Raw genomic sequence first — 114,649 nt, 5'->3', positions numbered from 1 at the left:
CCCGGTCTTCATCGTCTTCCTCGTCGGCCAGCGCTACCTCGTCAAGGGAATCGCCACCACGGGAATGAAGTAGCCCTAGGTCTGGACTACTCAGTTGAACGCGATGCTGTCGTAGGGCGTTGTCGTTGCGGCGCGCTGCCGGCGCAGGGGACCTTTGACTGCCAGCCGCGAGTACCCGCAGACAGACCTGGTCGCACCCCGCACACCCAGGCACTGCCTGCCTTTCAAGCCGAGCCCCCCGGAACTGGAGCGATCTTCGCCCGGTGGTCGGCCAGCAGTGCGCGCACTGAGCACGGATCCACACCGGGGCGGCGGCCGAGCCCGTGGCCGGGGCGACGAAGAGGCGCTCGGCGATCTCGTCGATGGACAGTCAGTGACCACCAAGCTCATCACCTCGTGCTTCGTGGGGAGTCAACGTGGCCGGCCGGGGTCGAGTGGCCGCTGCCGAGATCACCGTGAGGTGATCTGACGGGGTGTCTACAACCGGCTGCGGAAGTGGGCCGTCGACGGAACCTGGGAGCGGGTGTTCACCGCACTGGTGGCCCAGGCGGATGCCGACGAGGACCTGCACCGGGCCATGTCGGGTGGACTCCATGATCGTCCAGCACGAGCCCCGGCGGGCGAACCGGCAGACCACCATCAGCCGGTCCAGCGGCGGGCTGACCACCAAGATCCACCTCGCAGCCGACAGCCGTGTCACCGCCGGACAGGCCGGCGGCGCGGGGGACAGCGACTTCGATGTCGAAGACCGTGTGCCGACGCGTCAGCCACGCCCGGCACCGTCGTACGGGTCACCGGAGAAGCCGGGACTCTCGCGGCTACGAGCCGACGAGAAGAACGGGCTGTCCGCGATCTTGTGGGTGGAGCCCGGCCGGATCGGCCGAAAGACCGACCCGGACGTCGCGGCCTACGGGGACCGTGGCCCTTTGGCCGAGGCGGTTGGGGGGTGCGGGCGGCGAGGGTTGTGTCCGTCCACATCCCGGCCTGCAGGTCAGTATGAGAGCCAGAACAATCATCGCCGTCGCGGTACCAGCCGTCCTCGTCGGCGCTGTCGCGGCGGGCACGTCCGCCCTCGCGGGCATGAATGTGCAGAAGAACACCGCCGATCCCGCCAGCGGCGCGTACGCGAAGGTGCAGGATCACCCGGGCCTCAGTGGCGATCTCGTGGCCACGCACATCGAGACCTGGTACCACCCGCTGCCGTGGATCGGAAAGGAGGTCGACGGCGTGTCGTGCCCGGACCTCGCGGCGGTGAAGAACACGAAGATCACCTGCACGGCGAAGTCCGGCAGCACTCGGGTCACTGTGCCGGTGAGCGTGGTCGAGGTCGCCGGAGGTACGGCTCCGCGCGTCACCTGGAAGTTCGGGCGCTGACATGGGCGCGCTTCTGACCGGGCCCGGCACGGCCCGAACCGACGACTGCACGACCGCGGGAGAGCGGGCATGATCGAAGCAACGGGCCTGTACAAGCGCTACGGCGCCACGGTCGCCGTTGACGACCTCTCCTTCGAGGTCCGCCCGGGCCGGGTGACGGGGTCCTCGGCCCGAACGGGGCCGGCAAGTCGACGACCATCCGGCTCATGCTCGGCCTGGACGCCGGGGGCGGACGGACGCTGTTCAGCGGCAAGCCGTACCGGGACCTTCGCCACCCGATGCGCGAGGTGGGCACCCTGCTGGACGCGAAGGCCTTCCACCCGACCCGCAAGGCACGCAGCCACCTCCGGATGCTCGCCGCGGCCACGGGCGTGCCGGACGCGCGGGTCGACGAGGTGCTCCACATGGTCGGGCTGGAGTCGGTGGCGAAAAAGCAGCCGAAGGGTTTCTCCCTCGGTATGGGCCAACGGCTGGGGCTGGCGTCCGCGTTGCTCGGCGACCCGCACACGCTGATCCTCGACGAGCCGGCCAACGGACTCGACCCGCAGGGCATCAACTGGCTACGCGGCTTCCTCAAGGACTTCGCCGCGTCCGGGCGGTCCGTTTTCGTCAGCAGCCATCTGCTCGCCGAGATGGCCCTGATGGCCGACCACCTGGTGGTGATCGGCAAGGGCCGGACGATAGCGAACGAATCGGTCGCCGACTTCGTGACGAAGAGCTCTCGCAGTGTCGTCGTGGTCCAGAGCGACGCTCGCGATGGATGGCAGACTTCGCTGCATCAGCCGAAGCTCCTTCTGTTCAAGGACTTCGCTCAGGCCCTGCGGAGACGGCGCGAACGCCAAAGCGGGCCCCCATTTCTATGGGTGGCCCCGCTCAGATCAGCAGGTTTTTTTTACCACCCGCGCGCGTGCCACTCCGGCACATGCGGACGCTCGGCGCCCAGGGTCGTGTCGTTGCCGTGGCCCGGGTAAACCCAGGTCTCGTCCGGGAGCGCGTCGAAGATCTTCTCTTCGAGGCCGTCCATCAGACTCGTGAAGTCCACCCGATTTGTTGTCCTTCCAGGACCACCCGGGAACAGGCAGTCCCCGGTGAACACATGGGGATGGCCGTGCGGGTCGTCGTAGACGAGCGCGATGGAGCCGGGGGTGTGCCCGACCAGGTGGCGCGCGGTGAGCTCCACGTGCCCCACCCGGATGGTGTCGCCGTCGTCGACCAGGACGTCGGTCGGCACCGGGATGCCGTCGGCGTCGTCCCGACCGGCGTACGTGCGCGCGCCGGTGGTCTCGACGACGGCGGCGAGCGCCTGCCAGTGGTCGCCGTGCTGGTGTGTGGTCACGACGGACGCGATGCCGTCGTCACCGATCATGCCGATCAGCGTGTCCGCGTCGTTGGCGGCGTCGATCAGCAGTTGCTCGTCCGTGGCCCGGCAGCGCAGCAGATAGGCGTTGTTGTTCATCGGGCCGACCGCGATCTTGGTGATCATCAGGTCCTTGAGCTCGTGCACGTCGGCGGGGCCACCGACCGTCACCTGTCCGCTGTACGTCATGTCCGCAGCCTATAGCGGCAGAGCGCCCAGGGGCTGTCCAGCCGCCGCAACGGCAGGACGCCCCCCGGGGGACCGCCGGGCGCCTACAGCGGTGGCAGCGTCGGCAGGGCGCCGCCCTCCACGGTCAGCCCCGCCCCGTCACGGCGCCCGGCGAGCCAGCCGAGCAGGTCGGGTCCGGAGCCACGGACGGTGACCTCGGAATCGCCCGCCTCCCGGCCCGTGCTCCACGCGTGCGTGCCGTACGTCAGACGGGTCGGCGGGACATCGGGGTGCCCGGAGAACCGCTCGGCGAGGAAGTCGATCTCCCGCTCCACGAACTCGGCCGGCAGATCCTCCAGCTCGTACCCGATCCCGAGATCCACATGGTGCAGCTCCACTTCGACCCACCGCCGGAACGGCACCCGGGCCGCGGCGTCGGTGACCCCGTTGCGCAGCTCCACGGTGCGCGACCAGTCCGCGGGCGTTGCTCCTGTCTCCTGGAAACGGGCCGCGCTCTCGCGTACGTCGGTGAGCTGGACGTCGAGAGGGCGCGGGGCGTCCCGTTCGATGTCGGCGTCCCTCGCCGTGGCCGAGACGTACATGGGCCGCCCGTCGAGGACGTTCACGAGGGCGTCGGCGTTACGGGCGAGATGGGCGAGGACATGGCCACGGCTCCAGCCGGGAAGCCGTGACGGCTCGGCCACCGACGCGTTGTCCATCTTGGCCGCTGCGGTGAGCAGCCGTTCCGTCGCTTCACGTACAGACACCAGGTCACGAGCGTGATCAATCATGGTGCTGACATTAACCCCGCCACACCTTTGGGTGAAGGTGGTGAACGGGTGCCGTAAATCGAATGCGCGTGCTATAGGGTCGGTCGTGGCGTCGGGCATGCTGGATGCCCGCGGATTGTTATGCATCCCGGAATCCGACCGGCGTTGTCAGTGGCTCCCCCTAGTCTGAAAAACACGGGGGCCTCGAAGCCGAGAACACACGGGGGCCTCGCCCCCCTGTCACTTCTCTCAAGAAAGGTGCGGACCGGCGTGGCCGACCGTCTCATCGTCCGTGGCGCGCGCGAGCACAACCTCAAGAATGTCTCGCTCGACCTGCCGCGCGACTCGCTCATCGTCTTCACGGGCCTGTCGGGGTCGGGCAAGTCCTCGCTGGCCTTCGACACCATCTTCGCCGAGGGCCAGCGACGTTACGTGGAGTCACTGTCCTCGTACGCCCGGCAGTTCCTCGGTCAGATGGACAAGCCGGACGTCGACTTCATCGAGGGACTGTCCCCGGCGGTCTCCATCGACCAGAAGTCGACCTCGCGCAACCCGCGCTCGACGGTCGGCACGATCACCGAGGTCTACGACTATCTGCGTCTGCTCTTCGCGCGCATCGGCAAGCCCCACTGCCCCCAGTGCGGCCGCCCGATCTCGCGCCAGTCGCCGCAGGCCATCGTCGACAGGGTCCTGGAGCTGCCGGAGGGGAGCCGCTTCCAGGTGCTGTCACCGCTGGTACGAGAGCGCAAGGGCGAGTTCGTCGACCTCTTCGCCGACCTCCAGACCAAGGGCTACTCCCGCGCGCGCGTGGACGGCGAGACGATCCAGCTGTCCAACCCGCCCACGCTGAAGAAGCAGGAGAAGCACACCATCGAGGTGGTCGTCGACCGTCTCACGGTGAAGGACTCCGCCAAGCGCCGGCTCACCGACTCCGTGGAGACCGCCCTCGGCCTGTCCGGCGGCATGGTCGTGCTCGATTTCGTAGACCTCTCCGAGGACGACCCCGAGCGCGAGCGCATGTACTCGGAGCACCTGTACTGCCCCTACGACGACCTCTCCTTCGAGGAGCTGGAGCCGCGCTCCTTCTCCTTCAACTCGCCCTTCGGCGCCTGCCCCGAGTGCACCGGTATCGGCACGCGCATGGAAGTCGACCCCGAACTGATCGTCCCGGACGAGGACAAGTCCCTCGACGAGGGCGCCATCCACCCCTGGTCGCACGGCCACACCAAGGACTACTTCGGCCGCCTGATCGGCGCCCTCGCGGACGCGTTGGGATTCCGGACGGACATCCCCTTCGCCGGTCTGCCGCAGCGCGCCAAGAAGGCCCTGCTCCACGGCCACAAGACGCAGATCGAGGTCCGCTACCGCAACCGGTACGGCCGCGAGCGTGTCTACACGACGCCGTTCGAAGGGGCCGTCCCCTTCGTCAAGCGCCGGCACAGCGAGGCCGAGAGCGACGCCAGCCGCGAGCGCTTCGAGGGCTATATGCGCGAGGTGCCCTGCCCCACCTGTGAGGGCACCCGCCTGAAGCCGATCGTCCTCGCGGTGACGATCATGGAGAAGTCGATCGCCGAGGTCTCGGCGATGTCCATCAGCGACTGCGCGGACTTCCTGGGCAAGCTGAAGCTCAACGCCCGCGACAAGAAGATCGCCGAGCGCGTGCTGAAGGAGGTCAACGAGCGGCTGCGGTTCCTGGTCGACGTAGGCCTCGACTACCTCTCACTGAACCGCGCGGCCGGCACCCTCTCCGGCGGCGAGGCCCAGCGCATCCGCCTGGCCACGCAGATCGGCTCCGGACTCGTGGGCGTGCTGTACGTCCTGGACGAGCCCTCCATCGGTCTGCACCAGCGTGACAACCACCGGCTCATCGAGACCCTCGTCCGCCTGCGCGACATGGGCAACACGCTCATCGTCGTCGAGCACGACGAGGACACCATCAAGGTCGCCGACTGGATCGTCGACATCGGCCCCGGTGCCGGTGAGCACGGCGGCAAGGTCGTCCACAGTGGCGCCCTGAAGGAGCTGCTCGCCAACGCCGAGTCGCAGACCGGTCAGTACCTGTCCGGCAAGAAGGCCATCCCGCTGCCCGACATCCGTCGCCCGCAGGACCCGACCCGTCGGCTCACCGTGCACGGAGCCCGGGAGAACAACCTCCAGGACATCGACGTCTCGTTCCCGCTGGGCGTGTTCACCGCGGTCACGGGCGTGTCCGGCTCCGGCAAGTCGACGCTGGTCAACGACATCCTGTACACGCACCTGGCGCGCGAGCTCAACGGCGCGCGCAATGTTCCCGGGCGGCACACGCGCGTGGACGGCGACGACCTCGTCGACAAGGTCGTGCACGTCGACCAGTCGCCCATCGGCCGCACCCCGCGCTCGAACCCGGCGACCTACACCGGCGTCTTCGACCACATCCGCAAGCTCTTCGCCGAGACCACCGAGGCGAAGGTCCGCGGCTACATGCCGGGCCGGTTCTCCTTCAACGTCAAGGGCGGCCGCTGCGAGAACTGCGCGGGCGACGGCACGATCAAGATCGAGATGAACTTCCTCCCGGACGTCTACGTCCCGTGCGAGGTCTGCCATGGCGCCCGGTACAACCGGGAGACCCTGGAGGTCCACTACAAGGGCAAGTCCATCTCCGAGGTCCTGAACATGCCGATCGAGGAAGCCATGGACTTCTTCGAGGCCGTCCCGGCGATCAACCGTCACCTCAAGACGCTGAACGACGTCGGTCTCGGCTACGTCCGCCTCGGCCAGTCCGCGACCACCCTGTCCGGCGGTGAGGCCCAGCGGGTGAAGCTCGCCAGCGAGCTCCAGAAGCGCTCCACCGGCCGCACGGTCTACGTCCTCGACGAGCCGACCACCGGTCTGCACTTCGAGGACATCAGCAAGCTGCTGAAGGTCCTGGCCGGGCTGGTCGACAAGGGCAACACGGTCATCGTCATCGAGCACAACCTCGACGTGATCAAGACCGCCGACTGGGTCGTGGACATGGGCCCCGAGGGCGGCGCCGGTGGCGGTCTCGTCATCGCCGAGGGCACGCCCGAAGAGGTTGCCGCGGTCCCGGCCAGTCACACCGGCAAGTTCCTGCGCGAGATCCTCGGCGCCGACCGGATCAGCGACGCGGCCTCGGTGAAGGCCCCGCGCAAGGCGGTGGCCAAGAAGACGGTCGCGGCGGCGTCGACGGCGAAGAAGACGGCAACGGCCAGGACCACGAAGACGGCCAACAACAAGGCCACCGGAAAGGCCGCCGGAGTCACCAAGAAGGCGGCGGCCGCGAAGAAGGCGACGCCCGCGAAGAAGACGACCCGGGCACGCAAGGCCTGAGGCCCACCGGCCACAAGTCGCGGGCCAAGAACCCGAACAATTCCAGAAAAGTACGGCGCCCCGCGGGAACTCCCCGCGGGACGCCGCGCGTTGGATCATCAGCGGCCCGATCGCTGCGGTCGTGACGAACCTTGACTGCTCAACAGTGGAATGGAAGAGAACGGCACGCCTCCTAGAAGCCCCCCAGCTCGGAGGCGAAGGGCGGCTCGGCGCCCGCCCGGGAGCAGGTGATCGCGGCAGCCCGCGCCGCGAACCGCAGCAGCCGTGTCCAGCCGTCGGGGCCCAGTCCCGCGAGCGCCTCGGCGGACAGGCCGTCCTGGGTGGCCAGGCCGTGCAACAGGGCCGCGTTCACGGTGTCGCCCGCACCGATCGTGTCCGCGACGTCCACCTCCTCACCCGGCACGGAGTGCACTGCGCCGTCCCGTGTGAAGGCCGTCAGCCCGTCACCGCCGTGGGTGATCACAACGGCCGCAGGTCCCGCGGCCAGCCACTCACGCGGTGTGCCGCCCAGCCACAGCGCGTCCTCCTCGGAGAGCTTGAGCAGTGACACCGAGGGAAGCCAGCTCTTGAACCTGGCCCGGTAACCATCCGGGTCGGGAATGAGTCCGGCCCGGATGTTCGGGTCGAGCGCGGTGAACACCCCTTGCGCGGCCGCGCTCCGCATCAGCTCCTCATAGGCGCTCGCCCCCGGTTCCAGGACGAGCGAGCAGGTACCGAAGGAGACCGCGCGGGCGGTCGCGGGCAGCTCCGAGGGTGCCGTGAAGAGCCGGTCGGCGGTGCCCTCGACGTAGAAGGAGTAGGCGGCCGAGCCCTGCGCGTCGATGGTGGCTACCGCGAGGGTCGTCGGTTCCGTGCCGCGCTGCACCGCCGACACGTCGACCCCGGCCTCCCTCAACCCGTCGAGCAGGGCCTCACCGAAGGCGTCGTAGGAGGTGCGTGAGCAGAACGCGGTGGGGGAGCCGAGGCGGCCGAGGGCCACGGCGGTGTTGTAGGGGCCGCCGCCGAGCGCCGGCTTCAGGCTCGCGAGGGCTCCCGTGCCCTGCGGTACCAGGTCGATCAGGGCCTCACCGGCGACGACGATCACGAGATGGTTCCTTTCACGGACGGCAGGGGCTGCTCGGGGCACCCGCATGAGGTGCGGTGCACGAAGGCGCAAGGCAGACGCAGGGTCCGGGCGGGCCGGTCCGGCTCGGCGAGGCGGTCCAGGAGCACGCGGACCGCCTGGGCGCCGATCTCCCTGCTGGGCTGGGCTATCGCGGTGAGCCTGGGCGAGAACAGGTCGGCCCAGGCGAAGTCGTCGAAACAGCACAACGCGATGTCGCCGGGTACGGACATGCCGTGACCACGCAGGGCACGCAGGGCGCCGATGGTCATCGCGTTGTTGGCGGTGACCAGCGCGGTGGGAGGCGGGGCGAGCGACAGCAGCGCGGCGGTGGCCTGCTCGGCGCCGGCCGACTCGGAGTCGCCGTGCACGACGAGGTGCTCGTCGTACCCGAGCCCGGCCGTCGCCAGGCCCGCCCGGTATCCGGCGAGTCGCTCGCTGGTGGTGCTGAGTCCCGGCAGACCGGAGACCAGGCCGATCCGACGGTGGCCGAGGCCGGCGAGATGGGTGACCAGCCGGGCCATTGGTCCGGCGCTGTCGGCGCAGACCTGGTCGAACCGTGTCGGGCCGTCCTCCGGCATGTCGACCAAGCGGTCGAGGAGGACGGTCGGCACCTTGTGGCGCCCGAGGTAGGCGAGGAGCTCACGCGGGGCCGCGGAGGGTGCGACGATCATGCCGTCCACCCGGCGTTCGTGCAGGAGCTGAGCGACCTTGCGTTCATGCTCCGGATCGTCGTGCGGGTCGGCGATGAGCAGGCTGTAACCGTGTTCCAGGGCGCCGGCCTCGACGCCCTGGAGTATCTCCGTGAAGTACGGGTTGCTGATCGCGGAGACCGCGAGCCCGATGGACCGGGTACGGGAGGTCACCAGGGAGCGGGCGAGCGTGTTGGGTGTGTAGCCCAGCTCGTCCATGGCGTCCATCACCGCCTGGCGGGTGTGAGGCAGCACCGGCCGGGTGCCGTTCAGCACATGCGAGACGGTCGCCACGGACACGCCCGCGCTCCGCGCGACGTCCGCCATGGTGGCCATCGAGATCCCCTCCCTGCCGCGCCCCTCCCTGGGCAGCCGCGGTTCTTCTGGCCGGGAAGGTATCCCATTCGGCGCCGCACGTAAACGCTTACGCAATCGTTTACGTGCCCGGGCTCGACCGGTGAAGGGGACGCCAGGGGGAACATGTCCACCCACGCGCGACTCAAAGGTGGTGGTCAGCCGCGCCGAGAAGGGAAGAGCCGGCTCACTCCCACTCCCACTCGATGCCCACGATCCCCGTCCGTACCCGAGGCTCGACCAGGTGGACGGAACGATGCGGTCCGCTGAGGGCGAGCCCCTGGCGGCCGCTGCGCGGGGCTGCCGCAGAGTGCTGGGAGAAGCGGTGGCAGTGGACCGGGAGGGTGTTCTCGGCGAAGCGGACCTGGAGGGCGTACTGGCCGCCCGCGAGAGGAAAGCCGCGGGCGTACTCGCGGGACACGTCGGCCGTCCCGTCCTCGACGCCGTGACGGAAGAGGTAGGTGTCGCCCGCCCGCAACCGGATGCCGAAGAGCAGCTCGGCCACGAGGACTCCGGTCTCCTGGTGCCACCGGACCCGTCCCGTGCGGCAGTTCTCCAGCGCGTGCACCGTCATGCGCTCCGGCGCGCAGCCGGGGTCGCCGTGGTGGACGGCTACGTAGCGGTCCACGCCGTCCTTGTGGGCCCGCACGACGTGGTGCGACTCGCGACCCGCCAGCTCACGGCGGGCACCGATCCGCACTCGCTCGTGGTGAGCGAGCGTGTGCAGGCCACCGTCCATCGGCCAGTCCAGTTCGGCCAGCAGCTGCTCCAGGACACCCGAGGCCTCCACCAGGGAACGGTAGGAACGGGCCGCCGGCCGCTGGAGGGCGGAGTGATCGTCGGCCTCGGCGAGCAGCCGGATCAGCGACTCCTCCGGCAGCTGGAGGATCTCCTCCAGCGCGCGTACCGCACGCAGCGACTCGGGGCGCTGCGGCCGACGGGCGCCCTGCTGCCAGTAGCTCAGGCTGGTGACGCCGACCTTCACGCCACGACGGGACAAATGGTGCTGCACGCGCTGCAGCGGCAGTCCCCGGGCGGCTATCGCGGCGCGCAGGGCGACATGGAAGGGGCCGCCTCGCAGGGCCGTGTCCAGTTCCGCGGTGGCGACGGCGGGGATGTCCGCGTGCTGTGTGGCGTGCGGCATGCAGGGGCCTTTCTGTGGTTGTTCACAACGGCTGGTCAGACCGGGTCGCGCAGCTGGTCGGGGCCACTTCGCCGGCGTGGCGGGAGCCTTCACATCCGTACGCCGTCGGTCAGGGCCCTGAGTTCCCCCGCATTGAAGCGTGTTGACCAAGTCCCGACAACACCTGATGCCCAACAGCACCACACCCTGGCCGAGTCCCGACGTGCCTGCCTCAAGTCACCTTGTGGGTCTGGGCGTTGTGGCCGGCGGTCGGGCGATCATCACAGGCCGCGGCGGAAGGACTTCCCCGCCCGGCCGACGTCGCTCTCGCCGTGGAGATCGATGTGACAGGGGTGAGGACGACGTCCGCGCTCATGCCGCCAGACCGTGACGTCCGCGGAACGGGGCCGATCATCGGCGGGCCCGGCGGCATGGACGACCCCGCCGCCACATCGCCGGCCCGTCGGCACCGGGGGTGCGCCGTCGGGCTCACAGAAGCGCTGCCGATCACCCGCCACCTGCCGGATTCCGGGACGTCGACGCGTGCCGTGCCCTGGGTCGTGTGCCTCCCGGTCCGATGGCCGGGCCGTTGTCCACAGCCTCGTCGGACTGTCACTGCCCGCCAGTAGGGTGTGAGACATGGCCGACCCCTCCAGCTACCGCCCCAAGCCGGGACAGATCCCCGACTCTCCCGGGGTGTACAGGTTCCGTGACGAGCACCGCCGGGTGATCTACGTCGGAAAGGCGAAGAGCCTGCGCCAGCGCCTGGCGAACTACTTCCAGGACCTGGCGGGCCTCCACCCGCGCACCCGTTCCATGGTCACCACAGCGGCGTCCGTGGAGTGGACCGTGGTGTCCACGGAAATCGAGGCGCTTCAGCTGGAGTACTCCTGGATCAAGGAGTACGACCCCCGGTTCAACGTCAAGTACCGCGACGACAAGAGCTACCCGTACCTCGCGGTGACGATGAACGAGGAGTTCCCGCGGGTGCAGGTGATGCGCGGTCACAAGAAGAAGGGCGTGAGGTACTTCGGGCCGTACGCGCACGCGTGGGCGATCCGGGACACCGTCGACCTCCTCCTGCGTGTCTTCCCGGTCCGCACCTGCTCGGCCGGCGTCTTCAAGAACGCCTCCCGCACCGGCCGCCCCTGCCTGCTCGGCTACATCGGCAAGTGCTCCGCCCCGTGCGTGGGGCGCGTCTCCGACGAGGAGCACCGTGAACTGGCCGAGGAGTTCTGCGACTTCATGACCGGCCGCACGGGCACCTATCTGCGCCGTCTGGAGAAGCAGATGATGGAGGCGGCCGACGAGATGGAGTACGAGCGGGCCGCCCGCCTGCGCGACGACATCGAGGCCCTGAAGAAGGCCATGGAGAAGAACGCGGTCGTGCTCGCCGACGCGACCGACGCCGACCTCATCGCGGTCGCCGAGGACGAGCTCGAGGCGGCCGTGCAGATCTTCCACGTCCGCGGCGGCCGGGTGCGCGGCCAGCGCGGCTGGGTCACCGACAAGGTGGAGGAGATCACCACCGGCGCCCTCGTCGAGCACGCCCTTCAGCAGCTCTACGGCGAGGAGACCGGGGACGCCGTGCCCAAGGAGGTCCTCGTCCCGGCCCTGCCCGACCCGCTGGACCCGGTGCAGGAGTGGCTGACCGGCCGCCGCGGCTCGAACGTCTCCCTGCGCATCCCCCAGCGCGGCGACAAGCGCGCCCTCATGGAGACCGTCGAGCGCAACGCCCAGCAGGCGCTCGTCCTGCACAAGACCAAGCGCGCCTCCGACCTGACCACCCGCTCACGTGCGCTGGAGGAGATCGCCGACGCCCTCGACCTGGACAGCGCCCCGCTCAGGATCGAGTGCTACGACATCTCCCACCTCCAGGGCGACGACGTCGTGGCCTCCATGGTCGTCTTCGAGGACGGGCTGCAGCGCAAGAGCGAGTACCGCCGCTTCCAGATCAAGGGCTTCGAGGGCCAGGACGACGTCCGCTCCATGCACGAGGTCATCACCCGCCGCTTCAAGCGCTACCTCGCCGAGAAGGAGAAGACGGGCGAGTGGGCCGACGGTGACAACACGCTCGCCGACACCTCCGCCGAGCCCCTCACCACCACTTCCCCCGACACCCTCGCAGGCGGCCTCAAGGACGACGAGGGCCGCCCCAAGCGTTTCGCCTACCCGCCTCAGCTCGTCGTCGTGGACGGCGGACAGCCGCAGGTCGCGGCCGCCCAGCGGGCCCTGGACGAGCTCGGTATCGACGACATCGCCGTCTGCGGTCTCGCCAAGCGGCTGGAGGAGGTCTGGCTGCCCGGCCAGGACGACCCGGTCGTCCTGCCCCGCACCAGCGAGGGCCTCTATCTGCTCCAGCGCGTCCGGGACGAGGCCCACCGCTTCGCGATCACCTACCAGCGCACCAAGCGAGCCAAGCGTTTCCGGTCGAGCCCGTTGGACGACGTGCCCGGCCTCGGTGAGACTCGCAAGCAGGCGCTGATCAAGCACTTCGGTTCGGTGAAGAAGCTGCGATCCGCGACAATCGACCAGATCTGCGAGGTCCCCGGTATAGGCCGCAAGACGGCTGAGACGATCGCCGCGGCCCTCGCCCAGGCGGCCCCGGCCGCACCCGCCGTCAACACGGCGACTGGAGAGATCATGGAAGACGAGGAATCCGATACGACGGCGGAGACCTCGGGGGAGCCCGTGTCCGCGGGCGCCCCGGACGAACGACGGGGGCAGGAGAGATGAGCGAGCACGACACACAACCCACGGCCGACCGAGATCGACAGGCTCAGGAAACACATAAGAAGGGCAGCGAGGATCTCGCCCAGCAGGACGCACGCCAGGAAGACGGAGCACAGGTGAGTACGGGCATCGAGTCGGCCGGGGTCCCCGAAGCGGCCATCCCCGAGCTGGTGATCATCTCCGGCATGTCCGGAGCCGGCCGCTCGACGGCCGCCAAGTGTCTGGAGGACCTCGGCTGGTTCGTCGTCGACAACCTCCCGCCCGCGCTGATCCCCACCATGGTGGAGCTCGGCGCCCGCTCCCAGGGCAACGTGGCGCGGATCGCGGTGGTCGTCGACGTCCGTGGCCGCCGTTTCTTCGACAACCTCCGCGAGTCGCTCTCCGACCTCGACACCAGAGGTGTGACACGCCGGATCGTCTTCCTGGAGTCCTCGGACGACGCCCTGGTTCGCCGCTTCGAGTCGGTGCGCCGCCCGCACCCCCTCCAGGGCGACGGCCGTATCGTCGACGGCATCGCGGCCGAGCGCGAGCTCCTGCGCGAGCTGCGCGGCGACGCCGACCTGGTGATCGACACCTCCAGCCTCAACGTGCACGAGCTGCGGGCCAAGATGGACGCCCAGTTCGCCGGCGAGGAGGAGCCCGAGCTGCGGGCCACGGTGATGTCCTTCGGCTTCAAGTACGGCCTCCCGGTCGACGCCGACCTGGTCGTGGACATGCGGTTCCTGCCCAACCCGCACTGGGTCCCGGAGCTGCGCCCCTTCACCGGCCTCAACGAGGAGGTGTCGGCGTACGTCTTCAACCAGCCCGGCGCGAAGGAGTTCATCGACCGCTACTCCGAACTGCTCCAGCTCATCGCGGCCGGCTACCGCCGCGAGGGCAAGCGGTACGTGACCATCGCGGTCGGCTGCACCGGCGGCAAGCACCGCTCGGTCGCCACATCCGAGAAGCTCGCGGCGCGCCTGGCCTCCCAGGGCGTGGAGACGGTGGTCGTACACCGGGACATGGGACGGGAATGACGGGACGTACTCCGCGGCTGAGCAGGTTGCGCCGGGCCGTGCCCGAGTCGCGTGCCGCCCGGCCCGTCGAGGCCAAGGGCGCGAGGCCCCGCCGCCGTGGCACCCAGCCGAAGGTCGTGGCACTCGGCGGCGGCATGGGTCTGTCCGCCTCGCTCGCCGCGCTGCGCCGGATCACCGGCGACCTCACCGCCGTCGTCACCGTGGCGGACGACGGCGGCTCCAGCGGCCGCCTGCGCGACGAGCTGGGCGTGCTCCCGCCCGGTGACCTGCGCAAGGCGCTGGCCGCGCTGTGCGGCGACGACGACTGGGGACAGACCTGGGCCCGCGTCATCCAGCACCGCTTCCACTCCAAGGGCGACCTGCACGACCATGCGGTCGGCAATCTGCTGATCGTCGCCCTGTGGGAGCAGCTGGGTGACCACGTCCAGGCCCTCGACCTGGTCGGCAAGCTGCTCGGCGCGCACGGGCGTGTGCTGCCCATGTCCGCCGTACCGCTGGAGCTCCAGGCCCTGGTCAAGGGACACGACCCGGACCAGCCCGAGGCCGTGGACACCGTCCGTGGTCAGGCCAACGTCGCCCTCACCCCCGGTGAGGTGCAGTCGGTGCACGTCGTACCGTCCGACCCGCCCGCCGTGCCGGAGGCCGTCGCCGCCGTCCGGGACGCGGACTGGGTGGTGCTCGGCCCCGGTTCCTGGTTCTCCTCCGTCATCCCGCATCTGCTCGTGCCGGAACTCCTGGACGCCCTCATCGAGACGAAGGCGCGCCGGGTACTCTCCCTGAACCTCGCCCCGCAGCCGGGAGAAACCGAAGGCTTCTCACCGCAGCGTCATTTGGAGGTTTTGGGACGACACGCCCCTAAACTCGCCCTGGACGTGGTGCTGGCCGACGAGGCCGCCGTGCCGGACCGGGATGTGCTCACCGAGGCCGCCAAGCGGCTCGGTGCCGCGGTCGAGCTGGCCCCGGTGGCCCGGACGGACGGGACGCCCCGGCACGACCCGGAGCTGCTCGCCGCCGCGTACGACCGTATTTTTCGGATGCATGGAAGGATCGGCCCATGGCGATGACGGCAGCGGTGAAGGATGAGATCTCCCGGCTCCCCGTCACCCGGACCTGCTGCAGAAAGGCGGAGGTCTCCGCCATTCTGCGGTTCGCCGGCGGCCTCCACCTGGTCAGCGGGCGCATCGTGATCGAGGCGGAGCTGGACACCGCGATGGCGGCCCGCCGCCTCAAGCGGGACATCCTGGAGATCTTCGGCCACAGCTCCGAGCTGATCGTGATGGCGCCGGGCGGGCTGCGCCGCGGCTCGCGCTACGTCGTACGCGTGGTCGCGGGCGGTGACCAGCTGGCCCGCCAGACCGGCCTGGTCGACGGGCGCGGCCGCCCGATCCGCGGTCTGCCCCCGCAGGTGGTCTCCGGGGCCACCTGTGACGCCGAGGCCGCCTGGCGCGGTGCCTTCCTGGCGCACGGCTCGCTCACCGAGCCCGGCCGCTCGTCCTCCCTCGAAGTGACCTGCCCGGGCCCCGAGGCCGCGCTCGCCCTGGTCGGCGCGGCCCGCAGGCTGTCGATCGCCGCCAAGGCCCGCGAGGTGCGCGGCGTGGACCGCGTGGTCGTCCGGGACGGCGACGCGATCGGCGCCCTGCTGACCCGGCTCGGCGCGCACGAGTCGGTGCTGGCCTGGGAGGAGCGCCGGATGCGCCGCGAGGTCCGCGCCACGGCGAACCGGCTCGCCAACTTCGACGACGCCAATCTCCGGCGTTCCGCGCGCGCGGCCGTCGCCGCCGGAGCCCGGGTCCAGCGTGCCCTGGAGATCCTCGGCGAGGAGGTCCCCGAGCACCTCGCCGCCGCCGGACGTCTGCGCATGGAGCACAAGCAGGCCTCCCTCGAAGAGCTGGGCGCGCTCGCCGACCCGCCGCTGACCAAGGACGCCGTCGCCGGCCGGATCCGCCGCCTGCTGGCCATGGCCGACAAGCGGGCCCAGGACCTCGGCATTCCGGGCACGGAGGCCAACCTCAGCGAGGATCTGGCGGACAACCTCGTGGGCTGACCTGAAAGATCGTCAAGGTGCCGGTGCCGACGTCCACTTGGGACGTCGGCACCGGTGTTTGTCAGTCTTTGCGGCACTCTTGACTGAGCCGTGAAGTGGCATGAGCCTGGCAGTCATTCGTCACTGTGGCGAATCACTGCTAGGGGGGTTCATGAGACACAGAGCGAGATCGATCCTCGCTGTCGGCGCGCTCCTGATAGGCGGAGCGAGCATCGCACCCATCGCCCAGGCCCAGCAAGAAAGTGCGCAGGACACCGACCCGAACGAGGTCAAGGTCTTCCGCGCCGAGGTCACCAAGAAGCAGATACCCCTGCTGCTGGAGGCCGGCCAGGACGGGCACGAACTCAGTGAGCAGGCGCCCGAGAAGGGCACGGCCACCGTCGAGGTCTACCTCACCGACGACCAGGCCGGGAAGCTGGAGAAGAAGGGCGTCGAGCTCACCGAGCACGATCTGTCCGCCAAGGCCGAGGACCGCACCGCGAAGGCCGCCGAGGGCGTGTACCGCCCGTACAGCGGAAGCGGTGGCCTCAAGGAGGAGATCGTCCGGACCGGGCAGGAGAACCCCGGCCTCACCAAGGTCGTCTCCATCGGCAAGACGGTCGGCGGACAGGACATCCTGGCGCTCAAGCTCACGAAGAACGCCAAGAAGACCAAGGACGGCTCCAAGCCCGCCGTCCTCTACATGTCCAACCAGCACGCGCGCGAGTGGATCACGCCGGAGATGACCCGGCGCCTGATGCACCACTACCTGGACAACTACAAGACGGACAAGCGCATCAAGAAGATCGTCGACTCGACCGAGCTGTGGTTCGTCCTCTCGGCCAACCCCGACGGTTACGACTACACGTTCCAGGACCCCGGCAACCGCCTGTGGCGCAAGAACCTGCGGGACATCAACGGCGACGGTGCCATCAGCACCGGTGACGGCGTCGACCTCAACCGCAACTTCGCCTACAAGTGGGGTTACGACGACGAGGGTTCGTCCCCGAACCCCACCAGCGAGACCTACCGTGGCGCGTCCCCGGCCTCCGAGCCCGAGACCAAGGCGATCGACGCCTTCCAGAAGCGCATCGACTTCACCTACGGCATCAACTACCACTCCGCCGCCGAACTTCTCCTCTACGGCGTCGGCTGGCAGGTGGCCACCGACACCCCGGACGACGTCCTCTACAAGGCGCTCGCCGGCACCCCGGACAACTCCGCGATCCCCGGCTACCACCCGCAGGTCTCCTCGGAGCTGTACACCACCAACGGCGAGGCGGACGGCCACGCGTCGAACGTCAACGGCCTGGCGATGTTCACGCCCGAGATGTCGACCTGCCAGACCGCGTCGAACATCGACCCGAACGACCAGTGGAACGCCGGGGACTGCCAGTCGGTCTTCAACTTCCCGGACGACGAGAAGCTGATCCAGGACGAGTTCGCCAAGAACATCCCGTTCGCGCTCTCGGTCGCCGAGTCCGCCGCCAGGCCCGACCAGCCCAAGTCCTCGGTCGGCCTGAGCGCCGCCGACTTCACCCCGGCCCCCTTCACCACGTCGTACTCCCGCGGCGCCGACCAGAAGGTCTCCGTCGTCGCACGCAAGTCCGTGCGCGACAAGGAGCTCAAGTACCGCGTCAACGGCGGCCGGACGCACGACATGGCGCTGAGGCCCTGGAAGGGCGGCGAGACGTACGGCGGTGAGGACAACCTCTACTTCGACGAGTACCGCGCCAAGGTCGCCGACGGCGACGTCGGCGACAAGGTCGAGGTGTGGTTCACCGGCGAGACGAGGAGCGGAAAGCCCGTCTCCAGCGCGCACTTCACGTACACGGTCGCCGAACGGCCGCGCGCCGACGTCCTCGTCGTCGCCGAGGAAGGCGCCACCGCCACCCACGCGCAGAAGTACGTCGACGCACTCAAGGCCAACGGCCACCGGGCGATCGTCTGGGACGTCGCCGCACAGGGAGCGCCCGACGCGCTCGGCGTGCTGGGCCACTTCGACACCGTCGTCCACTACACGGGCGCGAACGTCCCGGGCAACGCCACCCAGCTCGAACTGCGCGCCTACCTCAACGAGGGCGGCAAGCTGATCGAGGCGGGCGAACAGGCCGGCGGCGCCGTCGACCTCGGCGACGGCACCCCGTCGGACGACTTCAGCCAGTACTACCTGGGCGCCTACTCCCGTACGTCAGTCCCCGGGGCCACGGGCTTCAACGGCTCGGGTGAACTCGGCAGCTTCACCGGCGCGCTCGGTGACGCCACCGGCAACCCGCTCGACAAGGCGGGGACCTACAGCGTCACCTCGGACGAGCTGCCCGCCGACCAGTACCCGCAGTTCGCCAGCGCGGGAGCCGGCCAGTTCGCCGGGACCGTCAACCCGTACGGCCCGTACGCCGGTTCCTCCATGGTGGCCGCCGTCCACACCGACGACGCCTACAAGCGGCTGACCAGGACCGTCGACCTCACCGGGGTGACCGCGGCCCAGAAGCCCACCCTGCGCACCCAGTTGCTGTGGGACGTCGAGCCCGGCTACGACAACGTCCTGGTCGAGGCCCACACCACCGGGGCCGAGGACTGGACGACCCTCCCCGAGGCGAACGGCGCCACCAGCACCACCGTGCCCGCCGACTGCGAGGCGGGGTTCTACGCGGGCGAGCACCCCTGGCTGAACCACTACCTGACCGTGGCCACGAGCGGATGCACCGCGAGCGGCACCAGCGGCCAGTGGAACGCCTTCACCGGTGCCTCCGAGGGCTGGAAGCAGGTCGAGTTCGACCTGAGCGCGTACGCCGGGAAGTCGGTCGAGATCTCGATCGCCTACGTCACCGACCCGAGCAGCGGCGGTCACGGCGTCCTCGCCGACGAGACCGCGCTCGTCGTCGGCGGCACGGCCACCGAGACCGAGGGATTCGAGACATCGCTCGGCGCCTGGAGCGTCACCGGACCGCCCGCGGGCAGCCCGGCCGTCCTCAAGGACTGGACGCGCACCGGCACGCTGTTCCAGACGTACGGTGCGACCACCACGGACGACACGGTGCTGCTGGGCTTCGGCCTGGAACACGTCACCGCGGCGGCCGACCGGAAGGCGCTCATCGGAAAGGCCCTCGACTCACTTGACGACTGACACGCCGAGGTCAACCGCGTACGACGCAGGGTGACCAAATCGAGTGATCCGGCTTTCATGGCGGGGCGGTCCGTACCCCTACTGGCGGGTACGGGCCGCCGTGCCGTGTATGAGGCGTCTGAATGTCACCACGGCGGCTTCAGAGAGGTAGGGTCGTAGGCGGTCGGGGACATCCCAAACAGAGCTCGCCGGCACCGCATGGCCGGCGTACCAACGAGGAGATCGGTTCGTGACGATCCGCGTAGGCATCAACGGCTTCGGTCGTATCGGTCGCAACTACTTCCGCGCGCTGCTGGAGCAGGGTGCTGACATCGAGATCGTGGCTGTCAACGACCTGGGTGACACCGCGACCACCGCCCACCTGCTGAAGTACGACACCATCCTGGGCCGCCTCAAGGCCGAGGTGTCGCACACCGCCGACACCATCACCGTCGACGGGCACACCATCAAGGTCCTGTCCGAGCGCAACCCCGCCGACATCCCGTGGGGCGAGCTGGGCGTCGACATCGTCATCGAGTCGACGGGCATCTTCACGAAGAAGGCCGACGCCGCCAAGCACCTCGCCGGCGGCGCCAAGAAGGTCCTCATCTCGGCTCCGGCCAAGGACGAGGACATCACCATCGTGATGGGCGTCAACCAGGACAAGTACGACGCGGCCAACCACCACGTCATCTCGAACGCCTCCTGCACCACCAACTGTGTGGCGCCGATGGCCAAGGTCCTCGACGAGAACTTCGGCATCGTCAAGGGTCTGATGACGACGGTCCACGCGTACACCAACGACCAGCGCATCCTGGACTTCCCGCACTCGGACCTGCGTCGCGCCCGCGCCGCCGCCGAGAACATCATCCCGACCACCACCGGTGCCGCCAAGGCCACCGCGCTGGTCCTCCCGCAGCTCAAGGGCAAGCTCGACGGCATCGCGATGCGCGTCCCGGTCCCGACCGGCTCGGCCACCGACCTGGTCGTGCAGCTGCAGCGCGAGGTCACCAAGGACGAGGTCAACGCCGCGTTCAAGAAGGCGTCCGAGGACGGCGACCTGGCGGGCTACCTGTCGTACACCGAGGACCCGATCGTCTCCTCGGACATCGTCAGCGACCCGGCCTCCTGCACCTTCGACTCCTCCCTGACCATGGTCCAGGAGGGCAACTCGGTGAAGATCCTCGGCTGGTACGACAACGAGTGGGGCTACTCCAACCGCCTCGTCGACCTCACGGTCTTCGTCGGCAACCAGCTCTGATATATCCAGAGCAGGCGCATTGATGTGAGTCAGGGCTCGGGCGGCGCAGGGACGCGCCGTCCGAGCCCTGACGCGCGTGCAGAACAGACCTGTTGGATCACGAGCGCTTCCGAGCGATCACGAGCGATCACGAGCCCTCCTCAGGAGTCCCCTTCATGAAGACGATCGACGAACTTCTCGCCGAAGGCGTCGCCGGCAAGCGGGTCTTCGTCCGCGCCGACCTGAACGTGCCGCTGGACGGCACCACGATCACCGACGACGGCCGTATCCGCGCCGTCCTGCCCACCGTCAAGGCGCTGGCCGAGGCGGGCGCCCGGGTGGTCGTCGCCTCGCACCTGGGCCGCCCCAAGGGCGCCCCGGACCCCGCCTTCTCCCTCGCCCCGGCCGCCGCGCGCCTCGGCGAACTCCTCGGCGCCGACGTGGCGTTCGCGACCGACACGGTCGGCGAGTCCGCCCAGGCCGTGGTCGCGGGCCTCGCCGACGGCCAGGTCGCGGTCGTCGAGAACCTCCGCTTCAACGCCGGCGAGACCAGCAAGGACGACGCCGAGCGCGGCGCCTTCGCCGAGCAGCTCGCCGCCCTCGCCGACGTCTACGTCGGTGACGGCTTCGGCGCGGTGCACCGGGGGCACGCCTCGGTGTACGACCTTCCGGCCAAGCTGCCGCACTACGCGGGCCACCTCATCGCCACCGAGGTTTCCGTCCTCAAGAAGCTCACCGAGGACGTCAAGCGGCCGTACGTCGTCGCGCTCGGCGGCGCCAAGGTGTCCGACAAGCTCGCCGTCATCGACCAGCTGCTCGGCAAGGCCGACCGGCTGCTCATCGGCGGCGGCATGGCGTACACCTTCCTCAAGGCCAAGGGGTACGAGGTCGGCATCTCCCTGCTCCAGGCGGACCAGATCCCGGCCGTCACGGAGTACATGGAGCGCGCCGAGAAGCTGGGCGTGGAACTGGTGCTCCCCGTCGACGTCCTGGTCGCCGGGGAGTTCCCGGATCTGAAGACCAAGGCTCCGGCCAACCCCACGACCGTCGCCGCGGACGCCATCCCCGCCGACCAGGAGGGCCTGGACATCGGTCCGGAGACCCGCAAGCTGTACGCCTCGAAGCTCGCCGACGCCGCCACCGTCTTCTGGAACGGTCCGATGGGCGTCTTCGAGCACCCCGACTACGCCCAGGGCACCGTCGCGGTCGCCCAGGCCCTCATCGACTCGGACGGCTTCACCGTCGTCGGCGGCGGTGACTCCGCCGCGGCCGTGCGCACGCTCGGCTTCGACGAGAACGCGTTCGGTCACATCTCGACCGGTGGCGGCGCCTCCCTCGAATACCTCGAGGGCAAGACGCTCCCCGGCCTCGCCGCACTGGAGGACTGACCCTTTATGAGCACGCGCACGCCGCTGATGGCGGGCAACTGGAAGATGAACCTCAACCACCTCGAGGCCATCGCCCACGTCCAGAAGCTCGCCTTCGCCCTCGCGGACAAGGACTACGACGCCGTCGAGGTCGCCGTCCTGCCGCCCTTCACCGACCTGCGCTCCGTGCAGACCCTGGTCGACGGCGACAAGCTGAAGATCAAGTACGGCGCCCAGGACATCTCGGCACACGACTCCGGTGCCTACACCGGCGAGATCTCCGGTCCGATGCTGGCCAAGCTGAAGTGCACGTACGTGGCCATCGGTCACTCCGAGCGCCGCCAGTACCACGCCGAGACCGATGAGATCGTCAACGCCAAGGTCAAGGCCGCCTACAAGCACGGCCTGACCCCGATCCTGTGCGTCGGCGAGGAACTGGAGGTCCGCGAGGCGGGCAACCATGTCTCCCACACCCTCGCCCAGGTCGAGGGCGGTCTGAAGGACCTCCCGGCCGAGCAGGCCGAGACGATCGTGATCGCCTACGAGCCCGTCTGGGCCATCGGAACCGGCAAGGTCTGCGGCGCCGAGGACGCCCAGGAGGTCTGCGCCGCCATCCGCGGCAAGATCGCCGAGCTGTACACCCAGGAGCTGGCCGACAAGGTCCGCATCCAGTACGGCGGCTCCGTGAAGTCGGGCAACGTCGCCGAGATCATGGCCCAGGCCGACATCGACGGCGCTCTGATCGGCGGCGCGTCGCTGGACGCCGACGAGTTCGTCAAGATCGTGCGCTTCCGCGACCAGTGAGTATGCGGTAGCGGAGATCCGTCGTACCCTTGCGGGGGCGCAGCCAGGTGCTGTGCCCCCGTCGTCCATCCGAATCCGAGGAAGTTGGTCCAGCCGTGGTTATGGGGTTCTCCATCGCCCTGATCGTCTTCAGCCTGCTGCTGATGCTGCTGGTGCTGATGCACAAGGGGAAGGGCGGCGGCCTCTCCGACATGTTCGGTGGCGGCATGCAGTCGTCCGTCGGCGGCTCCTCGGTCGCCGAGCGCAACCTCGACCGGATCACCGTGGTGGTCGGTCTGCTGTGGTTCGCGTGCATTGTCGTGCTCGGCATCCTGATGAAGGTGAACAACTGACCGGCACGCACAATCCGCACGTAAGGCCCCATGTTCGGTACGCGCAGCTGAGCGCGGCCTATCATGGGGCTTGCGTCTAGGTGTGAGGGCTCTGTAACTCCAATCACTGGACGCGCGTTGGGCCTTACGTAGACTGAGGCGCTCGCAGCGAAGCGAAACGCCGACTCGCTTTGCGGCACCATCACGCAGGGAGTTACGACCGTGGCAAGTGGCAACGCGATCCGAGGAAGCCGGGTCGGGGCGGGGCCGATGGGCGAGGCCGAGCGCGGCGAGTCCGCGCCGCGTCTCCGCATCTCCTTCTGGTGCTCCAACGGGCACGAGACGCAGCCCAGCTTCGCCAGCGACGCGCAGGTTCCCGAAACCTGGGACTGCCCGCGCTGCGGCTTCCCCGCCGGACAGGACCGGGACAACCCGCCGGACCCGCCGCGCACCGAGCCCTACAAGACGCACCTGGCGTATGTACGGGAACGACGCAGTGACGCTGACGGCGAGGCGATCCTCGCCGAGGCACTCGCCAAACTGCGGGGCGAAATCTAGGAGTTGAGGTCCGGCCGGGCACCTGAGGGTGTCCGGCCGGACCTGTATGACACACCGGCCCACCGCCCGTGGACTCCCGCTCCGAGGCCGATTGTCAGTGGCGCCCTCTACGGTTTGTGAATCGATCTTCTGCATCGATGGACCGAGGGGGAGTTGTGACGGCGATGGGCACGGCGGGGGTGTGCGCGCCCGCATGGCGCGGAGGGTTCGGACGGCTGTGGACCGCCGCCGTGCTCTCCAGCTTCGGTGACTCCCTGCGTACGGCCGCCCTGCCGCTGATCGCCGTGACGCTGACGGACCGGCCGCTGCTGATCGCCGCGGTCACCGCCTGTGGCTATCTGCCGTGGATCCTCTTCGGACTGCTCGGCGGCGCCGTCGCCGATCGGGTGGACCAGCGACGCGCGATGTGGACGGTGGACGCGTTACGAGCCCTGCTGGTCGGCGCGTTCGCGGTGGCCGTGGCCCTCGGACACGCCTCGATCGGGCTGCTCGTCGCGCTGGCCTTCACCCTGACCGCACTCCAGACCCTGTTCGACAACGCGGCCACCTCCCTGCTCCCGGTCCTGGTGCACCGTGACGCCCTCGGCAGTGCGAACGCCCGCCTGATGACCGGCCAGCGCATCGCCGGCGGACTGGTCGGCGGGCCGGTCGTGCCGGCGCTGCTGGCAGCGGGAGCCGCCGTTCCCTTCGCGGCCGACGCCGGCACCTACGTGGTGGCGGCTCTGCTGGTGGCGTCGCTGCGGATCGAGGCGCCCAAGCGGAAGCCGGCCCCGGCGGGCAGCACCCTGCGCCGGGAGATCGCGGAGGGACTGCGCACCCTGTGGCGAGACCGGGCCCTGCGCGGTCTGTGCGCCGCCACCGCCCTGTGCAACATCGGCATGGGAGCCCAGCTCGCCACGCTGGTCGTCCTGGTCACCGGATGGCTGGGCGCCGGCCCAGTTGGATACGCGGCGGCGGGTGCCGCGTTCACCGTCGGCGGCCTGGCCGGGGGAGTGGCGAACGGCCGGATCGTGAAGCGGCTGGGCGCCGTCCGGGCCGTGCTGCTCGCCGGTGCGGTGCAGATCGCGGCACTCGTCGTCATGGGCACCGTGCGCAGTCTGGCCGTGCTGGTGGCCGCCCTGGGCGTGTTCGGGCTCATGGGCATGGTGTGGAACGTCAACACGACGACGCTCATGCAGCAGCGCAGCCCCGCCGGGCTGCTCGGCAGAGTCGCCTCGGCCTTCCGGACCCTGGCCTTCGCCGGGGTGCCGCTCGGTGCCCTGCTGGGCGGTGCCGTCGCCACCGCCTGGGGCCTCAACACCCCGCCCCTGCTCACGGCGGCCTTCTTCGTGCTGGCCCTCGGCGCGCTGATACCTGTGCGCAAGCCGGACGTACCTGTTGTTGCGCCGGACGACGACGCCACGACGGCTCGCGCCGCGCGCTGATCAATTAGGTTGGAACAGCTGGGACAGGCACGAAAGAAGGCTGAAGTCGGACATGAACGCAGACGGCCGTACCAGGCTCAACCAGACGCCCGAGTGGACCGCGCTGGCCAAGCACCGCGAGGAACTCGGCGAAGTGCGGCTGCGGGAGCTGTTCGCCGCCGACCCGGGCCGCGGTGCGGGGTACACGTTGCAGGTCGGCGACCTGCACATCGACTACTCCAAGCACCTCGTCACCGACGAGACGCTGCGGCTGCTGCGCGAGCTGGCCGCCGCGACCGACGTGTTCGGGCTGCGGGACGCCATGTTCCGCGGCGAGAAGATCAACACCACCGAGGGCCGCGCCGTGCTGCACACCGCGCTGCGCGCACCGCGTGACGCGGTGATCGAGGTCGACGGGGAGAACGTCGTCCCGGGAGTGCACGCCGTCCTCGACAAGATGGCCGACTTCGCCGAGCGGGTCCGCTCCGGTGCCTGGACCGGCCACACCGGCAAGCGCATCAGGAACGTCGTCAACATCGGCATCGGCGGATCCGACCTCGGCCCCGCCATGGCCTACGAGGTGCTGCGCGGCTACACCGACCGCGGCCTCACCGTCCGCTTCGTGTCGAACGTCGACGGCGCCGACCTGCACGAGGCGACGCACGACCTGGACGCGGCGGAGACGCTGTTCATCATCGCCTCGAAGACCTTCACCACCATCGAGACGATCACCAACGCCACCTCGGCCCGCAACTGGCTCCTCACCGAGCTGGACGCCGGACCGGAGGCCGTCGCCAAGCACTTCGTCGCGCTGTCGACGAACGGCCAGAAGGTCGCCGACTTCGGTATCGACACGGCCAACATGTTCGAGTTCTGGGACTGGGTCGGCGGACGCTACTCCTACGACTCGGCGATCGGCCTGTCGCTGATGATCGCCATCGGGCCGGACAACTTCCGGGAGATGCTCGACGGCTTCCGGACCGTGGACGAGCACTTCCGCACCGCGCCCGCCGAGTCCAACGTGCCGCTGCTGCTCGGCCTGTTGGGCATCTGGTACGGCAACTTCCACGACGCCCAGTCGCACGCGGTGCTGCCGTACAGCCACTACCTGTCGAAGTTCACGGCGTATCTCCAGCAGCTGGACATGGAGTCCAACGGCAAGTACGTCGGCCGGGACGGGCGGGAGGTCGACTGGCAGACCGGGCCGATCGTGTGGGGCACGCCGGGCACCAACGGTCAGCACGCGTACTACCAGCTGATCCACCAGGGCACCAAGCTGATCCCGGCGGACTTCATCGGCTTCGCCGAGCCGGTCGCCGAGATGAGCGACGAACTCAAAGCGCAGCACGACCTGTTGATGGCGAACTTCTTCGCCCAGACGCAGGCGCTGGCGTTCGGCAAGACGCCGGAGGAGGTGCGCGCGGAGGGGGTGCCGGAGGCGCTGGTGACCCACAAGACGTTCAAGGGCGACCACCCGACGACCACGATCCTCGCGCGGGAGCTGACTCCGTCCGTGCTCGGTCAGCTCATCGCGCTGTACGAGCACAAGGTGTTCGTGCAGGGCGCGGTGTGGAACATCGACTCCTTCGACCAGTGGGGCGTCGAACTCGGCAAGGTCCTCGCCAAGCGGGTCGAGCCCGCGCTGACCGAGGGCGCCGAGGTGCCGGGTCTTGACGCGTCGACGCGGGCGCTGGTCGCGAAGTACCGGGAGCTGCGCGGCCGGCGGTGACCGGGGCGGCTTGGGATCGCTGAGGCGGGAGGCGGGCGGCGCGTGATCGTCCGCTTCCCGTAGACTCCCTCGCTGCTCATGACAAAGATCACTCGGGGGAGTGCAAGTTGACGTCTCCACAGGGGAGTTGGACCGGAGGTGCCCTCACCGTCCGGTCGTTCCTGAAGCCTCATCATGTCGCGCGGGCGGTGTTCCATCCGACCTGGATCCCGGAGTCGCTGGATCCGTCGGTGGACGCGCTCAAGAAGGCGCGCGTCATCGCGGGCGCGGTCGCGGCGTTCGGGGTCTACACCTTCGTCGAGGGCGGCTTCGCGTTCGACGAGATGTTGAACAACGCGGCGACCGCGTGTGTCGTCCTGTTGTTCGTCACGCCGCTCACGGTAGGAGTGATGCTCCACCTGTGGCGGCGTTCCGGCGCCGGCACGGTGGGGCAGCTGCGAGAGCCGTTGATCAGGTCGCTGAAGCTGTTGCTGCTGTTCATCGGCTCGGCGTTCGGGACGGTACTGGTCTTCCGGCTGGGCGATGCCTTCGGGACCCTCGGGGGCCTGCTGGTCAGCCTCGTGGGGCTCTGGCTTGCCTTCTTCGTGATCGCCGGCGCCTACCGGATCTCCGGCAATTTCTTCGGCACCGCGGTCGTGCACCGCTGTCTGCCGCCGCTGCTCGCCTCCGTGACGAGCTGGCTCATGGCCATCCCCGATCTCGTGACGGGCGATTTGCACGGCCTCGGCCTCGCCCTGGGCTTCGTCTTCATCCTGGGCGCACCGATCACGGTCACGGCCATCGCCCTGCTGGAGATGGGCCGGCTCAGAAGCCGGTACGGCATACGGCTGGCGGCCCACCCGGCCACCCTGCCGCCCATTCCGGCACCGACCCCGCCGCCGTACGCGCCCAACGGGTTCGTGCCACCGCAGGTCAACCCGTACGCGCCGCCGGCCGGGAACCCCTGCGGTCCGCCGCAGGGCAACCTGTACGCGCCGGGTCCGCAGAACCCGTACCACCCCCGGTAGTCCCCCTCGGTCAGGCGACCGCGCTCAGGGTGTCCGCGAGGCGGCGGCGGGCCGCGCGGGAGGCCGGCACGGCGGCGAGGGCGGCTGCCCCGGCGACCGCCGCCACGCCGAGCAGCAGCAGGAGAGCGACGGGTGGCCCCTGGGCGATCCCGGCGCCGATACCGCTCGATCGGCCCTGGGCGTCGATCAGCCAGTGCGCGAGGGGTGCGCCGAGGGTCGTGGCGATGACGACCGCGGCCAGGGCGGTGCAGGCGGTGGACGTGACGGTGATCGCGGTGATCTGCCGCGGGGACAGTCCGATGGCCTTCAGGGCCAGCAGGTCACGTTCGCTCTCGCGGACGGTGCCGCCGATCGCGGTGAGCAGTTCGATGAGCCCGATGAGGGCCAGGACGACGATCAGGCCGACAACGACTCCGCGCAGGGGTGAGAGCCCGTCGGCGGGGTTGGGCACGGCGTGGACGTCCAGGCTGCCGTGCCCGGCTGCGGAGAGTCGGTCGGCGACCCGGGCGGGGTCGGCTCCCGGGGTGAGTCGTAGCTCGTAGAGGGTGGGGCCGAGACCGGGACCGTTCTCGCTGAGGGTGTCGAGGGAGGTGGAGATGACCCGGCCGGCGTTCTCCGGTTCGATGCTGCGGCCCACGATGTGCAGGATCTGCGGCTGGTCGCCGACCGTCATCCGCACCCAGTCGCCGACCCGCACGTCCAGCAGCTCCAGCAGTCCCTGCCCGGCCACCGCCTCGTCGCGGCCCTGGGCCGGGCGGCCCTCGGCCAGGGTGTACGGGTAGGGGTCCGTGTGGGTGCCGAGACCGCGCAGGGCGATCGTGGCGGTCTGGCCCGGGACCAGGGCGGCCACCTCGACGCCCGGGTAGGCGGCGGCGACCTGAGGGTCGCGTTCCAGCAGGGCGCGGGTGTCACTTTCGGGGAGACCGGAATCGGTGTGGACGGTGAGGGCGGTCGGCAGGCCGATCTGTTCGGGTCGGCTGTCGAACCGCTCGATCGTGGTCCATGCGCCCATCGCCACCACGATCAGCAGCAGCGGCAGCGCGAGCCGGGCGACCGTCGCCAGGGACCGCGGGCGGCGGGTGAAGGCCCGGTGCCAGCCCAGTACCAGCGCGGGCGGAAGCCGTAGCCCGAGCGCGCCGCGCGCCACCCCCGAGAGCCGCCCGCCGAGCGGAGCCGCGGGCCGCGGCACCGGCACCGGGGGCACCCGCCCCGCCCGCCAAGCCGCGAGCCCCGTGGTCGCACCGATGAACAGCACCGCCCCGACCGGCACCACGACCAGCGCCAGGGTGTGTCCCGGCAGCCCCTGCCAGACCCCGACCGCGTCCCCCAGCCGTCCCGGAATGCGGCTGCCGAGCGCCTGGAGGACGGCTGCGGCGGCCACCGCGCCCAGCAGGGCGTAGGCCAGGTGCTGGAGCAGGAAGACGCGGACCACCTGACCCGGTGTGAAGCCGATCGCCTTGAGCACCGAGATGTCCCGCAGATGCCCGCGGATCCGGGTGCCGATCGCCCCGTGCACGGCGAGCCCGGCGGCGACCAGCGCGCCCAGCCCGAACAGGCCCAGCACCTGCCCGAGCAGCCGGTTGTCGCCCTGTGCCTCGGCCCGTCCCTGCTTCCAGGTGGAGACCTCGCTGACCGCGCCGGCGCCGAGGACGGTCACGGCGCGTTGGACTGCGTAGTCCGTGTCGTCGGGGTTGGTCAGCCGTAGCCCGATGACCTGCCCGCCCGGGTCGCGCACGGCGGACGGCGGAGCCCAGACGAGGCCCGGCTGCTCGCCCGGCCGGTAGCGTGGCTCGGCGCTGTCGGCGACGCCGAGCACGGTCAGGCTCCGGTCGGTGCCGGGCAGGGTGAGGGTGTCGCCGGGGGCGGCCAGCAGGGCGCGGGCCAAGCGGGTCTCCAGGACCACGCCGTCGGGGTTCGCGGGGTCCAGCCAGTGGCCGGAGGTGAGCAGGGGGCGGCCCACGGTGGGGCGCTCGGGAGTGCCGCGCAGTTCGACGGAGGCACGGGTTCCGCGGGAGGCGAGGGTGGTGGAAGAGGTCGGGTAGGGGCCCGCGACGGCGTCGACGCCGTCGAGGTCGGCCAGCTTCCCGGTGTCGGCGGAGGGGCCGGTGTGCAGCCATACATGCGCGCCGTGCGCCTGGGTGAAGACGCGCTGCCAGGGGTTGGTGGCGTAGCCGAAGAGGGCCGTGGCCAGCAACAGGGAGACGACGATGCCGGCCGTGGCGAGCACGAGGAACAGCGCTTCGCCGCGGTGCGTGCGCAGATCGGAGTGCGCCCAGCGCAGGGTGGCCCGCATCTCAGTCCCGGAGCTCCAGCACACCGGATATCCCGGTGCGGCGTGGCGGCGTGCCCGCGTCCAGCTCGGCGTCGTCGGCGATCCGGCCGTCGAAGAAGCTGATCACCCGGTCCGCCGCGCTCGCCAGCCGGGCGTCATGAGTGACCAGCACGATCGTCTGGCCGCGCTGGTGGAAGCGGGACAGCAGCCGCATCACCTCGCGGGTGCCCTTGCTGTCCAGGCTGCCCGCGGGCTCGTCGGCCAGCAGCAGCGGCGGGCGGTTGACCAGGGCTCGGGCCAGCGCGACCCGCTGCTGCTCGCCACCGGACAGCTCGCCCGGCATGCTCCGCTCCTTGCCCGTCAGGCCCAGCTCGGCCAGCAGCTCCGCCCGCTCGGCGCGCGCCCGCTTCGGCGGGACGCCGGCCAATAGGGCGGGCAGCTCGACGTTGTCGGCGACGGAAAGGTCGGAGACCAGGTTGAAGAACTGGAAGACGATCCCTATGCGCTTCCTGCGCTCGACCGCCCAGCGGGCCTCGCTCCACCGGTCCGCGCACTCGCCGTCCAGCCAGATGCTCCCGCTGTCCGGGCGCTGAAGCCCGCCCAGCAGATGCAGCAAAGTCGACTTACCGGCACCGGACGGGCCGGTGACCGCCACGAACTCGCCCTGCCGCACGGAAAGATCCACGCCCCGCACGGCATGCGCCGGAGCGCCCTCGCCGTGATGCGTCTTGACCAGGCCCTCGCACCGCAGCACGGGGCTCTCGGCGTCGGCCCCGGCACCCTTCGCGCCCGGCCCGGCCCCCTTCGCGCCCGGCCCGGCCCCCTTCGCGCCCGTCTCAGGACCGTCGGCGCGCAGCCCAGGAGTGGAATCGTCGCTCACTCCAGCTCCTCCAGCTCTTCCTGGCACCGCTCCAGCCAGTCGAGATCGGCCTGAAGGTGCAGCATTGCGCCCTCGATCAGCAGATGGGCGATGCGGTTGTCCCGGTCCTCGGCGGCGGCCAGTTTCGACAGTTGACGCATGGTGTTCAGGTACTGACGCCGCTGTTTGTTGATGAGGGCGATCTGGTCGGCGAGCCCGGTCTGCGGGGCGACGGCCAGCTTCATGAAGAACTCGTCCCGCACCCGCGGCTCGTCCTCGGGCTCCTCGAACCAGGCGCGCAGCGCCTCCCGCCCGGCGTCGGTGAGGTGGTAGACCTTCTTGTTGGGCCGGCTCGACTGCTCGACGTCCTCGCCCTCTATCAGCCCCGACTTCTCGAGGCGGCCGAGGGTCACATAGATCTGGCCGACGTTCGGCTGAGGGTACGCGGAGCCCAGCAGTTGCTCAAGGTCCTGCTTCAGCTCGTAGCCGTGCGCCGGGCCGCGCGCCAGCAGGGCCAGGAGGGGCAGCCGCACTCGACCTCTCCTCCTCGCATCCTGGTTAATGTGCCGCGAGGCCTAGTATCGCGCATACCTAACAGGTATACATGGCCTCTGACCCCGGATGAAGACGTTCGGCGCCAGTTGTACAGGGTTGTACAGGGAGGAACCTATGCGGTGGATCCACGCCGCCGGTAGGGGCCTTCTCGTCCTCGTTGTGATCCTGACCGGCTACGTCGCCTCCGGCGCACGTGCCGACGAGGGCCCCGCGAGCGGCAGGGGGCCGATGACCCTCGCCACCGCCGGGGACCTCACGGGCTATCTCGGGTCCGTACTGGACGGCTGGAATCGCACCCACCCCGACGAGAAGGTCACCCTCGTCGAGCTGCCCGACTCCGCCGACGAGACCCATGCGCAGATGACCACCGACCTGCGCGCCGGTGACCGCAGCCGCTTCGACATCCTCAACATCGACGTCAGCTGGACCTCGGAGTTCGCGGCGCACGGCTGGATCCGCCCGCTGGCCCGCGACCGCTTCCCGCTGAGCACCTTCCTGCCACCGGTCGTGGACACGGCGACCTACGACAGACAGCTCTACGCCGTCCCGTACGTCACCAACGCCGGCCTGCTCCTCTACCGCAAGGACATCCTGGCCAAGGAGGGCGTCGACCCGCCGCGCACCTGGGGCGAACTGGAACGAGCCGCGAAGACGATCGCCCCGAAGTACGGGCTCGACGGCTACGCGGGCCAGTTCCTGCCCTACGAGGGCCTCACCGTGAACGCTGCCGAGGCCGTCTACTCGGCGGGCGGATCCATCCTCGGCGACGAGGGCGAGCGCGTCACCGTGAACTCGACGGCGGCCCGCGAGGGCATCGACTTCCTCGCCCGGGGCGTGCGCGAGGGCTGGATCCCGAAGCAGGCGCTGACGTTCAAGGAGGAGGAGTCCAAGCAGGCCTTCCAGGACGGCCGCCTGCTGTTCCTCCGTAACTGGCCGTACGCCTATGTCGGCGCGTCGGCCAAGGGCTCGCCGGTCTCCGGGCGGATCGGTGCCGTGCCGCTGCCGGGTCCCGACGGGCCGGGCAGGAGCGTGCTGGGCGGCTCCAACCTGGCCGTCAGCGCCCACGCCCGGCATCCCGACTCGGCCGCCCGGCTGATCGCGTACCTGACCAGTGAGCGCGTCCAGCGCCAGGTCCTCACGCGCGGCGCGCTGCCGCCCGTACGGGCCGACCTGTACGAGGATCCCGCGCTGGTGCGGGAGTTCCCGTATCTGCCCACCCTGCGCGAGAGCGTGCGCACGGCCGCGCCGCGCCCCAAGAGCCCGCGCTACGACCAGGTGAGCCTGGTGGTGCAGGCGGTCGTGCACGACGCGATGACCGGGCACGAGACGCCCGCGGCAGCCGTGCGGCGACTGGCGAGAGAGCTCGCCGCCGTCTCCTCTCGCTAGTTACTTGTTAAGTAACGCCGAGGTCTCTTCTGTGGCTGCTCTGCCATGAAATAGGTGGATATAAAGCCCTGACTCTCCGGTAGCTTGCGTCCAGTTCATTGACACCCTCCTGAAACCGCTACTTAACATGCATGCATGCTGAGTAAGTACCACTGGTGGCGTGACGCGGTGATCTACCAGGTCTACGTCCGCAGCTTCCTCGACAGCACCGGCGACGGTGTCGGCGATCTCGCCGGGGTCCGGGCCGGGCTGCCGTATCTGAAGAAGCTGGGCGTCGACGGGATCTGGCTGAGCCCCTTCTACCCCTCGCCGCAGCACGACCACGGCTACGACGTCGCCGACTACTGCGACGTCGACCCGCTCTTCGGAGATCTCGCCGAGTTCGACCTGCTGGTCGCGGCGGCCCGGCGGCACGGGATCAAGGTGCTGCTCGACATCGTCCCGAACCACTGCTCCAGCGAGCACCCGTGGTTCGAGGAGGCGCTGGCCGCCGAGCCCGGCAGCGCGGCCCGCGCCCGCTTCCACTTCGCCGACGGCCGGGGGGCCGCCGGCGAGGAGCCGCCCAACAACTGGCACTCCATGTTCGGCGGCCCGGCCTGGAGCCGGGTGACCGAGGCGGACGGCCGGGCCGGCCAGTGGTACCTGCACATGTTCGCGCCCGAGCAGCCCGACTGGAACTGGCGCAACCCCGAGATCGGCGCCGAGTTCGACCGCGTGCTGCGCTTCTGGCTGGACCGGGGCATCGACGGCTTCCGCATCGACGTCGCCGCCGGCCTCTTCAAACACCCCGAGCTGCCCGACTCCGACGACCCGGAGGCCGACGCCCGCACCCGCGACTCGGTCAACCCGCTCGCCTGGAACCAGCCCGAGGTGCACGCGGTGTGGCGCAAGTGGCGTTCCATATGCGAGGAGTACACCGCCCGCGACGGCCGCGAGCGCCTCCTCGTCGGCGAGGTCTCCGTGCCGACCGCCCGCGAGCACGCCCTGTACGTCCGCGACGACGAGCTCCACCAGGCCTTCTTCTTCGACCTGCTCAGCGCGCCCTGGGAGGCCGACGCCTTCCGCAAGGTGATCTCCGAGGCCATGCAGGACATCGCCGGCACCGGCTCCACGGTCACCTGGGTCCTCAACAACCACGACCAGGTCCGCACCGTCACCCGCTACGGCGAACCCGCCACCGAAGGCAGCGGCCTCGGCGCCGCCCGCGCCCGCGCCGCCGCGCTGCTGATGCTGGCGCTGCCCGGAGCCGCGTACATCTACCAGGGCGAGGAACTGGGCCTGCCCGAGGTCGTCGACCTGCCCGACGACGTCCTCACCGACCCGATCTTCCACCGCACCGGCAGCCGGGCCCGCATCCGCGACGGCTGCCGGGTGCCACTGCCGTGGTCGGGCCAGGCGTCCCCGTTCGGCTTCACCTCCGGCGCCGAGAGCGCCAAGCCGTGGCTGCCGCAGCCGGAGTACTTCGCCGAGTACGCCACCGACCGCGCCCTCGCCGACACCCGCTCCTTCTGGCACCTGTACCGCGACGGCCTCCAACTCCGCGACGCCCTGCCCCAGCTGGGCGAGGGCACGCTGCGCTGGCTGGACAGCCCGCCCGGCGTCCTGGCCTTCGTCCGCGGCGAGGGCCTCGTCTGCGCCGTCAACTTCGGTACGGCGCCCACCGCGGCGCCGGTCTCCGGCACTCCGCTGCTGTCCAGCGGCCCCTGCCCGGCCGGGGTGCTGCCCGGCTCGACGGCCGCGTGGTGGATCGGCGACGACGCCGACCTCTGAAGCCCCCCAGGAGCCCCGAGCTCCCGTCAACTCCCAACCCTCCGAAGGGACATCAACGATGATGCGACGACGTACGACCCTGCTCACCGGCTGCACCGCCCTCGTCCTGGCGCTCGGCGCGACCGCCTGCGGCGGCGGACCGGTCTCCGCCGGCGGCGGCGACAAGGCGCTCAGCGGACAGACGATCACCGTGGCCGGCGTGTGGACCGGCACCGAGCAGAAGAACTTCCAGAAGGTCCTGGACGCGTTCACCGAGAAGACCGGCGCCAAGACGACGTTCGTGTCCACCGGGGACAACGTCTCCACCGTCGTCGGCAGCAAGATCGAGGGCGGCAACGCCCCCGACGTGGTGATGGTCCCGCAGGTCGGCGTGCTCCAGCAGTTCGCGAAGAACGACTGGCTCACGCCGCTGTCCAAGACCGCGCAGCAGTCCGTCGACGCCAACTTCGCCCCCGTGTGGAAGGACTACGGCAGCGTCGACGACACCCTCTACGGCCTCTACTTCAAGGCCGCCCACAAGTCGACCGTCTGGTACAGCCCCGACGCCCTCGCCCAGGCGGGCGTCGAGCCGCCGAAGTCGTACGACGACCTGCTGAAGGCCGGACGGACCGTCTCCGACTCCGGTCTCGCCGCGTTCTCGGTCGCCGGGCAGGACGGCTGGACGCTGACCGACTGGTTCGAGAACGTCTACCTCTCCCAGGCCGGACCCGAGAAGTACGACGCCCTCGCCGCGCACAAGCTGAAGTGGACCGACGCGTCGGTGGTCGAGGCGCTGACCACCCTCGGCAAGCTGTTCAAGGACAAGCAGCTGATCGCGGGCGGCCAGAAGGGCGCCCTCAACACCGACTTCCCCGGCTCGGTGGAGAAGGTGTTCGGGCCGAAGCCCGAGGCGGGCATGGTCTACGAGGGCGACTTCGTCGCGGGCGTCGCCAAGGACCAGTTCGGCAAGAAGATCGGCGAGGACGCGAACTTCTTCCCCTTCCCGGCCGTCGGCGGCGGCAAGGCGCCGGTCGTCAGCGGCGGAGACGCGGCCGTCGTCCTGAAGGACGGCAAGAACCAGAAGGCCGGGATGGCCCTGCTGGAGTACCTGGCGACACCGGAGGCCGCGGCGGTGTGGGCGGAGGCGGGCGGCTTCCTCTCCCCGAACAAGAAGGTCGACCTCGCCTCGTACGGCGACGACGTCACCCGGGCGACCGCCAAGTCCCTCGTCTCCGCGGGCGACTCGAATTCGGTCCGCTTCGACATGTCCGACCAGGCACCGGCCGCGTTCGGCGGCACCAAGGGCGCGGGCGAGTGGAAGCTCCTCCAGGACTTCCTGCGCGACCCGTCGGACCCGAAGGGCACCGCGGCGAAACTGGAGGCCGCGGCGGCCAAGGCGTACGAGGGCCAGGGCTGACCCGACATGACCGCCACTCTCCTGAAAGAGGCGAGCCGCGGGCCCGCCGTGAGCCCGGGCAGGGAACGTGCCCGGCGCTCGCGGCGGCGCGCACGGATCATCGCCCTGCTCTTCGTCTTCCCCGCGCTGCTCCTGCTGGGCGCCCTGGTCGTGTACCCGGTGCTGTTCTCGGTCGGCCGCAGCTTCTTCGACGCCTCCGGCACCCGTTTCGTGGGCGGCGAGAACTACGCCGAGATGTTCCGCGACCCGGCCACCCTCAAGGCCATCCGCAACACCACCATCTGGGTGGTGGTGGCCCCGGCCCTGCTGACCGGCCTCGGTCTGATCCTGGCCGTGCTGGTGGAGAAGGTCCGCTGGGCCACCGCCTTCAAGCTGCTGCTGTTCATGCCGATGGCCGTCTCCTTTCTCGCCGCCGGCATCATCTTCCGCCTCGCCTACGACGAGGACCCCGACAAGGGCGTACTGAACGCCGCCGTCGTCTCCGTGCACGACGCCTTCCAGGGCACGTCGACCTATCCGACGGCCCGGGCACGCGACGGGCAGGGGCTGGCGAAGGGCACGGACGGCTCGTACCGCACGAGTACGACCGCGTCGCCGGGTGAGTCGGTGACGCTGGGCCTGGTCGGCGTCCTGCCCGACGACCTGCCCGGGGGCACGAAGCCGGCGTACGCGGCGTCGGGGCAGAAGGCGGGCCCCGGTGAGCTGCGCGGCGTCGTGTACCTGGACTTCACGCCCGGTGGGGGAGGGGAGCAGGGCAAGGTCGACCGGCAGGAGAACGGGCTGCCGGAGATGAAGGTCGAGGCGGTACGGGCCGGGAAGGCGGTCGCGTCGACCACGACGGCGTCCGACGGCTCCTTCAGCTTCGAAGGGCTGGACGACGGCTCGTACACGGTGAAGCTGCCGGCCTCGAACTTCGCCGCCCCGTACGAGGGCGTCTCCTGGCTCGGGCCGACGCTCGTCACCCCGGCGATCATCGGGGCCTACCTGTGGATCTGGACCGGCTTCGCGATGGTCCTGATCGGCGCGGGCCTGTCGTCCCTCCCCCGGGACGCGCTGGAGGCGGCGCGGATGGACGGCGCCAACGAGTGGCAGATCTTCCGGCGGATCACGGTGCCGCTGCTGGCGCCGGTGCTGACGGTCGTCTTCGTCACCTTGGTCATCAACGTGATGAAGGTCTTCGACCTCGTCTACATCATCGCGCCCGGGCCGGTGCAGGAGGACGCGACCGTGCTCGCGACGCAGATGTGGCTGGTGTCGTTCGGCGGCGGCAACAACCAGGGTCTGGGCAGCGCACTGGGCGTTCTGCTCCTGCTGCTGGTCATCCCGGCCATGGTGTTCAACGTCCGCCGTTTCCGAGGGAGTCAGCGATGAACGCGGTCAGGCGCGGTCTGGGCAACGGGGTCGTCCAGGCGCTTCTCGTGGTGGTCGGGCTGGTGTGGCTGACGCCGCTCGCCGGACTGTTCCTGTCGTCCCTGCGGTCCACCGAGGACACGGCGAAGGGCGGCTGGTGGACCGTGTTCACCAGTCCCGGTCAGCTGTCCTTCGACAACTACTCGGCGCTGCTGGGGAACGCCGGGATCAGTCAGGCCTTCTGGAACACCGTGCTGATCTCGGTGCCGGCGACCGTGCTGGTCGTCGTCCTCGCCGCGCTCGCCGGGTACGCGTTCGCGTGGCTGGACTTCCCCGGGCGGGAGGCGATCTTCCTGGTCGTGGTGGCGCTGCTGGTGGTCCCCGTGCAGATCGGGCTGTTGCCCGTCGCCAAACTCTTCGGCCAGCTGGGGCTGTTCGGCACGATTCCCGGGGTCGTCCTCTTCCACGTGGCGTACGGGTTGCCGTTCGCTGTGTTCCTGCTGCGGAACTACTTCGCCGAGATGCCCAAGGAGATGCTGGAGGCGGCTCGGATGGACGGGGGCAGCGAGTGGCGGATCTTCACCCGGCTGGTCCTGCCGGTGGGGCGTCCCGCGATCGCCTCGCTGGCGATCTTCCAGTTCCTGTGGGTGTGGAACGACATGCTGGTGGCGTTGCTGTTCGCCGACAGCGCGTCGCAGCCGTTGACGGTTGAACTCCAGTCGCAGATACGGCAGTTCGGCAGCAATATCGATGTGCTGGCGCCGGGGGCGTTCGTGTCGCTGGTGGTGCCGGTGGTCGTGTTCTTCGCGTTTCAGCGGCACTTTGTGCAGGGGGTTATGGCCGGGTCGGTGAAGTAGGGCTTTCCTCGCCCCCGCCGCCCCTACCCGTCCCATCCCTGGGGGCGGCGCCCCCAGCCCCCCCGCTGTCGGCCCTGCGGGCCTCGTCCTCAAACGCCGGACGGGCTGAAGATGCATGGGTCGGCGTAGCCCTCTGCGGGTGGTGGGGGCTCGGGATGGCGATGGCTCGTCCTCAAGCGCCGGACGGGCTGAAAGATCCAGCCCCGGCCCGGCAAATCCAGCCCCTCCGGCGTTTGAGGAGCGGGGTCTGGGGCGGAGCCCCAGAAGGATGGGACGGGTAGGGGCGGCGGGGGCGGAAACAAACCGCCCGCTGCCCCTACCCGTTCACGCCGACGCCGGCGGATACAGCGACCGCGGCAGCTGCGATGCCGCCGCCGCGTCCAGCAACCACAGGGTCCGGGCACGTCCGTACGCCCCGGCGGCCGGCGCCTGGATCTCCCCCGCCCCCGAGAGGGCGATCGCGGCCGCCCGCGCCTTGTCCTCGCCGGCCGCCAGCAGCCACACCTCCCGCGCCGCCCGGATCGCGGGGAGCGTGAGCGTCACCCGGGTCGGCGGCGGCTTCGGCGCGCCGTGGACGCCGACGACGGTGCGGTCCGTCTCCCGTACCGCGGGGAGTTCGGGGAAGAGCGAGGCCACGTGCGTGTCGGGACCCACGCCCAGCATCAGGACGTCGAAGGTGGGGACGGAGCCGTGGTTCTCGGGGCCCGCCGCCCGCGCCAACTCCTCCGCGTACGAGGAAGCCGCCGCCTCCACATCCGCGCCGAACGGCCCGTCCGACGCCGGCATGGCGTGCACCCGCTTCGGATCCAGCGGCACGGAGTCCAGCAGGGCCTCGCGGGCCTGCGTGACGTTGCGCTCCGGATCTCCCTCGGGGAGGAAGCGTTCGTCGCCCCACCACAGGTCCAGCCGGCCCCAGTCGATCGCGTCCCTCGCGGGTGCGGCCGCGAGCGCGGCGAGGAGGCCGTTGCCGTTGCGGCCACCCGTGAGGACCACGGACGCGCTGCCCCGGGAGGCCTGCGCGTCCACGATCTTCGTGATGAGACGGGCCGCCGCGGCCTGTGCCATCAGTTCCTTGTCGCGGTGCACGACCAGCTGCGGAGTACTCACTTCGCCGCCGCCTTCGTCACCGGTTCCTGCGCCTTCGCTTCCTTCGACTCCTTCGCGGACGCGGATGCCCCGGCTGCTTTCGCAGCGATCTCGGCGGGCGTTCCGACGACTGCTCCTTTGGCCGGCGCTCCCTCCCCGGCCTCGCCCGCGTCCGGCTCCTCGGCCTCGGCCACGTCCGCAGGCGATTCCTCCGCCCTGGCCACAGCGGCCTCGGCCAGCGCCACGGCCTGCACGGCCTTCGCCACCGCCGCCTCGGCCGCCTCCGCGCCCCGAACCGCCGATACGAGCCCGGAGTTCAGCCGCTCCACCCCGAACCGCAGCGCCGACGCGTACGTGTCGTCCGGGTCGAGCCGCCGCAGTTCCTCCGCGATCAGCTCGGCCGTCTCGCGCCGCTTCAGCGCCACCGCACGGTCCGGCTGGCCCTGGATGGAGAGGGTCGCCAGGGAACCGTCCGCGCGGTCCAGCGTGATCGGGCCGCAGTCGGTGTCCATCCGGACCGCCGTCAGACCGGGGCCCGACGACAGCGACCGCTTGACGGGGACGTCCAGCCGGTCCGCGAGCCACATCGCCAGCAGCTCACAGCTCGGGTTGAACTCCTCGCCCTCCACCTCGACGGCCTTCACCTCGCAGACCACCTGGTCCAGAGCCGCCGCGAGCATCGAGCGCCACGGCGTGATCCGGGTCCAGGACAGGTCGGTGTCGCCCGGCGTATAGGTCTGCGAGCGCGCCGACAGCTCGCGTACCGGCTGCTCCGAGGCGTACGTGTCCGTCACCCGGCGCTGGGCCAGCGCGCCCAGCGGGTCCTTCGCCGGGTCGAGCGGGGCGTTCACCGGCCACCAGACCACCACCGGGGCGTCCGGCAGGAGGAGCGGCAGGACCACCGACTGCGCGTGGTCGGACACCTCGCCGTACAGCCGCAGCACCACGGTCTCGCCGCTGCCCGCGTCCGCGCCCACCCGCACCTCGGCGTCCAGCCGGGACTGCGTACGGTCGCGGGGTGAACGCGAGACGCGCTTGATGACCACCAGCGTGCGCGAGGGGTGCTCGTGCGAGGCGTCGTTGGCGGCCTTCAGCGCGTCGTAGGCGTTCTCCTCGTCCGTCACGATGACCAGCGTGAGCACCATGCCGACGGCCGGCGTGCCGATGGCCCGACGGCCCTGCACCAGCGCCTTGTTGATCTTGCTGGCCGTGGTGTCGGTCAGGTCTATCTTCATGGCCGGCGCCAGCTCCGTCCGTCTCGCTCGAGCATTTCGTCCGCCTCGACGGGGCCCCAGGTACCGGCCGGGTACTGGGCGGGCCTGCCGTGCTGGTCCCAGTACTCCTCGATCGGGTCGAGGATCTTCCAGGACAGCTCGACCTCCTCGGTGCGCGGGAAGAGGTTCGAGTCGCCGAGCAGCACGTCCAGGATCAGGCGCTCGTACGCCTCGGGCGAGGACTCGGTGAACGACTCGCCGTAGGCGAAGTCCATCGACACGTCCCGGATCTCCATCGAGGTGCCCGGCACCTTCGAACCGAAGCGGACCGTGACGCCCTCGTCCGGCTGGACGCGGATGACGATCGCGTTCTTGCCGAGCTCCTCCGTCGCCGTGTGGTCGAAGGGGGAGTGCGGGGCACGCTGGAAGACGACCGCGATCTCGGTGACGCGGCGGCCGAGGCGCTTTCCGGTGCGCAGATAGAAGGGGACGCCCGCCCAGCGGCGGTTGTCGATGCCCAGCCGGATCGCGGCGTACGTGTCGGTCTTCGAGTTGGCGTCGATGCCCTCCTCCTGGAGGTACCCGACCGCCTTCTCGCCGCCCTGCCAGCCGGCCGCGTACTGCCCGAACACCGTGTCCCGGCCCAGGTCCTTCGGCAGCCGGACGGCACCGAGCACCTTGGTCTTCTCCGCCGCCAGCGCGTCCGCGTCGAAGGAGGCGGGCTCCTCCATCGCGGTGAGCGCCATCAGCTGGAGCAGGTGGTTCTGGATGACGTCCCTGGCGGCGCCGATGCCGTCGTAGTAGCCGGCCCGGCCGCCGATGCCGATGTCCTCGGCCATGGTGATCTGCACATGGTCCACGAAGGACCGGTTCCAGATCGGCTCGAACATCGTGTTGGCGAACCTGAGCGCCAGGATGTTCTGGACGGTCTCCTTGCCCAGGTAGTGGTCGATCCGGAAGACCTGGTCCGGGGCGAAGACCTCGTGGACGACCTTGTTGAGCTCCTCGGCGGAGGCCAGGTCGTGTCCGAAGGGCTTCTCGATGACCGCGCGGCGCCAGGAACTGGGCGTCTGGTCGGCGAGGCCGTGCTTCTTCAGCTGCTGGATGACCACCGGGAAGGAGCGCGGCGGCACCGAGAGGTAGAAGGCGAAGTTGCCGCCCGTGCCCTGGGCCTTGTCCAGCTCCTCGATGGTGCCGCGCAGCCGCTCGAAGGCGTCGTCGTCGTCGAAGGTGCCCTGCACGAAGCGCATGCCCTGGATGAGCTGCTGCCAGACCTCCTCACGGAAGGGGGTGCGGGCGTGCTCCTTGACCGCGTCGTGGACCTCCTGGGCGAAGTCCTCGTGGGCCCACTCGCGGCGGGCGAAGCCGACCAGCGAGAAACCCGGCGGCAGCAGACCCCGGTTCGCGAGGTCATAAACCGCCGGCATCAGCTTCTTACGTGACAAATCGCCCGTAACGCCGAAAATCACCAGGCCCGACGGCCCCGCGATACGCGGGAGCCGTCGGTCGGCGGCGTCACGAAGCGGGTTCGCTTCCGTGACGGTAAAGGGTGGCAAGGGATCAGCCCTCCGAGGGGGCGAGGCGTTCCAGCTCCGCCTCGGTCGACTTGAGCAGGTCGTTCCAGGACGCCTCGAACTTCTCCACGCCCTCGTCCTCCAGCAGTTGCACCACCTCGTCGTACGAGATGCCGAGCGCCTCCACCGCGTCCAGGTCGGCGCGCGCCTGCTGGTAGGTGCCCGCGATGGTGTTGCCGGTGATCTCGCCCTGGGCCTCGGTGGCCTCCAGGGTGGCCTCCGGCATGGTGTTGACCGTGTTCGGCGCGACCAGGTCGTCGACGTACAGGGTCGGCTTGTAGGCCTTGTCCTTGACGCCGGTCGAGGCCCACAGGGGGCGCTGTTTGTTGGCGCCGGCGTTCTCCAGTGCGCTCCAGCGGTCGGAGGCGAAGACCTCTTCGTACGCCTGGTAGGCGAGCCGCGCGTTGGCCACGCCCGCCTTGCCGCGGGCGGCCTTGGCCGCGTCGGTGCCGAGCGCGTCGATCCGCTTGTCGATCTCGGTGTCGACGCGGGAGACGAAGAAGGACGCCACGGACTGGATCTTGGACAGGTCCAGGCCCCTGGCCTTGGCCTTCTCCAGGCCCGCGAGGTAGGCGTTCATGACCTCGCGGTAGCGCTCCAGCGAGAAGATCAGCGTGACGTTGACGCTGATGCCGAGGCCGATGACCTCGGTGATCGCGGGCAGGCCCGCCTGGGTGGCCGGGATCTTGATCAGGGTGTTCGGGCGGTCGACGAGCCAGGCCAGCTGCTTGGCCTCGGCGACGGTCGCCCGGGTGTTGTGAGCCAGGCGCGGGTCGACCTCGATCGACACGCGGCCGTCCTGGCCGCCGGTGGCGTCGAACACCGGGCGCAGGATGTCGGCGGCGTCCCGGACGTCCGCCGTGGTGATCATGCGGATGGCCTCTTCGACGGTGACCTTGCGGGCGGCGAGGTCGGCGACCTGCTGCTCGTAGCCGTCACCGCCGCTGATCGCCTTCTGGAAGATCGACGGGTTGGTCGTGACACCCACGACGTGCTGCTGGTCGATCAGCTCGGCGAGATTGCCGGACGTGATGCGCTGGCGCGACAGGTCGTCCAGCCAGATCGCCACGCCCTCCTCGGAGAGGCGCTTGAGTGCGTCTGTCATGGAAAATCAAACTCCTACGTCTCGTATATCAGCGTCAGCGCTGGGCCGCGGCGAGGGATTCCCGCGCGACGGCAGCCACGTTGTCGGCAGTGAAGCCGTACTCCCGGAAGAGGACCTTGCCGTCGGCCGAAGCACCGAAGTGCTCCAGGGAAACGATGCGACCCGCGTCCCCGACGTACTTGTGCCAGGTGAGACCGATCCCGGCCTCGACCGCGACCCGCGCCTTGACAGCCGGCGGCAGAACGCTGTCCCGGTAGGCCTGGTCCTGCTCCTCGAACCACTCCACGGACGGCATCGACACGACCCGCGTCGGCACCCCGCCGGCCTGGAGCTGCTCACGCGCCTCGACGGCCACGTGCACCTCGGACCCGGTCGCGATCAGCACGACCTGCGGCTCGCCGCCCTCGGCCTCGAACAGCACGTAACCACCGCGCGCGGCGTCCTCGTTGGACTCGTACGTCGGCACACCCTGACGGGTCAGCGCCAGGCCGTGCGGGGCGCCCTTGCCGAACTCCTTCGTCCAGCGCCTGAGGATCTCGCGCCAGGCGATCGCGGTCTCGTTGGCGTCCGCCGGACGCACCACGTTCAACCCGGGGATCGCGCGCAGGGACGCCAGGTGCTCGACGGGCTGGTGGGTGGGGCCGTCCTCGCCGAGACCGATGGAGTCGTGCGTCCACACGTACGTCACCGGCAGGTGCATCAGCGCCGACAGCCGTACGGCGTTGCGCATGTAGTCGGAGAAGACGAGGAACGTGCCGCCGTAGATACGGGTGTTGCCGTGCAGGGCGATCCCGTTCATCTCCGCGGCCATGGAGTGCTCACGGATACCGAAGTGGATCGTGCGCCCGTAGGGGTCGGCTTCCGCAAGCGGGTTGTCCGCCGGGAGGAACGACGACGTCTTGTCGATCGTCGTGTTGTTCGAGCCCGCCAGGTCGGCCGAGCCGCCCCACAGCTCCGGGATCACCGCACCCAGCGCCTGGAGGATCTTGCCGGACGCGGCACGCGTGGCGACACCCTTGCCGGGCTCGAAGACCGGGACCTTCTCCTCCCAGCCGGTGGGCAGCTCACCCTTGCTGATCCGGTCGAACTCGGCCGCGCGCTCGGGGTTGTTGTCCCGCCACTGCTGGAAGGACTTCTCCCACACGGCACGGGCCGCCTGGCCGCGCTCCAGGGCACCCCGGGTGTGCTCGATGACCTCGCTCGCGACCTCGAAGGTCTGCTCCGGGTCGAAGCCGAGGACGCGCTTGGTGGCCGCGACCTCGTCGTCGCCGAGCGCCGAGCCGTGGGCGGCCTCGGTGTTCTGCGCGTTCGGGGCGGGCCAGGCGATGATCGAGCGCATCGCGATGAAGGACGGCTTGTCCGTGACCGCCTTGGCCTTCTGGATCGCGTCGTAGATGGCGGCCGGGTCGAGGTCGCCGTTGGCCTGCGGCTCGACCCGCTGGACATGCCAGCCGTACGCCTCGTACCGCTTGGGCGTGTCCTCGGAGACGGCTGTCTCGGTGTCGCCCTCGATCGAGATGTGGTTGTCGTCCCACAGCAGGACCAGGTTGCCCAGCTTCTGGTGCCCGGCCAGCGAGGACGCCTCCGCGGAGATGCCCTCCTGGAGGCAGCCGTCACCGGCGATGACGTAGACGAAGTGGTCGAAGGGGGAGGTGCCCTCGGCGGCCTCCGGGTCGAACAGACCGCGCTCGTAGCGGGCGGCCATCGCCATGCCGACGGCGTTGGCGACACCCTGCCCCAGCGGACCGGTCGTCGTCTCGACGCCCGTGGTGTGGCCGTACTCCGGGTGGCCGGGGGTCTTCGAACCCCAGGTGCGGAACGCCTTCAGGTCGTCCAGCTCCAGGCCGAAGCCGGCCAGGTACAGCTGGGTGTAGAGGGTCAGGGACGAATGGCCGGCGGACAGCACGAAGCGGTCGCGCCCGACCCAGTCGGCGTCCGCCGGGTCGTGCCGCATCACCTTCTGGAAGAGGGTGTAGGCGGCAGGCGCCAGGCTCATCGCCGTACCCGGATGGCCGTTACCGACCTTCTGTACGGCGTCGGCGGCCAGGACGCGGGCGGTGTCCACGGCCCGCTGGTCCAACTCGGTCCACTCGAGGTCTGTGGTGGTCGGCTTGGTGCTCACCCTGGGTCAGGGCTCCTCTCCACATGTCGGTTGCCGGTGTCACGGGCACACGCCCACCGGCTGCCGGCGTTCTCGGCGTCGGCCGGCCGTTGTCGAGCCTACCCCCGGAAGTACGTGCGCTTTTTCGAGTCATTCCAGACTGCCGGGAGTCGTCGGGATGTGCCTCCCGACCGGGTCGTTCCGCATTCGGCAAGTGAATACGCAGCCGCTCATCCGGGTGCTCAATCGAGCTTCGGCGCGCCCGTCGGACGGTGCCCTCCAACACGACCCCACCCCCGCGAATGTCCGGGTCTGGGCAACGTCTACAGTGGCGTGGTACGCGCGAGCCTTTACCGGGACTTCACACGGGGAGGCTCGCTGGGATGTCTCTGTCAGGGGTGTGCGTGACGGCCGTTGAATCCCGTCCAGCGGGGATTATCGGGACGAGCCAGAGCCCGAGCCGGCGGCCGGTCAGGGCCCGGGTCATGGGGTTCGTGGCGCTTACCAAGCCGCGGATCATCGAGCTGCTGCTCATCACCACCGTTCCGGTGATGTTCCTGGCCGAGCAGGGCGTGCCCGACCTCGGTCTGGTGCTGCTCACCTGCATCGGCGGCTACCTTTCCGCGGGCGGCGCCAACGCGCTGAACATGTACATCGACCGCGACATCGACGCGCTCATGGACCGCACCTCGCAGCGCCCACTGGTCACCGGCATGGTCAGCCCGCGCGAGTGCCTGGCCTTCGGCATCACGCTGGCCATCGCCTCCACGCTGCTGTTCGGCCTGACGGTGAACTGGCTGAGCGCCTGGCTGTCTCTCGGCGCACTCCTCTTCTATGTCGTCGTCTACACGATGATCCTCAAGCGGCGTACCTCGCAGAACATCGTGTGGGGCGGCATCGCGGGCTGCATGCCAGTACTGATCGGCTGGACGGCCGTCACGAACTCCCTCACCTGGGCGCCGCTCATCCTCTTCATGGTCATCTTCTTCTGGACGCCGCCGCACTACTGGCCGCTGTCCATGAAGGTGAAAGAGGACTACGCGCGCGTGGGCGTACCCATGCTCCCCGTCATCGCCTCCAACAAGGTCGTCGCCAAGCAGATCGTCATCTACAGCTGGGTGATGGTGGCGGTGTCGCTGCTGTTGACGCCGCTCGGCTACACGGGCTGGTTCTACACCGCGGTCGCGCTGGCCGCGGGCGGCTGGTGGCTGTGGGAGGCGCACGCGCTGCAGAACCGCGCGAAGGCCGAGGTGACGGGCGGGAAGCTGAAGGAGATGCGCCTGTTCCACTGGTCGATCACCTATGTGTCGCTGCTGTTCGTGGCGGTGGCGGTGGACCCGTTCCTGCGCTGACGCACGTTCCCGTGCCGACGTACGTCACAGGGCCCCGCTCTCGCCAGCTGATCTACTCGTGAGTAGCATCCTGACCATGGCAGACACGCAGCAGGTTGACCAGAAGGCCGGGCGCAGGGCGGCCAAGCTGGCCAAGCAGATCAACGCCTTCGCGAAGTCCCACGGTGGCGCCGAGGCCCAGGTCGCTTACATCGGACAGCGCGGCGCCCGCATCGTGCTCGTCGGTGAGGACGGCGGCTGGGGCGACCTCGTGGCACCGTCGTACGAGATCGCCGAGCAGGCGGTCGGGAAGGCCGGTGTGACGGTCCACGAGGCGTTCGACGGCGAGTTCGCGGCGAAGGTGAAGACCGGCCCGTACGAGTGGAGCCGTATGGCGGGCATCCAGGTCGGTGGACCGAGCAACGGCTGAGACCTGTCGGCGTTTCGCACGGGGTGTGTGACACCAACACCTGATGCCCGGTTCACCCGTTAGGACCTGTGAGAAGCACACGGTCCAGTAACGGGGAGCCCGGATGATCGAAACGCCGTCCCTCGTGGACCAGTACTGCCACGGGGTGCTCAAGACGGAGCTGGGCCTCGGCACCTTCGAGGCCCAGTTGGCCCGCACCGAAGGCCCACCGGCTCCCGGCACGACCCTCTTCGACACCCAGACCGGTTTCGCCGTACGCCGCTGGTGCCCCCCGCTGCTCGGCCTGGAACCGCACTGCCCGCCCGCCCGCTATCTGGCCAGGCGTCGTGAACTCGGCGTACTGGAGGCGGGCCGGCGTCTGCTGCGGGGCAGCGGCATCACGACGTATCTGATCGACACCGGTCTGCCCGGCGACCTCACCGGCCCCCCGGAGATGGCGTCCACCGCGTCCGCCGAGGTCCACGAGATCGTGCGGCTCGAACTCCTCGCCGAACAGGTCGCCGACACCTCCGGCACCGTCGAGTCCTTCCTGGCCAACCTCGCCGAGTCGGTGCACGGAGCGGCCGCGAACGCGGTGGCCTTCACCTCGGTGGCGGGCGTACGGCACGGTCTCGCGCTCGCGCCCGAACCACCCGGACCGGGAGAGGTACGGGGCGCGGCGGGGCGCTGGCTGGCCGCGCGCAGGGTCGGCGGCGAGCTGAGCGACCCGGTGCTGCTCCGGCACCTGCTGTGGATCGCGGTGGCGTCGGGACTGCCGCTGCAACTGCACGCCGGGCTGGGCGAGCCGGGGCTGCGCATCGACCGCACGGACCCGGTGCTGCTCACGGACTTCGTCCGCGCCACGGCCGGCCTCGGCACCGACCTGATCCTGCTGCACGGCTACCCGTACCACCGCCACGCCGCCCATCTGGCCGGCGTCTTCCCGCACGTCTACGCCGACTCGGGCGCCGCCCTCATCCGCACCGGCGCCCGCGCGGCCACGATCCTCGCCGAGATCCTCGAAATGGCCCCCTTCGGCAAGATCCTCTTCTCCAGCGGGGCGCAAGGCCTGCCCGAGCTGCACGTGGTCGGCGCCCGGCTCTTCCGCGAGGCCCTCGCCAGGGTGCTCGGCGAGTGGGTCGCCGAGGGGGCGTGGTCCCTGGGGGACGCGCAACGGGTGGCCGGGATGGTGGCGGCGGGCAACGCCAGACGGGTGTACGGCGTCGAGTGAGCTGTACAGACTGGGCGGATGCCGACTGACGCCTTACTCGATCGCTTCCTTCACGAACTGACCGCCCTGAACCCCGTCGCCGTCTGGGCGCACGGCTCGCTCGCCGGCGGCGACTACCAGGAGGGCCGCAGCGACCTGGACCTGATCGCCGTACTGGACGGCCCGCTGACGCCCCGCGCCGTCTGGCGGGTGGCGAAGCTCCACGCCAGGCTGCGGGCCGAGCCGCTCGCCGCGCTGCTGCACTGCACGTATCTGACGCCGGACACGGTGGACGACACCGACCGGCGTCACCTCACCTGGGCGCATCAGCAGCTGTTCAAACGGACGGTGACCCCGGTGACCCGGCGCGAGCTGCACGCCTTCGGCCGGGTGCTGCACGGGCGGGCGCCCGCCGGTCTGCTGCCGCCGGTGGCGGACCGGGAGCTCGCCGACTTCGTCGTACGCGATCAGCGGGACTTCTGGCGGTCGGCCGTCGACAACGCCCCGCTGTGGACCCGGGACGTATGGGTCGACCTCGGGATGATCACCTTCGCCCGGGCGGGCGTGACCGTACGCGACGGCCGCCTGATCTCCAAGCGTGAGGCCCTGGACCTGCTCCCCGGCCTCGGGGCACCCGCCGAGGTGGTCGAGGACATCCGCAGGCGCCGCTACGACGCCGCCGCGCCGCCGCCGACCGACGAGTGGGCGGCACGCAGGGCCGGGCTGACGCGGGGCTACCTGGGACCGGCGATCGACGAACTGGTGACGGCGTACGGCTGACTCACGCGCGTGTACGCCGTCATCCTCGGCTGACTCACGCGCGCGTGCCCACCGCAGCCTCGGCCACGGGGGCCGGGATCTCGGTCTCGTCGAGCGGCCGCTCCCGCAGGGCCAGCATCACCCGCAGCACCGCGATCCAGGTCACGGCCGAGCCGAACATGTGCAGACCGACCAGGATCTCAGGGAGGTCCGTGAAGTACTGGACGTAACCGATGACGCCCTGGGCGAGGAGGATCAGGAAGAGGTCGCGGGTCCGGTTCAGCGGGCCCTTCGGGGCGTCGACCGCCTTGAGGACGAACCACAGGGCGAAGGTCAGCGTGACCACGATCCAGGCCAGCACGGCGTGCAGCTTGGTGACCGTCTCCCAGTCGACCGGCATCCGCTCGACCTCGCTGGAGTCGCCCGCGTGCGGTCCGGCGCCGGTCACCACCGTGCCGACCAGGATCAGCAGGGCAGAGGCTCCGACCAGGACCCACACCAGCTGCTGCACGGCCTTGCCGACCAGCGGGCGGGGTGCCGCGTCGCCCTCCCGGGTGCGCTGCCACATCACGGTCGCGACCGCGATCAGGGCGGACGTCGCCACGAAGTGGGCCGCGACCGTGTACGGGTTCAGGCCGACCAGGACGACGATGCCACCGAGCACGGCGTTGCTCATCACGATCCAGAACTGGGCCCAGCCCAGCCGGGTGAGACCGCGCCGGTGCGGCTTCTCCGAGCGCGCGGCGATGATCGCCCAGCCGACGGCGGCGCACAGCACGTACGTCAGCATGCGGTTGCCGAACTCGATGGCGCCGTGCAGGCCCATCTCGCTGGTCGCGGTGAGCGAGTCGTCGGTGCACTTGGGCCAGGTCGGGCAGCCGAGCCCGGACCCGGTGAGCCGCACCGCCCCACCGGTGACCACGATGACCACCGACATCACGAGTGCGGCGAGGGCCGCCCGTTGGACCGTCCTCGGGGTCGGGGTCCAGCGTGCGGCGATGAAGGCGAGCGGGTTGCGCACGGCCGCTACGGCGTCGGCGCGGGTCAGCTTTGGCACGCGCCCTATCGTAGGCGGCCGCTTGTGCACGCTTTCACGAGGGTCCCGCTCGGCCCGCCTGCCGGGTCACTCCCAGCGGAACCAGCGCCCGGCCGCCGCCAGCCCGGCGACCGCCCACACGGCGAGGATCCCCAGGTCGCCCCACGGCGTCCCGGCCCCGTGCTGGAGCACGTCACGCAGTCCGTCGGAGAGCGCCGAGATGGGGAGCAGACCGAGCACGTCCTGCGCGCCGGACGGGAACTTCTCCAGCGGCACGATCACGCCGCCGCCGACGAGCAGCAGCAGGAAGACCAGGTTGGCGGCGGCCAGGGTCGCCTCCGCCTTGAGGGTGCCGGCCATCAGCAGGCCCAGCCCGGAGAAGGCCGCCGTGCCGAGGACCAGGAGCAGCAGGACGACCAGCGGGTTGCCGTGCGGAGACCAGCCCAGCGCGAACGCGATCACCGTCAGCAGGACGATCTGCAGCACCTCGGTGACCAGCACCGACACCGTCTTCGCCGTCATCAGGCCCGAGCGCGGCAGCGGTGAGGAGGCCAGCCGCTTCAACACGCCGTACCGGCGCTCGAAGCCCGTGGCGATGGCCTGCCCCGTGAACGCCGTCGACATCACGGCGAGCGCGAGGATGCCGGGAGCCAGGAAGTCGACGGCCTCGCCGGAGCCCGTGTCGACGATGTCCACCGAGCTGAACAGGACCAGCAGCAGGGTGGGGATCACGACGGTCAGCAGCAGCTGCTCGCCGTTGCGCAGCAGCATCTTCGTCTCCAGGGCCGCCTGCGCCGCGATCATGCGGGCGAGGGGGGCGGCGCCGGGCTTCGGGGTGTACGTACCCGGACCTGGACCTGTACCGATGGCGGTCACGCGCGCAGCTCCTTACCGGTGAGCTCCAGGAAGACGTCTTCGAGGGTGTGCCGTTCGACCGAGATCCGGTCCGGCATCACCCCGTGCTGCGCACACCACGACGTCACGGTCGCGAGCAGCTGGGGGTCGACCTTGCCGACGACGCGGTACGAGCCCGGCGTGAGCTCCGCGGCCGTGCAGTCGGCTGGCAGGGCCTTCAGCAGGGACCCCACGTCGAGGCCGGGGCGGCCGGTGAAGCGCAGGGTGTTCTCGGCGCCGCCCCGGCACAGCTCCTCCGGGGAGCCCTGGGCGATGACCCGGCCGGCGTCGATGATCGCCACGTCGTCGGCCAGCTGCTCGGCCTCGTCCATGTAGTGGGTGGTGAGGATCACGGAGACGCCGTCGGAGCGCAGGTCCCGGATCAGGTCCCAGGTGGCCCGGCGGGCCTGCGGGTCGAGGCCGGCGGTGGGCTCGTCGAGGAACACCAGCTCCGGACGGCCGACCACGGCCATGGCGAGCGCGAGCCGCTGCTGCTGGCCGCCGGAGAGGCGGCGGTACGAGGTCCGGCCGCAACTGTCCAGCCCGAGCCGTTCGACGAGGGCGTCGACGTCCAGGGGATGCGCGTGCAGTCTGGCGACATGGCGCAGCATCTCGTCGGCCCGCGCGCCCGAGTAGACGCCGCCGGACTGGAGCATCACGCCGATCCGGGGCCGCAGCTCGCCGGACTGTCTCACCGGGTCGAGACCCAGGACGCGCACCGTGCCGGAGTCCGGCTTCCGGTATCCCTCGCAGGTCTCCACGGTCGTCGTCTTGCCCGCGCCGTTGGGTCCGAGTACGGCGGTGACACCGGCCCGGGCCACCAGGTCGAGGCCGTCCACCGCGGTTTTGCCGCCGTACCGCTTCACCAGGGCCTGGACCTGGAGCACGGGCTCAGTTCGCATGGCTCCAGAGTCTAGGTACGGGGCGGGTAACCCGAACGGCCGGGTTCACATCTCCTCCGCGCGGGGCCGGTGTATCCCCAGCCACCGCTCCGCGTACGCCACCGCGTCCGCCACCGGGAACAGCCGTGCGTCGGCCGCGCCCACCTTTCCGCGGACGACCGGACGGTCCCGCTCGAAGTCGTGACCCAGCTCGTCGAAGCGCTCCGAGCTGATCGACACCTCGGTGACCACCTCCCAGCCCGCGGGCCCCGGCCGTCCCACCCTCACCAGTGGCGTCGGGATCCGGTACTCGGCCAGATGGAAGCTGGTGCAGGCGTCGTAGCCGGCGCCGAGCAGCAGCACGCGCGCGTGGAGTGCCTCCAGCCTCGCCAGCGGGCTGCGCTCACCCAGCCGGCAGTCGAGGGCATGGCCGTCCAGAACGTCGGCCGCGCGCGGACCGACGGCTGCGAACGAGGTCTGCGGGTGAGCACTGCGCAGGGCGCCGGGCCAGGTCCGTAGGGTCTCCGGGATGACGCCGACCCCGCGCGTGGGCGTGATCAGGGGGTCGTACGCGGGCATGGTGGCCCGGATCGTCTCCCACCACTCCTCGGGCACGGGCGGGTTGCTCCACACCGCCGGGTCGGACAGATCGCCGCTCTGGGTGGGGACCACGAGCGTGCCGTCCGGACCGAGGGCGTCGAGCAGACCTCGGACGACCGCCACGGGGCCTCCGCAGACCCAGCCGAGCGAGCTGAGCGAGGAGTGCACGAGGAGGGTTTCACCCCTTTGGACGCCCAGCTCGCGCAGTTGCTCGACGAGGGTGCCCCGGGTGACAAGAGGGCCGGTGGGAGGGGGTGTGGACATGCTTCGGGAGTGTCCCGGACGGGTCCGTGCGGCGCCACCGATTTGATCGATCAAAGATCATTTCCGCAGGTCAGATTAGGTATGCCTAAGTGACGCAGCGCACCGTCGAGGCGGCCGGACGCGGCTTGCCCGGTCTTGAGGAATTACGCAACAATGGCGTTGTGAAAAACGTCGGCGAGGCTCGGGAGACCCCCATGGGGGCCCCTCAGGAGGAGTTCGCGACCGGGGAGCGTTCGACGCGCAACCGGGTCGCGCGGTCCATCCTGGACCACGGGCCGTCGACCGTCGCCGAGCTGGCCGGCCGGCTGGGGCTCACCCAGGCGGCCGTACGCAGGCATCTGGACGCGCTGGTCGCGGACGATGTCGTGGAGGCCAGGGAACAGCGGGTGTACGGCACGCGCACGCGTGGCCGTCCCGCCAAGGTCTTCGCGCTCACCGACTGCGGCCGCGACGCCTTCGACCAGTCGTACGACAAGCTGGCCGCGGACGCCCTGAAGTGGATCGCCGAGCGCGAGGGCGGGAGCGAGGCGGTCGCCGCCTTCGCCCGGGCCCGGATCGCCGCCCAGGCGAGCGCGTACCGCAAGGCGATCGAGGCTGTCAGCCCGGACGAGCGCACCGAAGCCCTGGCCAAGGCCCTGAGCGCCGACGGGTACGCTGCTACGGCGCGCAGCGCACCCCTCCCTCAAAAAGGCGAGCAGCTCTGCCAGCACCACTGCCCGGTCGCCCATGTCGCGGAGCAGTTCCCCCAGCTGTGCGAGGCGGAGACGGAGATCTTCGCCGAGCTGCTCGGAACGCACGTCCAGCGACTGGCGACCATCGCGCACGGCGACGGCGTCTGCACGACGTTCATCCCAAAGATTTCCCACACCTCACATAACGCATCTGCAAGCACGGCCGGGAGGAACCCCGCATGACTCTCCCCATCGAGGAGACTGCCCACCCTGAGCTCGAGGGCCTGGGCAAGTACGAATACGGCTGGGCCGACTCCGACGAAGCCGGCGCCTCTGCGAAGCGTGGTCTGAGCGAGGACGTCGTCCGTGACATCTCCGCGAAGAAGAACGAGCCGGACTGGATGACCAAGCTCCGTCTCAAGGGCCTGCGGCTGTTCGACAAGAAGCCCATGCCGAACTGGGGCTCGGACCTCTCCGGCATCGACTTCGACAACATCAAGTACTTCGTGCGTTCCACGGAGAAGCAGGCGGAGTCCTGGGAGGACCTGCCCGAGGACATCAAGAACACCTACGACAAGCTCGGCATCCCCGAGGCGGAGAAGCAGCGCCTCGTCGCCGGTGTCGCGGCCCAGTACGAGTCCGAGGTCGTCTACCACCAGATCCGCGAGGACCTGGAGGAGCAGGGCGTCATCTTCCTGGACACCGACACGGCCCTGAAGGAGCACCCGGAGCTCTTCAAGGAGTACTTCGGCACCGTCATCCCGGTCGGCGACAACAAGTTCGCGTCGCTGAACACCGCCGTGTGGTCGGGCGGCTCCTTCATCTACGTGCCGCCGGGCGTCCACGTCGAGATCCCGCTCCAGGCCTACTTCCGCATCAACACGGAGAACATGGGCCAGTTCGAGCGGACCCTGATCATCGTCGACGAGGGTGCCTACGTGCACTACGTCGAGGGTTGCACGGCCCCGATCTACAAGTCGGACTCGCTGCACTCCGCGGTCGTCGAGATCATCGTCAAGAAGAACGCCCGCTGCCGCTACACGACCATCCAGAACTGGTCGAACAACGTCTACAACCTGGTCACCAAGCGCGCCGTCGCCTACGAGGGCGCGACCATGGAGTGGATCGACGGCAACATCGGCTCCAAGGTGACGATGAAGTACCCGGCCGTCTACCTGATGGGCGAGCACGCCAAGGGCGAGACCCTCTCCATCGCCTTCGCCGGCGAGGGGCAGCACCAGGACGCGGGCTCCAAGATGGTCCACATGGCGCCGAACACCTCCTCCAACATCGTGTCGAAGTCCGTGGCACGTGGTGGCGGCCGTACCTCGTACCGCGGTCTGGTCGAGATCGGCGAGGGCGCCCACGGCTCGAAGTCCAACGTGCTGTGCGACGCGCTGCTCGTCGACACCATCTCCCGCTCCGACACGTACCCCTACGTGGACGTCCGTGAGGACGACGTGTCCATGGGCCACGAGGCGACCGTCTCCAAGGTCTCCGAGGACCAGCTCTTCTACCTGATGAGCCGCGGTCTGAGCGAGTTCGAGGCGATGGCGATGATCGTGCGCGGCTTCGTCGAGCCGATCGCCAAGGAGCTGCCCATGGAGTACGCCCTCGAGCTCAACCGGCTGATCGAGCTGCAGATGGAAGGCGCGGTCGGCTAGGACCGGTCTCCGTACAAGCAGCTAGCGAAATCTGACGTAGGAAAGAGAGCAGACCGACAGCCATGGCTGAGGCTCAGAACATCCCCGTGGGCTCCACCACCGCGGGCCAGATCGCGGTGGCCGCCGAGTCGACCGTCGCCACGCGCATGAGCGCGCCCCCGTCCTTCGACGTGGCGGACTTCCCGGTCCCGCACGGCCGCGAGGAGGAGTGGCGGTTCACCCCGCTGGAGCGCCTGCGCGGGCTGCACGACGGCACCGCCGTGGCGACCGGCGACGGCCTCCAGGTCACCGTCGCCGCCCCCGAGGGCGTCACCGTCGAGACCGTCGGCCGCGACGACGCGCGCCTCGGCAAGGCGGGCACGCCCGTGGACCGGGTCGCCGCCCAGGCGTACTCGGCGTTCGAGAAGGCCGGCGTGATCACCGTCCCCAAGGAGACGGTCCTCACCGAGCCGATCCGTATCGCCGTGCACGGCGAGGGCGGGGTCGCCTACGGCCACCAGGTCGTGGAGCTCGGAGCCTTCGCCGAGGCCGTCGTCGTCATCGACCACACCGGTGACGCGGTGCTCGCCGCCAACGTCGACTACATCCTGGGCGACGGCGCCAAGCTCACCGTCGTCTCCGTCCAGGACTGGGACGACAAGGCCGTGCACGTGGGCCAGCACAACGCGCTGATCGGCCGGGACGCCACCTTCAAGTCGTTCGTGGTCACCTTCGGCGGCGACCTCGTACGCCTGCACCCGCGTGTCGCCTACGCCGGCACCGGCGGCGAGGCCGAGCTGTTCGGCCTCTACTTCACGGACGCCGGCCAGCACCAGGAGCACCGCCTCCTGGTCGACCACAACACCCCGCACTGCAAGTCCAACGTCGCCTACAAGGGCGCGCTCCAGGGCGACGACGCGCACGCGGTGTGGATCGGCGACGTGCTGATCGAGGCCAAGGCCGAGGGCACGGACACCTACGAGATGAACCGGAACCTGGTTCTGACCGACGGCGCCCGGGTCGACTCCGTGCCGAACCTGGAGATCGAGACCGGCGAGATCGTCGGCGCCGGCCACGCCTCGGCGACCGGCCGCTTCGACGACGAGCAGCTCTTCTACCTGATGGCCCGCGGCATCCCGGCCGACGAGGCCCGTCGCCTGGTCGTCCGTGGCTTCTTCGCCGAGCTCGTCCAGCAGATCGGCGTCGACGACATCGAAGAGCGCCTCCTCGTGAAGATCGACGAGGAGCTGGAGGCCACGGTCTGATGGCTTTCGTACGCGCCTGTGGGCTGAGCGAGCTGGAGGAGGACACCCCGAAGCGGGTGGAACTCGACGGCACGCCGGTCTCGGTCGTGCAGACCGAGGGCGAGGTGTTCGCGATCTACGACATCTGCTCCCACGCGAACGTCTCCCTCTCCGAGGGCGAGGTGGAGGACTGCCAGATCGAGTGCTGGCTGCACGGCTCCAGCTTCGACCTGCGCACCGGCAAGCCGTCCGGCCTCCCCGCGACGCGCCCCGTCCCCGTATACCCCGTAAAGATCGAAGGGGACGACGTTCTCGTCTCCCTCAACCAGGAGTCCTGAGGCACCCATGGCAACGCTTGAAATCCGCGACCTGCACGTCACCGTCGAGGCCGACAACGCCACGAAGGAGATCCTCAAGGGCGTCGACCTCACCGTGAAGCAGGGCGAGACGCACGCCATCATGGGCCCCAACGGCTCGGGCAAGTCGACCCTCGCCTACTCGCTGGCGGGTCACCCGAAGTACACGATCACTTCCGGCTCCGTCACCCTCGACGGCGAGGACGTCCTGGAGATGTCCGTCGACGAGCGCGCCCGCGCGGGCCTGTTCCTGGCGATGCAGTACCCGGTCGAGGTCCCCGGCGTCTCCGTCTCCAACTTCCTGCGCACCTCCGCCACCGCCATCCGTGGCGAGGCCCCCAAGCTGCGCACCTGGGTGAAGGAGGTCAAGGAGGCCATGGAGCGCCTCAACATGGACTCCTCCTTCGCCGAGCGCAACGTCAACGAGGGCTTCTCCGGCGGTGAGAAGAAGCGCCACGAGATCCTTCAGCTGGAGCTGCTCAAGCCGAAGATCGCGATCCTCGACGAGACCGACTCCGGCCTGGACGTCGACGCCCTGCGCGTCGTCTCCGAGGGCGTGAACCGGGTCCGCGAGACCGGCGAGGTCGGCACCCTGCTGATCACGCACTACACGCGCATCCTGCGCTACATCAAGCCCGACCACGTGCACGTGTTCGCGAACGGCCGTATCGCCGAGTCCGGCGGAGCCGAGCTCGCGGACCAGCTCGAGGCCGAGGGCTACGACAAGTACGTGAAGGGTGGCGCATCCGCGTGACACAGCTGCCGGGCCTCCTCGACACCGAGGCGCTGCGCAAGGACTTCCCGATCCTGGACCGCGTCGTCCACGACGGCAAGAAGCTCGTGTACCTGGACAACGCGGCGACCTCGCAGACGCCGCGCCAGGTGCTCGACGTGCTCTCCGAGTACTACGAGCAGCACAACGCCAACGTCCACCGTGGCGTGCACGTCCTCGCCGAGGAGGCCACGGCGCTGTACGAGGGCGCGCGCGACAAGGTCGCGGAGTTCATCAACGCGCCCTCGCGCGACGAGGTGATCTTCACCAAGAACGCCTCCGAGTCGCTCAACCTCGTGGCCAACATGCTCGGCTGGGCCGACGAGCCCTACCGGGTGGACCACGAGACCGAGATCGTGATCACGGAGATGGAGCACCACTCCAACATCGTGCCGTGGCAGCTGCTCGCGCAGCGCACGGGCGCGAAGCTGAAGTGGTTCGGCCTGACCGACGACGGCCGCCTCGACCTGTCCAACATCGACGAGATCATCACGGAGAAGACGAAGATCGTCTCCTTCGTGCTGGTGTCCAACATCCTGGGCACGCTCAACCCGGTCGAGGCCATAGTGCGCCGCGCGCAGGAGGTCGGCGCCCTGGTCTGCATCGACGCCTCGCAGGCGGCGCCCCACATGCCGCTGGACGTGCAGTCCCTCCAGGCCGACTTCGTGGCCTTCACCGGCCACAAGATGTGCGGTCCGACCGGCATCGGCGTGCTCTGGGGCCGCCAGGAGCTGCTGGAGGACCTGCCTCCGTTCCTCGGCGGCGGCGAGATGATCGAGACGGTGTCGATGCACTCCTCGACCTACGCCCCGGCGCCGCACAAGTTCGAGGCGGGCACGCCTCCGATCTCGCAGGCGATCGGCCTGGGCGCGGCGATCGACTACCTCAACTCGATCGGCATGGACAAGATCCTCGCCCATGAGCACGCCCTCACCGAGTACGCGGTGAAGCGGCTCGGGGAGGTCCCGGACCTCAGGATCATCGGCCCGGCCACGGCCGAGGACCGCGGCGCCGCGATCTCCTTCACGCTCGGCGACATCCACCCGCACGACGTGGGCCAGGTCCTCGACGAGCAGGGCATCGCGGTCCGGGTCGGCCACCACTGCGCCCGCCCCGTCTGCCTGCGCTACGGAATTCCTGCGACCACGCGAGCGTCGTTCTATCTGTACTCCACGCCGGCCGAGATCGACGCTCTGGTGGACGGCCTGGAGCACGTACGGAACTTCTTCGGCTGACGGGACGGGACGAGCGACGCATGAAGCTGGATTCGATGTACCAGGAAGTCATCCTGGACCACTACAAGAACCCGCACGGGCGTGGTCTGAGGGATGGCGACGCCGAGGTGCACCACGTGAACCCGACGTGCGGCGACGAGATCACCCTGCGTGTGAAGTACGACGGCACAAAGATCGAGGACGTCTCGTACGAGGGCCAGGGCTGTTCCATCAGCCAGGCGAGCGCGTCCGTACTGAACGAGCTCCTCGTCGGCAAGGACCTCTCCGACGCGCGGAAGATCCAGGAGACCTTCCTGGAGCTGATGCAGTCCAAGGGGAAGATCGAGCCGGACGACGCGATGGAGGAGGTCCTGGAGGACGCGGTCGCGTTCGCCGGGGTCTCCAAGTACCCGGCCCGGGTCAAGTGCGCCCTCCTGAGCTGGATGGCGTGGAAGGACGCGACGGCCCAGGTGCTGGGCGGAGCCGACGCCGAAAGGAAGACGGCATGAGTGACACCGTGGAGATGAAGCCGGCCTCGGAGGAGGAGCTCCGCGAGGCCCTGATGGACGTCGTCGACCCCGAGCTGGGCATCGACGTCGTCAACCTCGGCCTGATCTACGGCATCCACGTCGACGACTCGAACGTGGCCACGGTCGACATGACGCTCACGTCGGCGGCCTGCCCGCTGACGGACGTCATCGAGGACCAGGCCAAGTCCGCCACGGACGGTCTCGTCAGCGAGCTGCGCATCAACTGGGTGTGGATGCCGCCGTGGGGCCCGGACAAGATCACGGACGACGGCCGCGAGCAGCTTCGGGCGCTCGGCTTCAACGTCTGAGCACACGTGAGAGCGGCGGCACCTTCCGGGTGCCGCCGCTTCTCTGTGTGCCTCTTTGTGCGCGCCGTTCCTCCTGAGTGCTCAGGCCAGCCCGCCCACCAGCCGGAACGACGAGTCCGCCAGGTACAGGGAGCTGTACTCGAAGCGTTCGAGGCGGACGACGAAGTTCTTGTGGCGCAGGAAGTAGCCGGGGTAGTTGACCGACTCCAGCATGACCGCGCCGGAGTAGGAGGAGCCGCGGGGACAGAAGGTGGTGTCCTGCCCGAACAGTGCGGAGCCGTCGTTGCGTTCGGGGCGCAGGACGAAGCTGCGGTGGCGGAGGTAGCTGCCGTCCTGTGTGACGAAGGAGTAGCAGGAGCGGTCGGCGAGGCCCTTGATCTGCTTGAAGGTGGAGTCCTCGCGGGACTCGGAGCCGCGGACCTGGTCCAGGGCCACGGCGTCGCCGCCCGCATGCCAGTAACGGTCGGGGTAGTTGACCGAGCGGACGGAGCGCCAGGTCGTGGCCGGCGGCTTCGGCGGTGAACTCTCCCCGGGAGGAGCCGACTTGGACGGCTTCGGCGCGGGCTCGGGGGAGCCGGCGTCCTGCTGGCGAGGCGCCCTGGTGGTCGGCTTCTCGGTCGCCAGGCCGCTCTTGCCTTCCGGGGGCGTCTCCGAGGGCGTGGCGAAGGAGATCAGGCCGGGGACCGACGCCTTGTCGTCGGCCGGCGCGGAACGTGACTCGCCGTCAGGCGCACGGTCCGTCACGACGATCGCCGTGGCGCACGCGACGATCGTCGCCACCGCCATCATGCCCGCCAGCCACAGACGGCGCGTTCCCGGCGCCCGCGAGGTGTCCGGGGCCCAGCCGTTCTCCCAAGGTTGGTCCTGGGGCGGCCGGGGCTTGTTTTCTGGCATGCGCTGTACCTCCAGCGGCGTCACGCGACGACAGCCGCGGCTGCGAAGGCCCGGTATGTGAACGGTGAAACACTAGTGGCTGCAGGGGCGTTGGAGCAGCTGTTTGGAATGAGCCGTGTCCAGATCGAATCCTTTGTGTACGGCCGTACGCAACGTTGTGTACGCTCGTACACATGGGATACCTGCTGCTCGCCGGAGCCATAGCGGCCGAGGTGGCCGCCACCACGGCCATGAAGTACAGCGACGGTTTCAGCAGGCTGTGGCCGTCACTGCTGACCGCCGTCGGCTACCTCGTCTCCTTCACGCTGCTCGCGCAGACGCTGAAGTCCGTCTCCGTGGGCACGGCGTACGCGATCTGGGCCGGCGTCGGCACCGCGGCCATCGCCACCATCGGGATCCTGTTCCTGGGGGAGGGGATGACCGTCGTCAAGGCCGCGGGCATCGCGTTGATCATCGTCGGCGTGGTCGTGCTGAACCTGGGAGGTGCGCACTGATGGCCCGGCGCTACGACCCCGAGCGACGACAGCGGATCATCGACGCGGCGATCCGGGTCGTCGGGGAGAAGGGCATCGCCGGGCTGAGCCACCGCACCGTGGCCGCCGAGGCGGATGTACCGCTCGGCTCGACCACGTACCACTTCAAGACCCTCGACGACCTGCTGGTCGCCGCCCTGCGCCAGGCGAACGAGGGCTTCGCCAAGGTGATCGCCTCGCGCGGCGCCCTGGAGGACCCGCACACCGATCTGGCCGCCGAGCTCGCCGGGGGGATGGGCGAGTGGCTGGCGGGCGACCGCACCGGCGTCGAGCTGGAGTGCGAGCTCTACCTCGCCGCCCTGCGCCGGCCCGCCCTGCGCCCGGTCGCCGCCGAGTGGGCACATGACCTCGCCGACCGTCTGTCCCAGCGCACGGACGCGGTCACGGCACGGGCGCTGGTGGCGCTGCTGGACGGGATCTGTCTGCAGGTGCTGCTCACGGAGGTGCCGTACGACGAGGAGTACGCGCGGGAGGTGCTGGCGCGGGTCATTCCGTGACCGGCGTCGGTTCCTCGCCCCCCGCCGCCCCTACCCCTCCCGTCCTCCAGGGGCGATGCCCCTTCGACCCCGGTTCCTGGCGGCTGCGCCCCCAGACCCCGCCATCGGCCCTTCGGGCCTCGTACACAAACGCCGGACGGGCTGAATGGTGGCGTACCGCCCGGCACGTGAGACGCGTGCCCGCCGGTTCGCCCCTGGAGTGGGCGTCACGTTAGGTTGCCCTTATGACCGACACGACTGCTCCTCGTACCACCGGCGCCGTGGCCGCCGGCCTCGCCACGATCGCCGCCGACGGCACCGTTCTCGACACCTGGTTCCCCGCGCCCGAGCTCGTCACCGAGCCCGGTCCCTCCGGCAGCGAGCGGCTGTCCGCCGAGCAGGCCGCGGAGCTGCTGGGCGGCGGCGCCACCGCGGCGATCGGGCCGGACGCACGCCGGGGCGTCGAGGTCGTCGCGGTCCGCACGGTCATCGCCTCGATCGACGAGAAGCCGATCGACGCGCACGACGTCTACCTGCGTCTTCACCTGCTCTCCCACCGCCTGGTCAAGCCGCACGGCCTGAGCCTGGAGGGCCAGTTCGGCTTCCTCGCCAACGTCGCCTGGACCTCCCTCGGCCCGGTCGCCGTCGACGACATCGAGAAGGTCCGCCTGAACGCCCGCGCCGAGGGCCTGCACCTCCAGGTGACCTCGGTCGACAAGTTCCCGCGCATGACGGACTACGTCGCCCCCAAGGGCGTCCGCATCGCCGACGCCGACCGGGTCCGCCTCGGCGCGCACCTCGCCGAGGGCACCACCGTCATGCACGAGGGCTTCGTCAACTTCAACGCCGGCACCCTCGGCACGTCGATGGTCGAGGGCCGCATCTCCGCGGGTGTCGTGATCGGCGACGGTTCCGACATCGGTGGCGGCGCGTCGACGATGGGCACCCTCTCCGGCGGCGGCAACGTGATCATCTCCATCGGCGAGCGCTGCCTGATCGGCGCCGAAGCGGGCGTCGGCATCGCGCTCGGCGACGAGTGCGTCGTCGAGGCCGGCCTCTACGTCACCGCCGGCACCCGCGTCACCATGCCCGACGGCCAGATCGTCAAGGCCCGCGAACTCTCCGGCGCCTCCAACATCCTCTTCCGCCGCAACTCGGTCACCGGCACGGTCGAGGCCCGGCCGAACAACGCGGTGTGGGGCGGGCTGAACGAGATCCTGCACAGCCACAACTGACCCCCTCACCGGCAACCCCACCCCCTCACGTACGGGTTACTCCACGTGACCTCACCCCGGTCCAGGCAGATGAACGGTTGGACGCAGTTTCCGATCACACGCCGAACCGACGAAATGAGGACCGATGACGGGTCGAGTGAGGACGAGGGCGCGCAGCAGGGCTGTGCTCCGGCTGGTGGTGGGGGCGTTGGCCGTGGGGGCGGTGTGCTGGCTGCCGGCGGGCAGCGCGTATGCCGACGAGACCAACACGGCCTCGCACAACGGCCCCCGGATCGGGCTGGTCAATGTCGGGCAGGTCGACGATCCGATGGAGGACGTGCTGGAGCACTTCCTGCTCTTCGGTGACGGGTACAAGTGGGGTTGATCAGCCGTACAGCACGGGTCGGGGCCCGTACCGCAGTGGATGCGGTACGGGCCCCGACCCGTTTCCTGACCAATTTCCGTGAGGTGGCATAGCGGTCACCCGCCGCACGCGTCACCAGGAGTAGGAGTGGCGGGCGCGGGGCCGGCCCGGGGGAAGAGAAGGTGACGATGGATGCCGAAGCGCAGGACAGGTTTCGCGAGTTCGTGGAGAACCGGTCGTCCGCGCTGTTGAGGACCGCGGTGCTGCTGAGCGGCGGCGACCGGCATGCCGCGGAGGACCTTCTGCAGAACGCCCTGGTCAAGGCGGCCGACCGCTGGCACCGCATCGACGAGCCGGAGGCGTACGTACGGCAGATCCTGTACCGGCAGCAGATCAGCCGCTGGCGGCTGAAGTGGCGCCGGCGCGAGTTCACCGTCGCCGAACCGCCCGAGACCGGCGCGAGCCCGGACGCCGCGCCCGACGCGGAGCTGCGGCTGCTGATGCGCGGCGCGCTGGCCCGGCTGACGGCACGGCAGCGGATGGTGCTGGTGCTGCGCTACTTCGAGGACCTGCCCGAGGGCGACGTGGCCCGGGTCCTGGGCTGCTCCGTGGGCACCGTACGGTCCACCACCCACCGTTCGCTCGCCCGGCTGCGCGCGCTCGCCCCCGAGCTGGCGGCGCTGGGCCCGGCCGAGGTCGAGTCGCAGCCGTCCCGTGACTTCTCGCCCGTGGAGGTGCGACCGTGAACGTCGAGGAACTCGTGCGTGACTCCCTGCGGGAGCTGGCCGACGAGCAGACGTCGGCCGGACCTGGGCTCGCCGAGCGGGTCCTGGTGGTGCGACGGCGCCGGCGCACCCGGCGGATCGCCTCCGTCGCCGCGGTCACGGCGGCCGTCGTCGCCATCGGCGTGGCGGTGCCGCTGCTGGACTCCGGCAAGGAGGACGTGCGGCCCGCGGACGTCGTACAGAAGAGCAAGGACGTCGCGCACCCGGACCAGTCGCCGCCACGCGATCTGATCTCGGCCGGGAACACCGTGCTGGCCGCCTACTACATCCCCCGGACCGTCAAGCACTCCGCCGGCCAGGCCGAACGCGTCCGCGACTACTGGCTGCTGGACCAGAGGACGGGCAAGTACGTGAAGACCACCAAGTGGTCCTACGTCGCCGTCGCCCCGGGACTGAAGACCGCCGCCGTGCTGGAACGCGACCTGCCCGCCTCGCGGATCGGCATGCTCGACCTGGCCACCGGCAAGGTCGAGCGGTGGATCGAGGTCGACCACAAGGTCGCCGGGCTCTCCTTCTCGCGCGACGGTCTGAAGCTGGTCGCGACGACCTACGGCGAGAACCCCGACCAACTGGTCAAGACGGAGGGCTCCGACTTCTGGGACCAGAAGCAGCCGTCGACCCGGACCGGCTTCTACGTCCTCGACACGGTGTCCGGCAAGGGCACCTGGAGCGAGGTCAAGCTGAAGGGCGACCCGAACGACCCCATGGGCGCGGGCTTCATCAACGCCCGCCAGGACTTCGCCCTCAGCCCCGACGGCAGGCATGTCTGGGCCGGCAACCCCATGGGGGACATCGGCAAGCAGTTCTACGACTTCACCGGCGCCGAGGTCCCCGTACCGGCGGACCAGAAGCACCTCCAGTGGTACGTCGACGCATGGCAGTCGCCCAGCGGCAGGCTGGTCGCCGGTGACTTCGCGGGCGAGAAGTGGAAGACGTCCTCCTGGGTCGTCGACGCCCGTACCGGCGACAGGACCGAGGTGCGCGGGCAGCAGCTGCTCGCCTGGGCCGACGACACGTCGCTGATCGCCTGGGACATCGGGCCGGACAGCAAGGACGAGTTTCGTCAGCGGCTCGTGAAGGTGACCGTCGGCAGCGACAAGACGGTCCCCCTCAGCGGCTTCCTCAAGGGCAACGACGGCGACGCCGGACGCTGGGAGCCTGTCTTCGCCGAGCGCTGAGCACCTGGGGCCTGATCCGCCGGACAGGCCACTGGACAGGCCGCCGGACAGGCCCCGGCGCTCGGCGGACCGGACGCTGATCGGGAGACGGCCCTGACCAGGCCGGGGCCCGATCAGCCGGTGACGAACTCCTGGTACACCGCCAGCAGCCTGTCGACCGTCTCGCGGTCGGCTGGCCGCAGCGGTGCCCGGACGGGGCCCGCCGGCAGACCCAGCTCATTGAGCAGGGCCTTGGCGGTGACCGTGCCGGGCAGCCCGGCCGACATCATCGACTCGATGAGCGGCGTGGCGCGTTGTTGGAGGCGGGCGGACACGGGGGTGTCGCCCGCCTCGAACACGTCCAGTACGGCCCGGAGCCGGGCCGGCACGACATTGGCGACCGTGCTGATGTACCCGGCGCCTCCCACCGCGTACAGCGCCAGATTGTGCTCGTCGCACCCCGCGTAGTACGCCAACCCCGTGCGCGCCAGCACCTTCTGGGCGCCGAGGAAGTCGTAGGAGCAGTCCTTCACCGCCACGATCCGGGGGTGCTCGGCGAGCCGGATCAGCGTCTCCGGCTCGATGCGGGTGCCGGTCCGGGCCGGGATGTCGTACAGCGCGAGAGGGAGTCCGGCCGCGTCCGCGACCTCGCGGAAGTGCGCCTCGACGGCGTCCTGCGGGGGCCTGCTGTAGTACGGCGCGACCACCAACAGGCCGTCGGCGCCCGCCTTTTCGGCCGCCAGAGCCAGTTCGACGGTGTGCCGGGTGTCGAAGGTGCCTACGCCCGCGACGACGGACGCCCGGCCTCCCACCGCCTCCCGGACGGCTCTGATCAGCTCCGACTTCTCGGCATCCGTCGTGGTCGGCGACTCGCCCGTCGTGCCGGAGAGCACCAGCCCGTCGCAGCCCTCGTCCACCAGCCAGGTGGCGAGCCGCTGCGCCCCGGCCAGATCGAGCGCGCCGGCCTCGGTGAAGGGGGTGATCATGGCGCAGAGGGCGCGGCCGAAGGGCGGGGCGGGGGAGGGCGTCGTCGTCATGGCAGTAGTCTCGGCAGGATGACTGTGAAGCTCTACTTAATTCTGCTACGAGGTATTGGTTAGATTTGCTGTGATGTGGGGGTTGATCAGGCACGTCGTAGGCCTTATGTCCAAGTCGGGCGGCATGGGTCACCATGGCCAGGACGGTGAAACGGCCCCTGGGCATGGGACGCGTCATGAAGCTCGGCAAGGCACTCGCCACCGGAGTCGCGCAGGAGCGGCCGCAGGACTATGACGAGGTAGTCGAACTCGCCGAGGAGATCGCCGAGATCGGGGCCGTCGAGGCGTCGGCGCCCGAAGAGGTCCCGGTCACCCGATGAGACTGCGGCTTCCGGAGGAACGCCCGAGGGAGCCGCCGACCGGATACAAGATCGCCCACCCGATGCTGTCCCAGGACGGCACCCGGGCCGGCTTCACCGGTGTGTCGCTGGGCGGCGCGCTGCCGTACGGGGTCCTGGCCGACGCGTCCTGTGTCTACGGCCTGCGGCACCGGGCGCCGAGCCGCCGCTGCGACTGCGGCTTCCACTGTGTGCATGACCGTAGGACGGCCGAGGCGCTGCTGTGCACGGCCGAACACCGGGCGGCGGTGCTGCTGGAGGTCACCGTGCTGGGCCGGTACATCCGCTTCGAGCGCGGCTTCCGCTACGCCCGTCAGCGTGTGCGCACCGCCACGGTCGGCCCCTGCGCCTGCGGTACGGTCGCCGCCGCCCTGGCCGACGCCGGCTGGGGCCGCCCCGGCTGGCGGGCCCTCGCCCCGTCCTGCGCGGGCTGCCTCCGTGGCCGTGTGTCCGTCCCGCTCGCCGGGTTCGCCCGGCCGGCGGGGGAGAGGCTGCGGGTGGTGGCCGGGCGGGGGGTGTCCGTGGCGGGCGCCGACCTCGCGGCCGCGGGTGAGCCGGGCGTGCCCGAACTCACCGCCGAGGCCGCGCTGTTGCAGGCCCGCCTCGACTGGTTCCAGGCCCAGCTGGCCCGGCTGGGCGAGCGCGGACCGGGCGGCGGCCGGAAGGGATAGCGGGGGCCGCGGCGGGTACCCGGGGGGTTCCGAACCGAGAGGAGGCGGAACACCGTGACCGGGTCCATGGCCCCCGAGCGGGCGCGCGACGAACATCGCTCGGTGAGCGAACTCGTAGGACAGGCCGGCGAACAGCTCTCCCGGCTCGTACGGCAGGAAGTCGCCCTCGCCAAGGAGGAACTGGCCGAGAAGGGCCGACGCGCCGGCCGCGGCGGCGGCCTGCTGGGCGCCGCGGGTGCCGTCGCGTACGCCGGTCTGCTGTTCCTGGCCGCGGCGGCCACCGCCGCGCTCTCGCTGACGCTGCCCGTGTGGGCCGCGGCGCTGATCGTGACGGGGGCCCTGTTCGCCCTCGCCGGCCTGCTGGCCGCGACCGGCCGCGCCCAGCTGCGGCGCGCCGCCCCTCCCGCACCCGAGGAGGCGCTCGGCAGCGTCAGGGCCGATGTCGAGGAGATGAAGGGAAGGGCGCACCGATGACGGACAAGAAGGCGGGGGCGACGGGCGGCGGGGAGGCCGCGAAGAAGGGTGCGGCGAAAGCCGCGGCCGCGGGGAGGAGCGCGGCCAAGAAGGCGGGCGGCGGGGCCAAGGGCCCTGATGAACTGCGCCGACAGATCGAGCGGACCCGCGGCGAACTCGGCGACACCGTCGAGGAGTTGGCAGGGAAGGCGGACGTGAAGGGCCGGGCCATGGCCCGCGCCGCCGACCTGAAGGACAAGGCGGGCGCGATGACCGTGCAGCTGCGCAGCAGCGCGGCCCAGGCGGGGCACGTGGTCCAGGACCGGGCGGCGCGCGCCGGGCACGTGATGCAGGACCGGGCCGCCCAGGCCGGGCACACCGTGCAGGACCGGGCGACCCGGACCGGCCACACCGTCCAGGACAAGGCGACCCACGCGGGCCATGTCGTCGAGCACAGCGTCCCGCGCCCCGTCCGCACCGTCGTACAGGCCGGCCTGCGGCATCCGCGGCCGGTGCTGATCGTCGGGGCGGTGGTGGGAGCTGTCGTCGCGGCACGGGCGCTGCGCAGGCGGGGGACCGGCTGACCGGCGTCCGCCCGACCGAGTCCGCCGCCGCCCCGGCCAGACCTCGGCCGGGGCGGCGGCGTCTTGACCTCAAGTCCGGTTGAGGGCGAAAGGTGACCGGGGCACGCATCGACCACCTGCCGCGGAGGCCGCCATGACCCGCCGTACCGACGTCCACCCCGACCTCACCCGCCCCGAGGCCGGCGCGCCCTTCTTCAGCACCTGGCGCGTGGGCACCCCCCTGCGCCAGCGGCAGACCGTCGAGGCCATCGCCAGGACCTGGGAGGCCCGCCCCTGGCCCGCCGACGGTCTGCTCGGCTACCACGTCTACACCGGCCACGACGGCTCCACCCTCCTCCACCACTCGCAGTGGCGCGGTGAGCAGGCCTACGAGTCGTTCGTGCGGACACACCGGCAGGAGCGCGTCGATCAGATCGACACCGCCGTACCGGGCATCGAGCGGCTGGGGCTCGGCCGGTACCGGCGCTACCGCAGCGCCCGGCGGGACGGCGACCCACGGGTCCCGGGCTGCGTCGTGATCGTCGACATCGAGTTCGAGGGACCCGACCCCGAGCGGCAGCGCGCCTGGGTGGACGCCGTCCTGGCGGCGCTGGAGGCCGAGCCGGAGCCCCACTCCGGCGGCATCTCCGCCCACTTCCACCTCAGCACCGACGGCACCCGCGTCCTCAACTACGCCGAGTGGGAGAGCGCCCGGGCCCACGCCGAGGCCCTCGCCGCCCCCGGCGACGGTGTCGGCTCGGCGACGGAGCTGTGGCGCCGCGTGCAGAACTGGCCGGGGCTGAAGGGCAGCACGGTCAGTCGCTACGACCACGCGCTCGGACTCCTCCCCGTCTGACGTGGCTCCGTGGGTCTGCGGCTCCGTGGGTTACCGAAAACTTGACCCGTCTGGACAAAAAAAGTTTTCGGTGAGACGGTGGACGCATGCTGGACGTCACCGTGATCGAGGACCCCGAGGCCGCAGCCGTCTCCCTGGACCCCACAAGGGCCCGGCTGCTCGCCGAACTGGCGGCCGGACCCGCGTCGGCCGCCATGCTCGCCGGCAAGGTCGGGCTGCCCCGGCAGAAGGTGAACTACCACCTCAAGGCGCTGGAGCGGCACGGCCTCGTCGAACTGGCCGGAGAGCGCCGCAAGGGAAACGTCACCGAACGGCTCATGCAGGCGACCGCGGCGTCGTACGTCATCTCGCCGCTCGCGCTCGCCTCCGTGCAGCCGGACCCGGACCGCTTCCGTGACCAGCTCTCCGCCCGCTGGCTGCTCGCGCTCGGCGCCCGGCTCGTGCGCGACGTCGGCTCGCTGATCACCGGCGCCACGAAGGCCCGCAAGCGGCTGGCGACCTACGCGCTGGACGGCGAGGTCCGCTTCGCCTCGGCCGCCGAACGAGCCGCTTTCATCCAGGAGTTGACGGCCGGCGTGAGCGCCCTGATCCGCAAGTACGACGCGCCCGACACCGAGGGCGGCCGCGATCACCGGATCGTCGTCGCCGTCCACCCCACGGTCAAGGACCAGCAGCCCGCCCAGGAAATCGAGCAGTAGGACACAGGAGCCCGTCATGTCCAAGGAATTCGAGATCGCCCGCGAGTTCGAGGTCGACGCCACGCCCGAAGAGGTCTGGGAGGCCGTCACCACCGGCACCGGAGGCTATCTCTGGCCGATGGAACCGCCCGAGCCCCGGGTCGGCGGCCGGGGGCCGTTCGGGTCGAAGGTCACCGCCTGGGACCCGCCGCACCGCTACACCAACCGCGTCGAGGACGTCGAGGGCATCGCCGAGCAGACGATGAACCAGCTCGACTACACCATCGAGCCGCGTGACGAGGGCCGGCGCGCCTGGGTGCGGTACGTGCACAGCGGCATCTTCGTCGACGACTGGGACAACCAGTACGACGGCGCCGCCAAGCACACCGACTTCTATCTGCACACCCTGCGCGAGTACCTGGTCCACTTCGCGCCCCGCCCGGCCGCCTTCGCCACGTTCGACGGCCCCGAGGCGTCGAAGGCCGCCGACGCCCTGGCCGCCGTCGGGCGGGCCCTCGGCGTCGGGGAGGACGTGGCCGCCGGCACGAGCGTGCGGGTGCACGGTCCCGACGACTTCGACGCAGTGGTCGACTTCCGCGACCCGTACTTCATCGGGCTGCGCACGGACCGGGGCCTCACCCGCGTCTTCGGCCGCAACCACTGGGGCCACCCGGTCGGCATCTCCCTGCACGACTTCACGCCGGGCGCCGACATCAAGGAGTGCGAAGCCGCCTGGCAGAGCTGGCTGAACGGCGTGTTCAGCCAGCCCTGAGCCCTGGCGGGACTACGGGCGGAACCGCAGCACCTGCGGATCGTGGTCGCTGATCTGGTCGTTGAACTCCGAGTTGACGTGCACACTGTCGTACTCGAAGTCGCAGGACTTCCGGATCGACGGGCTGACCAGGATCTGGTCCAGCGTCTGCGCGTTGCCCTGGTAGACGTACGAGTAACGCTCGCTCCTGGGCAGCGACTTGATCGCCGACCACAGCGCGCCGTCGTCCTCCAGCAGCTTGGCGGTGCCGGAGAACTCGAAGTCGTTGATGTCGCCGAGCGTGACGACGTCCGCGTTCTTCTGGACGGCCAGGATGTCCTTCACGAACGCGTTCACCGCGGTCGCCTGGAGGTGTCGCTGGGTCTCCGAGCTGCGGACCGGCGGCTGGAACTGCGCGTGCAGCGCCTGGTCGCCGCCCTTGGAGGCGAAGTGGTTGGCGATCACGAAGACCGTCCGGCCACGGAAGACGAACTCACCGGCCAGCGGCTTACGGCTGTTCGCCCAGGCCGCGTTCGCCGGGTCGACACGGCCCGGGGAGACCGTCAGCGCGGCCTTGCCCTTCACCTTGGTCACGCCGACGGCCGTCGTGGCGTCGCCGCCCGCACGGTCCACGAAGGAGACGCGCTCCGGGTTGAACAGGAACGCCTGACGGATGTTGCCGCCCGGCTCACCGCCGTCGGCCTTGTTCACCGGGTCGATCGAGCGCCACTGGTACGCCGGGCCGCCCGCGGCGACGATCGCGTCGATCAGCTTCTGCATCGTCCGGTCGGCGGCGACCGTCCCGTCGTCGGTCTTGCCGTTGTTGTCCTGGATCTCCTCCAGGGACACGATGTCGGGCGACTGGAGGTTGTTCACGATCGCGGCGGCGTGCTCGGCGAAGGTGGCGTCGGACGGGTCCAGGTTCTCGACGTTGTACGTCGCGACCGCCAGCTCGCCGCGCCCCTGCTTCCGCGTGGTCTCCCGCTTCAGGCCACCGCTCTTGAGGGTGCCCAGCTCGCCGGCGACGAGGGTGTAGCCGCCGTACTGGGTGTAGTCCAGCGGACCGGTGGTGGTGCCGGACAGGGTGTCGCCGACGTTCGCCTTCGGGAAGTCGGCGGCCGCACCCAGGGACTGGATCTGCAGGCGCCCGGTGTTCTGGGAGTCGTAGGAGCCGTACACCGCGCCGCCACGGCGGTTGGCGTGCTCGCGCGGCTTCACCGTGACCCACAGCTCGTTGAAGTCGTCGGTGCCGGTGACCACCCGCGCGTCGGCGACCCGGACGTTCATGTGCTCCAGGGACTCGTAGTAGTCCAGGGCGTACGCCCTGGGCCGGAGCGTCAGGCCGTTGATCGAGCCGTTCGCGGCCGTGTCGCCGGCGGGGGTGTACGCGGACGGCACGGACTTGGCGGAGATGACCACGGCTGCCGGGAGGGCGTTGCCGCTGGAGACGACGGTGAACGTCGGCTTGGTGATCTCGGTGATCGACTGGTTGCCGGTGGCGGCGCCGCCCGGGACGTACTCCTGGACCGTTCCCGAGACCGTGACCGCGTCGCCGACGGCGACACCCTTCGGCGTGGAGTTGGTGTAGACGAAGATGGCCTCGCTGGTGGCCGGGTTGTCGTCCGCCTGCGGATCCTGGATCCAGAAGCCTCTGGAGATGCCGTAGGTGCGCACGCCGGTGACGATTCCGGCCACGTCCGTGACCTCCTTGCCGGCGTACGGGGATATGCGCGTGCTGCCCTGGACGTCATGGATGCGCACGGAGTCGGCGTGCGCGGGGGCGGTGAGGGCGACGGTGGACGCAGCGGAACACACGGCGGCGACGGTGAGCGCGGCGAGACGCGCGGACTGCTTGCTCGGCAACGGAAATCCCTCCGGGGACGTGAATGAGCACCGGGACGAGGGTGGTGCGTGGAACCTTGTGCAAACGGTGGGTGCAGGCGCGACCGGTGGGGCGGTGGCGACGCGCGTAGAAAATACAGTGAACAGATGTCCGCCGGATTTCTACGCGCGTCAATCTCCTGCCTGGTCAAGCCACTTGTCAAGGTTTCGGCCATGTACAGCGCCCGACGGGGAGATGAACCGGGTGGCATGGGTGGAAATCCGTCTAGGCTGAGCGGTTGAGCCGTGATGCGTACGGCCGAGGGCCGTGTAGCTCACGGCCATGCAGAACGCCCTAGGAGAAACAGCCGATGTCAGACAGCTCCTCCCTGCCGCCGGTGCGGCTGCACCCCGAAGCGGAGCTGGCGCGGGACGCGCTGTCCACGCCGTTGCTTTCCCGGGCCACGCGGCTCGCCCGCTGGGCCGGACCCGACACCCGGGTCGACGCCGGGGGCGGCCTCGTCGAGGAGCAGCTGCCGGCGGCCGCCGAGGCGCTCGGGCTGAGCGGCGACGACGCCGCCGCGTACGCGAGCGAGGCCTGGCGCGTGGCCGTCGACGCGGGGCTGGTCGAGATCGTCGACGAGGAGGCCGGCACGGTCGAGGCCGGCGCGGATCTGGCGCTGCTGACCGGCGGTTCGCCGCAGGACGTGCTCGGGGTGTGGCTGGCGGCACTGGAGACGGTCCTCGCCGACGCGAGCGTGCCCGACCTCGACGACCTCGTCGACGCCATCGACACCGGTGGCGAGATCGACTTCTCCTCGCTGGACTGGGACCCGGAGGCCGAGGCGGAGTTCCTCGACGGAGTCCTCGGCAACCTGTACCTGCTGACGGCCAGCGACGACGGCCCCGGCGACGGCCCGGTGCCGCTTCCGGCCCTCGCAGCGTCGATGATCGTGCCCAGCGACATGGGCGAGCCCACGAACGACGTGCTGGAGCAGGTCTCCGACGCGATGATGCGCCTCGACGACCAGTTCCGGGTGCTGGAGCCGGTCGGGCTCGTGGAGTACCAGCCGGTGGACGAGGCGCTGATGGCGGACGCGGACGCGGCAGCCGACGGAGCCGATGACGCGCCCACCGCCGTCGACGACACCGACGTCTCGCGCTACGGCATGGTGCGGCTGACCCCGCTCGGCCTGTACGGGCTGCGGTCGCGGCTGCTGGAGGCCGGGTTCGAGGCACCCGCCGTCGGGGACCTCGCGGACAAGGGCGCCGACGCCCTGCTCGACGGCACGGCCACCTTCCCGCAGGTCGCCGCGCGCGCCGAGACCGAGATGTGGCTGGCCCGGCGGGAATCCCTCGCCGCGGCACGGGAGTTGCTGGCGGCGGCCCGGGGCCTGGACGCCGGGGCACCGCTGCGACGGCTGCGCTGCCAGCAGGCGCTGTCCCTGCTGGGCACCCAGGCCGAGCCGGCGCTGCGGGAGGTCCTCGACGATCCGGAGCTGGGCGGGCTGGCCCGGGTCTGGCTGACCGAGGCGGGGTTCTCCGACGTTCCCGCGCCCTCCCAGGAGCTGGTGTTCTGGCTGACCGTCGACACGGTGGCAGCGCAGCTGGCGGCGGAGGGGAACTCCGACGAACTGCGGGCGCTGGTGGAGGGGTTGGCCGCGCAGCACGGTGGGTTCTTCGCGGCGGCCTGGCGGGTGGAGCATCCGGCGACCGCGGATGTGCTGGAGGCGATGGGGCGGTTGCATCCGGACAAGAAGATCGCGAAGGAGGCGCGCAAGGCTGCCTTCAAGGCGCGGTCGCAACAGGGGGGCTGAGCTTGTTTCGCGGGTGCGGGTGCGGTGTGGTTGCTCGCGCAGTTCCCCGCGCCCCTTAAGGCGTTGTTCAACCGGCGTTCAGGCATGGGCGGGACGGTTGCGCCGACCGAAGCCGGCCACCCTCCACGGCACCCACTGTCTCAGGAGACACCATGTCGCTCACCCGCAGGGACTTCGCCAGGAACTCCGCGATCACCGGTGCCGGTGTCGCGCTGGCGGGCAGTGCCGGCGTTCTCGCCAGCGCGCCGAACGCGCTCGCGTCCACGGAGGCCGCGGCCGAGGGCGAGAAGCCGGCGGACGCCCACGGCGGCGGTGTCGGATACGGCCCGCTGATCCCGGACCCGAACGGCATCCTCGCGCTGCCCGCCGGTTTCGAGTACCGCGTCATCACCTACAGCGGGAAGACCAGGCTGGAGTCGGGCGAGTTCACCCCCTCCAACCACGACGGCACGGCCGCCTTCGACGGCCCGCGCGGCACCACCCTCCTCGTCAACAACCATGAGCTGAAGGGCCCGCGCGCCAACTGGCAGTACCCCGTCCCGCTCACCGAGGGTCTCGTCTACGACCCCGCCGCGGCCGGTGGCTGCACGGTCGTCGAGGTCCGTCCCGGTGGTCAGGTCGCCGAGTGGGTCGGCATCGCCGGCACCTCCACCAACTGCGCGGGCGGCCGCACGCCCTGGGGCACCTGGCTCACCGGCGAGGAGAACTCCGACCGGGCCGGCACCAACGGCATGACCAAGGACCACGGCTACGTCTTCGAGGTCGACCCCGTCGACCGCCGCGCCAACCGCGACCCCAAGCCACTGAAGTTCTTCGGCCGCTACGACCACGAGGCCGTCGTCATCGACCCCAGGCGCGGCCACGCCTACCTCACCGAGGACGCCGCGGGCCCCAACGGCCTGCTGTTCCGCTGGACCCCGCCGAAGGGCTTCGAGTACGGCCCCGGCAAGTTCCGCACCCTGGCCGACGACGCCGGTGTGCTCCAGGCTCCCAAGTGCTTCGACTCGGGCGGCAAGTTCGTCGACGACCTCTCCCGCGCCACCAAGGTCGGCACGGTGTACGGCGTCGACTGGGTGGACGTCCCCGACCGCGACGCGAAGACCACGCCCGTGCGCAAGCAGTTCGCCGACGGTGAGATCACCCGCGCCCGCAAGCTGGAGGGCATGTGGTGGGGGGACGGCGGCACCTACATCGTCTCCTCCTACGCCCGCGAGGAGAGCCCCGGCCGGCACGACGGCCAGGTCTGGTTCTACGACCCCAAGCGCCGCACCCTGACGCTGAAGGTCCTCCTCGGCGTCAACCCCGACCCGTCCAAGGACGGCGCCCTCGACGGCCCCGACAACATCACGGTCTCCCCGTACGGCGGCCTCGTCATCGCCGAGGACGGCGAGGGCGTCCAGCACCTGTTCGGCGCCACCGACAGCGGTCGCACCTACCCCATCGCCCGCAACGAACTCAACGTCGGCACCGAGGACGAGCCGGAATACAGCGAGTTCGCCGGCGTCACATTCTCCTGCGACGGAAAGACCCTCTACGCCAGCATCCAGACGCCGGGAATCATGCTGGCGATCACCGGTCCTTGGAAGCGCCAGAAGCGGGGCTGAACTTAATTCGCTCGCCGGGCCCGCGGTACGCCTCCTAGAGTGATGAACGTCCAGGTGCGAAGGCAGGACCTACTTCCACTCATAATGGGGCGGCCGCGGGTTCGAGTCCCGCCACCGGTACAACCGGCCGGTGTAGCTCAGGGGTTAGAGCACCTAATGTCGGTTCCGCCGATCTGAACTCTGGACACCACAACTTCATGCACCTCCCGGTGCGAGCATTTTGATCTCGGGAGGCGCGGCTCAAGGTGGGTGCCCGGTGCGCAGGCAGCGGATACTTCGGGGGCTGGTGGGGGAGATCCCTCGTGCGGGTTCGAATCCCGTCATCGACTTCGGGTCGGTGTGGCGGAACGGAAGACGCGCCAGTTATAAGCAACCGCAGTCGACTTCGAACTCGGGCACCCTCCTTTTGCCGCGTCTCCTTCCGAAACCACAGTGAATTCGGGGGAATTCGGCATGGCGCGATTCAACACGAGAGCGGCCCGGGCTCGGCCCACTTCACGCGTGACATCCACGGGGCGTGTGCTCCGTACCTTCGAGGGCGGCCGAGGCCATGAGCGCGACGCGCGCTCCGAACTGTTCTTGCTCTCGGTCTCCGACTTCGTCTCGCAGCGGACCTTCTACGAGACCGGCGCCGACCGCGCCGACCGGTTCGCCCGGCTCGTGCGCGAACTCGCCGTAACCGACCCCGAGTGGACCGCGGGCCTGCTCGGCTGGCTGCGCGGCGAGGGCAACCTCCGTACCGCGTCCATCGTGGGCGCCGCCGAGTACGTGAAGGCGCGCCTGGACGCCGGGGCCACCGACGGCCCGGCGAACCGGCAGGTCGTCGCCTCCGTGCTCCAGCGGCCGGACGAGCCCGGCGAACTGCTCGCGTACTGGACGGCGCGGTACGGCCGAAACGTCCCGAAGCCCGTCAAGCGCGGCGTCGCCGACGCCGTGCGCCGTCTCTACAGCGGCAAGGCGCTGCTGAAGTACGACACCGCCTCCAAGGGATACCGCTTCGGCGACATCCTCAACCTGGTGCACGCGGCGCCGGACCCGGACAAGCCGTGGCAGGGCGAGCTGTTCCAGTACGCCCTCGACCGCCGGCACAACCCGGACACCGCCGTGCCGCCCGCGTCCGCCCGGACACTGTTCGCGCACCGTGAGCTGATGGCGCTGCCCGTTGAGGAGCGGCGTGCGGTGGTCACCTCGCACGGCGGGGCCGAGCGGCTCGCGGCGGCCGGGATGACGTGGGAGGCGCTGGCGGGCTGGCTCCAGGGGCCGATGGACAAGGCGGCCTGGGAGGCAGTCATGCCGTCCATGGGCGCGATGGCGCTGATCCGCAACCTGCGGAACTTCGACGAGGCCGGGGTCTCCGACGAGGTGGCGGCCCAGGTCGCCGCGCGGATCAGCGACCCCGCCGAGGTCGTACGGTCGCGGCAGTTCCCCTTCCGCTACCTCGCCGCGTACCGGCACGCGCCGTCGCTGCGCTGGGCGTACCCGCTGGAGCAGGCGCTCGGTCACTCGCTGGCCAATGTGCCCGCGCTGCCCGGCCGGACGTTGATCCTCGTCGACCGTTCCGGCTCGATGTGGAGCCCGCTGTCCGACCGTTCGAAGCTCAACCGGGCCGACGCGGCGGCGGTCTTCGGCACGGCGCTGGCGGTGCGGGCGAAGAAGGCGGACCTGGTGGAGTTCGGCTCCACGAGCGCCCCGGTGCGGTTCCGCCGGGGCGAGTCGGTGCTGAAGATCCTCGGCCGCTTCGGCGACCTGGGTGGCACCGACACCACCGAGGCGGTCCGCCGCCACTACGGGAAGCACGACCGGGTACTGATCGTCACCGACGAGCAGTACGCGTACAGCCGCCACGGCGACCCGACCCAGCAGGTCCCCGCCGACGTGCCGGTCTACACCTGGAACCTCGCCGGCTACCGGACGGGCCACGGCCCGTCGGGCAGGGCGAACCGGCACACCTTCGGAGGCCTGTCGGACGCCGCCTTCCGGATGGTTCCGCTGCTCGAAGGCGCCCGGAACGCCGACTGGCCCTGGGTGGACTGAGGCCGGCGGGAGCCGGGGCGTGGCCCGCACTCACGGGGGTGCGGGCCGCACCCTTGTCCGGACGGTGGGCTGACATCTAACATTTCAGTCGTGAAGGCCATACGACCCGTAGCCCGGACCCTGCTCAGGGACCGCGCGTACGAATCGATCCGGGACGCCATCGTGGCCGGGGAGATCGAGCCCGGCGCCGTGGTGCGGGACGCCGATCTCGCGGAGCGGCTCGGGCTGTCGCGGGCGCCGGTGCGCGAGGCGTTCTCGCGGCTCGTGGACGAGGGACTGCTGGAGAGCAAGCCGCAGAGCTACACGCGGGTCACTCCGCTCGTGGCCGCCGACGTACGGGACGCCGCCGCCGTGGTCGGCGCCATGCACGAGCTGGCGACGCGGGTCGCCGTGCCGCGGCTGACGGCCGGGGACGTGGAGATCATGCGCGCCGCCAATGACCGCTTCGCCGCCGCCGTCGCGTCCGGCGCAGTGGATCTCGCGCTACGGGCCGACGACGAACTGCACGACGTACTGGTGCGGGTCAGCGGCAACCGGGTGGCCGCCGCCACCGTCGCCCGCTACACCCCGCTCATCCGCCGCCTGGAGCGCCGCCGCTTCGGCGAGGGCGGGACCTGCCGTTCGGCAGGGCTGCACGAACGGTTGATCGAGGCGTGCGCCGCCGCCGACGTGGACGGAGCGGTCCAGGTCACGGCGGAGATCTGGCGGACCCTCGCCGACCTGGCCGACTCCGACCGACCGACGCCGTGACCCTGTGGAGGCGCACATGTCCCTCTCTTCCTACGAGCGTTACCCCCTCCTCTTCGGCCCATCTCCCGTGCACCCCCTGGAGCGCCTCACCGCGCACCTCGGCGGCGCCCTGCTCTGGGCCAAGCGCGAGGACTGCAACTCCGGTGTCGCGTACGGCGGGAACAAGACCCGCAAGCTGGAGTACCTGGTCGCCGACGCGCTGGCCAAGGGCTGCGACACCCTCGTCTCGATCGGTGGCGTGCAGTCCAACCACACCCGCCAGGTCGCCGCCGTCGCCGCCCGCGCGGGCCTCAAGTGCGTGCTGATCCAGGAGAGCTGGGTGGACTGGCCCGACTCCGTGTACGACAGGGTCGGCAACATCCTCGTCAGCCGCCTCGCCGGCGCCGAGGTACGCCTGGTGCGGGCCGGGTTCGGGATCGGCTTCAAGGAGAGCTGGGAGCAGGCGCTCAGGGAGGTCGAGGAGTCGGGCGGCAAGCCGTACGCCATCCCGGCGGGCGCGTCCGACCACCCGCTCGGCGGACTGGGCTTCGCCGGGTGGGCTTACGAAGTCGCCGAACAGGAGAGGGAGTTGGGCGTCTTCTTCGACACGGTGATCGTGTGCTCGGTGACCGGCTCCACCCAGGCCGGCATGGTCGCCGGCTTCGCCGCGCTGGAGGAGGCGGGCGGCCGGCCGCGCCGCGTCCTCGGCATCGACGCCTCGGCCAAGCCCGCCACCACCCGCGAGCAGATCACCCGGATCGCCCACCACACCGGTCAACTCATCGGGGTCAAACGTGAGTTGACCGAGAGCGACGTCGAGCTCGACGACCGTTACCACGCGGGCACGTACGGCATCCCGGACGAGACCACACTCCAGGCCATGCGGCTCGCGGCCGGGACGGAGGGGATGGTCACCGACCCCGTGTACGAGGGGAAGTCGATGGCCGGGATGGTCGACCTGGTCGGCCGGGGGGAGATCGGGCGGGACTCGACCGTGCTGTACGCCCACCTCGGCGGCCAGCCGGCGCTGAACGCGTACAGCGCGCTGTTCTGAGCGGTGGGGCGGTCCGGCGGCGCACCTGAAAGGGGCGCGGGACGGTCTCCACACGCGGCTCCGCCGCGTGGGCGCGACCAGCCACAACGGCGCCGCAGACGACCGTCGACCCTTGCGCGGCCCTTCGGGCGGAGCGCTACAGTGCCCCCGTGCGGGCGGACGATCAGCAGTGGGGGACGAGTGTCGAGCGGCCTGACGGCACTCGCCGCCGGGCCACGATCCATGACGTCGCGAAGCTGGCCGGAGTGTCACGTCAGACGGTCTCCCGCGCGGTCAACGACAAGGGCGAGATCGACCCGGCCACCAAGGAACGGGTGCTGGAGGCGGCTCGGCTGCTGGACTACCGGCCGAGCCGGTTCGCGCGCGGCATGGTGCAGAAGGGTGCCGTGACGGCCGGTCTGGTGATCCCGGACCTGATGAACCCCTTCTTCCCCGAGGTGGCCGCCGGTGTTCTGGAGGCGGCCGAGCAGCGGGGCTGGCAGGTGGTGATGTGGGACTCGCGCATAGACGAGGCCCGCGAGCGGGACGCGCTCGACGTGCTGTCCCACCAGGCCGACGCGATCGTCGGTTACTTCAGGAGCCCCGACGAGGTGCTGGCCCGGCACCTCGGAGGCGTACCGCTGGTGCTGCTGGAGCACGGTCCGCAGCAGACCCGTTTCGCGGCCGTGGGCATCGACGCCGCCGCCGGTCTGGAACAGGGCATGGCCCATCTGGTGGGCGCGGGGCATCGCAGGATCGGCATGCTGGACGGGGTGTACGGACCCGACCCGCGCCGGGAGGCCTTCCTGGAGCAGGTCCGGCGCCACGGCCTGCCGGTCGACGACAGCTGGATCGTGCTGTGTGCCGAGCACAGTGTGGCGGGGGGCGAGGCCGCCATGGAGCGGCTGCTGGACGCCCGGCCCGACATCACCGCCGTCTTCGGCTTCAACGACCTGATCGCCGTCGGAGCCGTGCGCGCCGCCGGGCGCCGGGGCCGACGGGTGCCGGACGACCTGGCCGTCCTGGGCTTCGACGGTCTGTCGCTGGGCGAGCTGGTGGAGCCCGCGCTTACCACCCTCCACATCGACAAACGGAGGCTGGGGCGGCTGGCCGTCGAACAGGTCGCCCGCCTACGAGCAGGCGAGGAACCCCTGCGGGGTGCCGACGCCTGGGTGGTGCCCGAGCTGGTGGTGCGCACTTCGGCCTGAGTCCGGGTGCACCTCGACGCGCGGGAAGTGCCCTCCGCGCACACGCCGGGCGCCCCCTTCGGCCGGGGGCGCCCTGGACGTGGTGCCGCAGATTCGGGCTCTACAGTGCCTGGGCCGCCGGCTTCACCATGCCCCTCACTGTGCGGGACTTCACGAAGTCGCCCATGGCCGTCATCTCCCACTCGCCGGAGAACTGCTTGATCAACTTGGCCATCATCACGCCGGTCTGCGACTCGGCGTTGGTGAGGTCGAAGCGGACGAGTTCCTCGCCGGAGGCGGCGTCGATCAGCCGGCAATAGGCCTTGGCGACCTCGGTGAACTTCTGGCCGGAGAACGAGTTGACCGTGAAGACGAGCCCGGTGACCTCCTGGGGGAGACGTCCGAGGTCGACGGTGATGACCTCGTCGTCCCCGCCGCCCTCACCGGTGAGGTTGTCGCCGGAGTGGCGGATCGCGCCCTGCACGATCTGGAGCTTGCCGAAGTAGCAGCTGTCGATGTGGTTGCGCTGCGGGCCGTAGGCGATGACCGAGGCGTCCAGGTCGATGTCCTTGCCGCGGTACGCCGGCTCCCAGCCGAGGCCCATCTTGACCTGGGAGAGCAGAGGGCGGCCGCCCTTGACGAGGGACACGGTCTGGTTCTTCTGGAGGCTGACGCGGCCCTTGTCGAGGTTGATCTTCCCGGCGCCGGGCGCGGGGGGCGCGGGCGGGGCCGGGGGCGCGGCGGGGGTCTGGGGCACCGGAGGAGCGGACATCGGCGGGGCGGGCGGGGTGGCCGGGGGCGTCATGGTGGGCTGCGGCGGGGCCACGGGGGCGGCCGGGGCCGGTTCCTCGACCGTCACGCCGAAGTCGGTGGCGATGCCGGCCAGGCCGTTGGCGTAGCCCTGGCCGACGGCGCGGGCCTTCCAGGCGCCGTTGCGGAGGTAGACCTCGACGATCACCAGTGCCGTCTCGGTGCCGAGCTGCGGGGGCGTGAAGGTGGCCAGGACGCTGTTGTCGTCCGCGTTGCGGATGGTGGCCGTGGGTTCGATGCCCTGGAAGGTCTGGCCGGTGGCGTCCGGGCTGGCGGTGACGACGATCTTCTCGATGCCGGGGGGTACGGCCGTGGTGTCGACCGTGATCGCGTCGGGGCTGGTGCCGCCGCCGGAGCGGTAGGTCACGCCGGGGCCGCTCGGCTGGTTGTAGAAGATGAAGTCGTCGTCGGAGCGCACCTTGCCGTCGGCGGTGAGCAGCAGGCCCGATACGTCGAGCCGCACCGGGGCGGCGACGTCCACCGTCACGCGCGCGGTGGAGAGAGGGATGTTCGAGCCGGGGGTCATAGCTGTCATGCCGGGTGAACGAGCGGGGGCGTTTTACCGTTCCCTTACCTGGCGACCATTTGGCGGATGCGAGGCGGTGGGACGGACCAACGGGTCTCGCCCCCGCCGCCCCTACCCGTCCCTTCCCTGGGGGCTGCGCCCCCAGACCCCCGCTGTCGGCCCTGCGGGCCTCGTCCTCAAACGCCGGACGGGCTGAAGGATCCTGGGGCGGAGCCTCAGGATGATGGGAAACCTATGGGACCACCACGATCTTTCGGCCCACTCCGGAGGCGAACTGCTGCAGGGCCTCCGGATACCGGTCCAGTGGGATGCGGTCGCTGATGAAGATCTCCGGGTCGAGGACCCCGTTGGCGAACAGTTCCGCCGCGCGCTCGAAGCTGTGGAGGACGGCCATCGAACCTGTGATGGTGATCTCCTGGTTGTAGATGCGGTACGGGTCGATCGTCACCCGGGTCGAGTAGTCCGCCACCCCGAACTGGAGGAAGGTGCCCGCCTTGGCCACCCGGTCCAGGCCGTCCTGGATCGCGGCAGCGTTGCCGGTGGCGTCGACGACGAGGTCCCAGCCCTGGGGGCGGTCGAGCTCGTCGGGGTTCGCGGCGGAGGCCGAGACGCCGAGCCTGCGGGCCGTCTCCAGGCGCTGCGGGTTGACGTCCACGACGTCCACGCTCGCCGCCCCCGTCCGCTTGGCGAGCTCCAGCATCATCAGGCCCATCGTGCCGGACCCGTAGATGAGGACGTGGGCGCCGAGGCGGGACTGGAGGACGTCGTAGCCGCGGACCGCGCAGGACAGGGGCTCGACCAGGGCCGCGTCCTCGGTGCGGACGTGCTCGGGGAGCCGTACGCAGTTCGCGACCGGCGCCACCGCGTACTGCGCCGCGCCGCCCGCCGTGGTCACGCCGATGGCCGCCCAGCGCTCGCAGAGGTTGTTGTGGCCCGTACGGCAGTAGCGGCATTCGTAGCAGTACAACGACGGGTCCACCGCCACCCGGTCGCCCACCGACAGCTCCGTGACCCGGGTACCGACCCCGACCACCTCGCCCGCGAACTCGTGCCCGGGCACGATCGGCAGCTTGGGCGCGAACTCGCCCTGGAGGATGTGCAGATCCGTGCCGCACAGGCCGCAGGCCGCGACGTCGACCACCACCTCCCGGGGGCCTGGTGTCGGGTCGGGGACCTCGGCGACGACTGCCTTGCCCACGGACTCGATGACGGCGGCCTTCATTTCACGGCTCCCAACGACAGGCCCTGGACCAGCTTGTCCTGGGCGGCGAACCCCGCGGCGAGCACCGGCAGGGAGATGACGAGCGACGCGGCGCACACCTTCGCCAGGAAGAGGCCCTGGCTGGTGATGAAGCCGGTCAGGAAGACGGGGGCTGTCTCCGCCACCACGCCGGTCAGCACGCGGGCGAACAACAGCTCGTTCCAGCTGAAGATGAAGCAGATGAGGGCCGTCGCGGCGATGCCCGGCAGGGCGATGGGGGCCACCACGCGGGCCAGGATCGTCGGCAACCGCGCGCCGTCCACCCGCGCCGCCTCGATGATCGCCACCGGGATCTCGGCGAGGAAGGACTGCATCATCCACACCGCGATCGGCAGGTTCATGGAGGTGTAGAGGATGACCAGCAGCCAGATGTTGTCGAGCATGTCCGTGTTCTTCGCGAACAGGTACAGCGGCAGCAGGCCCGCCACGGCCGGCAGCATCTTCGTGGAGAGGAAGAAGAACAGGACGTCGGTCCACTTCTTCACCGGGCGGATCGACAGGGCGTAGGCGGCCGGCAGGGCGAGGACCAGGACGAACAGGGTCGAGGCCACCGACGCCACCGTCGAGTTGATCAGCGCCGGCCAGGGGCTCGCGCCACCGCCCGCGCCGAAGAACTCGCGGTAGCCGTCCAGCGTCAGTGACGCAGCGAAGGACGGCGGGTTGGTCGCCGCGTCCTCCTCGGAGTGGAAGGACGTCAAAGCCATCCACGCGATCGGCAGGAAGAACAGGATCCCGAGCAGCCAGGCCACCAGGCCGAGGCCAACTCCCTTGCGGCGGCTGCGAAGTCGTACGGCCACTGCACTCATGCGCGCGACACCTCCTCGCGGAACAGGGACGACACCACGCGCAGCGCGAAGGTCGCGATGATGATCGAGCCGATGACCACCAGGACGCCCGCGGCCGAGGCGAGGCCGTTCTCGTGGGCCTGGTAGAAGCTCTGGTAGACGGTGTAGGGGAGGTTGGCGGTGCCCAGGCCGCCGGACGTGATCGTGAAGACCGCGTCGAAGTTCTGGACGATGTAGATCGAGCCCAGCAGGGCGCCGAGTTCGAGGTAGCGGCGCAGGTGGGGAAGGGTGAGGTGGCGGAAGATCTGCCAGTCGCTCGCGCCGTCGACCCGCGCCGCCTCGATCTGCTCGTGGTCACGGCTCTGCAGGCCGGCCAGCAGGATCAGCATCATGAACGGCGTCCACTGCCATACCAGGGAGGCCTCGACCGCGAGGAGGGGTGTGTTGGAGATCCAGTCCGGCTGTGGGCCGCCCACATAGTGCAACAACCCATTGAACAGGCCGTATTCGGGGTTGTAGAGCACATGTTTCCAGAGCAGGGCCGCCGCCACCGGGACCACCAGGAACGGGGCGATCAGCAGGGTGCGGACCACCCCGCGGCCCTTGAACTTCCGGTCCAGGAGCAGGGCCAGGATCAGCCCCAGCACCAGGCTGGCCAGCACCACCGCGACCGTCAGCAGCACGGTCGTCCAGACCGAGTGGCGCAGGTCCGCGTCGGTGAGGACTTCCTGGTAGTTGTCGATGCCGGTGAACCTGCGGGCGTCCGGGTAGAGGGAGTTCCAGTCGAAGAACGAGATCACCAGCGTGGCCACGAACGGCAGCTGGGTCACCACGATCATGAAGATCAGGGCGGGGAGCAAGGGGGCCCGGGTCGCCCAGGCGCGCAGCCGGGCGGAGGGCGGACGGGTGGTGCCTACCTCAGTCGTGGCCACCGGGGCCGTGGTTGTCGCTGTCATCGCCCCTCGTACTCCTCGGAGATCTTCTCGGCGAGCTGCTGGGACTTCTTCAGGGCCGAGTCGACGGACTGGCGCCCGGCGATGGCCGCGCTGATCTCCTGGGAGACCTTGGTGCCGAGGTCGGTGAACTCGGGGATGCCGACGAACTGGATGCCGGGCGCGGGGCGCGGCTGTACGCCGGGGTCGTTCGGGCGGGCGCCCTCGATGGCTTCCTTCGTCATCTCCTGGAAGGCGGCCGCCTCCTCGCGGTACGCCGGGTTGGCGTAGGTGGAGGCACGCTTGCCGGCCGGCACGTTGGACCAGCCGATCTCGTCGCCGACCAGTTGCTCGTACTGCTTGCTGGACGCCCAGGAGACGAACTTCCAGGCCTTGTCGGGGTTGCGGGACGCCTGCTGGATGCCCCACGCCCAGGTGTAGAGCCAGCCGGCGGACTCGGTCTTCTCTACGGGGGCCGGCGCGTAGCCGACCTTGCCCTTGACCGGACTGTTCGCCGACTCCAGGGAACCGGCCGCCGAGGTGGCGTCGTACCACATGGCGACCTTGCCCTGGGTCATGTTGTTCAGGCACTCGGCGAACCCGGACTGGGCGGCTCCGGACTCACCGTGTTCGCGGACCAGGTCGACATAGAACTTCGTCGCCTTCTCCCACTCGGGGGAGTCCAGCCGCGCCTTCCAGTCCTTGTCGAACCAGGTGCCGCCGAAGGTGTTCACCACGGTGGTGAGCGGGGCCATCACCTCGCCCCAGCCCGGCAGCCCGCGCAGGCAGATGCCCTTCATGCCGGGCTCGGCGCCGTCCGTCTTCGCCGCGAGGTCGGCCACCTGCTGCCAGGTGGGGTGCGCCGGCATCGTCAGGCCCTCCTTCTCGAAGACGTCCTTGCGGTACATCAGGAAGGACGACTCGCCGTAGAAGGGCTGGCCGTAGAGCTTGCCGTCGTCGCCGGTGAGGGACTGGCGCATCGGTTTGAGTACGTCCTGCTCGTCATACGCCGGGTCCTTGGCGACGTACGAGTTCATCTCGTGCAGCCAGCCGTTGCGGGCGTAGATCGGTATCTCGTAGTTGGAGAGGGTGGCGACGTCGTACTGGCCCGCCTGGTTGGCGAAGTCCTGGCTGATCTTGTCGCGGACGTCGTTCTCGGGCAGGACGGTGAAGTTGACCTTGATGCCGGTCTCTTCGGTGAAGCGGGGGGCGAGTTTCTGCAACTCGGTCATCTGGGGGTTGTTGACCATGAGGACGTTGATCGAGTTGCCGCCCGACCCCGCCCCGCCGGCTCCGACCCAGCAGCCGGAGAGCAGCGGGGCGAGCAGCGTCCCTGCGGCGGCCATGGCGAGCGTGGCTCGCGGTGGCCGTCGTCGGCTCTGGGTTCGCATGGATCGCTCCTGGACGATTGGTGAAAATGGGGAGATAAGGGGCGGTCGGAGGCGTGCGGGTGCCTCCAGGGGGGTGGGTTCGGTTGTCAGACGCGGATGACCTGGGGGCCCTGCAGCGAGTAGCGATGAGCCTCTGCCGCGGGGAGCTGGGTGCTCGTCACGATCGTCTCCAGTGCGCCGATGTCGGCGAACCGGCAGAAGCTGACCGCTCCGAACTTGGTGTGCACACCCGCGAACACCGTGCGGCGCGAGGCTCGGATCGCCTGCGCCTTGACCTCGCTGACGGCCGGGTCGGGAGTGGTCAGGCCGTGCTCGCGGGAGATGCCGTTGGCACCGATGAACGCCAGGTCGATGACGAATCCGGCCAGCATCTTCGTCGTCCAGTGGTCGACGGTGGCGAGGGTTCCGGACCGCACCCGGCCGCCGAGCAGCAGCACCGAGACCTGCTCGGCCTCGGCGAGGGCACCCGCGACCGGCAGGGAGGCGGTGACCACGGTCAGCGGCCGGTCGGTGGGCAGGGACTCGGCGATGAGCTGTGGGGTGAAGCCCTCGTCGACGAAGACGGTCTCGGCGTCCCCGAGCAGCTCGGCCGCGGCGGCCGCGATCCGGCGTTTTTCGGGGACATGGCTGGTGGCGCGGAAGGCGAGCGTCGTCTCGAAGCCGGCGCTCTCCACGGGGTATGCGCCGCCATGGGTGCGGCGGAGCAGTCCGTGGTCCTCCAGGACGCGCAGATCCCGCCGTACGGTCTCCTTGGCCACGCCCAGTTCGGCGGCGAGGGCGGTGACGTCGACGGAGCCGCTCGCGCGGGCGGCGCGGACGATCTCGCGCTGGCGTTCCTCCGCTGTTCTGTTCATGGTCGTCACCTGCCTCGCTGTGCTGCCCGTTCGGGCCCTCCTGTGGCCCATGGGGGAAGTTCTACAGCGGGTGCGGGGTGGTGACCAGGTCTGTTACCGGGGTGATACTGCCCGGTGTGTGCCCGTTCGGTCTTGTGGGTGCCCGGGGCGGACTCAGGGCTCGGGTGGTGCGGTCGTGTGGTGTCCGCGGGTGTGTTGTGGCTGGTCGCGCAGTTCCCCGCGCCCCTGAGGGGCGCTGTGGTGCCGTGGCCCGGTCTGCTGGAGTCGGGCTCGAGTGCTGCCCGAACATGGCGGCGGGCGGGCCCGTTCGGTGCCCGCCCGCCGTCTGCGACGACTTTTTCCGGTCAGTACGGCCAGATCGGGGGGTCGCAGACGAAGTGGCCGCCCAGGTAGGCGTGCGCGATGTTGTCCGGGTCCAGCTCGCCCTGCTCGGCGACGAGCTTCTCGGCGTACGGCTCGGAGTCGTCCTGGGGGTCGTAGCCGAGGGAGCGGGCGGTGGTCAGGTCCCACCACAGGCGGGTGTTCGCGGAGGAGCCGTAGACGACCGTGTGCTCGACGTTCTCGGCGGTCAGGGCCGCGTGGAAGAGGCGGGCGCCGTCGGCCGGGCTCATCCACACCGAGAGCATGCGCACGCTGGTCGGCTCGGGGAAGCAGGAGCCGATGCGCACGGACACCGTCTCCAGGCCGTGCTTGTCCCAGTAGAACTGTGCGAGGTCCTCGCCGAAGGACTTGGACAGGCCGTAGAAGGTGTCCGGGCGGCGCGGTGCGTCGATGGGGATCAGGGGGTCGTCGCCCTGGGGGCGGGGCGTGAAGCCGACCGCGTGGTTGGAGGAGGCGAAGACGACGCGTCCGACGCCCTCCTCGCGGGCGGCCTCGTACAGGTTGTAGGTGCCCTCGATGTTGGCGCGCAGGATCTTCTCGAACGGGGCTTCCAGCGAGATGCCGGCGAGGTGGATGATCGCGTCGACGCCCCGTACGGCCTCGCGCACCGCCTCCCGGTCGCCGAGGTCGGCGACGACGGCGTCCGGCTCGCCCTCGACGGGGCGCAGGTCGAGCAGCCGCAGCTCGTAGCCGTACGCCGGGAGCAGCTCCCGCATCAGGGTGCCGAGGCCGCCGGCGGCGCCGGTGAGCAGAACGGTGCGGGGCGCTGGCATCCTCGGTTCTCCTTGAGTCATCGGCCTCATGCGTGCACGGTATTCACATTCATGGACTAGTTAAGGATCACCGTCCCCTTTCGTCAAGGGTGGCGTAAGGGGCGTTCATAAATGTAAACTTTGATCAGAATCCTGCACTCGCCCGTTCTCTTCCAGGGAGAGCCCGTGACGCCTGCCCCCCTCGCCGCACGCCTCAGCGTCCCCGGCGGGCCGCTGTTCTTCCCCGTCACCGCCTACGGCCCCGACGGCACGGTCGACCTCGACACCTACCGCACCCATGTGCGCCGGGGCGTCGAGGCGGGCGCCGCCGCCGTGTTCGCCTGCTGCGGAACCGGGGAGTTCCACGCGCTGACGCCCGAGGAGTACGAGGCGTGCGTCCGGGCGGCCGTCGAGGCGGCGGACGGACGGGTACCGGTCGTCGCGGGCGCCGGGTACGGCACCGCGCTCGCAGTGCGGTACGCGCGGCTGGCCGAGGGGGCCGGGGCGGACGGGCTGCTCGCCATGCCGCCGTATCTCGTCCTCGCCGGGCAGGAGGGCCTGCTGCGGCACTACCGGGAGGTCGCGGCGGCCACCGCGCTCCCCGTGATCGTCTACCAGCGCGACAACGCCGTGTTCACCCCGGCCACCGTCGTCGAGCTGGCCCGCACGGACGGTGTCATCGGTCTCAAGGACGGCCTCGGCGACCTGGACCTCATGCAGCGGATCGTCAGCGCCGTACGCTCCGAGGTCCCCGGCGACTTCCTCTACTTCAACGGCCTGCCGACCGCCGAACAGACCCAGCTCGCCTACCGCGCGATCGGCGTCACCCTCTACTCCTCCGCCGTCTTCTGCTTCGCCCCGGAGATCGCCCTCGCCTTCTACCGGGCGCTGGAGGCGGGCGACCACATGACCGTCACCCGCCTCCTGGACGGCTTCTACCGTCCGTTCGTCGAACTGCGCGCCCAGGGCCGCGGATACGCCGTAGCCCTGGTCAAGGCCGGCGTACGGATGCGCGGCCTGGACGTGGGGGAGGTCCGCCCGCCGCTGCACGAGCCGGGCGAGGATCATGTGAAGCAGCTCGCCGAGGTGATCGAGCGCGGATACGCGCTGCTGGAGAAGGAGCCGGAGGACACCAAGTGAAGGCGTCGACATTCGTCTACCCGTGGGACGTCAACGGGGATCCGGAGGCACCCGGGAGGATCGCCGCCCTCGGCGTGCGACAGGTGACGCTCGCCGCCGCCTACCACTCCACCCGGGCCCTCACCCCCCGCCACCCCCGCCACCGCATCGTCACCGCCGAACACGCGGCCGTGCTGTATCCGACGGACGACCGGTGGCAGGGCCGCGCGCTGCGCCCGTACCCGGCCGGTGACTGGGCGCCAGGCGACGCCTTCGGCGAGGCGGCCGCCGCGCTCACGGCCGCCGGTCTGGAGGTGCACACGTGGGTGGTCCTCGCCCACAACTCCCGCCTGGGCGCCGAGCACCCGGACACCTCGGTGGTCAACGCCTACGGTGACCGCTATCCCTGGGCCCCGTGCATCGCGCAGCCCGCCACGCGCGCGTACCTCGTCGAACTGGCCGCCGAGGCCGCCGTACGCCCCGGAGCGCACGGCACGGAACTGGAGTCCCTCGGCTGGTACGGCCTGCAGCATCTGCACGCGCACGACAAGACCGGCGGGGTGCCGCTCGGCGACGCCGGGATGTACCTGATGGCGCTCTGCTTCTGCCCGACCTGCGAGGAGGGCTACGGCGCACAGGGCCTGGACGCCGACGAGCTGGCGGCCGCCGTACGCGCGGCCCTCGAACCGCTGTGGCAGGGCACCGTCGCCGACGAGGGCTGGGCCGGGGTCGAGAAGCTGCTCGGCGAGTCGATCGCGGCGGCCACGCGCGCGTGGCGCGACGAAACCGCCCGCACGCTCCAGGAGACCGCGGTCCGCGCGGTACGCCAGGCCGCCCCCGACGGCTTCCAGGTCCTGCTGCACGCCGACCCGGTGACCCACCACGTCGGCGCCAACCCAGGCGTCGACCCCGAGCACATCCTCTCCGTCGCCGACGGCGTGGTCGTACCCTGCGCCGGCGGCCCCGCCCTGCTCACCCCCTTCGCCGAACAGGGCCGCCAGAGCGCGGTCATCGCAGCCAACCTCGGTGTGGTCTCCGGCATGGGCGGCAGCCCCGGCACCCTCGCGTCGGACGCGGCACGCGCGCGTGAGCTGGGGGCCACCGAGATCCGGCTCTATCACGCGGGGTTGGCGTCCGACGGGGACCTGGTGGCGGTACGGGAGGGACTCGCCGCCCTCTGACGCAGCAGCGGTGCGGCGGCAAGCAGCCACGCCGGGCCCAGGACGCTCAACAGCAGCCGTACGTCGAGCAGTTCGACCAGCGCCGCTCCCGCCGCCAGCCCGATGACGTTCGGCGTGAAGACGAGCGTGTTGGCCGTGGCCGCCGTGCGGCCGAGGAGGCCGTCCGGGGTCTCGCGCTGCACGGCGGTGAGCGCGGCGATCAGCACGCAGGGCAGCCCCGCGCCGATCGCCGCGCTGCATGCCAGGGCCACCGCATCAAACGGGACGGCCCGCAGACCGGCCGCGAGGGCCGCGAGGGCGATGCCGTACGCGGCGAACCGGCGTTCGCCGAGCCGGCGCAGCGCCGGGCCGGAGAGCAGCCCGATCGCCACCGAACCGGCGCCCTGGACGGCGTACAGCACACCGGCGTACGCGGGGGCGTGCCCGAGGCCGTCGATGACGGCGTAGATCAACGCGCCGTTGAGACCGGCGCAGAGCATGGTGGCGCCGCCGGCCAGGACGAGGGGACGCAGCCGGGGGTGCGACCAGAGGAAGCGAGCTCCCTCGGCGGCCCGCTCCCGCCGGCCGGCCCTCGGCGGCTCGGGCCTGCTCTCGCGGACGCGGAGGCAGGCGTACAGGCCGCTCGCGACCACGAACGTCACCGCGTCGAGCAGGGCGACGCTCGCGCCGCCGTACCCCGCGTAGACGGCGGCGCCGGCCGGTGGGGCGAGGAGTTTCATGCCCTCGGTGGCCGTCATGCGCAGCCCGTTGAAGTCGCCCAGCAGGGGCCTCGGCACGGCGGCGGTGACGAGGGCGGACTCGGCGGCGTCGTGGACGACTCCCGCGGCGCCGTAGACGAACAGGACCGCGAAGAGGAGCCACAGACGGTCCGGGGAGTCGACGGTGAAGAGGGTGAGCAGGAGGACGGCCAGCAGGAGGTTCGCGCCGATCAGCAGCGGTTTGCGGCGGGTGCGGTCGGCGAGCGCGCCGAGGAGCGGACCGGCCAGGGTGGGCGCCCACATGGCGAGCAGGCACAGCGCGGCCAGGCCGTCGGAACCGGTGAGGTCCTTGACCCAGACGCCGGACACCAGCCACAACGCCGAGGTGCCGAAGCCGGAGACCACGACTCCGGTGAGATAGAGGGCGGCGTTGCGGTCGCGCAGGACGCGGGGGAGGGGCGTCGTCATGCCACGCCATCGTGCGGCTAAGGCGGGGGCGCAGGGATGGGGGAAGTGCCTTAGATATGGTGAACAGTGCGCCAATTCCCTGTGGGCGACCTTGATTTGCTCGTGACTCGGGGATGGAAGAGGGCGTGGAGTTCGAAGAGTCGACGATCGCGGAGACGTCGCCCACCATGCGGCGGAGCCGGTCTGCTGACGTCCGGCCGGGAGTACGGTGACGGTCCGTCGGATTCCAGGCGGGCCGTTTTGGTTTCCCGGAAGGTGAATCGATGAGGACTCTGCACTTCGGTCTCCGAGTGACCGACCTCGAACGGTCGCTCGCCTTCTACAGGGCCGTGGGTTACGAATTGATCGGAAGCGTCCCGGAGACACCCTTCGGCAGCCTGACGATGCTCAAGCTGCCGGGCGACGACTTCGTCGCCATCGAACTCGTCCATGATCCCGCAGGGAAACACGGGGGCGCCCCCGGTGGCGGTGGTGCCCTCAACCACTTCGTCATCAAGGTGGAGTCGATGGAGACCACTCTCACCGAACTCGCCGCGTGCGGTGTCGAGGCCGAGGCGCCAGTGTCGCCGGACGGTTCCGACGACTTCCTGACATCTTGGCTCACCGATCCCGACGGCAACCGGATCGAATTGGTGCAATGGCCCGCGGGACATCCCGATGGGATCACCGGCGCGGACTGGACGGACTGAGGTGTCGGCGGCCCGGCGGGAATCCGTCGGAGGCTGTCGGGCGGCTGGGAGTTCGCATTCACCGCACTGGTCACCTACGTGGCGTATCGCGGCCTGGACTCCTGGACCTTCATCGGCATCGGCTGGCTGCTGCACACCGCCTGGGACATCGTCCACCACATCGAAGGCAACCCGATCATCCCCTTCCTCCACACCTCGTCCCTGGGCTGCGCGATCTGCGACCCGGTGATCGCGCTGTCGTGTTTCGCGGGCGGGAAGACGCGGAGGGAGTCGATGGGGTGGGTGCGGGGTGTCCGGGGGCGGAGGGACGGGGCGGGGGGCGTGGCTCGGGGAGAAGTGGCTCGGGCGGGGGCCCGGTGACAGAAGGCCGGGCCGGCCGATGAGTTTCGCCGGCGCCGTCGGTCCACCCTTCAGGAACAGACCCGTGAGGAGCCGGACCATGACCGACACGAGCACCCTCGACCTCGGACCGCAGACGCGTGTCATCGCCCGTCTCGCCGACGGCGTCGCCGATGACCAGCTGTCGGGGCCGACGCCCTGTCCGGAGCTGGCGGTGCGGAATCTGCTGGGGCACCTGCTCGGACTGACCGTGGCCTTCCGCGATGCCGCCCGCAAGGACCTCGGCGTCACGACCGACACCAGCCCCGACTCCGCCGTACCGGACATCGGGCCGGGGTGGCGCGAGGAGCTGCCCAAGGTGCTGGACGAGCTGGCCGAGGCGTGGCGGGCACCCGGCGCCCGGAGCGGGATGACCCGCGCGGGCGGACTGGACCTGCCGGGCGAGGTGGCTGCCGCCGTGGCCGTGGACGAGCTGGTGATCCACGGCTGGGACCTGGCCCGCGCGACCGGCCAGGACTACGCCCCCGACCCTGCCGCCTTGCAGGCCTCGCACGACTTCCTCCTCGCCGCCGTCGACGACCCCGACCGGGGCCAGATCTTCGGACCCGTGGTGCCGGTCCCCGCCGACGCGCCCCTGCTCGACCGGGCGATCGGGCTGAGCGGACGGGACCCCGGCTGGGGGCCGCAGGGACGCTGAGCCAGGGCCTGTCGTTCGGATCACGCCGGCGTCGCGGGGCCAAACGACAGGCCCTAGCCGACCTGATGCTCCACCCGGTGCCGCAGATACTCGTCGGGGTGCGTACGCGCGATGTGCACCGCCTGCGCGACCAGGTCGTGGAGCTCGGCGGGGTAGTGGCGCGGGTTCAGGGGCAGTCCGGGGAGGATGCAGCGGCGGACGTCGAGGTCGTCGTTGGCCACGAACTCACGGAGTGTGGCCTCGTGCCAGGTGGCGCGGAGGTCGGCCACGGCGTCGGACTCGGCTTTGCTCTCGGGCGTCGGCACCCGCGTCTGCCCGCCGCGGAACCTCAGCGGTGCCTGCGCCCAGTACCAGGCGCGGGCCGCTCCGGCGCGCTCGGCGTCGGTTCCCGACCGCACATACTCGATCAACGCGGACTGCACCCGTCGGCACCCGAACACGGTTACCGCGGCCTCCACGAACAGCCGGTTGTGGCTGGGGTCGGGATCGAGGACGGCCGTGCGCAGCAGCGGCTCGAAGAGCTGGTCGGGGAGGGCGCCGACATCGCGAAGGGCCCGCCGGAACGCCGTCCGTGCCTGGCCCTGCCAATCCCGGTCGTACGGCACCCCGGCGTGCAGGCCGACACCCATCCGCCGGGCCAGTTCGGCCAGTTGCAGACGGAACGCCGATGTCCGGTCCTGCGGTCGACCGGGAAGCGGTGCGAACGTCATCGGGTGTGTCCTCCCTGAAGGGATCCGTCGCGGCAGCGTACGCCCGCGGCCCCAACTTCCTTTGTCAGAAGCATTGACGAACCCTGCGCTCCCTCCTACCTTCATCGCGTCGTACTTCGTACGTCATATATGAGACGCGATACGTGAGATCCCATACGCGAGAGCCATCCCGCGAAGATCCGAGAGGCGCGCATGACCTCTGTGCCCACGCCGATCCCCTCGCGCACGCAGTACGTGCTGGAGGAGATCAAACGACGCATCCTCACCGGGCAGTTGACGCCCGGTCAGGCCCTGGTCGAGACCGAGCTCGCCGCGCAGTTCGGGGTGTCCAAGACCCCGGTCCGCGAGGCGCTCAAGACGCTGGCCGGGACCGGTCTTGTCGTGATGAGCCAGTACAAGGGCGTCACGGTGCGCATGGTGGACGCGGACATGGCGCGCGAGGTCTACGACGTGCGGCTGCTCCTCGAACCCGAGGCGCTCAAGCGGGCCGTGAAACGGGGCGCGTCCCTCGCCGCCGCCCGTGACGCGCTGACCCGCGCCGACGCGGCCGGCGACACCGCCGAACGCTCCCTCGCCAACCGGGAGTTCCACCGCGCCCTCTATCTGCCGTGCGGCAACCCGCTGCTCGGCCGGATGCTCGACGAGGTACGCGACCAGGCCGCCCTGGTCTCGGCCGTCGCCTGGGCCGCCTCGCCCTCCTGGGAACGGGAGGCCGGCGAGCACCGGGAGATCCTGCGGCTCGCGCTGGAGGGCGACGCGGACGGCGCCGCGCGCGCCCTGCACGCCCACATCGCGTCGTTCGTGCAACGGGCCTTCCCCGACGCGGAGGTCGAGGCCCAGGGAGAGGACGGTCCGGCATGACCACGACGTTCGAGACCCAGCGGACGGCCCTGGCCGACGTGGTGGCGATCCCGGTGACCCCGTTCACCGAGGACGGTCGCGTGGACCAGGACGCCCACCGGGCCCTGCTGCGTCGACTGCTCGACGGCGGCATCACCACGCTCACCCCCAACGGCAACACCGGCGAGTTCTACGCCCTCAGCCCCGAAGAGCGCCGCCTGGTCACCGAGCTGACCGTCGAGGAGACCCGCGGCCGTGACGCCGTCCTCCTGGTCGGCGTCGGCCACGACGTGCCCACCGCCATCGCCTCCGCCCGGCACGCCCGCGAGCTCGGCGCCCAGATGGTGATGGTCCACCAGCCCGTCCACCCCTACGTCTCCCAGAACGGCTGGGTCGACTACCACCGCGCCATCGCCGAAGCCGTGCCCGAGCTCGGCGTCGTCCCGTACATCCGCAACTCCCAGCTCGGCGGCGCCCGCCTCGCCGAACTCGCCGACGACTGCCCGAACGTCATCGGAGTGAAGTACGCCGTCCCGGACGCCGCCAGGTTCGCCGCCTTCGCACGGGACGCGGGCCTGGAACGCTTCGTGTGGGTCGCCGGACTCGCCGAGCCCTACGCCCCCTCCTACTTCTCCGCGGGCGCCACCGGCTTCACCTCCGGACTCGTGAACATCGCCCCGTCCGTCTCGCTGAACATGATCGAAGCGCTTCGATCCGGCGACTACCCGGCCGCCATGAAGGTCTGGGAGCAGATCCGCCGCTTCGAGGAACTGCGTGCCGCGAACGGCTCCGCCAACAACGTCACCGTCGTCAAGGAGGCCCTGGCCTCGCTGGGGCTGTGCCGCCGGGACGTGCGCCCGCCCAGCCGGGAACTGCCCGAGGGCGAGCGCGCCGAGGTCGCCGCCATCGCCGCCGGGTGGTCGATATGACCGACAGAGAGCGCTTGAGCCCGGAGGAACTGCGCAGCCACCAGTGGTACGGCACCGAGGGCCAGCTGCGCACCTGGTCGCACAACGCCCGTATGCGCCAGCTCGGCTACGAGGCGGAGGAGTACCGGGGCCGCCCGGTGATCGCCGTCCTCAACACCTGGTCCGACATCAACCCCTGCCACGTGCATCTGCGCGAGCGGGCCGAGGCGGTCAAGCGGGGGGTGTGGCAGGCCGGGGGCTTCCCGCTCGAGTTCCCGGTCGCCACGCTCTCGGAGACGTACCAGAAGCCGACCCCGATGCTCTATCGCAACCTGCTCGCGATGGAGACGGAGGAGTTGCTGCGGTCGTATCCGATCGACGCGGCGGTCCTGCTCGGCGGCTGCGACAAGTCGACGCCGGCGCTGCTCATGGGCGCCGCCTCGGCCGACGTACCGTCGATCTTCGCTCCCGCGGGGCCGATGCTGCCCGGCCACTGGCGCGGTGAGACCCTCGGGTCCGGCACCGACATGTGGAAGTACTGGGACGAGCACCGCGCGGGCAACCTCACCGACTGCGAACTGCGTGAACTCCAGGGCGGGTTGGCGCGCTCCCCCGGGCACTGCATGACCATGGGAACCGCCTCCACGATGACCGCGGCGGCCGAAGCCCTCGGCATGACACTGCCGGGCGCCTCCTCGATCCCGGCCGTCGAGTCCGGGCACGAGCGGATGGCCGCCGCCTCCGGGCGCCGCGCGGTGGAGCTGGCCTGGACCGGGCTCAAGCCGTCGGAGATCCTCACCCGCGAGGCCTTCGAGGACGCCGTCACCACGGTGCTCGGGCTCGGCGGCTCCACCAACGCGGTCATCCACCTGATCGCCATGGCCGGCCGCGCGGGCGTCAAGCTCACCCTCGACGACTTCGACCGCATCGCGCGTACCGTGCCGGTGCTCGCGAACGTCCGGCCCGGCGGACAGACGTACCTCATGGAGGACTTCTACTTCGCCGGCGGCCTGCCCGCCTTCCTGTCCCGGATCCCCGACCTGCTGCACCTGGACCGGCCGACGGTCAACGGCACTCTGGGCAAGCAGCTCCAAGGCGCCGTCGTCCACAACGACGACGTCATCCGCACCCGCGACAACCCGGTCGCACGCGAGGGTGGGGTCGCGGTCCTGCGCGGCAACCTCTGCCCGGACGGCGCCGTCATCAAGCACATCGCCGCCGAGCAGCACCTGCTCAAGCACACCGGGCGGGCGGTCGTCTTCGACGACTACAAGACGATGCAGCGCACCATCAACGACCCCTCCCTCGGCATCACCGCCGACAGCGTCCTCGTCCTGCGCAACGCCGGCCCCAAGGGCGGCCCGGGCATGCCCGAGTACGGCATGCTGCCGCTGCCCGACCATCTGCTCAAGCAGGGCGTACGGGACATGGTCCGGATCTCCGACGCCCGGATGAGCGGCACGAGTTACGGCACGTGCGTGCTCCACGTGGCGCCGGAGTCGTACGTCGGCGGCCCGCTGGCGCTCGTGCGGACGGGGGATCCGATCACCCTGGACGTCGAGTCGCGCACACTCCATCTCAGCGTCGAGGACGAGGAGTTGGAGCGGCGCAGGGCCGAGTGGACCCCGCCGCCCACCCGCTACGAGCGCGGCTACGGCGCGCTCTACAACGAGCAGATCACGCAGGCTGACACCGGCTGCGACTTCGAGTTCCTGGCCCGCCCGGGCAAGTACCCGGACCCCTACGCCCTTTAGGGGCGCGGGGCTGTATCGATCTGCGGCTCCGCCGCGGAGCGCGACCAACCACGACGCACCCGCAGCCGCCGCCCAACCGCAAACGGCACCCCGTACCGCGCAACCCGGCCAACCTCTACCCAGCGAGAAAGCGCTTCCTGCACCAAAAAAGCAAGCCGCACGCACGACGTACCAAGAACGGAGACCAGTCATGGCCCAAGCCGCAGCCGTGGCGAAACCGCCCGCGCCACCCCGGCGACGCCGTGCCTCCGCCACGCCGCGCAGGCTCCCGTATCTGCTGATCGCCCCGGCGGCCCTGCTCATGCTGGGCTTCATCGCCTACCCGGTCATCAGCGTCTTCTACTACAGCCTGCAGGAGTACAACCCCACCAAACCGTGGCGGAACGGCTTCGCCGGCCTCGACAACTTCGTCCACGCCTTCACCGAGGACCCGCTGTTCTGGGACACGCTGGTCTTCAGCGCCAAGTGGGTGTTCGTCGAGGTCGGGCTCCAACTGCTGTTCGGTCTGGCGCTGGCGTTGATCGTCAACCAGACCTTCGTGGGCCGGGGGCTCGGCCGCGCCATGGTCTTCTCCCCGTGGGCCGTCTCCGGCGTGCTGACCTCCGCGATCTGGGTGCTGCTCTACAACTCCCAGACGGGCATCACCCGTTATCTCGCCGACATGGGCATCGGCTCCTACGGCACCAGCTGGCTGTCGGACACCGGGACCGTGTTCTGGGCCGCGGTCGTCGCCGACCTGTGGCGCGGCGTGCCCTTCTTCGCGATCCTCATCCTCGCCGACCTCCAATCCGTCTCGAAGGACCTGTACGAGGCCGCCGAGGTCGACGGGGCCAGCCGGATCAAGCAGTTCTGGCACATCACCCTGCCGCACCTGAAGGACGCGATCATCCTGTCCACACTGCTGCGCGCGGTGTGGGAGTTCAACAACGTCGACCTGCTCTACACGCTGACCGGCGGCGGACCCGCGGGCGTGACCACGACCCTGCCGCTGTACATCGCCAACACCAGCGTCGACGCCCACAACTTCGGTTACGCGTCGGCCCTGACCACGGTCGCGTTCGTGATCCTGCTCTTCTGCTCGGTCGTCTATCTGCGCCTGAGCAAGTTCGGAGGCGAGAACAAGTGATCACCAAGGAGGCCACCGAGGTCGCTCCCGTGCCCGCGACCGTCGTCCCCGAACCACCGCGATCGGCGAAGAAGAGCCACCGCGCCTGGGACGAGGCTCCCCGCTGGCAGATCTACCTGCCGCTGGGCATCTACCTCGTCTTCACCCTGATCCCGTTCTACTGGATCCTGCTCTTCTCCCTGCGCCCGGCCGGCTCGACCTCGCTGCTGCCCTGGCCGATGACCTTCGATCACTTCGAGAAGGTATGGACGGAGCGCAGCTTCGGCGTCTACTTCCAGAACAGCGTGCTCGTCGGTGTCGCGACCCTGGTCATGACGACTCTGGTCGCGCTGGCCGGCGGCTACGCGCTCGCCCGGTTCAACTTCAAGGTCAAGCAGGCCTTCATGCTGGCCCTGCTGTGCTCCCAGTTCGTGCCCGGCGCGCTGCTCCTGGTCCCGCTGTTCGAGATCTTCGCAGAGCTGCAGATGATCAACTCCCTCGGCAGCGTCATCCTCGCGGAGACGGTCTTCCAACTGCCGCTGTCGATCATCCTGATCAGCAACTTCATCAAGAACGTGCCGTACTCCCTGGAGGAAGCCGCCTGGGTCGACGGCTGCGGCCGGATGAAGGCGTTCCGGATCGTCGTCCTGCCGCTGCTGCGGCCGGGTCTGATCGCCGTAGGCTCCTTCGCCTTCGTGCACTCCTGGAACCACTTCCTGTTCGCCCTGATGTTCCTCAACAACCAGGAGAAGCAGACCATCCCGGTCGGCCTCAACACCCTGATGGGCGCGGACAGCGTCGACCTGGGCGCGCTCGCCGCGGGCGGCATCATCGCGGCCGTGCCCGTCGTGATCGTGTTCGCCTTCATCCAGAAGTGGCTGATCACGGGGTTCAGTGCCGGGGCGGTGAAGGGATGACGAGCCGAAGGGGACTTCAACTGGCCGTCCTCGCCGGGATGCTGGGCCTCGCGCTCAGCGCCCCGGCCGGGGCCGAGGCCCGCGACATCAGCCGCGACACCCTCGCCCCGAACGACGGCTGGGCGGCGGCCGACGGTGGTACCACGGGGGGTTCCACCGCCGACGACGCCCATGTCTTCACCGTACGCAACCGGAGTGAGCTGGTCCGCGCGCTCGACGGGGGCAGTGCCACGCCGAAGATCATCAAGATCGCCGGCACCATCGACGCCAACACCGACGACGACGGCGACCACCTGGACTGCGCCGACTACGCCACCGACGGCTACAGCACCAAGAAGTACCTGGCCGCCTACGACCCCCGCACCTGGGGTTCCGCCAAGCCGAGCGGCCCGCTGGAGGAGGCCCGGCAGGCGTCGGCGGCCAGGCAGGCCGAGCGGATCGAGCTGGCCGTCGGCTCCAACACCACCATCGTGGGCCTTGGCGACAAGGCCGTACTGAAGGGCGCGAGCCTCCAGCTCAGGGGCGCGGACAACGTCATCGTCCGCAACCTCGAACTCCGCGACGCCTACGACTGCTTCCCCGTCTGGCAGCCCAACACCGGCGGCCTCGGCGACTGGAAGACGGCCTACGACAACATCTGGCTGCGCGGCGCCACCCACGTCTGGATAGACCATGTGACCCTCAGCGACAAGGGCCACCCGGACGAGAAGGAGCCCACCTACTTCGGCCGCAACTACCTCCGTCACGACGGCCTGCTCGACATCACCAACGCCTCCGACCTGGTCACCGTCTCCTGGAGCCGGTTCGCCGACCACGACAAGGCGATCCTCATCGGCAACGGCGACACCGCGACCGGGGACCGGGGCAGGCTGCGGGTCACCCTGCACCACAACGAGTTCGACTCCGTCGTCCAGCGTGCCCCGCGCGTCCGCTTCGGGCAGGTGCACCTCTACAACAACCGGTACGTCGTCCCGGCCGACGCCCACGACTACCGCTACTCCCTCGGCGTGTCGACCGAATCCGCGATCTACGCCGAGAACAACGCCTTCACCACCCCCGGCCACATCGAGGTCGCCGACCTGGTCAAGAGCTGGAACGGCACCGCCCTCCACCAGTCCGGCACGCTCTTCAACGGCTATCCGGTGGACCTGCTGGCCATCCACAACGCCTACAACTCCGGCAGCGAGCGCGATCTCACGGCCGACGTCGGCTGGACACCTACCCTGCACACAAAGATCGACAGCGCCGCCACGGCCGACCGCGAGGTGGCACGCGGCGCGGGCGCAGGGAGGATCCCATGAGCACTGCCGTACCCATCGTCCTCGCGGGCGCGCGCGGCCACGGCCGCTGGCACCTCGACAACATCCGCCGGCTCCAGGACAAGGGGATCGTCCGGCTGGCCGGGATCTGCGAGCTCACCCCGCTGACGGAGGAGGAACTGCCGGAGGGCCTGGGCTCGCCCGAGCAGTCCGCCGACTTCGGCGCGCTCCTCGACTCAACCGGCGCGAGCGTCGCCGTGATCTGCACGCCGATCCCGACCCACACCGACCTGGCCCTGACGGCCGCCCGCAGGGGCGTGCACGTCCTGCTGGAGAAGCCGCCCGCCCCGTCGTACGCCGAGTTCCGGCGCATGGCCGACGGGGTCGCCGAGGCCGGGGTCGTCTGTCAGATCGGCTTCCAGTCGCTGGGCTCGCGCGCCGTGCCCGCGATCCGGGAGCTGATGGCCGAGGGCGCGATCGGCGAGATCGTCGGGATCGGCGGTGCCGGTGCCTGGGCGCGGGCCGAGGCGTACTACCGGCGGGCGCCCTGGGCGGGCAAGCGGCGCCTGAACGGCGTCGACGTCATCGACGGCGTGCTGACCAACCCGCTCGCGCATGCCGTCGCCACCGCCCTCGCGCTGGGCGGCACGGTGCACGCCGAGGACGTCACCGCCATCGAGACCGAGCTGCTGCGCGCCAACGACATCGAGTCCGACGACACCTCCTGCGTCCGCGTCACCACCGCGCACGGCCCCCGGGTCGTCGTCGCCGCGACCCTGTGCGCCGAGGACCCCGACGAGCCGTACGTCGTCGTCCACGGCGACCGCGGCCGGATCACCTTCTGGTACAAGCAGGACCGCGTCCTGCTCCAGCGCGCGGGCCACGGCCCCGAGGAGTTCGAGTACGACCGCACGGACCTGCTGGAGAACCTCGTCGAGCACCTGACCGACGGCACCCCTGTGCTGGTCACACCCGACTCGACCGGCGCCTTCATGAAGGTCGTCGAGGCGATCCGGCTGGCCCCCGACCCGACCCCGCTGCCCGACGGCACCTGGCACCTGCTCCCCGACGAGCAGCGCCGGGTCGTGCCCGGCATCGACGGCCTGGTCGCGGCCGCCGCCGACACCCTCGCCCTCTACTCCGAGCTGGGCGCCGCCTGGGCGCTGCCGGCGAGAACGAAAGAGGTGAGCACCTGATGACCCCCCACGACACCGCGGTGCTGCGCGTCGCGGGCCGCCCCGTCGGCCGGTACGTCACCCGGCCCGAACTGCCGCCCCGGCTCGCCCCACGCCCCTACCTGCACCCCGTCACCACCCTGGCCGGCACGGCGGTCACCGAGCTCAGCCCCGCCGACCACATACACCACCTCGGCGTCGGTGTCGCGGTTCCCGACGTCGAGGGGTCCAACTTCTGGGGCGGACGCACCTACGTCCGCGACCAGGGCCCGACCGAACTGGACAACCACGGCGCCCAGCGGCACTCCTCCTTCCAGTTGCGCGACCCCGACGGCTTCGTCGAGGAACTGCGCTGGGTGGCCGCCGGAGCCGAGCTGCTGCGCGAGCGCCGTACGGTCGCGGCCACCGAACTCACCGAATTCGCCTGGGCGCTGGACTTCACCTTCTCCCTGACCAACGTCACCTCCGGCCCGTTGTCCATCGGCAGCCCAGCCACCAACGGCCGTCCCGGCGCGGCGTACGGCGGCTTCTTCTGGCGGGCCCGCAAGGAGGACTCGGCGCCGGACGTGTTCACCGTCGACCGCGAGGGCGAGCAGCAGATCCACGGCACCCGCGCCCCCTGGGTGGCCCTCACCGGCTCCACCTGGACCCTGATCTTCGCCGGGGCCACCGAACGGACCCGCCAGGACCCGTGGTTCGTGCGCGCCGAGGAGTACCCCGGCGTCGGCTCCTCCCTCGCCTCCGGGGAACGGCTGCCGCTCCCGGCCGGCGAGACCGCCGTACGCCGGATCGTCACCGTCGTCGCCGACGGCCGGATCAGCCGGCTCGAAGCGGCCTCCCTGGTCCGCAAGGCGGTGAGCCCGTGACCGCCGCGACGTACACGAACCCCGTCCTGAACGCCGACTGGTCCGACCCGGACGTCGTCCGCGTCGGCGACGACTTCTACCTCACCGCCTCCAGCTTCGGCCGCGCCCCGGGCCTGCCCCTGCTGCACTCCCGTGACCTGGTCAACTGGACCCTGGTCGGCCACGCCGTCGACCACCTGGAACCGGCCGAGGAGTTCGCGGTCCCGCGCCACGACTGCGGAGTCTGGGCTCCTTCCCTGCGCCACCACGACGACCGCTTCTGGATCTTCTGGGGCGACCCCGACCAGGGCATCTTCCAGGTCAACGCCCCCGAGATCCGCGGCCCGTGGACCCGGCCGCACCTGGTGAAGCGGGGCAAGGGCCTCATCGACCCCTGCCCCCTCTGGGACGACGAGACCGGCGAGGCCTACCTCGTGCACGCCTGGGCCAAGTCCAGGTCCGGGGTGAAGAACCGGCTCACCGGCCACCGTATGCACCCCGACGGCACCGAACTCCTCGACGAGGGCAAGCTGATCGTCGACGGCGACCGGATCCCCGGCTGGTTCACCCTCGAAGGCCCGAAGCTCTACAAGCACGACGGCTGGTTCTGGATCCTCGCGCCCGCCGGGGGAGTGGAGACCGGCTGGCAGGGTGCCTTCCGGTCACGCGAGTTCTTCGGGCCGTACGAGGAGAGAATCGTCCTCGAACAGAAGGACACCGACGTCAACGGCCCCCACCAGGGCGGCTGGGTGCGCACCCACTCCGGCGAGGACTGGTTCCTGCACTTCCAGCAGCGGGGCGCGTACGGCCGTGTCGTCCACCTCCAGCCGATGCGGTGGGGCGCCGACGGCTGGCCGGTGCTCGGCGACGACGGTGCCCCCGTCGCCGTACACCGCAGGCCCGACCTGCCGCCGCAGCCGCCCGCCGCGCCCGCCACCGACGACGACTTCCCCGGCGGACGCTTCGGACGCCAGTGGTCCTGGACCGCCACCCCGCAGGACGGCTGGGCCACCCAGCACTCCGGCGACGGCCTCAAGCTGGCCTGCGTCCGCTCTGCCGACGCCCACGACCTGCGCAGACTGCCGAGCATCCTTACCCAGCGACTGCCGGGCACGCCCTGCGCGGTCGAGGTGGAACTGCGGCTGGACAGCGAGGAGCCGGACGCACGGGCGGGGCTCGCGGTGCTCGGGGACGCGTTCGGCTGGATCGGGCTGCAACGGGCGAGCGACGGGACGGTCCACCTGGTGCACCGGTTCGCGGAGGGGGTCGCCGACCGGGAGCGGGACGCCGATCACGCGCGGATCGCGCCCGAGGGGCGGGCGCGGCTGCGGATCGAGATCGGCGCCGGGGCCCGCTGCCGCTTCCTCTTCGACACCGGAGAGGGCTTGCGACCTTCCGGTCAGGTCTTCGCCGCCACCCCCTGGCGCTGGGTCGGCGCACTGCTCGGCCTGTTCGCGCTCGCGCCCGTCGGCCCGGGGCCGGCCGGCGCGGCGACCTTCACCCACTTCAGGATCAGCGCCGCGTAACTCACCCACGTACCCACCCCCCACACTCACCCCCACTTTTGAAGCCTGTTGGGAGCCGCAATGACGCACCTCCATAGCAAGCGCTTGCCAAAGTCCGGCAGAACCCTGGCCACCGTCGTTGGCCTGGTCGCCGCCCTGGCGCTCGGGTCGGTCGGACAGGCGAACGCCGTCGCCGGGGACCCGACGGCCGCCGCCTCCGCATCGTCGGCGTCGGCAGACCGTTGGACCGACCAGCCGCACGGCTTCGCCTCCCTTGCCGGTGGTACCACCGGCGGAGCGGGCGGCAAGGTCGTCACTGTCACGGACCAGGCCTCGCTGGCCAAGTACGCGGCGGCCGAGGAGCCGTACATCATCCGGGTGTCGGGTTCGGTCGCCGTCGAGCCCTTCGGCTCGAACATCGTCGTGAACTCGAACAAGACCATCATCGGCGTCGGCGACACCGGTGAGATCGTGCACGGCGAACTGCACCTCAACCCCGGTACGCACAACGTCATCATCCGCAACCTGACGATCCGTGACTCGTACGTCGAGGGCGACTGGGACGGCAAGACGCAGGACTTCGACGCCATCCAGATGGACAGCGTCGACCACGTCTGGATCGACCACAACCGCTTCACGCACATGGGCGACGGGCTGCTCGACATCCGCAAGGACAGCCAGTACATCACCGTCTCCAACAACCAGTTCGCCGACCACAACAAGGCGCTGGGGATCGGCTGGACGGACAACGTCAAGACGCAGATCACCATGGACCACAACTGGTTCAAGGGAACGAAGCAGCGCAACCCGTCCGCGGACAACTGCGCCTACGCCCACCTCTACAACAACTACCTGTCGGCGCAGGTGGCCGACGGCGACGCGGTGTGGACGTACGGGAACTGGGCGCGCGGCAAGACCAGGATGGTCATCGAGAACAGCTACTACGACGGGGTGCAGCATCCGTACCAGGCGGACGCGACCGCGGAGTTGGTGCAGCGCGGGTCGATCCTGAAGAACGTCAGCGGGCGGCAGGACGCGTGGGGTGCGGCCTTCGATCCGCGGGAGTTCTACCGGTACCGGCTGGATCCGGCGGCCGCCGTCCCGGCGCTGGTGAAGCGGTTCTCCGGGCCGCAGAAGCAGATCGGTGACGCGGTGACGCTGCATGTCCCGGGCGAGTACCCGACCGTGCAGGCCGCCGTGGACGCGGTGCCCGACGGCAACGCCCTGCCCGTGACGATCGCCGTCGCTCCGGGGACGTACCGCGCCAAGGTCCTCATCCCCGCGAGCAAGCCGAACATCGTGCTGCAGGGGACTGGACGGGACCGCTCCGACACTGTCATCGTCTTCGACACGCCCGCTGAGTACGGGGGTTCGACGGGGAGTGCCACCGTCCGGATCGCCGCGAACGACGTCACCGCGCGCAACCTCACCTTCAGCAACGACTTCGACGAGGCCGCGGTCGAGCTCAAGGGCGAGCAGGCGCTGGCGATGAAGACGACCGGTGACCGGATCGTCTTCGAGAACACCGCCTTCCTGGGCAACCAGGACACCCTGATGACCGAGAGCCCCAAGCTGACCACCGTCAGCCGGGTCTACATCCGCGACTCGTACATCGAGGGCGACGTCGACTTCATCTACGGCCGGGCGACCACCGTCATCGAGAAGTCCGTCATCCGCGCCCTCAACCGCGGCTCCACCACCAACAACGGCTGGATCACCGCCGCCTCGACCTGGAAGGACAACCCCTACGGGTTCCTGATCACCGACTCGGAGATCGTGAGCGACGCGCCGGCCGGGTCCTTCCACCTGGGGCGGCCGTGGCACCCCGGCGGCCAACCCGACGCGATCGCCCAGGTGCTGATCCGCAACACCAAGCTGCCCGCCGCGATCAAGGGCACGCCCTGGACCGACATGAGCGAGTTCTCCTGGCGCGACGCCCGGTTCACCGAGTACCAGAACTACGGGCCGGGTGCGGCCGTCACCGCGGACCGGCCGCAGATGAGCGACGAGGACGCGCGGACCCACACGATCGCCCACTACCTCCGGGGAACCGACGGCTGGAAGCCGTACGACTGCCGCTGAGCCCGAGCGCTCCCATCAGCCCCCCACAACTTCATATCTCCGTCTGACCCAGAAGAAGAGAGCCGACCAATGAAGATCAGCAATCTCGGAAGCAGCAGAGGCGGGCGCCGCACGTCGGCCGCCGTCGCCCTGGGGGCCGTGCTCGCACTGACCGCCACCGCATGCGGTGACGACGGCAGCGGCGGGAGCGGCGACGAGGGCAGCGGCAAGGGCGAAATCGTCTTCTGGGACAACAACGGCGGTGTCCGCACCGACATCTGGAAGAAGATCATCGCCGACTTCGAGAAGGCGAACCCGGACATCCAGGTCGAGTACGTGGGGATTCCCTCCACCGATGTCCAGTCGAAGTACGACACCGCCATCCAGGGCGGCGGTCTGCCGGACGTCGGCGGAGTGGGCGCGGCGATGCTCGCCGGGATCGCCGCCCAGGACGCACTGGAGCCCCTGGAGGACCGCCTCGCCAAGTCCTCGCTGAACGGCAAGCTGAACGACGGCATGGTCGAGTCCGTGAAGGTCGCCGGTGGCTCGGACGAGCACATGTACACGGTCCCGACCTCCGCGAACAACGGCACGCTCTACTACCGCACCGACCTGTTCAAGAAGGCGGGCCTGGACGAGCCGTCGACCTGGGAGAAGTTCTACGAGGCCGCGGACGAACTCACCGACGCCAAGAAGAACGAGTTCGGTTACACCATCCGCGGCGGTGCCGGCTCCATAGCCCAGGCCCTGGACGCGATGTACGGGCAGTCCGGCATCACGTCCTTCTGGGACTCCAGCGGTGAGAAGACCACGCTCAACGACCCGAAGAACGTCGACGCGTTGGAAAAGTACGCCGCCCTGTACAAGAAGGACACGCCGGCGGCCGACCTGAACAACGACTTCACCAAGATGGTCTCCCAGTGGGATTCCGGCACGATCGGAATGCTGAACCACAACCTGGGGTCGTACCAGGACCACGTGAAGGCGCTGGGCACCGACAAGTTCCGGGGTATCCCACAGCCCACCGGCCCGGGCGGCAAGCGGGTCCAGGTCTCCAACCCGGTCGACGGCCTGGGGCTGTTCAAGAGCTCCAAGAACAAGGACGCCGCCTGGAAGTTCATCGAGTTCGCCGTCTCCCACGAGGCGAACTCCCAGTGGAACGAGTCGGCCGGCGCCATCCCGTCCAACAAGGAAGCCGCGCAGGACGCGTGGATCTCCAAGGCCGAGCCGACGAAACTGGCCGCCGCGGCGCTGAACGACGGTTCCACCACGATCGTCCAGCTGCCGTACTACCTGCCCGACTGGAACACCATCTCCAAGGCCGACAACGAGCCGAACTTCCAGAAGGTGCTGCTCGGGGACATGAGTGCCAAGGAATTCCTGGACACCATGGCCGACCAGCTGAACGAGGCTCAGGCCGAGTGGAACGAGCAGAAGGGCTGAGAGCCCGGTCCTCTCTGTGATCGGCCGGCCGCGGGTTGTCCGCGGCTGGTCGGGCCCACGCGGCGGTAGCCGCATATCGCGCAGAATCCCGCGCCCCTGAACTGTTTCCACACCGAAAAGCAGGGGCGCGGGTGCACCCCCCACATGAAAGGCACCACCCGAAAGACCACTCATGTAATGCTGTGGAGAAAGGCAGTCCCCGTGTCACTCACCCGCAGACAAGTCAGCCTGGCGGCTCTCGCCGCCGCACCGCTCAGCTTCACCGCCACCGGTGTCGCGGAAGCCGCCCCGGGCCGCCGCCGTGCCCGCACCCTCTACATCGCCGGTGACTCCACCGCCGCCCAGAAGTACGCCGACGCCGCCCCGGAGACCGGGTGGGGCATGGCGCTCCCGTTCTTCCTGAAGAACTGGGTCGTCGCCAACCACGCCCAGAACGGTCGGAGTTCGAAGAGCTTCATCGACGAAGGCCGGCTCAAGGCCATCCTCTCCGTGATCCAGCCCGGCGACCTCCTCGTCATCCAGTTCGGGCACAACGACGAGAAGTCCGAGGACCCCACCCGGTACACCGAGCCGTGGTCGACGTACCAGGACTACCTGCGCATGTACATCAGCGGGGCTCGAACGCGCGGTGCGCGGCCCGTCCTCGCCACGTCCGTCGAGCGCCGCAAGTTCGACTCGAGCGGCACGGCCCGGCCGACGCACGGCGACTACCCGGCGGCGATGAAGGCGCTCGCCCAGCAGGAGCGCGTGCCGCTGCTCGACATCCAGGCGCTGTCGATCGCGCTGTGGCAGCGGCTCGGTGTCGAGGAGACGAAGAAGTACTTCAACTGGACCCCGACCGAGCAGGACAACACGCACTTCAACCCGCCCGGTGCCATCGCCGTGGCGCGGCTCGTCGCACGGGAGCTGCTGCGTACGCGGGTGCTCGCGTCGAGCGACCTGCACCGGCTGGACGATTCGATTCCCGAGTCCTGGATCACCTGGCCTCGGTCCGCCGCGTAACCGCCGCCGCTCGCCAAGAGGCGTAACAACTCCTGTCCGCAAGGACGGGCGACAACCCTGTCTGCAGAGAAGAGAGCCGCACAATGAACGCACAGGTATGGCATGGGCATGCCATAGTGGCCCGCAGAGTGGCTTCCCTGATCGGCTGCACCGCCCTCGTCCTCGGAGTCACCAGTACCAGCGCCCAGGCGGCGCCCCGGGACCTCGGACGTCAGGTGCTCGCCGCCAACGACGGGTGGGGGTCGGAGGGGACCGGCACGACCGGAGGCTCGGCCGCCGACGCCGCGCACGTCTACACCGTGACGACGTGGGCGCAGTTCAAGGCCGCCCTCAAGGACGGCGGCAGCGCACCCAGGATCATCAAGGTCAAGGGCGTGATCGACGCCGTCTCGGAAGGGTGCGACGCCTTCGCCGCCCCCGGCTACGACTTCGACGCCTACCTGAAGAAGTACGCCCCCGAGACCTGGGGCATGGACAAGGACCTGAGCGACGAACCCGCTGACAGCCCCGAGGGACTGCGGCGCCTTTCCTCCGACAACCAGGACGAGGTCATCAAGGCCAAGGTGCCCGCCAACACCACCATCATCGGGGTCGGCAGGAACGCGGGCTTCAAGGGAGCCAGCCTCCAGATCCAGGGCGTCGACAACGTCATCATCCGCAACCTCACCTTCGAGAGCCCCCTGGACTGCTTCCCGCAGTGGGATCCGACGGACACCGACACAGGCGCCTGGAACTCCGAGTACGACACCGCCGTCGTCAACGGCTCCACCCATGTCTGGCTGGACCACAACACCTTCACTGACGGCAGCCACCCCGACAGCGAGGCACCGACGTACTTCGGCACCGTGTTCCAGCAGCACGACGGTCAGCTGGACATCATCAAGGGATCCAACTACGTCACCGCCTCCTGGAACGTCTTCGCCGACCACGACAAGACGCTCATGATCGGCAACAGCGACAGCGAGTCGACGGCCGTCATCGACCGGGGCAAGCTCAAGGTGACGCTCCACCACAACCAGTTCCGCAACGTCCTCGAGCGCGCGCCGCGCGTCCGCTTCGGGCAGGTCGACTCGTACAACAACCACTTCGTGGTCGGCCAGAACTACGTGTACAGCTACGGCATCGGCAAGGAGTCCCAGCTCGTCGCCGAGCACAACGCCTTCACACTGCCGGCCGGGACCAGCCCGGCGAAGGTCCTCAAGAGGTGGATCGACTCGCCGCTCACCGCCACCGACAACTACGTCAACGGCAAGCGCGTCGACCTGATCGCCGTCCACAACGCGGAGATCCCCGAGGAGACCCTCCAGTCGGGCGCCGGGTGGACGCCGACCCTGCGCACCAAGGTCGACCCGCCCAAGGCGGTCCCCGGGATCGTCGACCACCGCGCGGGCGCCGGACGCATCTGCTGACGCCCTCCGAGAACGGGCCGGGCCTGCGCGCACACCACGAGGTGCGCCCCGGCCCGGCCCCCAGAACCCTCCCTGACCTGGGCACCCCTCACCTCGCACCTGCCGCACCTGCCGCACCTGCCGCACCGCGAAGGAGCCGCCGCATGCTCTCGCAATCCCACCGTCCCCTCTCCCGCAGGGCCTTCCTCGTCGCGGGCGCCGCAGCGTGCGCCGCGCTCACCCTCGCCTCCGGCCCCGCACAGGCCGCCGCCCGGCCACGCCGCCCCTTCGGCCGCTACGGTTCCCCGGCCGCCCGCCTGACCCCGCGGGCCCTCTACGTCGACGCCGCCGGCCGGGGCGACCACACCTCCGTCCAGGCCGCCGTGACCGCCGCCACCGGCAGCGGCTGGACGCTGGTCATCGCCCCGGGGACATACCGGGAGACGGTCGCCGTCGACCGCACCCGTACGGAGATGACCTGGCTCGGCGCCGGCGACGACCCACGCGACGTCGTCATCGTCTACGACAACGCCAACGGCACCCCCAAACCCGACGGCTCCGGCACCCACGGCACCACCGGCTCGGCCACCACCACCGTCCGCGGCGACGGCTTCACCGCCCAGCGGATCACCTTCGCCAACGACTTCCTGCGCGAGGAGCACCCCGAGATCAGCGGCACTCAGGCCGTCGCCATCAAGGTGCAGGGCGACCGCTCCGCCTTCCACCACTGCCGCTTCCTCGGCCACCAGGACACCCTGTACGCCGACTCCAACTCCGCCGACCTCTTCGCCCGCCAGTACTTCTCCCACTGCTACGTCGAAGGCGACGTCGACTTCGTCTTCGGCCGGGCCACGGCCGTCTACGAGCACTGCCACTTCCGCACGCTCAACCGCACGGACGCGTCCTCGGCCCCGTTCGGCTTCGTCTTCGCCCCCTCGACGGAACGGGCCAACCCGCACGGCTACCTGGTCCTGCGCGGCCGGGTGACCAGCGAGGCTCCCGACGCCTACTACAAGGTGGCCCGCCCCTGGGTGCCCAGCTCCAGCACCACCGCCCGCCCGATGCTCACCGTCCGGGAGACCTGGCTGGGCCCCGGCATCGACGCGGTCGCGCCCTACGCCAACATGCGCGACACCGACCCCTGGCAGAACCAGCGCTTCGCCGAGTACCGCAACAGCGGGCCCGGCGCCGCGATCACCGTCCCCGAGAACCGGCCCCAACTCACCCGCGAGCAGGCGGAGTCGGCGACCCGGGAGGCCTACCTCGGTGACTGGCGGCCATGGCGGGAGGTGTGCTGACATGCTGCGCAGACGCACCCTCCTCGCCGGCGTCACGGCAGGGCTGGTCGCCGTGGGCAGCCGTCCCGCCTTCGCCGGGACACCGCACATCGGCCGCCGTGTCCTGCACGTCCGCCCCGGCGACTCCGTCCAGGCTGCCCTGGACGCGGTGGACGGGCCCGGCTGGACGATCGTCGTGCACCCGGGGACGTATCGCGAGGTCGTCCAAGTTCCTGTCTGTGCCGGTGAGTTGACGCTGCGCGGCGCCTCCCGCGACCCGCGTGACGCCGTCATCGTCTTTGACAACGCCAACGGCACCCCCAAGCCCGACGGCTCAGGCACCCACGGCACCGCGGGCTCCGCCACCTTCAGCTCGGGAGCCCCCGGACTCACCGTCCGCGACCTCACCCTGGCCAACGACTGGCTGCGTGCCGACCACCCGGACATCACCGGGACCCAGGCCGTCGCCGCGTACGTCACCGGCGACCGGACCCACTTCGAGAACGTCCGCTTCCTCGCCCACCAGGACACCCTCTTCGTCGACACGACCGCGCTCGACGCCTTCGACCGGCAGTACTTCCACCACTGCTACATCGAGGGCGACGTCGACTTCGTCTTCGGCCGGGCCACCGCCGTCTTCGAGGACTGCCACTTCCACACCCTCCAGCGGGACGTCGACTTCACCCCCAAGGGCATGGTCTTCGCCCCGTCCACCGCCCGCGCCAACCCGTACGGCATCCTCGCCGTCCGCTCCCGCATCACCTCCGGTGCCGAGGACGGGGCGTACAAGCTGGCGCGGCCGTGGGTGCCGTCGTACGAGACGACCGCGTGGCCGTCGCTCGTCGTGCGGGACACCCGGATCGGACCCGGCATCGACGCGGTCGTGCCTTACACCAACATGCGGGAGGCGTATCCCTGGCAGACCATGCGCTTGAGGGAGTACCGCAACACGGGCCCGGGAGCGGTGATCACGGTTCCGGAGAACCGGCCTCAGCTGACGCCTGCCGAGGCGGAGGTGCATACCAAGGGGACCTATCTGCGTGGCTGGCGGCCCCATGCGTAGAGCCGCCGCCCTCCTCGCGTGCGCCTGCCTGACCTTGGCCGCAGCGCCGGCCTCCGCCGCCGAGCGCGGCCCTGTCGGCTGGGGCGCCGGCACCACCGGCGGCGCGGGCGGCACGACCCGGACGGTGCACACCCGCGCCGAACTCAAGGAGGCCCTCGCGGGCGACGGCGACCCGACCGCGCCCAAGGTGATCCGCGTCGTCGGCGACATCAACGGGCACGAGAGCGATGACGGTTCGCTGCTCGGAGAGCAGGACTACGCGCCCGGGTACGACCTGGCGAAGTACATGTCCTGCTTCGGCCAGGACGGTGCCGAGTGGTCCGACACCCGCTACGACTACTGCCAGCAGCAGCGCCGGCTCCGGCAGACCGGGTCGAACAAGGAGAAGGCGCAGATCCAGCTGACCGTGCCGAGCAACACCACCTTGGTGGGTATGGGTGACGACGCCCGGCTCCTGGGGGTCTTCCTGACCGTCAACACCGGCACGAACATCGTGGTCAGGAACCTGCAACTGGAAGCACCCGTCGATCACTTCACGAGCTGGAGTCCCGGTGATGGCTGGAACGCCCGCTTCGACGCCCTGACCGTGATCACCGGCAGGAACCTCTGGATCGACCACTGCACCTTCACCGACGGCCGCTACCCGGACCGCACCGCCCCCCTCGGCTTCCACGGCGGACGCGTCCAGCGCCACGACGGGCTGCTGGACATCGAGGACGGCTCCGACTTCGTCACCGTCTCCGACAGCCGTTTCGAGGACCACGACAAGGCGATCCTCGTCGGCTCCGGTGACGGGCGCGGCGACCGGGACCGGGGGCATCTGAAGGTGACGTTCGTCCGGAACCTGTTCGACGGCATCGTCCAGCGCGGGCCCCGCGTCCGCTTCGGGCAGGTGCACGTCGTCAACAACGTGTACGCGTCCCGGGGCCGGACCCCCCTCTACGCCCTCGGCGTCGGCGTCGAGTCGGCGCTCTACTCCGAGCGCAACGTCTTCCGGTACGACGCGATCCTCGCCGCCTACGGAGGTGAGCACTTCCACGACACCGGTTCCTGGATCGACGGCCGACCGGCCCGACTCAACACGGTGGCCACCGGTCTCGGCCTGACCGGCGACGTGGGCTGGGACCCGGCCGACGTCTACGACTACCGGCCGCTCACCTCCGCCGCGGCGGTCGAGCACCACGTCCTGACGCACGCAGGCACCGGGAGGCGGCATGGTCGCCCATGACGCCCTCGGGCGAAGGGCGTTCGTGCTGGGCGCCGGAGCGGCCGTACTGGCCGGGGGAGCGGTGAGCCCCGCGGAGGCCGGGGTGGTGGACGGCCCGCTGCCCGACTTCCATCAGGCGCTCAAGGACCGGCTGAACTTCCCGCTCGCCTGGGGGACTTCACCGGTCCGCGACTTTGGGACCTGGCGGCGCGCGGCCCGCGCCAAGGTCGAGGAGCACCTCCTCGTCGACCGCGAGGACGGGACGGCGTACGCGCCCGAGTTCACCGATGCGGTCCAAGGAGGCGGCTGCACAAGGGAGTTGGTCACCCTCTCCCTCACCCGCCACGAACGCGTCCGAGCCGCCCTGCTCACCCCGGACGGACCCGGACCGTTCCCCGCCGTGCTGTTGCTGCACGACCACGGGGCCAAGTTCGACATCGGCAAGGAGAAGCAGGTCCGGCCCTGGTACGACGACACCCGGCTCGCCTCCGCGCAGACCTGGGCGGACAAGTACTTCAGCGGCCGTTTCGTCGGCGACGAGCTCGCCCGGCGCGGCTACGTCGTCCTGTGCGCGGACGCGCTCGGCTGGGGCGACCGGGGTCCGCTCACCTACGACCAACAGCAGGCCCTCGCCTCCAACTTCTACAACCTCGGCTCCTCACTCGCCGGACTCATGGCCCGCGAGGACGCCCGAGCCGCCGACTTCCTGGCGGGCCTGGACCGCGTGGACGCACACCGCGTCGCGGTCCTCGGGTTCTCCATGGGCGCCTACCGCGCCTGGCAGACCGCCGCGCTCACCGACGCCATCGCGGCCACGGCCGCCGTCTGCTGGATGACCGGCCTGAAGGAGATGATGGTGCCCGGCAACAACACGCTGCGCGGGCAGTCGTCGTACTACATGCTCCACCCGGGGCTCCCCCGGTTCCTCGACTTCCCCGACGTGGCGAGCATCGCCGCACCCAGGCCGATGCTGTTCTTCGACGGCGGGCTCGACCCGCTGTTCCCCGCCGACGGCGTCCGCGTGGCCCACGACAAGCTGCGCGCCGTCTGGCGCTCGCGCCACGCCGAGGAGCGGTTGCACCTGAAGACCTGGCCCGACCTC

General features: G+C 70.2%; 102 protein-coding genes and 2 pseudogenes (2 of these 104 running past the window's edge). 75 read left to right on the top strand and 29 right to left on the bottom strand.

Annotation, left to right across the window (positions count from 1 at the left end; genetic code table 11):
• From ACZ4UU_RS01070 to ACZ4UU_RS01060, 3 genes and pseudogenes are all read left to right on the top strand, one after another.
• Positions 1-73, top strand: partial view of a carbohydrate ABC transporter permease gene (locus tag ACZ4UU_RS01070; protein WP_468035755.1) — the 3' portion only. Its footprint begins 824 nt before the window's first position; 73 of the gene's 897 nt are visible here — the last part of the coding sequence; the start codon falls outside the window, past its left edge; it ends in the stop codon at positions 71-73.
• Between the two features lie 923 nt (positions 74-996).
• Positions 997-1,374 (top strand): hypothetical protein, encoded by a 378-nt coding sequence (locus ACZ4UU_RS01065; RefSeq protein WP_468035753.1) that lies wholly within the window; start codon positions 997-999, stop codon positions 1,372-1,374.
• Positions 1,375-1,443: 69 nt separating this feature from the next.
• Positions 1,444-2,096, top strand: a pseudogene (locus ACZ4UU_RS01060) (ATP-binding cassette domain-containing protein); the annotation flags it as partial.
• A 170-nt stretch (positions 2,097-2,266) separates the two neighbouring features.
• Here the strand turns inward: ACZ4UU_RS01060 and ACZ4UU_RS01055 are convergent.
• Both ACZ4UU_RS01055 and ACZ4UU_RS01050 read right to left on the bottom strand, forming a co-directional pair.
• Complete coding sequence (locus tag ACZ4UU_RS01055) at positions 2,267-2,920, bottom strand: MBL fold metallo-hydrolase (RefSeq protein WP_468035751.1); 654 nt, start codon at positions 2,918-2,920, stop codon at positions 2,267-2,269.
• Between the two features lie 83 nt (positions 2,921-3,003).
• Positions 3,004-3,690: a maleylpyruvate isomerase family mycothiol-dependent enzyme gene (locus tag ACZ4UU_RS01050; protein ID WP_468035749.1), complete on the bottom strand. Its 687-nt coding sequence runs from the start codon at positions 3,688-3,690 to the stop codon at positions 3,004-3,006.
• A gap of 249 nt (positions 3,691-3,939) precedes the next feature.
• On the opposite strand from ACZ4UU_RS01050, the gene uvrA reads away from it, so the two are divergent.
• A complete protein-coding gene (uvrA, locus tag ACZ4UU_RS01045) occupies positions 3,940-6,996 on the top strand; it encodes an excinuclease ABC subunit UvrA (RefSeq protein WP_468035747.1) in 3,057 nt (1,018 codons plus the stop codon).
• A 172-nt stretch (positions 6,997-7,168) separates the two neighbouring features.
• On the opposite strand, the gene ACZ4UU_RS01040 is transcribed toward uvrA, so the two are convergent.
• From ACZ4UU_RS01040 to ACZ4UU_RS01030, 3 genes are all read right to left on the bottom strand, one after another.
• Positions 7,169-8,080, bottom strand: a complete 912-nt coding sequence (locus ACZ4UU_RS01040) for a carbohydrate kinase family protein (protein WP_468035745.1) — start codon at positions 8,078-8,080, stop codon at positions 7,169-7,171.
• Positions 8,077-9,126 carry a LacI family DNA-binding transcriptional regulator gene (locus ACZ4UU_RS01035; protein WP_468035743.1) on the bottom strand — a complete coding sequence of 350 codons (1,050 nt, stop codon included), beginning with the start codon at positions 9,124-9,126 and terminating at the stop codon, positions 8,077-8,079. Before ACZ4UU_RS01035 ends, ACZ4UU_RS01040 begins: the two co-directional genes overlap by 4 nt.
• A 205-nt stretch (positions 9,127-9,331) precedes the next feature.
• Positions 9,332-10,288 carry a hypothetical protein gene (locus tag ACZ4UU_RS01030; protein WP_468035742.1) on the bottom strand — a complete coding sequence of 319 codons (957 nt, stop codon included), beginning with the start codon at positions 10,286-10,288 and terminating at the stop codon, positions 9,332-9,334.
• Positions 10,289-10,906: 618 nt separating this feature from the next.
• Between ACZ4UU_RS01030 and uvrC the strand changes: the two genes are divergently transcribed.
• The 13 genes from uvrC (at position 10,907) to ACZ4UU_RS00965 (ending at position 27,564) form a co-directional block, all read left to right on the top strand.
• Positions 10,907-13,003 (top strand): excinuclease ABC subunit UvrC, encoded by a 2,097-nt coding sequence (gene uvrC, locus ACZ4UU_RS01025; protein WP_468035740.1) that lies wholly within the window; start codon positions 10,907-10,909, stop codon positions 13,001-13,003.
• The gene (rapZ, locus tag ACZ4UU_RS01020; protein WP_468035738.1) at positions 13,000-14,016 is read left to right on the top strand and encodes an RNase adapter RapZ; all 1,017 of its coding nucleotides are present in this window, start codon (positions 13,000-13,002) and stop codon (positions 14,014-14,016) included. The genes uvrC and rapZ overlap by 4 nt, the downstream gene beginning before the upstream one ends.
• A complete protein-coding gene (locus tag ACZ4UU_RS01015) occupies positions 14,013-15,080 on the top strand; it encodes a gluconeogenesis factor YvcK family protein (protein WP_468035736.1) in 1,068 nt (355 codons plus the stop codon). Before rapZ ends, ACZ4UU_RS01015 begins: the two co-directional genes overlap by 4 nt.
• Positions 15,071-16,060: a DNA-binding protein WhiA gene (gene whiA, locus ACZ4UU_RS01010; RefSeq protein WP_452691904.1), complete on the top strand. Its 990-nt coding sequence runs from the start codon at positions 15,071-15,073 to the stop codon at positions 16,058-16,060. The genes ACZ4UU_RS01015 and whiA overlap by 10 nt, the downstream gene beginning before the upstream one ends.
• Positions 16,061-16,211: 151 nt before the next feature.
• Positions 16,212-19,166, top strand: a complete 2,955-nt coding sequence (locus tag ACZ4UU_RS01005; RefSeq protein ID WP_468035734.1) for a M14 family metallopeptidase — start codon at positions 16,212-16,214, stop codon at positions 19,164-19,166.
• A gap of 229 nt (positions 19,167-19,395) precedes the next feature.
• Complete coding sequence (gene gap, locus ACZ4UU_RS01000; RefSeq protein ID WP_062719178.1) at positions 19,396-20,406, top strand: type I glyceraldehyde-3-phosphate dehydrogenase; 1,011 nt, start codon at positions 19,396-19,398, stop codon at positions 20,404-20,406.
• 155 nt (positions 20,407-20,561) lie between these two features.
• The gene (locus tag ACZ4UU_RS00995; RefSeq protein ID WP_468035732.1) at positions 20,562-21,773 is read left to right on the top strand and encodes a phosphoglycerate kinase; all 1,212 of its coding nucleotides are present in this window, start codon (positions 20,562-20,564) and stop codon (positions 21,771-21,773) included.
• A 6-nt stretch (positions 21,774-21,779) separates the two neighbouring features.
• Positions 21,780-22,556, top strand: coding sequence for a triose-phosphate isomerase (gene tpiA / locus ACZ4UU_RS00990; protein ID WP_468035731.1), 777 nt, complete (start codon positions 21,780-21,782; stop codon positions 22,554-22,556).
• 101 nt (positions 22,557-22,657) lie between these two features.
• Entirely contained in the window at positions 22,658-22,888 is a 231-nt protein-coding gene (gene secG / locus ACZ4UU_RS00985) for a preprotein translocase subunit SecG (RefSeq protein WP_009300451.1), read from the top strand.
• A gap of 201 nt (positions 22,889-23,089) precedes the next feature.
• Positions 23,090-23,425 (top strand): RNA polymerase-binding protein RbpA, encoded by a 336-nt coding sequence (locus tag ACZ4UU_RS00980; protein ID WP_003976875.1) that lies wholly within the window; start codon positions 23,090-23,092, stop codon positions 23,423-23,425.
• A gap of 164 nt (positions 23,426-23,589) precedes the next feature.
• The gene (locus ACZ4UU_RS00975; protein ID WP_468035729.1) at positions 23,590-24,849 is read left to right on the top strand and encodes an MFS transporter; all 1,260 of its coding nucleotides are present in this window, start codon (positions 23,590-23,592) and stop codon (positions 24,847-24,849) included.
• A gap of 52 nt (positions 24,850-24,901) precedes the next feature.
• On the top strand, positions 24,902-26,557 hold the full coding sequence (gene pgi / locus ACZ4UU_RS00970; RefSeq protein ID WP_468035727.1) for a glucose-6-phosphate isomerase: 1,656 nt from the start codon (positions 24,902-24,904) through the stop codon (positions 26,555-26,557).
• Positions 26,558-26,664: 107 nt separating this feature from the next.
• Positions 26,665-27,564, top strand: coding sequence for a hypothetical protein (locus tag ACZ4UU_RS00965; protein ID WP_468035725.1), 900 nt, complete (start codon positions 26,665-26,667; stop codon positions 27,562-27,564).
• A gap of 10 nt (positions 27,565-27,574) precedes the next feature.
• On the opposite strand, the gene ACZ4UU_RS00960 is transcribed toward ACZ4UU_RS00965, so the two are convergent.
• From ACZ4UU_RS00960 to ACZ4UU_RS00950, 3 genes are all read right to left on the bottom strand, one after another.
• Positions 27,575-29,857, bottom strand: a complete 2,283-nt coding sequence (locus ACZ4UU_RS00960; RefSeq protein WP_468035723.1) for an ABC transporter permease — start codon at positions 29,855-29,857, stop codon at positions 27,575-27,577.
• Between the two features lies 1 nt (position 29,858).
• Positions 29,859-30,590: an ABC transporter ATP-binding protein gene (locus ACZ4UU_RS00955; protein ID WP_468036388.1), complete on the bottom strand. Its 732-nt coding sequence runs from the start codon at positions 30,588-30,590 to the stop codon at positions 29,859-29,861.
• 122 nt (positions 30,591-30,712) lie between these two features.
• Positions 30,713-31,228 carry a PadR family transcriptional regulator gene (locus ACZ4UU_RS00950; RefSeq protein WP_062719185.1) on the bottom strand — a complete coding sequence of 172 codons (516 nt, stop codon included), beginning with the start codon at positions 31,226-31,228 and terminating at the stop codon, positions 30,713-30,715.
• Between the two features lie 136 nt (positions 31,229-31,364).
• Here ACZ4UU_RS00950 and ACZ4UU_RS00945 point away from each other — a divergent pair, with 136 nt between their 5' ends.
• From ACZ4UU_RS00945 to ACZ4UU_RS00925, 5 genes are all read left to right on the top strand, one after another.
• A complete protein-coding gene (locus tag ACZ4UU_RS00945; RefSeq protein WP_468035721.1) occupies positions 31,365-32,636 on the top strand; it encodes an ABC transporter substrate-binding protein in 1,272 nt (423 codons plus the stop codon).
• Between the two features lie 135 nt (positions 32,637-32,771).
• Positions 32,772-34,406: a glycoside hydrolase family 13 protein gene (locus ACZ4UU_RS00940; protein WP_468035720.1), complete on the top strand. Its 1,635-nt coding sequence runs from the start codon at positions 32,772-32,774 to the stop codon at positions 34,404-34,406.
• A gap of 58 nt (positions 34,407-34,464) precedes the next feature.
• Entirely contained in the window at positions 34,465-35,802 is a 1,338-nt protein-coding gene (locus ACZ4UU_RS00935; RefSeq protein ID WP_468035718.1) for an ABC transporter substrate-binding protein, read from the top strand.
• A 6-nt stretch (positions 35,803-35,808) separates the two neighbouring features.
• Positions 35,809-37,173 carry an ABC transporter permease gene (locus ACZ4UU_RS00930; RefSeq protein WP_468035716.1) on the top strand — a complete coding sequence of 455 codons (1,365 nt, stop codon included), beginning with the start codon at positions 35,809-35,811 and terminating at the stop codon, positions 37,171-37,173.
• A complete protein-coding gene (locus ACZ4UU_RS00925; RefSeq protein WP_468035714.1) occupies positions 37,170-38,009 on the top strand; it encodes a carbohydrate ABC transporter permease in 840 nt (279 codons plus the stop codon). Before ACZ4UU_RS00930 ends, ACZ4UU_RS00925 begins: the two co-directional genes overlap by 4 nt.
• A 324-nt stretch (positions 38,010-38,333) precedes the next feature.
• Here the strand turns inward: ACZ4UU_RS00925 and pgl are convergent, their stop codons facing one another.
• Genes pgl through tkt form a run of 5 tightly spaced genes read right to left on the bottom strand, consistent with a single transcriptional unit; the run spans position 38,334 to position 45,110 of the window.
• On the bottom strand, positions 38,334-39,116 hold the full coding sequence (pgl, locus tag ACZ4UU_RS00920) for a 6-phosphogluconolactonase (RefSeq protein WP_468035712.1): 783 nt from the start codon (positions 39,114-39,116) through the stop codon (positions 38,334-38,336).
• Positions 39,113-40,330: a glucose-6-phosphate dehydrogenase assembly protein OpcA gene (gene opcA, locus ACZ4UU_RS00915; RefSeq protein WP_468035710.1), complete on the bottom strand. Its 1,218-nt coding sequence runs from the start codon at positions 40,328-40,330 to the stop codon at positions 39,113-39,115. The genes pgl and opcA overlap by 4 nt, the downstream gene beginning before the upstream one ends.
• Positions 40,327-41,865 carry a glucose-6-phosphate dehydrogenase gene (gene zwf / locus ACZ4UU_RS00910; RefSeq protein WP_468035709.1) on the bottom strand — a complete coding sequence of 513 codons (1,539 nt, stop codon included), beginning with the start codon at positions 41,863-41,865 and terminating at the stop codon, positions 40,327-40,329. Before zwf ends, opcA begins: the two co-directional genes overlap by 4 nt.
• Positions 41,866-41,869: 4 nt before the next feature.
• Positions 41,870-42,988 (bottom strand): transaldolase, encoded by a 1,119-nt coding sequence (gene tal, locus ACZ4UU_RS00905; RefSeq protein WP_468035707.1) that lies wholly within the window; start codon positions 42,986-42,988, stop codon positions 41,870-41,872.
• 34 nt (positions 42,989-43,022) lie between these two features.
• Positions 43,023-45,110, bottom strand: coding sequence for a transketolase (gene tkt / locus ACZ4UU_RS00900; protein WP_468035705.1), 2,088 nt, complete (start codon positions 45,108-45,110; stop codon positions 43,023-43,025).
• A 362-nt stretch (positions 45,111-45,472) separates the two neighbouring features.
• Between tkt and ACZ4UU_RS00895 the strand changes: the two genes are divergently transcribed.
• The 4 genes from ACZ4UU_RS00895 (at position 45,473) to ACZ4UU_RS00880 (ending at position 48,819) form a co-directional block, all read left to right on the top strand.
• Positions 45,473-46,441, top strand: coding sequence for a heme o synthase (locus tag ACZ4UU_RS00895; RefSeq protein WP_468035703.1), 969 nt, complete (start codon positions 45,473-45,475; stop codon positions 46,439-46,441).
• A gap of 76 nt (positions 46,442-46,517) precedes the next feature.
• Complete coding sequence (locus tag ACZ4UU_RS00890; protein ID WP_468035701.1) at positions 46,518-46,850, top strand: hypothetical protein; 333 nt, start codon at positions 46,518-46,520, stop codon at positions 46,848-46,850.
• Between the two features lie 103 nt (positions 46,851-46,953).
• Positions 46,954-48,060 carry an amidohydrolase family protein gene (locus tag ACZ4UU_RS00885; protein WP_468035699.1) on the top strand — a complete coding sequence of 369 codons (1,107 nt, stop codon included), beginning with the start codon at positions 46,954-46,956 and terminating at the stop codon, positions 48,058-48,060.
• 18 nt (positions 48,061-48,078) lie between these two features.
• A complete protein-coding gene (locus ACZ4UU_RS00880) occupies positions 48,079-48,819 on the top strand; it encodes a nucleotidyltransferase domain-containing protein (RefSeq protein WP_468035698.1) in 741 nt (246 codons plus the stop codon).
• Between the two features lie 34 nt (positions 48,820-48,853).
• Here the strand turns inward: ACZ4UU_RS00880 and ACZ4UU_RS00875 are convergent, their stop codons facing one another.
• From ACZ4UU_RS00875 to ACZ4UU_RS00860, 4 genes are all read right to left on the bottom strand, one after another.
• Positions 48,854-49,855: a COX15/CtaA family protein gene (locus tag ACZ4UU_RS00875; protein ID WP_468035696.1), complete on the bottom strand. Its 1,002-nt coding sequence runs from the start codon at positions 49,853-49,855 to the stop codon at positions 48,854-48,856.
• A 66-nt stretch (positions 49,856-49,921) separates the two neighbouring features.
• Complete coding sequence (locus tag ACZ4UU_RS00870; protein WP_468036387.1) at positions 49,922-50,638, bottom strand: ABC transporter permease; 717 nt, start codon at positions 50,636-50,638, stop codon at positions 49,922-49,924.
• A 68-nt stretch (positions 50,639-50,706) separates the two neighbouring features.
• Positions 50,707-51,630: an ABC transporter ATP-binding protein gene (locus ACZ4UU_RS00865; protein WP_468035694.1), complete on the bottom strand. Its 924-nt coding sequence runs from the start codon at positions 51,628-51,630 to the stop codon at positions 50,707-50,709.
• 45 nt (positions 51,631-51,675) lie between these two features.
• On the bottom strand, positions 51,676-52,473 hold the full coding sequence (locus tag ACZ4UU_RS00860; RefSeq protein ID WP_468035692.1) for an AAC(3) family N-acetyltransferase: 798 nt from the start codon (positions 52,471-52,473) through the stop codon (positions 51,676-51,678).
• A gap of 161 nt (positions 52,474-52,634) precedes the next feature.
• On the opposite strand from ACZ4UU_RS00860, the gene ACZ4UU_RS00855 reads away from it, so the two are divergent.
• The 8 genes from ACZ4UU_RS00855 to ACZ4UU_RS00820 all read left to right on the top strand — a co-directional run bounded on the left by ACZ4UU_RS00855 (position 52,635) and on the right by ACZ4UU_RS00820 (position 59,211).
• Positions 52,635-53,387 (top strand): helix-turn-helix transcriptional regulator, encoded by a 753-nt coding sequence (locus tag ACZ4UU_RS00855; protein ID WP_468035690.1) that lies wholly within the window; start codon positions 52,635-52,637, stop codon positions 53,385-53,387.
• On the top strand, positions 53,384-54,808 hold the full coding sequence (sufB, locus tag ACZ4UU_RS00850; protein ID WP_062719203.1) for a Fe-S cluster assembly protein SufB: 1,425 nt from the start codon (positions 53,384-53,386) through the stop codon (positions 54,806-54,808). The genes ACZ4UU_RS00855 and sufB overlap by 4 nt, the downstream gene beginning before the upstream one ends.
• A 62-nt stretch (positions 54,809-54,870) precedes the next feature.
• Positions 54,871-56,052, top strand: coding sequence for a Fe-S cluster assembly protein SufD (sufD, locus tag ACZ4UU_RS00845; protein WP_468035688.1), 1,182 nt, complete (start codon positions 54,871-54,873; stop codon positions 56,050-56,052).
• Positions 56,052-56,369, top strand: coding sequence for a non-heme iron oxygenase ferredoxin subunit (locus tag ACZ4UU_RS00840; protein ID WP_234764573.1), 318 nt, complete (start codon positions 56,052-56,054; stop codon positions 56,367-56,369). Before sufD ends, ACZ4UU_RS00840 begins: the two co-directional genes overlap by 1 nt.
• Positions 56,370-56,376: 7 nt before the next feature.
• Entirely contained in the window at positions 56,377-57,141 is a 765-nt protein-coding gene (sufC, locus tag ACZ4UU_RS00835; protein WP_468035686.1) for a Fe-S cluster assembly ATPase SufC, read from the top strand.
• Positions 57,138-58,394: a cysteine desulfurase gene (locus tag ACZ4UU_RS00830; RefSeq protein WP_468035684.1), complete on the top strand. Its 1,257-nt coding sequence runs from the start codon at positions 57,138-57,140 to the stop codon at positions 58,392-58,394. The genes sufC and ACZ4UU_RS00830 overlap by 4 nt, the downstream gene beginning before the upstream one ends.
• A gap of 20 nt (positions 58,395-58,414) precedes the next feature.
• Positions 58,415-58,882, top strand: a complete 468-nt coding sequence (gene sufU / locus ACZ4UU_RS00825) for a Fe-S cluster assembly sulfur transfer protein SufU (protein ID WP_019756812.1) — start codon at positions 58,415-58,417, stop codon at positions 58,880-58,882.
• Positions 58,879-59,211, top strand: a complete 333-nt coding sequence (locus ACZ4UU_RS00820; RefSeq protein ID WP_004002168.1) for a metal-sulfur cluster assembly factor — start codon at positions 58,879-58,881, stop codon at positions 59,209-59,211. Before sufU ends, ACZ4UU_RS00820 begins: the two co-directional genes overlap by 4 nt.
• Before the next feature lie 81 nt (positions 59,212-59,292).
• Here ACZ4UU_RS00820 and ACZ4UU_RS00815 read toward each other — a convergent pair whose 3' ends face one another.
• Positions 59,293-60,105, bottom strand: coding sequence for an AbfB domain-containing protein (locus ACZ4UU_RS00815; protein WP_468035681.1), 813 nt, complete (start codon positions 60,103-60,105; stop codon positions 59,293-59,295).
• Positions 60,106-60,278: 173 nt separating this feature from the next.
• Between ACZ4UU_RS00815 and ACZ4UU_RS00810 the strand changes: the two genes are divergently transcribed.
• The 6 genes from ACZ4UU_RS00810 to ACZ4UU_RS00785 all read left to right on the top strand — a co-directional run bounded on the left by ACZ4UU_RS00810 (position 60,279) and on the right by ACZ4UU_RS00785 (position 64,655).
• Positions 60,279-60,599, top strand: a complete 321-nt coding sequence (locus ACZ4UU_RS00810) for a DMT family transporter (RefSeq protein WP_468035679.1) — start codon at positions 60,279-60,281, stop codon at positions 60,597-60,599.
• Entirely contained in the window at positions 60,599-61,135 is a 537-nt protein-coding gene (locus ACZ4UU_RS00805; RefSeq protein ID WP_468035677.1) for a TetR/AcrR family transcriptional regulator, read from the top strand. Before ACZ4UU_RS00810 ends, ACZ4UU_RS00805 begins: the two co-directional genes overlap by 1 nt.
• A 224-nt stretch (positions 61,136-61,359) precedes the next feature.
• Entirely contained in the window at positions 61,360-62,349 is a 990-nt protein-coding gene (gene dapD / locus ACZ4UU_RS00800; protein WP_468035675.1) for a 2,3,4,5-tetrahydropyridine-2,6-dicarboxylate N-succinyltransferase, read from the top strand.
• A 124-nt stretch (positions 62,350-62,473) separates the two neighbouring features.
• Positions 62,474-62,713: a hypothetical protein gene (locus tag ACZ4UU_RS00795; RefSeq protein WP_468035673.1), complete on the top strand. Its 240-nt coding sequence runs from the start codon at positions 62,474-62,476 to the stop codon at positions 62,711-62,713.
• A 167-nt stretch (positions 62,714-62,880) separates the two neighbouring features.
• Positions 62,881-63,438 carry a SigE family RNA polymerase sigma factor gene (locus tag ACZ4UU_RS00790; protein WP_468035671.1) on the top strand — a complete coding sequence of 186 codons (558 nt, stop codon included), beginning with the start codon at positions 62,881-62,883 and terminating at the stop codon, positions 63,436-63,438.
• Entirely contained in the window at positions 63,435-64,655 is a 1,221-nt protein-coding gene (locus tag ACZ4UU_RS00785; protein WP_468035669.1) for a YncE family protein, read from the top strand. The genes ACZ4UU_RS00790 and ACZ4UU_RS00785 overlap by 4 nt, the downstream gene beginning before the upstream one ends.
• 113 nt (positions 64,656-64,768) lie before the next feature.
• Here ACZ4UU_RS00785 and dapA read toward each other — a convergent pair whose 3' ends face one another.
• A complete protein-coding gene (gene dapA / locus ACZ4UU_RS00780; protein ID WP_468035667.1) occupies positions 64,769-65,671 on the bottom strand; it encodes a 4-hydroxy-tetrahydrodipicolinate synthase in 903 nt (300 codons plus the stop codon).
• Between the two features lie 146 nt (positions 65,672-65,817).
• On the opposite strand from dapA, the gene ACZ4UU_RS00775 reads away from it, so the two are divergent.
• From ACZ4UU_RS00775 to ACZ4UU_RS00745, 7 genes are all read left to right on the top strand, one after another.
• On the top strand, positions 65,818-65,991 hold the full coding sequence (locus ACZ4UU_RS00775; RefSeq protein ID WP_468035665.1) for a hypothetical protein: 174 nt from the start codon (positions 65,818-65,820) through the stop codon (positions 65,989-65,991).
• The gene (locus ACZ4UU_RS00770) at positions 65,988-66,680 is read left to right on the top strand and encodes a hypothetical protein (RefSeq protein ID WP_468035663.1); all 693 of its coding nucleotides are present in this window, start codon (positions 65,988-65,990) and stop codon (positions 66,678-66,680) included. Before ACZ4UU_RS00775 ends, ACZ4UU_RS00770 begins: the two co-directional genes overlap by 4 nt.
• Positions 66,681-66,734: 54 nt before the next feature.
• Positions 66,735-67,154, top strand: a complete 420-nt coding sequence (locus tag ACZ4UU_RS00765) for a phage holin family protein (RefSeq protein ID WP_468035661.1) — start codon at positions 66,735-66,737, stop codon at positions 67,152-67,154.
• A complete protein-coding gene (locus ACZ4UU_RS00760) occupies positions 67,151-67,717 on the top strand; it encodes a DUF3618 domain-containing protein (protein WP_468035660.1) in 567 nt (188 codons plus the stop codon). The genes ACZ4UU_RS00765 and ACZ4UU_RS00760 overlap by 4 nt, the downstream gene beginning before the upstream one ends.
• Before the next feature lie 133 nt (positions 67,718-67,850).
• The gene (locus ACZ4UU_RS00755) at positions 67,851-68,552 is read left to right on the top strand and encodes an antibiotic biosynthesis monooxygenase (protein ID WP_468035658.1); all 702 of its coding nucleotides are present in this window, start codon (positions 67,851-67,853) and stop codon (positions 68,550-68,552) included.
• Positions 68,553-68,638: 86 nt separating this feature from the next.
• On the top strand, positions 68,639-69,250 hold the full coding sequence (locus tag ACZ4UU_RS00750; protein ID WP_468035656.1) for an ArsR/SmtB family transcription factor: 612 nt from the start codon (positions 68,639-68,641) through the stop codon (positions 69,248-69,250).
• A 16-nt stretch (positions 69,251-69,266) separates the two neighbouring features.
• Entirely contained in the window at positions 69,267-70,001 is a 735-nt protein-coding gene (locus tag ACZ4UU_RS00745; RefSeq protein WP_468035654.1) for an SRPBCC family protein, read from the top strand.
• Positions 70,002-70,013: 12 nt separating this feature from the next.
• Here the strand turns inward: ACZ4UU_RS00745 and ACZ4UU_RS00740 are convergent, their stop codons facing one another.
• Positions 70,014-71,843, bottom strand: coding sequence for an endonuclease/exonuclease/phosphatase family protein (locus ACZ4UU_RS00740; RefSeq protein WP_468035652.1), 1,830 nt, complete (start codon positions 71,841-71,843; stop codon positions 70,014-70,016).
• A 329-nt stretch (positions 71,844-72,172) separates the two neighbouring features.
• Here ACZ4UU_RS00740 and ACZ4UU_RS00735 point away from each other — a divergent pair, with 329 nt between their 5' ends.
• The 6 genes from ACZ4UU_RS00735 to ACZ4UU_RS00710 all read left to right on the top strand — a co-directional run bounded on the left by ACZ4UU_RS00735 (position 72,173) and on the right by ACZ4UU_RS00710 (position 80,226).
• On the top strand, positions 72,173-73,618 hold the full coding sequence (locus tag ACZ4UU_RS00735; protein WP_468035650.1) for a hypothetical protein: 1,446 nt from the start codon (positions 72,173-72,175) through the stop codon (positions 73,616-73,618).
• Between the two features lie 152 nt (positions 73,619-73,770).
• Positions 73,771-75,222: an alkaline phosphatase PhoX gene (locus tag ACZ4UU_RS00730; protein WP_468035648.1), complete on the top strand. Its 1,452-nt coding sequence runs from the start codon at positions 73,771-73,773 to the stop codon at positions 75,220-75,222.
• Between the two features lie 453 nt (positions 75,223-75,675).
• Entirely contained in the window at positions 75,676-77,256 is a 1,581-nt protein-coding gene (locus tag ACZ4UU_RS00725) for a TROVE domain-containing protein (protein WP_468035646.1), read from the top strand.
• A gap of 90 nt (positions 77,257-77,346) precedes the next feature.
• Complete coding sequence (locus ACZ4UU_RS00720) at positions 77,347-78,006, top strand: GntR family transcriptional regulator (RefSeq protein ID WP_468035645.1); 660 nt, start codon at positions 77,347-77,349, stop codon at positions 78,004-78,006.
• Between the two features lie 16 nt (positions 78,007-78,022).
• Positions 78,023-79,039: a 1-aminocyclopropane-1-carboxylate deaminase gene (locus ACZ4UU_RS00715; protein WP_468035643.1), complete on the top strand. Its 1,017-nt coding sequence runs from the start codon at positions 78,023-78,025 to the stop codon at positions 79,037-79,039.
• 149 nt (positions 79,040-79,188) lie between these two features.
• Entirely contained in the window at positions 79,189-80,226 is a 1,038-nt protein-coding gene (locus tag ACZ4UU_RS00710; protein WP_468035642.1) for a LacI family DNA-binding transcriptional regulator, read from the top strand.
• A gap of 100 nt (positions 80,227-80,326) precedes the next feature.
• On the opposite strand, the gene ACZ4UU_RS00705 is transcribed toward ACZ4UU_RS00710, so the two are convergent.
• The 7 genes from ACZ4UU_RS00705 to ACZ4UU_RS00675 all read right to left on the bottom strand — a co-directional run bounded on the left by ACZ4UU_RS00705 (position 80,327) and on the right by ACZ4UU_RS00675 (position 87,918).
• On the bottom strand, positions 80,327-81,541 hold the full coding sequence (locus ACZ4UU_RS00705) for a TerD family protein (protein WP_468036386.1): 1,215 nt from the start codon (positions 81,539-81,541) through the stop codon (positions 80,327-80,329).
• Positions 81,542-81,773: 232 nt separating this feature from the next.
• On the bottom strand, positions 81,774-82,763 hold the full coding sequence (locus ACZ4UU_RS00700) for a zinc-dependent alcohol dehydrogenase family protein (RefSeq protein WP_468035640.1): 990 nt from the start codon (positions 82,761-82,763) through the stop codon (positions 81,774-81,776).
• Positions 82,760-83,608, bottom strand: coding sequence for a carbohydrate ABC transporter permease (locus ACZ4UU_RS00695; protein WP_468035638.1), 849 nt, complete (start codon positions 83,606-83,608; stop codon positions 82,760-82,762). Before ACZ4UU_RS00695 ends, ACZ4UU_RS00700 begins: the two co-directional genes overlap by 4 nt.
• Complete coding sequence (locus tag ACZ4UU_RS00690) at positions 83,605-84,543, bottom strand: carbohydrate ABC transporter permease (RefSeq protein ID WP_468035636.1); 939 nt, start codon at positions 84,541-84,543, stop codon at positions 83,605-83,607. The genes ACZ4UU_RS00695 and ACZ4UU_RS00690 overlap by 4 nt, the downstream gene beginning before the upstream one ends.
• A complete protein-coding gene (locus ACZ4UU_RS00685) occupies positions 84,540-85,910 on the bottom strand; it encodes an ABC transporter substrate-binding protein (RefSeq protein ID WP_468035634.1) in 1,371 nt (456 codons plus the stop codon). Before ACZ4UU_RS00685 ends, ACZ4UU_RS00690 begins: the two co-directional genes overlap by 4 nt.
• Positions 85,911-85,996: 86 nt before the next feature.
• Positions 85,997-86,764, bottom strand: coding sequence for a DeoR/GlpR family DNA-binding transcription regulator (locus tag ACZ4UU_RS00680; protein WP_234767651.1), 768 nt, complete (start codon positions 86,762-86,764; stop codon positions 85,997-85,999).
• Positions 86,765-87,108: 344 nt separating this feature from the next.
• Complete coding sequence (locus ACZ4UU_RS00675) at positions 87,109-87,918, bottom strand: NAD-dependent epimerase/dehydratase family protein (protein ID WP_468035631.1); 810 nt, start codon at positions 87,916-87,918, stop codon at positions 87,109-87,111.
• Between the two features lie 165 nt (positions 87,919-88,083).
• Between ACZ4UU_RS00675 and ACZ4UU_RS00670 the strand changes: the two genes are divergently transcribed.
• On the top strand, positions 88,084-89,037 hold the full coding sequence (locus ACZ4UU_RS00670) for a 5-dehydro-4-deoxyglucarate dehydratase (RefSeq protein WP_468035629.1): 954 nt from the start codon (positions 88,084-88,086) through the stop codon (positions 89,035-89,037).
• The gene (locus ACZ4UU_RS00665; protein WP_468035627.1) at positions 89,034-90,197 is read left to right on the top strand and encodes a hypothetical protein; all 1,164 of its coding nucleotides are present in this window, start codon (positions 89,034-89,036) and stop codon (positions 90,195-90,197) included. The genes ACZ4UU_RS00670 and ACZ4UU_RS00665 overlap by 4 nt, the downstream gene beginning before the upstream one ends.
• Here the strand turns inward: ACZ4UU_RS00665 and ACZ4UU_RS00660 are convergent.
• The gene (locus ACZ4UU_RS00660) at positions 90,134-91,363 is read right to left on the bottom strand and encodes an MFS transporter (RefSeq protein ID WP_468035625.1); all 1,230 of its coding nucleotides are present in this window, start codon (positions 91,361-91,363) and stop codon (positions 90,134-90,136) included. The genes ACZ4UU_RS00665 and ACZ4UU_RS00660 overlap by 64 nt on opposite strands.
• Positions 91,364-91,626: 263 nt before the next feature.
• On the opposite strand from ACZ4UU_RS00660, the gene ACZ4UU_RS00655 reads away from it, so the two are divergent.
• The 3 genes and pseudogenes from ACZ4UU_RS00655 to ACZ4UU_RS00645 all read left to right on the top strand — a co-directional run bounded on the left by ACZ4UU_RS00655 (position 91,627) and on the right by ACZ4UU_RS00645 (position 93,088).
• Positions 91,627-92,052: a VOC family protein gene (locus ACZ4UU_RS00655; RefSeq protein ID WP_468035624.1), complete on the top strand. Its 426-nt coding sequence runs from the start codon at positions 91,627-91,629 to the stop codon at positions 92,050-92,052.
• Between the two features lie 39 nt (positions 92,053-92,091).
• A pseudogene (locus tag ACZ4UU_RS00650) lies at positions 92,092-92,412 on the top strand (DUF6010 family protein); the annotation flags it as partial.
• Between the two features lie 79 nt (positions 92,413-92,491).
• The gene (locus ACZ4UU_RS00645; protein ID WP_468035622.1) at positions 92,492-93,088 is read left to right on the top strand and encodes a TIGR03086 family metal-binding protein; all 597 of its coding nucleotides are present in this window, start codon (positions 92,492-92,494) and stop codon (positions 93,086-93,088) included.
• 53 nt (positions 93,089-93,141) lie between these two features.
• Here ACZ4UU_RS00645 and ACZ4UU_RS00640 read toward each other — a convergent pair whose 3' ends face one another.
• A complete protein-coding gene (locus tag ACZ4UU_RS00640; RefSeq protein WP_468035620.1) occupies positions 93,142-93,798 on the bottom strand; it encodes a hypothetical protein in 657 nt (218 codons plus the stop codon).
• 192 nt (positions 93,799-93,990) lie between these two features.
• Here ACZ4UU_RS00640 and ACZ4UU_RS00635 point away from each other — a divergent pair, with 192 nt between their 5' ends.
• From ACZ4UU_RS00635 to ACZ4UU_RS00555, 17 genes are all read left to right on the top strand, one after another.
• Complete coding sequence (locus ACZ4UU_RS00635; protein ID WP_468035619.1) at positions 93,991-94,659, top strand: GntR family transcriptional regulator; 669 nt, start codon at positions 93,991-93,993, stop codon at positions 94,657-94,659.
• Positions 94,656-95,567 (top strand): dihydrodipicolinate synthase family protein, encoded by a 912-nt coding sequence (locus ACZ4UU_RS00630; protein WP_468035617.1) that lies wholly within the window; start codon positions 94,656-94,658, stop codon positions 95,565-95,567. Before ACZ4UU_RS00635 ends, ACZ4UU_RS00630 begins: the two co-directional genes overlap by 4 nt.
• Positions 95,564-97,300 carry an L-arabinonate dehydratase gene (gene araD / locus ACZ4UU_RS00625; protein WP_468035615.1) on the top strand — a complete coding sequence of 579 codons (1,737 nt, stop codon included), beginning with the start codon at positions 95,564-95,566 and terminating at the stop codon, positions 97,298-97,300. Before ACZ4UU_RS00630 ends, araD begins: the two co-directional genes overlap by 4 nt.
• A 190-nt stretch (positions 97,301-97,490) precedes the next feature.
• The gene (locus ACZ4UU_RS00620; RefSeq protein WP_468035613.1) at positions 97,491-98,426 is read left to right on the top strand and encodes a carbohydrate ABC transporter permease; all 936 of its coding nucleotides are present in this window, start codon (positions 97,491-97,493) and stop codon (positions 98,424-98,426) included.
• Positions 98,423-99,322 (top strand): carbohydrate ABC transporter permease, encoded by a 900-nt coding sequence (locus ACZ4UU_RS00615; RefSeq protein WP_468035611.1) that lies wholly within the window; start codon positions 98,423-98,425, stop codon positions 99,320-99,322. Before ACZ4UU_RS00620 ends, ACZ4UU_RS00615 begins: the two co-directional genes overlap by 4 nt.
• Entirely contained in the window at positions 99,319-100,623 is a 1,305-nt protein-coding gene (locus ACZ4UU_RS00610) for a pectate lyase family protein (protein WP_468035609.1), read from the top strand. The genes ACZ4UU_RS00615 and ACZ4UU_RS00610 overlap by 4 nt, the downstream gene beginning before the upstream one ends.
• Positions 100,620-101,777 (top strand): Gfo/Idh/MocA family protein, encoded by a 1,158-nt coding sequence (locus ACZ4UU_RS00605; RefSeq protein ID WP_468035607.1) that lies wholly within the window; start codon positions 100,620-100,622, stop codon positions 101,775-101,777. Before ACZ4UU_RS00610 ends, ACZ4UU_RS00605 begins: the two co-directional genes overlap by 4 nt.
• Entirely contained in the window at positions 101,777-102,622 is an 846-nt protein-coding gene (locus tag ACZ4UU_RS00600; protein WP_468035605.1) for a DUF6807 domain-containing protein, read from the top strand. Before ACZ4UU_RS00605 ends, ACZ4UU_RS00600 begins: the two co-directional genes overlap by 1 nt.
• The gene (locus ACZ4UU_RS00595; protein ID WP_468035604.1) at positions 102,619-104,127 is read left to right on the top strand and encodes a glycoside hydrolase family 43 protein; all 1,509 of its coding nucleotides are present in this window, start codon (positions 102,619-102,621) and stop codon (positions 104,125-104,127) included. The genes ACZ4UU_RS00600 and ACZ4UU_RS00595 overlap by 4 nt, the downstream gene beginning before the upstream one ends.
• A 60-nt stretch (positions 104,128-104,187) precedes the next feature.
• A complete protein-coding gene (locus tag ACZ4UU_RS00590) occupies positions 104,188-106,188 on the top strand; it encodes a pectinesterase family protein (protein WP_468035602.1) in 2,001 nt (666 codons plus the stop codon).
• 69 nt (positions 106,189-106,257) lie between these two features.
• Entirely contained in the window at positions 106,258-107,610 is a 1,353-nt protein-coding gene (locus ACZ4UU_RS00585) for an ABC transporter substrate-binding protein (protein ID WP_468035601.1), read from the top strand.
• Between the two features lie 201 nt (positions 107,611-107,811).
• The gene (locus ACZ4UU_RS00580) at positions 107,812-108,612 is read left to right on the top strand and encodes a rhamnogalacturonan acetylesterase (RefSeq protein WP_468035599.1); all 801 of its coding nucleotides are present in this window, start codon (positions 107,812-107,814) and stop codon (positions 108,610-108,612) included.
• A gap of 83 nt (positions 108,613-108,695) precedes the next feature.
• Positions 108,696-110,021 (top strand): pectate lyase family protein, encoded by a 1,326-nt coding sequence (locus ACZ4UU_RS00575; protein ID WP_468035597.1) that lies wholly within the window; start codon positions 108,696-108,698, stop codon positions 110,019-110,021.
• A gap of 143 nt (positions 110,022-110,164) precedes the next feature.
• A complete protein-coding gene (locus tag ACZ4UU_RS00570; RefSeq protein WP_468035595.1) occupies positions 110,165-111,298 on the top strand; it encodes a pectinesterase family protein in 1,134 nt (377 codons plus the stop codon).
• Between the two features lie 4 nt (positions 111,299-111,302).
• Positions 111,303-112,340 carry a pectinesterase family protein gene (locus ACZ4UU_RS00565; protein WP_468036385.1) on the top strand — a complete coding sequence of 346 codons (1,038 nt, stop codon included), beginning with the start codon at positions 111,303-111,305 and terminating at the stop codon, positions 112,338-112,340.
• On the top strand, positions 112,333-113,568 hold the full coding sequence (locus tag ACZ4UU_RS00560) for a pectate lyase family protein (protein ID WP_468035593.1): 1,236 nt from the start codon (positions 112,333-112,335) through the stop codon (positions 113,566-113,568). Before ACZ4UU_RS00565 ends, ACZ4UU_RS00560 begins: the two co-directional genes overlap by 8 nt.
• On the top strand, positions 113,555-114,649 hold the 5' portion of the coding sequence (locus ACZ4UU_RS00555) for a dienelactone hydrolase family protein (RefSeq protein ID WP_468035591.1). The gene runs 63 nt beyond the window's last position; only the first 1,095 of its 1,158 coding nucleotides appear in the window; its start codon is at positions 113,555-113,557; its stop codon lies off the right edge, out of view. The genes ACZ4UU_RS00560 and ACZ4UU_RS00555 overlap by 14 nt, the downstream gene beginning before the upstream one ends.

Source organism: Streptomyces sp. NPDC028907 (assembly GCF_055564995.1).
Note: the sequence above shows the minus strand (reverse complement) of the source record. Positions and strands in the feature narration are given on the sequence as shown.

Excerpts from the sequence above, each read along its gene's own strand:
- ACZ4UU_RS01065 (WP_468035753.1), top strand. The coding sequence starts at position 997 with ATGAGAGCCAGAACAATCATCGCCGTCGCGGTACCAGCCGTCCTCGTC.
- ACZ4UU_RS01055 (WP_468035751.1), bottom strand. The coding sequence starts at position 2,920 with ATGACGTACAGCGGACAGGTGACGGTCGGTGGCCCCGCCGACGTGCAC.
- ACZ4UU_RS01050 (WP_468035749.1), bottom strand. The coding sequence starts at position 3,690 with ATGATTGATCACGCTCGTGACCTGGTGTCTGTACGTGAAGCGACGGAA.
- ACZ4UU_RS01035 (WP_468035743.1), bottom strand. The coding sequence starts at position 9,126 with ATGGCCACCATGGCGGACGTCGCGCGGAGCGCGGGCGTGTCCGTGGCG.
- ACZ4UU_RS01030 (WP_468035742.1), bottom strand. The coding sequence starts at position 10,288 with ATGCCGCACGCCACACAGCACGCGGACATCCCCGCCGTCGCCACCGCG.
- uvrC (WP_468035740.1), top strand. The coding sequence starts at position 10,907 with ATGGCCGACCCCTCCAGCTACCGCCCCAAGCCGGGACAGATCCCCGAC.
- rapZ (WP_468035738.1), top strand. The coding sequence starts at position 13,000 with ATGAGCGAGCACGACACACAACCCACGGCCGACCGAGATCGACAGGCT.
- ACZ4UU_RS01015 (WP_468035736.1), top strand. The coding sequence starts at position 14,013 with ATGACGGGACGTACTCCGCGGCTGAGCAGGTTGCGCCGGGCCGTGCCC.
- whiA (WP_452691904.1), top strand. The coding sequence starts at position 15,071 with ATGGCGATGACGGCAGCGGTGAAGGATGAGATCTCCCGGCTCCCCGTC.
- ACZ4UU_RS01005 (WP_468035734.1), top strand. The coding sequence starts at position 16,212 with ATGAGACACAGAGCGAGATCGATCCTCGCTGTCGGCGCGCTCCTGATA.
- ACZ4UU_RS00995 (WP_468035732.1), top strand. The coding sequence starts at position 20,562 with ATGAAGACGATCGACGAACTTCTCGCCGAAGGCGTCGCCGGCAAGCGG.
- tpiA (WP_468035731.1), top strand. The coding sequence starts at position 21,780 with ATGAGCACGCGCACGCCGCTGATGGCGGGCAACTGGAAGATGAACCTC.
- secG (WP_009300451.1), top strand. The coding sequence starts at position 22,658 with ATGGGGTTCTCCATCGCCCTGATCGTCTTCAGCCTGCTGCTGATGCTG.
- ACZ4UU_RS00975 (WP_468035729.1), top strand. The coding sequence starts at position 23,590 with ATGGGCACGGCGGGGGTGTGCGCGCCCGCATGGCGCGGAGGGTTCGGA.
- pgi (WP_468035727.1), top strand. The coding sequence starts at position 24,902 with ATGAACGCAGACGGCCGTACCAGGCTCAACCAGACGCCCGAGTGGACC.
- ACZ4UU_RS00960 (WP_468035723.1), bottom strand. The coding sequence starts at position 29,857 with ATGCGGGCCACCCTGCGCTGGGCGCACTCCGATCTGCGCACGCACCGC.
- ACZ4UU_RS00945 (WP_468035721.1), top strand. The coding sequence starts at position 31,365 with ATGCGGTGGATCCACGCCGCCGGTAGGGGCCTTCTCGTCCTCGTTGTG.
- ACZ4UU_RS00940 (WP_468035720.1), top strand. The coding sequence starts at position 32,772 with ATGCTGAGTAAGTACCACTGGTGGCGTGACGCGGTGATCTACCAGGTC.
- ACZ4UU_RS00935 (WP_468035718.1), top strand. The coding sequence starts at position 34,465 with ATGATGCGACGACGTACGACCCTGCTCACCGGCTGCACCGCCCTCGTC.
- ACZ4UU_RS00930 (WP_468035716.1), top strand. The coding sequence starts at position 35,809 with ATGACCGCCACTCTCCTGAAAGAGGCGAGCCGCGGGCCCGCCGTGAGC.
- ACZ4UU_RS00925 (WP_468035714.1), top strand. The coding sequence starts at position 37,170 with ATGAACGCGGTCAGGCGCGGTCTGGGCAACGGGGTCGTCCAGGCGCTT.
- opcA (WP_468035710.1), bottom strand. The coding sequence starts at position 40,330 with ATGAAGATAGACCTGACCGACACCACGGCCAGCAAGATCAACAAGGCG.
- tal (WP_468035707.1), bottom strand. The coding sequence starts at position 42,988 with ATGACAGACGCACTCAAGCGCCTCTCCGAGGAGGGCGTGGCGATCTGG.
- ACZ4UU_RS00895 (WP_468035703.1), top strand. The coding sequence starts at position 45,473 with ATGTCTCTGTCAGGGGTGTGCGTGACGGCCGTTGAATCCCGTCCAGCG.
- ACZ4UU_RS00890 (WP_468035701.1), top strand. The coding sequence starts at position 46,518 with ATGGCAGACACGCAGCAGGTTGACCAGAAGGCCGGGCGCAGGGCGGCC.
- ACZ4UU_RS00885 (WP_468035699.1), top strand. The coding sequence starts at position 46,954 with ATGATCGAAACGCCGTCCCTCGTGGACCAGTACTGCCACGGGGTGCTC.
- ACZ4UU_RS00880 (WP_468035698.1), top strand. The coding sequence starts at position 48,079 with ATGCCGACTGACGCCTTACTCGATCGCTTCCTTCACGAACTGACCGCC.
- ACZ4UU_RS00870 (WP_468036387.1), bottom strand. The coding sequence starts at position 50,638 with ATGATCGCGGCGCAGGCGGCCCTGGAGACGAAGATGCTGCTGCGCAAC.
- ACZ4UU_RS00865 (WP_468035694.1), bottom strand. The coding sequence starts at position 51,630 with ATGCGAACTGAGCCCGTGCTCCAGGTCCAGGCCCTGGTGAAGCGGTAC.
- ACZ4UU_RS00860 (WP_468035692.1), bottom strand. The coding sequence starts at position 52,473 with ATGTCCACACCCCCTCCCACCGGCCCTCTTGTCACCCGGGGCACCCTC.
- sufB (WP_062719203.1), top strand. The coding sequence starts at position 53,384 with ATGACTCTCCCCATCGAGGAGACTGCCCACCCTGAGCTCGAGGGCCTG.
- sufD (WP_468035688.1), top strand. The coding sequence starts at position 54,871 with ATGGCTGAGGCTCAGAACATCCCCGTGGGCTCCACCACCGCGGGCCAG.
- ACZ4UU_RS00840 (WP_234764573.1), top strand. The coding sequence starts at position 56,052 with ATGGCTTTCGTACGCGCCTGTGGGCTGAGCGAGCTGGAGGAGGACACC.
- sufC (WP_468035686.1), top strand. The coding sequence starts at position 56,377 with ATGGCAACGCTTGAAATCCGCGACCTGCACGTCACCGTCGAGGCCGAC.
- sufU (WP_019756812.1), top strand. The coding sequence starts at position 58,415 with ATGAAGCTGGATTCGATGTACCAGGAAGTCATCCTGGACCACTACAAG.
- ACZ4UU_RS00820 (WP_004002168.1), top strand. The coding sequence starts at position 58,879 with ATGAGTGACACCGTGGAGATGAAGCCGGCCTCGGAGGAGGAGCTCCGC.
- ACZ4UU_RS00815 (WP_468035681.1), bottom strand. The coding sequence starts at position 60,105 with ATGCCAGAAAACAAGCCCCGGCCGCCCCAGGACCAACCTTGGGAGAAC.
- ACZ4UU_RS00810 (WP_468035679.1), top strand. The coding sequence starts at position 60,279 with ATGGGATACCTGCTGCTCGCCGGAGCCATAGCGGCCGAGGTGGCCGCC.
- ACZ4UU_RS00805 (WP_468035677.1), top strand. The coding sequence starts at position 60,599 with ATGGCCCGGCGCTACGACCCCGAGCGACGACAGCGGATCATCGACGCG.
- dapD (WP_468035675.1), top strand. The coding sequence starts at position 61,360 with ATGACCGACACGACTGCTCCTCGTACCACCGGCGCCGTGGCCGCCGGC.
- ACZ4UU_RS00795 (WP_468035673.1), top strand. The coding sequence starts at position 62,474 with ATGACGGGTCGAGTGAGGACGAGGGCGCGCAGCAGGGCTGTGCTCCGG.
- ACZ4UU_RS00790 (WP_468035671.1), top strand. The coding sequence starts at position 62,881 with ATGGATGCCGAAGCGCAGGACAGGTTTCGCGAGTTCGTGGAGAACCGG.
- dapA (WP_468035667.1), bottom strand. The coding sequence starts at position 65,671 with ATGACGACGACGCCCTCCCCCGCCCCGCCCTTCGGCCGCGCCCTCTGC.
- ACZ4UU_RS00770 (WP_468035663.1), top strand. The coding sequence starts at position 65,988 with ATGAGACTGCGGCTTCCGGAGGAACGCCCGAGGGAGCCGCCGACCGGA.
- ACZ4UU_RS00760 (WP_468035660.1), top strand. The coding sequence starts at position 67,151 with ATGACGGACAAGAAGGCGGGGGCGACGGGCGGCGGGGAGGCCGCGAAG.
- ACZ4UU_RS00755 (WP_468035658.1), top strand. The coding sequence starts at position 67,851 with ATGACCCGCCGTACCGACGTCCACCCCGACCTCACCCGCCCCGAGGCC.
- ACZ4UU_RS00750 (WP_468035656.1), top strand. The coding sequence starts at position 68,639 with ATGCTGGACGTCACCGTGATCGAGGACCCCGAGGCCGCAGCCGTCTCC.
- ACZ4UU_RS00745 (WP_468035654.1), top strand. The coding sequence starts at position 69,267 with ATGTCCAAGGAATTCGAGATCGCCCGCGAGTTCGAGGTCGACGCCACG.
- ACZ4UU_RS00735 (WP_468035650.1), top strand. The coding sequence starts at position 72,173 with ATGTCAGACAGCTCCTCCCTGCCGCCGGTGCGGCTGCACCCCGAAGCG.
- ACZ4UU_RS00730 (WP_468035648.1), top strand. The coding sequence starts at position 73,771 with ATGTCGCTCACCCGCAGGGACTTCGCCAGGAACTCCGCGATCACCGGT.
- ACZ4UU_RS00725 (WP_468035646.1), top strand. The coding sequence starts at position 75,676 with ATGGCGCGATTCAACACGAGAGCGGCCCGGGCTCGGCCCACTTCACGC.
- ACZ4UU_RS00715 (WP_468035643.1), top strand. The coding sequence starts at position 78,023 with ATGTCCCTCTCTTCCTACGAGCGTTACCCCCTCCTCTTCGGCCCATCT.
- ACZ4UU_RS00705 (WP_468036386.1), bottom strand. The coding sequence starts at position 81,541 with ATGACCCCCGGCTCGAACATCCCTCTCTCCACCGCGCGCGTGACGGTG.
- ACZ4UU_RS00700 (WP_468035640.1), bottom strand. The coding sequence starts at position 82,763 with ATGAAGGCCGCCGTCATCGAGTCCGTGGGCAAGGCAGTCGTCGCCGAG.
- ACZ4UU_RS00695 (WP_468035638.1), bottom strand. The coding sequence starts at position 83,608 with ATGAGTGCAGTGGCCGTACGACTTCGCAGCCGCCGCAAGGGAGTTGGC.
- ACZ4UU_RS00690 (WP_468035636.1), bottom strand. The coding sequence starts at position 84,543 with ATGACAGCGACAACCACGGCCCCGGTGGCCACGACTGAGGTAGGCACC.
- ACZ4UU_RS00685 (WP_468035634.1), bottom strand. The coding sequence starts at position 85,910 with ATGCGAACCCAGAGCCGACGACGGCCACCGCGAGCCACGCTCGCCATG.
- ACZ4UU_RS00680 (WP_234767651.1), bottom strand. The coding sequence starts at position 86,764 with ATGAACAGAACAGCGGAGGAACGCCAGCGCGAGATCGTCCGCGCCGCC.
- ACZ4UU_RS00675 (WP_468035631.1), bottom strand. The coding sequence starts at position 87,918 with ATGCCAGCGCCCCGCACCGTTCTGCTCACCGGCGCCGCCGGCGGCCTC.
- ACZ4UU_RS00660 (WP_468035625.1), bottom strand. The coding sequence starts at position 91,363 with ATGACGACGCCCCTCCCCCGCGTCCTGCGCGACCGCAACGCCGCCCTC.
- ACZ4UU_RS00655 (WP_468035624.1), top strand. The coding sequence starts at position 91,627 with ATGAGGACTCTGCACTTCGGTCTCCGAGTGACCGACCTCGAACGGTCG.
- ACZ4UU_RS00645 (WP_468035622.1), top strand. The coding sequence starts at position 92,492 with ATGACCGACACGAGCACCCTCGACCTCGGACCGCAGACGCGTGTCATC.
- ACZ4UU_RS00640 (WP_468035620.1), bottom strand. The coding sequence starts at position 93,798 with ATGACGTTCGCACCGCTTCCCGGTCGACCGCAGGACCGGACATCGGCG.
- ACZ4UU_RS00635 (WP_468035619.1), top strand. The coding sequence starts at position 93,991 with ATGACCTCTGTGCCCACGCCGATCCCCTCGCGCACGCAGTACGTGCTG.
- ACZ4UU_RS00630 (WP_468035617.1), top strand. The coding sequence starts at position 94,656 with ATGACCACGACGTTCGAGACCCAGCGGACGGCCCTGGCCGACGTGGTG.
- araD (WP_468035615.1), top strand. The coding sequence starts at position 95,564 with ATGACCGACAGAGAGCGCTTGAGCCCGGAGGAACTGCGCAGCCACCAG.
- ACZ4UU_RS00620 (WP_468035613.1), top strand. The coding sequence starts at position 97,491 with ATGGCCCAAGCCGCAGCCGTGGCGAAACCGCCCGCGCCACCCCGGCGA.
- ACZ4UU_RS00610 (WP_468035609.1), top strand. The coding sequence starts at position 99,319 with ATGACGAGCCGAAGGGGACTTCAACTGGCCGTCCTCGCCGGGATGCTG.
- ACZ4UU_RS00605 (WP_468035607.1), top strand. The coding sequence starts at position 100,620 with ATGAGCACTGCCGTACCCATCGTCCTCGCGGGCGCGCGCGGCCACGGC.
- ACZ4UU_RS00600 (WP_468035605.1), top strand. The coding sequence starts at position 101,777 with ATGACCCCCCACGACACCGCGGTGCTGCGCGTCGCGGGCCGCCCCGTC.
- ACZ4UU_RS00590 (WP_468035602.1), top strand. The coding sequence starts at position 104,188 with ATGACGCACCTCCATAGCAAGCGCTTGCCAAAGTCCGGCAGAACCCTG.
- ACZ4UU_RS00585 (WP_468035601.1), top strand. The coding sequence starts at position 106,258 with ATGAAGATCAGCAATCTCGGAAGCAGCAGAGGCGGGCGCCGCACGTCG.
- ACZ4UU_RS00575 (WP_468035597.1), top strand. The coding sequence starts at position 108,696 with ATGAACGCACAGGTATGGCATGGGCATGCCATAGTGGCCCGCAGAGTG.
- ACZ4UU_RS00570 (WP_468035595.1), top strand. The coding sequence starts at position 110,165 with ATGCTCTCGCAATCCCACCGTCCCCTCTCCCGCAGGGCCTTCCTCGTC.
- ACZ4UU_RS00560 (WP_468035593.1), top strand. The coding sequence starts at position 112,333 with ATGCGTAGAGCCGCCGCCCTCCTCGCGTGCGCCTGCCTGACCTTGGCC.